We start from the raw sequence: 114,073 nt of genomic DNA on the forward strand, positions 1-114,073 counted from the left end.
TGGAGGAGATGATGCGCTGCCCCTCGCAGTTACTGGGCCCCGGTGAGGTGCTCCGGGATCTGACCGACGTGCCGAACGCCCTCGGCGACTCGGGGAACGGCTTCACCGACGATTTCCTGGCCGAGTCCGGCACGTACACCGGCGCCGATGTCGGCGGACCGCACCCGTACGTCTGGGAGCAGACCCGCATCGGCCAGTTCACCCTCGCGGTCTCGGCCCGTGGCGCCAAGGGCTGGTCCAGGCCCGGGCTGCTGGACCTGCTGCGCGCGCCGCACGCCACCATGCGCGCGGGCCTCCGCGCCGCGATCGCCCGCCGGTCGCCGGCCACCACGGCTCCGCCTCCGACGCCGCGGACCACCGGATCCGAGGACGGCTCGCGATGACCGAGGGGTTGCGTCCTTCCGACCCCGCCCGGATCGGCGGGCACCGGCTGCTCGCGCGGCTCGGGGCCGGCGGCATGGGCGTCGTCTACCTCGGCCGGGCGCGGTCCGGGGAACTGGCCGCGGTCAAGGTGATCCTGCCGGAGTACGCCGACCGGCCCGAGTTCCGCGCCCGGTTCCGCCGCGAGGTCGCCGCCGCCCGCCGGGTGGCGAGTCCCTGGGCCGTGCCGGTGACCGGCGCCGACCCGGACGCGCCCGCGCCCTGGCTGGCCACCGCCTTCGTGCCGGGCCCCTCGCTCGCCGAGGCGGTCGCCGCCCGCGGTCCGCTGCCGCCGCGCGCGGTGCGGGTGCTCGGCCGGATGCTGGCCCGCGCGCTGACCGCCGTGCACGACGCGGGGCTCGTGCACCGCGACGTCAAACCCGGCAACGTCCTCCTCGCCCTCGACGGCCCCCGGCTGATCGACTTCGGCATCGCCCGCGCCGCCGACGAGACGGCCCTCACCTCGGCCGGCGTGGTCGTCGGAACCCCGGGCTTCCTGGCGCCGGAACAGGCGCGGGCCCGTCCCGCCACACCGGCCGGCGACGTGTTCTCCCTCGGCTGTCTGCTCTCCTACGCCGCGACCGGACGCCCGCCCTTCGGCACCGGGGCCGTGGACGCCCTGCTCTACCGCACCGTGCACGACGCACCGGACCTCGACGGCCTCCCCGACGGCCTGCGCGAGCCGCTGGAGCGCTGCCTCGCCAAGGACCCGGCCGACCGGCCCACCGCCCGCGAGGTGGACGCGGCGCTCGGCGGGGACACCCCGTGCGACACCGCCGACTGGCTGCCCGACGACGTCGTACGGCTCGTCGCGGACCGCTCCGCGGCGATACTCGCGCTGCCGGACATCGAGGCGACGGCCCTGGACGCGCCGACGGACGGGCCGCCGCCGGACGTGGCCGGAGACACGGACCAGGCACCGCGTCCGGGTGGCCGCCGCCGCTTCCTGCTCCTCGGCGGCGCGGCCCTGCTGGCGGCGGGCGGTGGCGCCGCCTTCTGGGCGAGCGGCCGCGACGACGACCCCGGCCCCGCCGCCCGCCGCTGGCTGCTCGGCGTCCAGGCGGACCTGACCGGACCTCAGAAGGCCGTCGGACAGGCCCAGGAACGCGGCGTACGGCTGGCCGTCGAGCAGTTCAACGCGCGGCGGGACAAGCCCTTCACGCTCACCCTCGCGGTCGCCGACGACGGCGGCGACGAGACCCGCGCGGTGCGGGCCGCCCGGTCCCTGGCCGCCGACCGCGATCTGCTCGCCGTCATAGGCTCGACCGGTGACCGGACCACCGGCGCCAGTCTCGCCCCGTACGACGCGCAGCTCGTTCCCCAGCTGACGGCCTCCTCCGCGCAGTCGGTGTACGGCGTCGCGCAGCCCCGGCACTTCCTCCAGGCCGTCCCCGGCTACATGGTGTCGCCCGCGCTGATCGCCCTCCGGCTGGCCGAGGCGGGCGCGAAACGCGCGGGCGTCCTCATCGACCGCGACGGCGGCATCGCGTCCTGGCAGCTCGGCCACACCACGTTCCAGTCCCTCGGCGCCGCGAGGCTCCGGGCCGAGCCACGGGTGGTACCCCGGCTCGCGCGCGATCTCGCCCCGGTGGTCGGCGAGATGCTGGCGCGGAAGCCGGACGGGTTCGTCTACACGGGCACTCCGGCGCGGGCCGCGGCCGTCGCCCGGGCCCTCGCCGCGCGGCGCTTCACCGGCGTCCGCGTCCTCGGCTATCCGGCCGCCGGCCGGGAGTTCCTGGCCGCCGCCGGCCCCGCCGCCGAGGGCTGGCAGGTCTTCGCGCCGTACATCGACCCGTCGGCCGCGCGGGTACGCGGCTTCGCCGCCGCCTACCGCGGACGCTACGGCTCCCCGCCGCCGTACTGGGCGGCGGAGGCCTACGACGTGGCCCGCATGGTCATCGACCGCGTCGCCGGCGCGGGCGCCCGGCCCTCCCGGACCAGGCTGTACGACCTGCTGGCCAAGCGCCCGTACAAGGGGCTGGTGCGCAGTTACGCGTTCGACGAGCACCAGCAGCTCAAGGGCTACGACCTGTTCCGCTACGAGGTGGCGGACGGCCGGTACGCCTACGCGGGCGAGGCGTCGTTCTGATGCGCCCGCTCGCCGCGGACGACCCCGAGGACATCGGCGGCCACCGGCTGCTGGCCCGGCTCGGCGCCGGCGGGATGGGCGTCGTCTACCTCGCCCGCAGCCCGGGCGGAACGCCGCTGGCGCTGAAGGTGATCCGCGCCGAGCACGCGGCGGACCCGGCCTTCCGCGCCCGGTTCCGGCGCGAGGTGACGGCCGTGCGCGGCCTGTCCGGGCGGTGGCTGGTACCGGTCGTGGCCGCCGACCCGGAGGCCCGGGCCCCCTGGCTCGCCACGGAGTTCGTGCCGGGCCCCTCCCTCGTGGAAGCGGTCGACGGCCATGGAGCGCTGCCGGTGGCCTCGGTGCGGGTGCTGGGCTCCCGGCTGGCCGAGGCGCTGACCGCCGTGCACGCGGCCGGTCTGGTGCACCGCGATGTGAAGCCGGGCAACGTCCTGCTCGGCCTCGACGGTCCCCGGCTGATCGACTTCGGCATCGCCCTCGCCGCCGGCGCCACCGCGCTGACCGCGCCCGACGCCGTCGTGGGCACGCCCGGTTTCCTCTCGCCGGAACAGGCCCGCGCCCGCGCCGAGGAGACCGGTCCGCCGAGCGACGTCTTCTCCCTCGGCTGCGTGCTGGCGTACGCGGCCTCGGCCCGGCGCCCGTTCGGCACCGGGCACGCGGCGGCGGTGCTGTTCCGCACGGTGCACGAGGAGCCGGACCTGACGGACGTACCCGCCGGGCTGCGTCCGCTGATCGCGAGCTGCCTGGCCAAGGACCCCGCCAGCCGCCCGACGGCCGCGCGGGTCAAGGCGGCGCTCCACGACCCGCGGACCGCACTGGCGCGGGATGCCGGTTCCGCCGGCGGGCGGGAGGCGGGCTGGTTGCCGCCCGCCGTGCTGCGGCTGGTCGCCGAACGGTCCGCACGCGCGCTGGACGTGCCCGCGCCCCGGCGCCCCGCGACGCCGACCGTCGCCGCCCAGGCCCCGCCGGCCCCGGCCGAGGACCGTCCGCCGGCCCGGCGGCGGATGCTGGTCCTGGGCGGCGCGGCGGCCTCCGTGCTCGCCGTCGGCGGCGGCACCGCCGCGTACCTGACGAGGTCCGGCCGGGCGTCCGGCGGCGGGCCGGACGTGCGCACGCTCGGCTTCCAGGCGGATCTGTCCGGCCGGGACAAGGCGGACGGCGCGGCCCAGGAGCGCGGCGCGCGTCTCGCCGTAGCGCACCACAACGCGCGCGCGGGCGTCGCCTTCCGCCTCGCCCTCGACACCTTCGACGACCGGGGCGACGCCACCCGGGCGCGGCAGGCCGCCGAGCGTTTCGCCGGAGCCGCCGTGAGCGCGGTCCTCGGACCCAACACCCTTGCGGCGGCGCTGGCCGCGGGACCGCGCTACCAGGCCGCGCGCACCGCCATGGTCCTGATCTCCGTGGACGATCCCCGGCTGGGCGAGGAGGAATGGGACATCCTGCGGGTCACCCGCGCCCCGGAGCAGTTGCTGGCCCTGCCGTTGACGTCGTACCTGACCGCCGTACGGCCGGCCGACCGCACCGCCGTGATCGACGACCGGGCGGCGGGCCGCACCGGCTCCGACCTGGCCGACGCGCTCGTCCGGCGTCCGCCCCACGAGGGCTCGGTCCGCGTGTATCCGGTGCCGGCCGGCAGCGACGACTTCTCCCCCGCCGTCCGCGCCGCGCTCGCCGCCAGGGCCCAGGCCGTCGTCTTCACCGGGACATCGCCGCGGCGCGGCGCGCGCTGCGCCCGCGCCCTCGCGGACGCCGGCTTCACCGGACCACGCCTCGGCACCTGGCACCTGATGCGCCCCGCCTTCCTCCAGGAGGCCCGAACGGCGGGAGAAGGCTGGGTGTTCGGCGCCCCGTTCACCGACCCCGACAGCGTCTCCGGCGCCTTCCGGTCCGCCCACCGCGCCGCCTACGGCACCGCGCCCGGCCGCTGGGCCGCGGAGGCGTACGACGCGGTGGGGCTCGTCGCCCGGGCCCTGGAGTCGCTGGACGACCCGGCCGGCGCCACCCCGGGGGCGGTCGCGCAGCGGCTGTCGGACCTCACCTACCAGGGACTGGCCAAGACCCTCCGCTTCACCGCCGACAGCCCTCAGGGCATCGACGTACAGCGGGATGCCGGGTATTTCCTGTACCGGGCGGAAGGGAACTCCTTCCGTTTCCTCGGGCGGAACGACCGGATCACCGGACGCGGATGAAAAATGGGGTGCAACCTTGTGGGCGGGTTGTGAGTCTTCTGATCGATCACACCGTGGTCGCGTCTACAAGGAGACCATCATCAGCGCCATACGCAAGACCCTGACCGCCACCGCCGTCGTCGGTGCCGTCCTCGCGGGCTCCGCCGCCTGCGGAACCGTGGAGCAGCTCTCCGCCGGCAAGAAGCTCGACCGGGCCTTCGAGAAACTCGGCGAGAAGAAGACGCTCTCCTTCGAGCTGGACCTCGACACGGACGCGGCGACCCTGAAGGCGCTGGACGCCAAGTCCGACCCCGAGCCCGGCGACGAGATCCCGGACGAGGTCGCCGAGCTGCTCAGCGACGCGAAGATCACGCTCACCATGCAGTCGAAGAAGCCGCTCGCCGACTCCGGCGACAAGGACCTCGTCGGCATGGCCATGAAGGTCAGCTACCCGGACGGCGACCTCGCCGAGTACCGGGTGATCGGCGACTACGCCTACATCCGCGCCGACGTCAAGGCCATCGGCAAGCTGACGGGCAGCCCCGTGCCGCCCGCCGACGACCTGCCCCCGGAGGCCGGTGCCTTCAAGGACGTCCTTCAGGGCAAGTGGGTCAAGTTCGACACCAAGGAGATGGAGAAGGCCGGCCTGTCCGGCCAGGAGGACGAGGACAGCCCCTCGCCCGCCCCGTCGCTGGACGCCAAGACGCAGAAGAAGCTGATGAAGTCCCTGCGCGAGGTCGTCGCCCGCGAGGTGGACCTCAAGACGACCGACGGGGACGGCGGCACCGAGCACGTCACCGCCACGGCTCCCTTCCGCACGCTGATCACCAAGCTGCTCCACGAGATCCGCCCGCTGGCGAAGGACCTGCCGCCGGGCATGGACCTGCCGACGGACAAGGACCTGAAGGACGCCCCCGACGCCAAGGTGACGGCGGACTTCACGCTCGAGGACGGCGAGCTGTCCGAGATGGACGTGGACCTCGCCAAGCTGGCCGAGACGCCCAAGGTGAAGAAGCTGGGCCTGACCCTGCGGCTGAGCGACGGCACCAAGCCCACCGCTCCGGCCGGCGCCAAGGAGCTGGACCTGAAGGAAATGATGCAGGGCTTCCTCGGCAGCCCGGAGCTGAACGACGCCGAGTTCGGCGACGACGAGTTCTGATCCCGCCGAGCGCGAAGGGGGCGGTGCCGCACCGCCCCCGGCCGCATCGGGTGAGCCACGGCGACCCGCTCCCCGCACGCACACCGAAGCCACCGCCCCCTGCCGGACGACCGGCCCGGGGGCGGTGTCGCGTCGGCACCCGATGCACCGGCAGGCGAACAAAGACGGCCCACTCGACCAGGTGTTCGCCGAAAGTCCGCCGACGGAGCCACCGGCACGGGCACCGACAATCTGACTTTGCACAGACCCGCTTTCCGGGCCGATCGCGGCACCGCTGCCGGTAGCGTCATCCTTGCTCCACGTCACATGGGCCCGCCCCAGGAATCGGATGCCGCCGATCCCGGGGTGCGAAAGAGTCGAGTAAGGAAGCGCCATGCCCAACCCGATTCGCCGAGAGCGCTGGTGGCTCTCCGGGCAATTGCACGGTATCAGTTCGCCCTTTCACCCATGGGGTGATCTCGCAGGCTAAGGCACTCGCAAGCGTGATCCTTCGCAACACGTTCACGTCGGCATATGCCACCACCGCCCCGAGGTCCCGTGCGGAATACGAATCTGCGTTCCCTTCCAGGCCAGCCGCTCCCGACGTCACACCGTTGCCACGGCCTCGAATACGAAGCGTTCATACAGTTGTACGGGCAGCTCTACTACCGCTACGCGCGAGCACGCCTGGACGAAGATGCCCCGTCCCGGCTGGCCGTCGACTTCACCCTCCGCGCCGTACGCAGACGGTGGGCGGACCTTCTGCGCCAGCCTTGCCCCGCGACAGGAGCATGGAGGCAACTCCGGCACCACGTCACCGCGTTGCGCACCGAGCGTGACAGCCCCGTCGACCGTCTCTACGAGAACTGCGCGCCGGACATCGCGGACATCGCCTTGCTCAGCTACCGGCTCGGCCTGCCGTTGGACGCCACGGCCGACGTCATGGGGATAGACCGCCCGATCGCCGCGGCCGGCCTGCGCGCCGCCATACGCCACTGTCCACCTCAAGCGCTCGAACACTTGGAGGAAGTCGTCCCTCATTCGTAGGTCGGTAGGCACGGTCGGTGACGGTGTCTCATCCCGAGAACACCACGTCCGCGCCCCATACGCGCCACCCTTCACGCCACCCTCGCCTCAAAGCGCGGTGGTGGAGCTTGTCGTGCCCTCTTAGGATGGCCGCTCATTCCCTGGAGAGATCGGGGCTCGACCAGGAAGGGCATGCGCGTTGGCCGAAAACCGACCCATCGACCTGTCCGTTCCCAGCGCGGCCAGAATGTACGACTGGCTGCTGGGCGGGAACTTCAACTACGAGGCGGACCGCCTGGCCTGCCAGGAACTTCTACGACACGCACCGACCAGCCGGGCCTTGGCACGCAACAACCGCTGGTTCCTTGAACGCGTCGTACACGCACTCGCCGAGGAACACGGCATCAGGCAGTTCGTCGACTTCGGCTCCGGACTGCCCACCCAGAACAATGTGCACCAGGTGGCGCAGGCCGTTCATCACGAGGCACGGGTCGTCTACGTCGACAACGATCCCGTCGTCCTCGCACACGGCCGGTCGATTCTCGATTCGAACGACCGCACCACCATCATCGAAGCCGATATGACGCAACCGGAGGCCATCTTCGAGAGAGAGGAATTCGGCCGGCTGATCGATCTGCGAGAGCCCGCGGCTGCCCTCTTCATCTCCGTTCTGCACTGCGTCAAGGACAGGGACGACCCCGCGGGCATCGTCCGCCGGGTCGTCGCCAGACTCCGGCCGGGCAGCTTCGTCGTGATCTGCCACCTCGTCAGCGACAATCGCGGTCTTCGCGAGCAGGTCACCGAACTGATGCGGGAACAGACGGGCGACCAGTGGGGCAGAGTCCGGGAGAAGTGGGAGGTCGACCGCTTCTTCGACGACTTGGTCGTTCATCCGCCAGGGCTCGTGGACGTCACCGACTGGAGACCGGACTCCGACTTGCGCCGGCACGATCGCAGCGTCGAGTGGACGGATTACGGCGGCATGGCGGAGGTCCCTCCGCGACCGGCCACGAAGGAAGCCTAGGCGTAGTGCTCGCGCGCCTTCTTCAGCAGTTCCAGCGTTTTCTCCCGGCTCAGCGCGGAGTCGTTGCTCAGGCGCAGGAGCAGCGTCGCGAACCGTTCCACGTCCCGTGTCTGCATGTGGTAGTCCGCGCTGTCGTTGCCCTCCACATAGACGATCGGAGGCAGATCGCCCATCTCGAAGGTCAGGTGCGTCATCGAGGCGTGGTTGGAGACCACCGTGCCGGCGAGCGGGACGATGCGAATGGAGACCCGGGGATCGTGCGTGAGGTCGATGAGCTTCTGGACCTGGCCGCGCATGACGGCCCTGTCGCCGACAACGCGGTAAAGGACGCTCTCGTCGAGCAGGAAGGCGGCATAGGGCGAGGAGGCCCCTTGGCCGAAGAACCGCTCTTGCCGCTCGCGTCGCAGCTCGGTCCGCAAACCGATCACCTCGCGCGTCGGCCGTGCCTCACCCAAGCCGTTCCGGATGATCCGCTCCGCGTATTCCGGAGTCTGGATCAACCCCGGGACGATGAAAGCCTCGAACGTCTGAAGCACCGAACACTGTGATTCGAGTCCGATGAGACGCTTCATCCAGTGGGCCGCGCAGTCGGAGAACTTCCGCTCGAACCACTCCGGTTCGGTGGCTCGCTGGGCGAAGGCCAGCAGCAGCAGCCGGTCTTCCTCCGCCAGGCCGAAGAAACGGGCGAGTTCGCCGATGTCCCTGAGGTCCGGCGGGCTCTCGGCCCGCTCCAGGCGGCTGATCTTGGAGACGGACGCGTTGATCGCCTTCGCCACGGTGCTGAGTGTGCGCTTGCCCCGCAGTTCGCGGAGCCGGTGCCCGAGCAATAACCCGGCGACGGTCGGGACGACCTCAGCGACCGGGCGCCCTTGGAAAAGCGGGACGACGCCCTCGGACTCAAGGGACACGCGGCCTCCAATCAAGGAAAAGCATGCCTCCATGATGGCATGCCAGAAGACCGCGTGTCCCCTCGAATGAACTTCCGACTAACCGTCGATCAGATGGTCGAACTCCTGATTCTTGGCGCCGTGCACGAACGCCTCGAACTCCGCGTTCTTGAAGATCAGGGCCGGCCCGGTCGGGTCCGTGGAGTTCCGGACCGCCACCCTACCGTCCGGGAGCCTGGTCAGTTCCACGCACTGGCCGTTCGCGCTGCTCTTCCTGCTCTTCACCCACGCCGCCTCGATCGAAGCGGCGGAGACTCCGTTCGAATAGTTCTGCATGCGCACACCTCCTGAAGTCGCGATGCGATTATCCGATTTTCTCGCCACCATGCCGTCAACTCTTTGAACAGGCAGGCGGAGACGCCATGCAATCCCGTGATGCAATTGCACGACCCTCACCGTATCGGAATTAGCGGCCGCCCCGTTCGAACACGGCGACCCACTTTCGGGTGATCCGCACCGGACCGGCCAGTGCCGTGTGACGTGGAGCGGGGAGAGGGCGGGCCGGTGCGCCCGGTGCTGTTCGCCGGTGTGGACGGGCAGTTGAATCCGTATGCCGCGAAGCCGTGTCGGCGGCCCGGGAGTTGTTGGACACCCCCGCTCTGATGCCTCCCCACCGAGGCGGCCGAGCGACGCCGGCCGCCTCGGTGGGGAGGCCGGACGAACCGGTGCGGCAACCGGGCGCGGAGGTGCTCGAAGGACCTGGATGAGCCCCGTGGGCCCGGCGGCTGCTGCCGGCAGAGTAGGTCCTCGTGCCGTGGTGTCGTCGCCCACGGACGAAACCGTTCTCCTCCCGGAGCGCGTTCTGCCGTACGTGGTGCGAGGCGTGTGCGACGGCGGTCCCGGCCGTTACCAGCGGATCGCCTTGAAGTCGATCGGCCGGGGGTGGAGCAGGCGGGTGCGTTCGGCCAGGGCGTGCAGGCGGCGGGACATCTCGTCGGCCGGCAGACGGCGCCGGTCGCCGTGCCCGGGCAGGACCCATTCGAACCGCAGCCGGTCCGCCGTCCTGGCCAGGGACGCGGCCAGTTCCTCGATGGAGTACCAGGTCACGGTCTCGGCGACCTCCAGGTCCCCGGTCGTCCGCGACCAGTAGAAGCTGTCGCCGGTGAAGCAGTACCGGTCGTCGGCCACATACAGGACGCTGCCCCGGGTGTGTCCGGGCAGGGGGTGGACGGTGACCCCTTCGGCGATCTCCAGCGGCTCCAGTCCGCGGATCACCCGGTCCGCGTCCGGTGCGGCGTCCAGGTCGCCTTCGTGGATCCACAGCCGGGCGCCGAAGTGGTCGGCGTAGCGGCGGCCGTGTGCGGCGTGGTCGCGGTGGGTGAGCAGCACATCGGTGACGGGCCCGGAGGCCGTGTAGCGCTCGGCGAGTTCCGTGCTCCAGCGCGGCGTGTCGATCATCATCCGGGTGCCGGACGGCCGGAGCAGCAGATAGGAGTTGGCGCCGGCGGTGTGCGGCGAGTTGTGCCCGCAGATCAGCACCCCGTCGTCCAGGGCCAGTGGGAACGGGTCCAGCGAGCGGTCCGCGCGGCCGGTCACCGGGCGGATGGAGCGGGTGTGGCAGGCGAAGACCGCGGCGTGCAGGCGCCGGTTCTCCGCCTCGTCGGCCGGCGGGCGCACGATGCGCGACGTTCCGCCGGCCTCCTCGATCAGTTCGGGCGCGAACTGCCGGGCCACGTCGCAGTTCGTGCAGCGGTCGTCCACATACCATTCGTCCACGGCCGGCCTCCTTGCCTCGCGGGCGGTCCCGGCCCGGGCCGCCGTCCCTTCCAGAGGTATCGCTTCGACCGCCGAAGCGGAAGGCCGTCCTGATCTTGTATTTCGCGTGCCCGGGCGCTCTGGGCGCCGGGCGGGGAACGGGTCGCGTCGGATGATCTTGGGGTTGCTCAGGGGTGTACCTCGAAGCCGCCCAGGCCGTCGAACCGCACCTCGCGCACCGCGTCGAATCCGTCCGCCACCGAGGGTCTGCGCAGCCGCTTCAGGGTCGCCAGGACGCCGACGTCGGGGACCCGGTCGCGGCCCTCGCGGGCGTCGTTGCGGCGCAGGGAGCCCGCCGCGTCGGGCGGGAACCAGTAGGCCGTCACGGTGGCCCCGTGGGCCCGGGCCGCCGCCACCAGCGGGTCCCACTCCCGCGGCGACGGGTTGGTGTTGTCCACGGCCACGGACCGGCCCGCCGCCAGATGCTCCGAGACCAGCCGCATCTGCCGGGCCTGCTTGTTCTTCGCGCCGCGCGGGAACAGGTCCTTGCTGACCAGCGCGTACCGTTCGGACAGGCACCGGGTGTAGAAGGTGGACTTCCCGGAGGCCTGCAGCCCGACCAGCACCGCCAGATCCGCCGGCTCCGACAGATCCGCCGGGTCCGCCGGGTCCGGCTTCGTCGTCATACCCGCCACTGTGGCACGTCGTCGGTTCCGTCCGGGCGTCCTCGCGGGGCGCGACGTCCGGGAGGAGACGGCGGCCGAGCGGTCGCGGCGCCCTCGCCTCAGTCCCGGCCGACGCTCTCCAGCAGGCCGGTGACCTGCGGGCGTACGACCTCCCACGCGTCGTCCGGCAGATCGCCGAGGGCCGTGTCGCGCAGCGCCGCGAGGCTGTCCTCGGTGCCGGTGCCGGTGCCGCACGGAGCGGTGCCGCTGAGCACGGCGTAGCCGTCCCGTACGGCTATGCGCAGGCGCCGGCCGTCGGCCTCGGTGTGCAGGGCCGAGGCCACCGCGAGGGGCGGCTCCCCGCCGGGGCCGCCGGGCAGTTTGCGGTACGCCGAGGCCAGGGGCGTGCGCCAGCGCAGGCTGAGCAGCACGGGGCGCTTGGCGATCAGCTCGGCGAGGTCGGTCTCGCGGACGCCGTCGGATTCGAGGACCGTCGCCCGGGCGTCGAGGGCGAGAGCGGCGGGCAGCAGGCAGCGCAGTGTGCTGCCGACGAGGTTGCCGCCGACCGTCGCCGACCGCCGTACGGCGCCGGTGCCTATGGTGGCGGCGGCCAGCCGCAGGACGTTCGGCACCGCCGTGTCGATCCGGTGCAACAGCACGGCACCGCCGAGTGCCTCCCGGCCGATGACGTTCGCCTCCGGCACCTCGCGGAGCGACATCGCGAGGTCCGGGAACCCGTCGCGCTGCCAGGTCGCCCAGACGAGCGTCGCCCCGCCTATCGGCACGGCCCCGTCGGCGAGACACTGCCGGGCTTCCGGCACGGACGTGGGCAGACACAACAGCACAGCGGCCGACCTGCCTTTCTGGGCTGGGGAGTCGGGTCGGACGGCGGACGGCCACCTGCCCGCCGACAGCGCAGTCTTCTCGGGTCCCGGGGGGCGCGTACAGGGCTCACACGAGCATGCGGCGTGCGCTCGCGGATCACCGGCCGGCCGGCCCGATGCGGGTCCTCGGGGAAAGGGAATGGCCGGTGGGAGGCGGGGTGTTGGGGTGGTGGGAGGCGGCTGCCGCCCTCGCACCACATGCGGCGTGCCCCGTCTGCCGGGGCGGCCGTGTCTACGGAAGGAAGCACCGTCCATGGCCCGCGACGCGCGCACGATCACCAACCCGGCCACCCTGCACGACCCGGCCCCCTTCGGCTACAGCCACGCCGTCTCGGCGCCGGGCACACTCGTCTTCATCGCGGGTCAGTACGCCTCCGATGCCTCCGGCGCTCCGGTGCCCGGTGACTTCGCCGCCCAGGTGGAGCTGGCCTTCGACCGGTTGCGGCTGGCTCTTCAGGCGGAGGGGCTCGGGTACGAACACGTCGTGCGGCTCGGCACGTTCGTCGTCGACCACGACGCCGCCAGGCTGGAGGTCCTCGGCAAGGCCCTGCACGCGTGTTTCGGGGACCGGCTGCCGGCCCAGACACTGAGCGGCGTGGCATCGCTCGCGCTGCCCGGCATGCTGTTCGAGGTCGACGCGGTCGCCGTTCGGCCGGCCGCGTCGCAGCGGTGACGGGCGCCCGCCCCGGTCGCTCCGCGCCGCTCGCCACCCTGCGTTCCTGAGCGCCGCCGCACCCCGCCCGCGAGGTGGTACGCGGAACCAACGGTGCGCCGGGACGGTGGAGTTGCGCGGATGCCGGGCCGCGCGGCGGGGCCGGCCCGAGGAGGCCGGGGAAGGTGCGCGGGCTCGGCGATGGTGTCCGGCGGCCGGCCGGGGTGAGGGCGGCCGGGTCGGTGTCTCGGGCGAGCGGTGTCGCGCCGGTGCGGCCGGACACCACGACCGCGACACGGCGGCGCGGCCCGAAAGGCCCGAGGCGGCGGCCCGGCCGTGAGATGCCGGCGTGTCCTCACCGCATCGTCGAGGTGCCGCGCGGTGAGAGGCTCGCGGTCCGCGACGACCGGGTCCGGTCCACGTGGCCGCGCCCTTTGCCGGCGCTGCACGGCGTCGCGTAGGAGGACGTCGCGGAGACGATCGGCCGTCGTGCCCGTGTGCCCAGCGGGTCCGTGGCGCCCGAGGAGGCGGTCGGGCACTTCACCTGGCTGGGCCGCTTCCTCGGCCTGGACCCGGCCGCGTCGAGCACGCTCACCCGCGAACCGGTGGGCTGGCAGCCCGTACGCCCGGGGCTCCTCGCGGACCTCGGCGAGGGACACGGTTCCGAGGTGCCGGCCGGCGCCGTCCGACCGGCCCGGCAGCGGTGACCGGTTCCCGGGTGGAAAAAAGTCCTGCCGGGCCGCGTGGCCCGGCAGGACTCGTCCGTGGATCCGGCTGCCGCTAGCCGCGGCGCCCGGCCGGATCGTGAGCGGTGGTGTCCCGGTCCTCGTCGCGCCGGAGGGTGCCGGCGCCGGTGCCCGGCGTCCTGGCCCGGTCACCGTGGCCCGGCCACCAGGCGGCATGGCCGATCAGGGCCGTGAGGCTCGGGGTGAAGAACATCGCCATGACGAACGCGGCCACCACGATGCCGAAGGAGACCGCGAAGCCCATCTCCGACAGCAGCGAGTTGCCCGCCAGCATCATCGTGGCGAAGGTCGCCGCAAGGATGAAGCCCGCCGCGGCCACGGTCGGGCCCGCGTGCCGGAGGGCCATGCCGGCCGCCTCGCGCGGCTCGCGGCCCTCGCGGGCCTCCTCACGCAGCCGGGCGATCATGAGGATGTTGTAGTCGGTGCCGATCGCGACCACGAAGAGATACATGATCACCGGCAGCATGAACATCAGACCCGAGTGGCCCTGCCAGTTCTGGAAGATCCACACGGTGGCGCCGAGGGTGGCACCGAAGCCGAGGCCCACGGAGGCGATCAGGTACCACGGGGCGACCACACTGCGCAGCAGCAGCCCCAGGATGATCATGATGAGGAGGGCGGCGACCGGGAAGACCGTGCGGTAGTCGTGGTTGACCGCCGCGTCGATGTCCTTGTAGATCGAGGACATGCCGCCGACGTACGCCTCGGTGCCGCCGGGCGCCGCCGAGTGCGCGACGTCGCGGACCCGGCCCACGGCGTCGATCGCCTTGTCCGTCGACGCCTCGTACTTCAGCGTGACGGTGAAGTCGGCGGTGGTGCCCTCCCTGTTGAGCTGGGTCATACGCGCACTGGCGACGCCGTCCACCTCGCCCAGCTTCCGGGCGTACTCCTTGAAGCGGGACCCGTCCAGCTGCTTGCCGTCGGTGCTGGACAGGTAGACGTCGGTGGGTGCCGCCGCGCCCGCCGAGTACGCCTTCTGCATCTGGTCCTGGACGACCATGGACTCCTTGGTCTTGGGCATGGAGCCCGACGCCAGGTCGAAGGTGGCCTTGAAGCCGAAGGTGCCGGCCGACAGGACGAGCAGGACGAGCCCGGAGACGACGGCGGTCAGCGCCGGACGGCGCTGGACGCCCCGGCCGAGGGCGGCGAAGCGGGCGTTCTGGGGCTCCTTCTGCCAGGACTTCGACGGCCAGAAGACCTTCGGTCCGATCAGCGAGACCACGGCCGGGATCAGGGTCAGGCCCGCGATCAGGGTGGCGCCGACCGCGATGGCGAGCGCCGGGCCCATCTGCTTGAGGAAGCCCAGCGTGGACAGCACCAGGGCGAGGAAGGCGATGATGACCGCTCCGGCCGCCGAGGCGATGGCCTCGCCGACCCGGTCCACCGCGTTGATCATGGCCTGCTTGGGTTCGTCGCCGGCGCGCAGACTCTCGCGGTAACGGAATATCAGGAACAGGAAGTAGTCGGTGCCGACGCCGAAGAGCACGACGATGAGGATCGATGAAATCGAGCTGTTGGCCTGGAGACCGAACAGCTTGGTGGCGTAGGCGATCAGGCCGTTGGCGACGGCGGACACCAGGCCGATCAGCACCAGGGGCAGTACGGCGAGGATCGGCGCCCGGAAGATGATCAGCAGTGTCACCAGGATGATGACGAAGGTGCCGATACCGATCAGCGCCTCGCCGCGCTTGGACGAGTCCTGCTGGTCGAGCGCCTGCGCCGCGGAGCCACCGAGCTTCACGTCGAGCTGCGTGCCCTTGGCCAGTTTCTTGGCCTCGTCACGCAACTCCTTCGCCGCGTCCGCCTGTTTGGGCTGGCCGGCGTTCTTGCTGTCCATCTGCACCAGGGTCAGGGTGTACTTGCCGTCCTTCGACGGCTGGCCGGGGACGACCTTCTGGACCTGGTCGATGTGCTTCTTGCCCAGCTCGGTGGTGATCCGGGCGACATCCTTCTGGTCGGCGGCGGTGAGCTTGCCGCCGTCGGTGCGCTGGTAGAGCGCGATCGCGGACGGCGTGAAGGCGCTGGGGAACGCCTTCTGCTGAAGGTCCGCCGCTTTGATGGACTCGTAACTACTGGGTAGGAAACTGCTCTCGTCACTGTTCGAGGGCAGGCTCGGGGCGGTGGCGACTATCGCCACCGCGGCGATCAGCCACGCCACGATCGTCCAAATGGGATGACGGACGACGGCGTTGCCTATTCGTCGGAACATGCGGAGGGTCCTCCTGGGCAGGAAGATCACCGCAGCCCGGGGAGCGGTCCCTGGCATCGGCGACCCCGACCGGCACGCGTGGAACGGGCCGGTCGCATGGTTGTCTTGACGTCACATCCTAGTGACCGCGCCCACGCGCTCCCTCATCGGACGCTCCGGCCCCGGCGAAGCGGTGGAATCCACCGGTATATGTCTTTGGCATGTCGATGCCGGCGGCCGGGATGAACGGGCGGGGCGCGGTCGTTGAAGCGGACGCGGGACTCGACCGGAGGCACCGACACGAGGGAGTGCGCATGACCGTCCAGGACATCGACCGGTCGGCCTTCGTCAAGGAGTGGGAGGAGTGGCACCGGGCCAAGGAGGAGGCGCTGGCGGGACCGCGAGGGCTGGGCGGCCGGCCTGGAGCGGCACGAGGACGGCTGGCGCCCCCGCTTCGACCGTGACGCGATGATCGCCGCGCTGGCGGAGACCGTCCGGTGTTCCTCCCTGCCCGCGTGGCGGCGGGTCGGCTGCCCCACCCTGGCCGTCTTCGCCCGGTCCGGCCTGGTTCCGGCACCGGCCGTCGACGCGATGCTCGCACAGCGCCCGGCGACCCTGGCCGTCAGCGTCCCCGGCACCGGCCACGACGCCCACATGGAACGTCCGGAGGTCCTGCACGACCTGCTGGAGGAGTTCCTCGCCGGTCTCGGTGGCCTGTCCCCGCAGAGGTGAGCCGCCGGCGCCGCCGGGCCCGTACGGCCGTCCTTCCTCCGGGGCCGCGAGCGGCTCAACGCGCGTCGGCGAGGATCGCTCGCAGCCGTGCCCGGCATTCGGCCACGAAGGCGGGGAAGGTGTCCCAGTAGAAGGAGATCCCGCTGAGGCCCACCGCGATCGCCCAGGCGCGGGCGCGCGTCCAGGTCACCTCGTCCAGGTCCAAGGTGTCCCGGTAGGCCTGCCGTGCTCGTGGCGGCAGGTCCCAGAGCGTGGCGTGCTCGGCGTCGGGGAAGCCGACCGAGAGCGTGCCGAAGTCGATCACCGCGTGGAGCCTGCCGTCCCGGACCAGGACGTTGGTCGGCTTGAGGTCGCCGTGCAGCCACACGTGCGGTCCGGAGGGCTCGGGCAGTGCGAGCGCGGCACGCCACAGCTCTTCCAGGGCGTCGATGTCCAGCTCGGAGCCCACGGTGGTCCGGCAGTCGTCGAGACATCTGCCGACCCACTCGTCGCACGGCCTCAGGCTGCCTCCGCGATACCAGCCGAGGTCGCCCGTGCGCGTCGCGCCCCTGAGGTCGATGCGGTGCAGCTCCCTCACGACCGCCGCGAGGTCGGCGCCGAAGGCGGCCCAGTCCCGGACGGTGTCCGGTCCGGCCTCGTCGCCGTCGATCCAGCGGTGGACCGACCAGACCAGCGGGAAGGCGTCGGCGGGCGTCCCGGCGTGAACGACCTCGGGAATGGGGCAGGGAAGGAGGGGCGCCAGGCGGGGAAGCCATTTCTGTTCCTTCCGCACGGACCGCGCGTGGTCGGCGGTGCGCGGCAGGCGCACGAGCAGGTCGTCGCCCAGCCGGTACATGGTGTTGTCCGTGCCCGCGCCCGCGGGCGACAAGGGCAGGGCGGCCCACCGCGGGCGCTGCTCCCTCAGCAGTGACCGCACCAGCGTCTCGTCGACCGGGATCTCGTTCTCGTGAAGCGTCACGGCGGGAGTCTCATCGTCGGACGGCACGGGAGGCCAGTGATTATCCGGCGGCCTCGCATGGTGCCGGGGCCGGTCCGGCGGCGGGTGAATTCGGTTGCGGCGGGACCGGTGGGCCGGGTGGGGTACTGCCATGGACGGTGCCACGCGGCCGGCGCGACGGGCCGGAGCGGAAGCGGCGCGCCAGGTCACGGCCCGGCCGGCGCTCTGGCGCGCTACGGCCGTACTCGCGGCCCTGATGCTGGCCGCCTTCACCCTCAACACCGTGGAGAGCCTGCCGGTCGGTCTGCTGGAGCCGGTCGCCCGGAGCCTGCGGGTGTCCCTGCCGGCGGCCGGCCTGCTGGTCACCGGGTACGGCCTGACGGTCGCCGTGGCCTCCGTGCCGCTCGCCCACGTCCTGCGGGCGGTGCCCCGGCGCCATGTGCTCGCCGGGCTGCTGGCCGCGCTGGTCGTGTCCGGCGTCGTCTCGGCGCTGGCCCCCTCCTACGGCGTCCTCCTCGCGGCGCGGCTGCCGGCCGCCCTCGCGCAGGCGCTGTTCTGGGCCGTGATGGGCCCGGTCGCGGTGGGCCTGTTCGCGCCCGGGGTGCGCGGGCGGGTGGTCGGGGCGCTGTCCGTGGCCGGTTCGCTCGCCCTGGTGCTCGGCGTTCCGGCCGCGACCTGGCTGGGCCGGCACAGCGGCTGGCGGCTGCCGTTCGCGCTCCCGGCCGCGCTGGGCCTGGTCTGTCTCGTGACGATCGCCGTCCTGCTGCCGACCTCGCGCCCGGAGGAGGAGCCCGCCGCCTACGCGGCCGGTCCCGACGGCCGCCGGTTCGCCACCGTGCTGGCGGCGGGGTTCCTCTCCGCCACGGGCGCGTTCGCGGGATACACCTACATCGTGGCGTTCCTGGAGCGCGTGAGCGGGTTCGCCCCGGGCACGGTCAGCGCGCTGCTCTCGGTCTTCGGCGTCGCGTGCCTGGCCGGCGTGAGCGTCACCGCCGTCCTGCTGGACCGCTTTCCGTACGCGGCGCTGACCGCCGCCGTGGCCGTACAGGCCGTGGGCATGCTCGGCCTGTACGCGGCCGGCGGCCGGCCCGGGGCGGCGGTGGTGTTCCTGGTGCTGACGGGCGGGGCGCTCGGGCCGGTGTTCATGGCCGCGCAGAACGCGATGCTGCACTGTGCCCCGGGCCGTACGGATCTCGCGCTCGCGGCGAACTCCGGCTGCTACAACGCCGGTATCGCGGCGGGCGCCACGCTCGGGTCGCTGCTCCTGCCGCACGCCGGCCCGCGGGGCGTCTTCCTCGCCGGCGGGCTGCTGACCGCGGGGGCCTGCGCGGTGCTGCTCGGCGGTCACCTGCCGCGTCGGCGACGGCGGCCCGCCGGCCGTCACCTGCCGCGTCGGTGACAGCGGCCCGCCGGCCCTGCCCGCGCCGCACCGTGCCGAGCGGCTTGCCGTGGGCAGGTGTCGGCCCGGGGTGCGGGGGCATCGGCGGTGTATGGACGTACTACGCTCTTCGGCCCGGGCAGCGGACAGCAGACCCATGGCCATGGCGGCCCGGGCCGGTTTCGCGGCGCGTGGCCTGATCTACGTACTGGTGGCCGTGCTCGCGCTGCGGATCGCCTTCGGCGGTGGCGGCGGCCAGCGCCAGGCCGACCGGGGCGGCGCGCTCGGCGAGCTGGCCGAGCGGCCGTTCGGTTCGGCACTGCTGTGGATCGTGGGCATCGCGCTCGCCGGGATGGCCCTGTGGCGGCTGTCGGAGGCGGTGTTCGGCGCGTCGGGCCCCGACGGGTCCAAGCTCTCCCGGCGGGCGGCGGCCCTGGCCCGTTTCATCTTCTACTGTTTCGTCTCCTACTCGGTGCTCGCCTACGCGGCCGGGAGCCGGGGCAGCGGCAGCGGCTCGTCCGACCGGCACACCGACGACGTCACCGCCCGTGTGCTGGAGTGGCCCGCCGGTCAGTGGCTGCTCGGCCTCGCCGGAGCGGGTGTGGTGGTGGCCGGTCTGTGGATCTCGGTGCGGGCCGTGCAGCGCAAGTTCCTGAAGCACCTGCGGACCGAGGCCCTGTCCGGCCGGACCCGGTCGGTGGTGGAGGCCCTCGGGGTGACGGGTGGTACGGCCCGTGGCGTCGTCTTCGCGGCGGCCGGTGTGTTCGCCGTCGTCGCGGCCGTACGGCATCAGCCGGGCCGCGCGAAGGGCATGGACGACACCCTGCGCGCGTTCCGCGACCTGCCGGCCGGACCGTGGCTGCTCGCCCTGGTCGCAGTCGGTCTGGCCGCGTTCGGCCTCTTCTCCTGGTGCAACGCCCGCTGGCGCAAGGTCCGGCCCGGCGGCGGGCCGGTGGGCTGAGCGGGCCGGTCGGCGGATTCCGGCTTGCCGCGGGCTGCGGCGCAGGCCTGGACCGGGGCCATGCCGACGCCGCCTACCGATGACCGTCTCGCGTCGCCACCGGCGCGCACCCCGGGTACGCGAGCGGCCAGCGCCGAGTGCGCGGTCCGTCGCGCTGGTCCGCCCGTCGGAGCGCAAGACCATGACCATGATGTCCGGCGAGACGCTGACAGGGTTGCCGTCGAGGTACCGGCAGCGTGCACACCAGCCGATGCCGACGGTGCGAGAGCGAGCGTGGACAGGGTGAGGACGGCGGCACGGAGCAGCCGCCTGCCGGGTCCGGCCGTACGGGTCCGGCGGAGGCCGGTCTCGGACGGGCGGGCGGCGGCCCGGGATGTGGGCGGACCCGGCGGACGGGTGCGACGCGGACGGGTGCGGGCCGGCTGCTCGTTGGGCCCGTCCGGTCTGATTGGGCCGGGGCATCCGGGTATCCCGCCGCGGGCGGTCCGGTCGGCGGGGCCGGTGGACGCACGCGACGCGGACGCGGACGGGCGGGCGCGGCGCGGACGCGGACGGGCGGGCGCGGCGCGGACGCGGACGGGCGGGCGGCGGCCCGGGATGTGGGCGGACGCGGCGGGCGGGCGGCGGCCCGGGACGTAGGCGGACCCGGCACACGGGCGCGGCGCGGACGCGGACGGGTGCGGGCCGGCTGCTCGACGGGTCCGGCGGGTCCGACTCGGCCGGAGCATCCGGGGGCCCCGGGCCGCAGGTGGTCCCGTCAGCGTGGCCGTCCCGTGGGTCGCTCCTCTTCCACTCCCCTGAGCCTTCGGGGCCGCGCCCCCTGGTGCGTGGTCGCGTCGGCCAACCGATCCACGGCCTCCCGGCGCCGGCGGTCCGGCGGACTAGGCGGTGGCCGCCGGGGTGTCGGGCCGGTGTGGACGTGTCTCGTCCTGGGCGGTGAGCCGGGGGAAGGCGCGGGCGGCGGCCAGGAAGCCGAGCGTCGTCAGCACGAACGGCCAGGTGAAGGCCCGGCCGCCGGACGGGGCGAGCAGATGGGCGACGGCCGGGGTCGCGGCGGTCGCCGTCGCGGCGCCGAGCAGCGCGTACAGCAGGGTGGCCGGGGTCACGGCGAGGAACACACCGCACAGGGCTACGGCGACGAGCACCGCGTTGCAGCCCATGGTGCCGTCGGCGACGGCGGCCTCCGGTGCGCCGAGCGCCCAGGCCGTCAAAACGCCCGTGGCGCTGCCGGCGCAGGCCAGCAGCGCCACGGCCCGGCCGGCCAGGAACAGCCCCGCGAGGAGCAGTGCCCCGGCGTACCACTCGTCCAGGAAGAAGACCTGCGAGATGTTGCGGAAGAACGCCCGCCACAGGTCGTCCGGGTGCGGCGCGGTCGGTCCGGTGGCCGGGCGGGGCAGCGCGGCGAGGCCGGCATCGTGCGGCCGGATCCGCCGGTAGGCGGGCGCGGCGACCGTGATCGCGCTCGCCAGCAGGCAGTACGGCAGGGTCAGCGGCGGCAGCCGCCACACCCGCAGCAGCCCGGTCACGGCGGCGGTGGCGACCGCGGTCACCGCGCAGCCCGCGGCGGCGAGCAGCGCCGTGGACAGCCGGCCGGCGCCGAGGAACACCGCGCACCACAGCGCGACGAGGCAGGAGTTGAAGCCCTCCAGCCCCTGCTCCACGCGGTCGCGGGCGACGCGCAGCAGCCGTGCCGTGCCGGTGCCGAGGGCGGCGCCGCCGAGTGCGTAGGCGCCGTAGCGCCAGTCGGCCGTGGCGAGGGCGAGGCAGAAGACGGCTCCGGTCCGCGCGTCGGCCTGGAACATCACCTGGGCCGGTCCGCGCAGCAGCCACCGCCCGCAGCCCCTGGCCCGCCCCCGACGCCACCACCGGACACCGTCCGACCGCCGCACGTTCCGCCCCCTCACCGACGTCCTCCCCATGTTCCGCATTGCGGTATGCATCTTCCGACATACGGTACGGAGCTGTCGAGCGGCGTACGGCCATCACCAATACGGTGCCGACGGAGGTGTGGGTGACACGGGAGGGGCGCAAGCGGCTGTTGCGAAGTGCGCCGGGGCGTGCGACAAACGGCAGGCATCTTCCGCGCGATCCGGGGCAGCCGCCTGGTGAAGAATGCGCTGACCAAAAGATCAGCACGAGCGGAGACGAGGAACACGCGGTGGACACGGCGGCGATGAACGAACAGGCGGGGCCGGAGCGGCTGTCCGTCATCCGGTCCACCATCGACGGGGTCACCGTCGTCACGGTGATCGGTGAGATCGACCACCACACCTCGGGCGTACTGCGGGACGCCCTCACCCCCATGGACTCCGTGCCCGGCGAGCGCACGGTCGCCGATCTGAGCGGGGTGCCGTTCATGGACTCCAGCGGCATCAACGTCCTCATCGCCGGCCACCAGGCCCATCAACCGCCGGGCTGGCTACGGCTGGCGGGCGTCCGCAATCCCGTCCTGCGCACCCTGGAGATCGTCGGCCTCACCCCGCTGATCGCCTGCTACCCGAGCATCCGGGAAGCCTTGGAGGCCTGAGGGTCCGCCGCCGCGGACGCCGGCGGACCGAGGGACCGCCAGGGGTGTCAGGACTGCGGGCGCTTCCCGTGGTTCGCCGGGTGGTTGCGGCGCGACTTCTTCTTCCGGCGTCGCTTCGAGGACATCGGTACCTCCTTGTGTGCCTTCTCGTGGACTGGAAGTAGCCCATATATCAGGACATAAGCACACTATCCCGGCGCAATCCGTCGTACACCCCAAGCGCAGCCGGTCCCGCTCCGGGAGTCCTCCGCCTCGGTCGGCGACCAGGCCGACCAGTTGCGGCGCGCCGACCAGCTGGGGCGCCGGGACCGGCGGATCGAGGACATCACCGAGCGGCTGCGCGAGGCGGAGCGGCCGCGCCCTGCTCGGCCGCCGGCCCGGTGACACCGTCCGCTACGACACTCCGGACGGGCCGGCGACGGCGGTCGTGATGTCGATCGGCGAGCCTCCGGCCGCGTGATCCGCGAGGGGCCGTCTCCGTGCCTCTCCCGTCACGGGGCCGGTGCGGGTGCCGCGTCGGCGTTCCGGCGCACCGAGCAGTGCAGCGAGTCGTCCCGCACGTCGGCGACGATGGTGTCCCCGGGATCGGCCTCGCCGCCGAGCAGGAGCGTGGCGATGCGGTTGTCGAGTTCGGCCTGGATGGTGCGGCGCAGCGGGCGGGCGCCGAACTCCGGTTGGTGGCCGTGGGCGATGAGCAGCTTCTTTGCGTTCTCGGTGACCTCCAGGTCCAGGCCCTGGGCACGCACCTTGTGCTTGCTCCGGTCGAGCAGATGGTCCAGGATCCGGCCCAGGTCGTCCTCGGTCAGGCCGTGGAAGATGATGATGTCGTCGATCCGGTTGAGGAACTCCGGCAGGAACCGGCCGCGCAGATCCTCCATCAACTCGGCCTTGAGGTCGGACACGTCGCCCTTGTGGTCCAGGATGCGGTGCGCGCCGATGTTGGACGTCATGATGACGACGCAGTGCCGGAAGTCGACGGTGCGGCCCTGGGCGTCGGTCAGCCGTCCGTCGTCCAGGATCTGCAGCAAGGTGTTGAAGATGTCGGGATGCGCCTTCTCCACCTCGTCGAACAGCACCACGCTGTAGGGCTGGCGGCGGACCTTCTCGGTGAGCTGGCCCGCCTCCTCGTAGCCGACGTATCCGGGAGGCGCGCCGACCAGCCGGGCGACGGTGTGCTTCTCCTGGAACTCGCTCATGTCGAAGCGGATCATGCGGTCGTCGCCGCCGAACAGCAGCGCGGCGAGGGTCTTGGCGAGTTCGGTCTTGCCGACACCGGTCGGGCCGAGGAAGAGGAACGATCCCACGGGGCGGTTGGGGTCGCCCATTCCGGCGCGGTTGCGGCGCACGGCCTGGGAGACGGCGGTGACCGCCTCGTCCTGGCCGACGATGCGCGCGTGCATCTCCTCTTCGAGACGCAGCAGTTTCTCCTTCTCGCCGGCGGTGAGCCGGGAGACCGGGATGCCGGTGCGGCGGGAGATGACGTCGGCGATGTCGGCGGCCGTGACGGAGACGACGCCCTCGCGGCGCTCCTCGATACCGGCGAGTTCGCCCTCCACCTCGGCGATCTGCCGCTTCAGCTCCGACGCCCTCTCGAAGTCCTCGGCGGACACGGCCTGGTCGAGTTCCCGTCGCAGCTTGGCGATGTGGTCCTCACGGCCGACGATCTCGGTGGAGCGTCCGCTGCCGCGCAGCCGCACCCGGGCACCGGCCTGGTCCATCACGTCGATGGCCTTGTCGGGCAGGAAGCGGTCGCTGACGTACCGGTCGGACAGTTCGGCGGCGGCGGCCAACGCGGCGTCGTCGAAACGGACTTGGTGGTGCGCCTCGTAGGAGTCGCGCAACCCCTCCAGGATCTGCACCGTCTCCTCGACGGTGGGTTCCGGGACCAGCACCGGCTGGAACCGGCGTTCCAGTGCGGCGTCCTTCTCGATGTACCTGCGGTACTCGTCGATGGTCGTGGCGCCCACGACGTGCAGTTCCCCGCGCGCGAGGGCGGGCTTGAGCATGTTGCCCGCGTCCATGGCGCCCTCGCCGGAGGCACCGGCGCCGACGACCGTGTGGAGTTCGTCGATGAACAGGATGATGTCGCCGCCGGCCGCCTGGACGTCCTCGATGACCTTCTTCAGCCGTTCCTCGAACTGGCCCCGGTACTGGGCACCGGCCACCATGCCCGACAGGTCCAGTGCGACGACCCGCTTGCCCTTCAGCGTGCCGGGGACCTCGTCGGCCACGATGCGCTGGGCGAGTCCCTCCACGATCGCGGTCTTGCCGACCCCGGGTTCGCCGATCAGCACCGGGTTGTTCTTGGAGCGCCGCGAGAGGATCTCCACGGTCTGCTCGATCTCGTCGGCCCGTCCGACGACCGGGTCGAGCTTGCCGGCCTTGGCCTCCTCGGTCAGGTCGCGGCCGAACTCGTCCAGGGTGGTGGCCGGCCGGCCGCGCTCGGCCTGGGCGGCCTCGGGGCGGGCCGCCGTCTGTTCGGTGAGGCCGGCCAGGCGCTTGGTGTCCAGGCCCTCGGCCCGCAGCATGCGCGCGGCGCCGGTGTCGCTGTCGCCGATCAGGGCGCCGAGGATGTGCTCGGGCCCGATGTAGGAGACACCGGTGGCCTGCGACCGGGCGAAGGCGGCGCGCAGCGTGCGCTTGGCCGCCGGGGTCAGGCCCGGTTGCGCGGAGGGCGCGCCGGACTCGCGGGGCAGCACCTTGGCCAGCTCGGCGGCGAGCGTGTCGGGCTCCACGCCCACCTGCGCGAGCAGCCGGCGCGACGGCTCGACCTGAGTGGCCGCCCACAGCAGGTGTTCGGTGTCCAGGTCGGAGGTGCCGTCGTCGGCGGCCCGCTGCGCGGCCAGGTTGAGCAAGGTCTGCGACGACTCGGTCAGCAGCCGTCCGATGGGCACACGCTGCACCGCTGGGGGCGAGGACGCCGGCGACATCCCGAAGAATCGATTCAGCAACTCGCTGAAGGGATCCGACGAACCGCCGAACGGTGCACCGAACGACATCGACATGACAGCTCCTGGCGCGTGTGAGAGGTCGGCCGTCCGCGGCGGGACATCCGCGAGCGGCGTCCGCGAAGGGATATCCGCGCTGTCGGCAACGCGAGGGACCCACGAAGGGTCCCTCCATCACTGAAACCCCCGCCGGACGGCACCGCAAGCGGAGGCAGGGGCGTGGCGGCCCGGGCGTCGCGTGACCGGTCGCGACGGCGGGGGTGTCGTGACGTAGCCGACGTGCCGGGCGGCCGGAGGCACGGTGCGCGCCAGGATGATCCTGGGGACCCGGCGGCCATGGCCACCGGCGGTCACGGCGGGCCGGAGCGTCCCGGACGGACGGACCGACATGGTGCTCCGCGCGGCCGGCAACGCGCCGAGGACCATCCGACCGTCGTCACAGGCCCGGCCATCCGAAACGGCCGCGACCATCAAGACGGTCCCGACCGCCGGACAACCGCGGCCACCCGCGAACACGGCAGGCACGGCGCCCTCGACGGACGGACCACCGGGCGTCGGAGGCGGGGGCGGAGGCGGAGGCGGCCGAAGGGCCTGCGGGACGGTGGTCAGGAGGGGCGGGGCCGGTGGTCCAGGTGCGGGATGTGGCCCTTGAGGTAACGGCGCACGGGCGGCGGCAGCAGGGTGTCCGTGGTCTCCGCCATCGCTGCCCAGCGCAGGTGGTCCGGGGTGAGGCGGCCGCCGTCGGACGGTGACTCGGTCAGCAGCCGGCACAGGACGGCCGTCTCGCCGTCGGCGTCCCGTGGTTCCAGCGGCTCGGTGCCGTCGACCAGGTAGCCGGTGATCTCGTAGACGACCCGCGCGGCGGTGGCCTCGGCTGTCTCGGCCGGTTGCGGGGTGCCCGAGGGCAGCCCCCAGCCGGCCGCCTCCGGAACCAGCAGCAGCCGCCCGTCGTACACGACGACCGCCCGCACCACCACCTCGGCCCGCTCCGCTGTCATCCGGCCCACCACCCCTCCCCAGGCATCCTTCGCCTACCCGGGGCCCGGGCCCGTGATGCGCACCAAGTCGAAACCGTGTGCGGCGAGTTGCCGGACCGCAGGCCGGTTCAGTAGAGGACCGGCAGGTCGGCGGGGCGGACGCGCAGGGTGACCGGGAGGGTGGCCGCCACCTCGCCGTCGGCGCCGTAGGGCACGGGCCGGCCGGCCTCGATGCGCAGTTCCCGGCCGCGCAGCACGCGTACTTCGGGCCGGCGGACGTGGGCGCCGGTCCGCAGCTCGTTCATCAGGGCGAAGAACAGCCGGCGCGGGGCCTCGCGGATCAGCACGATGTCGAGCAGCCCGTCGTCCACCCGCGCACCGGGGGCGATGAGCCGGCCGGAACCGTAGTAAGGGGAGTTGGCGGCCACGACGGTGTAGCCGCGGTGGGTGTGCTCCGTTCCGTCGACGGTGACGCGGTAGTCGGCCGGCCGCCAGGTGGTGACCGCGCGCAGTCCGCCCGCGTAGTAGGAGGCCGCGCCGCGCAGCAGCCGGGCGTTGTTGGCGTGCCGGTTGGCCTCCGCGTCGACGCCGGCGTACACGCTGCCGAGGACGACCGTGCGCGGGTGGACGGCCGACTCCACCTCGATGGTGTCGACGGGCCGGGGCTCGGCGCGCAGCAGGATGTCCGCCAGCGCACCGGGGTCGGCGGGCAGGTCCAGCGCGCGGGCGAAGTCGTTGCCGCGTCCGGCGGGGACGAGGCCCAGGACCGTTCCGGTGCCGCTGAGCGCGCCGCCTATGCCGCCGGCGATGCCGTCGCCGCCCACGGCCAGCACGATCCGGCCGCGCTCGCCGGCCGCGCGGGCGATGTCCTGGGCGTGGGCGAGGCTGTGGCTGTACTCCGTCTCCAGCCCGGCCCCGGCTTCGCGCAGCAGCCGGGCCAGGTGGAGCAGGGTCGCCGCCCCGGTGGAGCCGCCCGCGGTGGGGTTGACGACGGCGGTGAACTGGCGCATCGGTGGGCCTCCGAGGCAGGCGGTCGGAACGGGCGAGGTCAGTCGGTGGGCAGCAGGACGCCGGGGTTGAGCAGGCCGTCCGGGTCCAGGCGGCGCTTGACGGCGCGCAGGGCCGAGACGCCGAGCGGGCCGGCCTCGCGGACGTACCAGTCGCGGTGGTCGGTGCCGATCCCGTGGTGGTGGGAGATGGTGCCGCCGGCCGCGAGGACGGCTTCGCCCGCCGCGTGCTTGGCGGGCGCCCAGTGGGCCACCGGGTCCTCGCCCTGGGCGCTGACGACGGTGAAGTACAGCGAGGCGCCGTTCTCGTACACGTGGGAGATGTGGCACATGACCAGGGGCGGGGTGCCGGCCTGGGTGAGGGTGTCGGTCAGGGCGGCGCGGACGGCCGTGTACAGCTCGGGGACGCGGGACCAGAACGCGGCGGTCTCCAGTGTCTCGGCGAAGGCGCCGACGTCGAGGAGGGCGTCGCGCAGATAGGGCGCGGAGTAGCGGCCGTGCGCCCAGCGTTCGCCGGGTTCGGCGCCGATCGGGGTGCCGCCGCAGGCCGTCAGGACCTCCGCCGCCCGCGCCCGGCGGTGCGCGGTGTCCTCGGCCGTGCCCTCGTAGCCGGTGATCGCCAGGCATCCGGCGCCGCCCTGTTCCGGGCCGGCGCCGATCGCGTCGGGCTGGGCGAGTCCGATGAGCGTCTCGGTCTCGTCGGACAGGCGCAGCACGGTCGGCCGGGGCCCGTCCTGGGCGAGCCGGCGCAGCGCGGCGGTGCCTTCCTCGAAGGAGCCGAAGCGCCAGCCCTCGTACACCCGGACCTCGGGCAGCGGGCGGATCCGTACGGTGACGGAGGTGATGACGCCGAAGGCGCCCTCGGAGCCGAGGATCAGCTGACGCAGGTCGGGTCCGGCGGCGGAGCGCGGGGCGCGGCCCGTGTGGAGGGTGCCCTCGGGGGTGGCGAGGGTGAGGGCGAGCACCATCTCGTCGAAGCGGCCGTAGCCGGCGGACGCCTGTCCGCTGGAGCGGGCGGCGGCGAACCCGCCGATGGTGGCCCACTCGAAGGACTGCGGGAAGTGGCCGAGGGTGTAGCCGCGTTCGTTGAGCCGCCGTTCGGCCTCGGGAGCGCGCAGGCCGGGCTGGAGGACGGCGGTGCGCGAGAGAGGGTCGAGGTCGAGCAGGCCGTCCATGCGGCGCAGGTCGAGGGCGACGAACGCGCTGCGCTGCGGGGCGAGTCCGCCGACTACGGAGGTGCCGCCGCCGAAGGGCACGACGGCCAGGCCGTGCGCGGCGCAGGCACCGAGCGCGGCGAGGACCTGGTCGTGGCTCGCGGGCAGGACGACGGCCTGGGGCACGTCGGCGAGGTCGCCGGCGCGGATGCGCAGCAGGTCGGGGGTGGACTTGCCGCGGGTGTGCCGGATGCGGCTCTCGGGGTCCGTGCGGACGTGCTCCTCGCCGCCGACGGCCTCGGCGAGCGCCTTGAGGGCGGCGGGGCGGGCCGTGACGGCGGGCGGGCGGATGTCCGCGAGGCCGGGTGCGGAGGATGCGCGCGGCGTGACGCCGAGCAGGTCGCGCAGCAGCCCGGTCACCGTGTCGGGCAGCGGTGCCGCCTTGGCCGGGTCGCCCCAGCCGTTCCACAGCATGTCCATTGAACGGTCGTCCTCACAGGGTCGGTGAGCTGGTCTTCGTGTGGCTCGGCGCGGCGGCCGGTGAGCCGGTCCGCGAATCGGAGCGATGGTCGGCGGGCTGTCGTACGGATCGGGAGCGGAACGGTGACCGGCCGGCCGGTGGCCGGCCCGCGGGGCTCGGGCGGCGTCCGCGGGGCCGGGCCCCTTCCGTCCCGCCCTCGGGGCGTTACACTGTGACACATGACGCCTATTCGTCACAACGGTGCGGACAGCGATTCGGTCCTCGACGCGGCACGCGACTGTGTGCTGGCCGTCGGCGTGCGGCGCACCACGCTCGCCGACGTCGCCCGCCGCGCCGGTGTCTCCCGGATGACGCTCTACCGGCGCTGGCCGGATCTGCGGAGTCTGGTGGGCGATCTGATGACCCGGGAGTGGATCGACGTGGCCACCCGGGCGATGCCGGCCCCCGCGCCCGCCGTCGGCACCCGCGCCCGGATCGTGGACGGGCTGGTGGCCGGGGTCGAGGCGTTCCGGGCGCATCCCCTCTTCCGCAAGATCGTCGACGTCGATCCGGAGCTGCTGCTGCCCTATGTGCTCGACCGGCGCGGTGCCAGTCAGGAGGCGCTGCTGGCACTGCTGGGCGACGCGCTGCGCGAGGGCCACGCGGACGGTTCCGTGCGGCCCGGCCACATCGAACGGCAGGCGCGCACAGTGCTGTTGACCGTGCAGTCCTTCGCCCTGTCCCTGCGCACGATGACCGACGAGGACGATCCGGAGCTGGACTCCGCCGCATTCCTCGGTGAACTGCGCGCCCTTCTGGAGAGGACCCTGACGCCATGAGCCACACCGAGGCCGCGCCCGGCTCGTCCCTGAGCGCGCACCGGCGGGTCCGGGAACTGGCCGAGGCCGCGGACGGCCGGGTGGCCGACGTCCTGGTGGTCGGGCTCGGCGCTACGGGCGCCGGGGCGGCGCTGGACGCGGCGGCCCGCGGGCTGGACGTCGTCGCGGTGGACGCCCACGACCTGGCCTTCGGCACCTCCCGCTGGAGCTCGAAGCTGATCCACGGCGGGCTGCGCTATCTGGCGTCGGCGCAGTTCGACGTGGCCCACGAGAGCGCGGTGGAGCGGGGCGTGCTGATGACCCGTACGGCGCCGCACCTGGTGGCCGCCCACCCGTTCGTGCTGCCGCTGACCCCGCTGGTGTCCCGGTCCCAGGCCGCGCTGGCGTGGGCCGGGTTCCGGGCCGGGGACATGCTGCGGCTGGCCGCCCGTACGCCACGGCAGGTGCTGCCCGCGCCGCGCCGGCTGCCGGCGACCGAGGCACGTCATCTGGCGCCCTCGGTCCGCGCGGCCGGGCTGCGCGGCGGGCTGCTGTCCTGGGACGGCCGGGTGACCGACGACGCCCGCCTGGTGACCGCGCTCGCCCGGACGGCCGCCGCGCACGGCGCCCGGGTGCTGACCCGGGTGCGGGCACTGGAGCTGACCGGGACGGGCGCCCGTATCCGGGACGAACTCACCGGCGAGGAGGGCGAGATCAGGGCGCGCGCCGTGATCAACGCGGCCGGGGTGTGGGCGGGCGGCCTCGCCGGAGGGATCCGGATCCGTCCGTCGCGCGGCACTCATCTGGTGCTCCGCTCGGAGCGGCTCGGCGCCCTGCCGGCCGGACTGCACATCCCGATCCCCGGTGAGACCAACCGCTTCGTGCTGGTACTGCCCCAAGGGGACGGCCGGGTCTACGTCGGCCTGACCGACGAACCGGTGGACGGCGGGATCCCGGACGTGCCCGAGGTGCCCGAGACCGACATCGGCTTCCTGCTGGACGTGCTCGGCTCCGTCCTGGACGCCCCGGTGGCCCGGGAGGACGTGGTCGGCGCCTTCGCCGGGCTGCGCCCGCTGCTGGACACCTCCGCCGGCGCCGCGGACGGCGACCCGGCCCGTACCTCCGACATCTCCCGCCGGCACGCGGTGCTCACCTCTCCCGACGGTGTCACCACCGTGGTCGGCGGCAAGCTCACCACCTACCGGCGGATGGCGCAGGATGCCGTGGACGCCGCCGCCGGGGCCAGCGGCCTGCGCGCCGCCCCCTCCCCCACCGCCGCCCTGCCCCTGACCGGCGCCGCCGCCCCCGGACGGCTGCGGGCGCTCCCCGCACCGCGCCGCCTGGTCCAGCGCTACGGCACCGAGGCCGTGGCCGTGCACGCCCTCGCCGCCGAGGACCCCGCCCTGGCCGAGCCCGTGCTCCCCGGCCACCCCGTCACCCGCGCCGAACTCCTGTGGGCACTCCGTCACGAAGGCGCGCTGGACGCGTCCGACCTCCTGGACCGCCGCACCCGGATCGGCCTGGTCCCCGAAGACCGCGCGGAAGCGCTCGCCGCCGCACGGGAAATGCTGGAGCGGGCACCGGCCGGCCGTCCCTGACCCGTCTCCGGCGGCCGGGCGGCCGTCCCCGACCCGCCCTCCGCGGCCGGCCGTCCGCCGGGTACGTCCATGGCCGCCGGGTGGCGGGCCGGAGGCCGAGATCCGCGTCGACGGCGGCACGCGTTTCTGAGGAGCCGCGCGGGCCGGGAGCCGGGCCGGGCGAGGGCGACGAGGTCGCGGCGGTCCTCGCTCCAGAGGTCCTCGTCCGCATCCGCATCCGCATCCGCATCCGCATCCGCATCCGGCAGGAACCGGACCCGGCCGGAGCAGGACCCGGCCGGAGCGCAGCGCGTCGATGATGCCCTCGTCATGAGCGACCCTCACCGTCACACCGCGACACGAGCCGACCCCGGCCGGCACCTCGGCGCGGGAGGCCGCATCGAGCACGAGTGGCGATCGCGGGTCGACGCTCCGGAAAAGCGAGAGCGCGCACTTCCGGCGGGGAAGCGGGTCCTCGGCCGGGAGTCGCGGGGCGTGGACACGCGGTCACGGTGACGGGGGCGCCCCGGCCGGCGTACACCGCTTTCCTCCCGCGGCCGTGCAGCGACGCCGCTCGCGGAGGCGGCCGGCGAAGGGCGGACGGCGGCCCGGCGACCGACGGAGCGGGGAACGGCCCGAGCGCATGGATTCACCGTTCCCCGCCCCTGCCGGGCGGCCCGCCGTCGCCTGGGCGGCCGAGGCGGCGTGCCGGTCCGTGGGGACGACCGGCGGACGTGTCCGCACCACCGGCCCCGCACCGACTCTCCGTCCCCCGCGGCGCTCCCGCCACCTGGCGGAGCCGGCCGGGTGAGGTCCTCGGCCGGCCCGCACCGACGCCGTCGGCCGTCGGCCGGAGGGCGGCTGCGCCGGCCGCCCCGTCCGCCCGGCGGCCTGCGGGAACTCCGGTGACGGCCCCGGAAGTTGGTATGGCAGGCTGGGCCCGGCCGCCGCGGACCCGAGGCCGGGCCGGCCGGCGAGAGGAGCACAGCGTGACAGAGAACGGCTACGAGACCGTCACCATCGACACCAGCAGACCGCACCCCGCGCGGATCTACGACTATCTGCTGGGCGGCAAGGACAACTACGAGGTGGACCAGCAGGCGGGCGACGCGCTCGCCGCCGCGGCCCCCGAGGCCCGCATCGGCGTCCGGGCGAACCGCGCCTTTCTGCAGCGTGCCGTGCGGTACGTGGTGGGCAGCGGGGTGCGGCAGATCCTGGACATCGGCACCGGGCTGCCCACCTCGCCGAACGTGCACGAGGTCGCCCAGTCGGTGGCGCCCGAGGTGCGCGTGGCCTACGTCGACAACGACCCGATCGTCGCCGCGCACGGCAACGCCCTGCTCAGCCGGTCCGGTACGACCCGGATCGTCCTCGGCGACCTGCGCGATCCGCGCGCCGTCCTGGACCATCCCGACGTCCGCCAGCTCATCGACTTCGACCAGCCGGTCGCGCTGCTCCTCGTGGCGATCCTGCACTTCCTCGCCGACACCGACCGGCCCGCCGAGATCGTGGCCACGCTGCGCGACGCGCTGCCCGCCGGCAGCTTCCTGGTGCTCTCGCACGCCACGGGCGACTTCGCCGACCGCTCCGCCGCCCAGGACGTGTACACCAACGCGACCGCGTCCCTGCACCTGCGCGGCCGGTCCGAGGTGGAGCGGTTCTTCGACGGTTTCGAGCTGGTCGAACCGGGCCTCGCCCAGGTGCCGTTCTGGCGCCCGGACGCCCCGCCGCCGCCCCGCTCCGAGGAGATCGGCTTCTACGGCGCGGTGGCCCGCAAGACCGCCTGACCGGCCGGTCCGCCGCGTCCCCGGGGGCGGTGCCGCGAAGGCCCGCCCCCGGCCTGCATGGTGTCCCGGACCCCCCGGTGCGACGCTGGAGGGGAAGGTGTCCGACGAGGGGACCTGGAGGGCCGATGGGACGGGACGTCCCGGCGCTCGTCTTCACCCGCGAGGACCGCCGCCGGTACCGGATCAAGATGCAGGGGTGCCTGGACGCGCTGGCGCGGATGCTGCGCGAGGCGCGTTTCGAGTCGGAGCGGCCCCAGGTCGGCCTGGAGGTGGAGCTGAACCTGGTGGACGACGAGGCCGAGCCGGCGATGCGCAACACCGATGTGCTGGCGGCGATCTCCGACCCCGCCTGGTCCACCGAGCTGGGCCGGTTCAACCTGGAGATCAACGTTCCGCCCCGGCGGCTGACCGCGGGCGGTCCGGACGCCTGGGAGGCGGAGATCCGCGCCGCGCTGAACCACGCCGACGAGCGGGCCCGGTCGGTCGGCGCCCGGCTGATCACGATCGGGATCCTGCCCACCCTGCGGCAGGCGGAGATCGGCGAGGCCGCGTTGTCGGAGAACCCGCGCTACCGGCTGCTCAACGACCAGATCTTCGCGGCCCGGGGCGAGGACCTGCGCATCGAGATCGACGGGCCGGACCGGCTGCGGACCTACGCCGACACCATCACTCCGGAGGCGGCGTGCACCAGTACGCAGTTCCACCTCCAGGTGTCGCCGGAGGAGTTCGCCGGGTACTGGAACGCGGCCCAGGCGATCGCCGGGGTGCAGGTCGCGCTCGCGGCCAACTCGCCGTTCCTGTTCGGCAAGGAACTGTGGCACGAGACCCGGATCCCGCTGTTCGAGCAGGCCACCGACACCCGCCCGGAGGAGATCAAGGTGCAGGGCGTGCGGCCCCGGGTGTGGTTCGGGGAGCGGTGGATCAACAGCGTCTTCGACCTGTTCGAGGAGAACCTGCGCTACTTCCCGGCCCTGCTCCCGCTGTGCGACGAGCAGGACCCGGTGGAGACGCTGGACCGCGGCGACATCCCCGCGCTGCCCGAACTCACCCTGCACAACGGCACGATCTACCGCTGGAACCGGCCGGTGTACGCCGTCTCCCGCGACCGGCCGCACATCCGGGTGGAGAACCGGGTGCTGCCCGCCGGCCCGACCGTCGCCGACACCCTCGCCAACGGCGCGTTCTACTACGGCCTGACCCGGGCGCTGGTGGAGGAGGACCGGCCGGTGTGGTCGCGGATGTCCTTCGCCGCCGCCGAGGACAATCTGCACACCGCCGCCCGGCTCGGCATCGACGCGCCGCTGTACTGGCCGGGGATGGGCGAGGCACCGGCGCCGGAGCTGGTGCTGCGGCGGCTGCTGCCGCTCGCGCACCGCGGCCTGGAACTCTCCGGCATGGACGCGGCCTGGCGGGAGCCGCTGCTCGGGGTGATCGAGCAGCGGTGTGTGACGGCGCGCAACGGTGCGGTGTGGCAGAAGGAGATGTTCCACCACATGACCGCCGCCGCGCACGCCGGCCGGCACGAGGCGCTGCGCCGGATGACCCAGGTGTACATCGACTACATGCACCTCAACGCCCCGGTGCACACCTGGCCGGTCGACTGAGCGGCCTCCGGTCCCGGGCGCGCGGCACGCCGGCCGGTCGGGCTAGGGCCGGTCCAGTGCGGTGCCGGTGCACCCTGAGACGTCCGGCAGGTGGGACTTGGCCCACTGGGCCAGCTCGCGGAGCGCGGGTTCCAGGGCGGCGCCGGCCCCGGTCAGCCGGTAGGAGACGCGCAACGGGGGGCCTTCGTCGACCTCGCGCAGGACGAGGCCGGCGGCGCCGAGTTCGGCGAGCCGGTCGGAGAGCATGCGTTCGCTGATGCCGGGGATGGCCCGCCGCAGGTCGGCGAAGTACGCGGGCTGTTCCACCAGGACGGCCACGATCGGCCCGCTCCAGCGCTTGCCGAGGAGCTGGAAGACACGGGTGATGCCGTCGTCCACCCGCTTGCAGGCCGCGCTGTCGTGGTTCTCGTCCATGACCTCAGCGTACTACCCCGAAGTAGGGGACTAAAGAAAAGTAAGTCCATGTGATAAAAGTAGTACAGTATGAAACCACAGCCCGCGCTTCCGGCGTCCGGCTGCTTCAGCCCTTTCCTGGAGAGACCCATGGCCACCCTGCTGCACATCGATTCGTCCGTGTTCCCGGCCGAGGCGTCGGCCTCGCGCGTCGTGACGGAGGCCTTCCGCAAGCACTGGCAGGAGGAGCACCCGCAGGGCACGGTCGTCTACCGCGACCTGGCGGCGCAGCCGGTCGCGCACATCACCGCCGACACGCACCTCGCCGGCTTCACCGACCCGGCCACCCACACCCCCGAGCAGGCCGCCGCGTTCGCCGAGCGCGTCAAGCTGATCGAGGAACTGGAGCAGGCCGACGCGGTGCTGATCGGCGCCCCGATGTACAACTACACGATCCCCTCCACCCTGAAGGCCTGGCTGGACAACGTCATCCTGATGGGCCGCACCGCGGGTCCGGTCCAGTCCGCCAAGGGCACCCCGGTGACCGTCGTCGCCAGCCGGGGCGGCTCCTACGCGCCGGGCACTCCGCGCGAGGGCTTCGAGTACGTGCAGAACTACCTCCGCGCCGCGCTGGGCACGGGTCTCGGCCTGGACGTGGACTTCATCGTCCCCGAGCTGACCATGGCGTCCGTGAACCCGGAGATGGCCGAACTGGTCCCGCTGTACGAGGCCTCCCGCGACCGCGCCCTGGAGGACGCCGCCGTCAAGGCGCGGGAAGTGGCCAAGCGCCTCGCCGCCTGAGCGCGCTCCCACTCCCACGTGGCCCCGGACCGCCTCACGGGCGGCTCGGGGCCACGTGCGCGTCCGGCGGCCCCGGCCGTCGCACGGGGCCGCGCCCCTGTCGGAGCCGTCGGCCGCCGGTCCGCCTAGGATGCCGCGGACCGGCAGCCGACGGGAAAGGGGCAGGCATGTCGACAGGGTTCACCTCGTGTCAGGCGCGGACACTGCGCGCCGCCTACGAGGCCGCCTCGGCGGTCGTCGCCGGGCTGGGCGACGCGCAGTCGTGGCAGCCGACCGGGTGCACCGGCTGGGCGGTCCGCGACCTCGTCTTCCACTGCGTGCAGGACGCCCAGCGCGCCCTGGTGGCCCTGCACACACCCACGGACGAGCCCGCCGACCGGGACTGGACGACGTACTGGCAGGACTGGGCGCCGGACACCGCCGGGGCGGCGAACGGCCGGCGCTGGGCGCGGGTGAACGGCAGCATGTTCCTGGACTTCGGGCAGTTGAAGGGGCTGTATCTGGAGACGCTGGCGGCGGTCGTGCACGCGGCCGGCGAGGCCGATCCCGCGCGACGGGTGAGCACGCAGGGGCACGTGCTGACGGCCGGTGACCTGCTCACCACGCTCGCGGTGGAGGCGACCGTCCACCATCTCGACCTGACCGTGGCGCTCCCGCGCGCCCCGCGGCCCTCGCCCGAGGGCCTGGCCGCCGTGCGCGCCACCCTCGACGGGCTGCTCGGCCGGCCCGCCCCGCAGGAGTGGAGCGACGCCCGCTACGCACGCGTGGCCACCGGCCGGGCCGCCCTCACCGACGCCGAGCGCACCGCCCTGGGCCCGGCGGCCGACCGCCTCCCCCTGTTCGGATAGCCCGCCCGCGCGAGCGGGACGAACACCCGGACGCCCGGGCCACGGCCGCCGGCACCGCACCGGACACGACGACCGACCGCCGGCAACCCACCGTCCACGACCAGACGGCCACCCGAGCGCGCCACCGGCGGGGGCCGCCGCACGGCGTGGGCGGGTCGGCTTCCGTAGGCTGGAGGCGTCCGATTCCTCCCGCCGGGAGGTCTGCCGGAGGCGGGAGAGGGCCGTGATCGAACTCGCCGCGGTGTTCGCCGTCGCGGGAGCGGCGAGCAATGCCGTGGGCACCGCGTGCCAGCGCAAGGCGGCCTCCGCCAGCAGCCGCGGCGGACTCCGGCTGCTGGCGGAGCTGGTGCGCCGGCCCGTCTGGATGATCGGCATGGCCGGTGTCGCCTGCGCCGCGCTCTTCCAGAGCCTGGCCCTGGTCAACGGCCCGCTCGCCCTGGTGCAGCCGCTGTTCATCCTGGAACTGCCCTTCGCGCTCCTCGTCGCCGCCCCGCTCATGCACCGGCGGCTGCCGCGCTCGGGCTGGTGGGGGGTGGGCGGCTGCGTGGCGGGCCTCGCCGTCCTGCTGCTGGCGGCGGCCCCGCACGGCGCCACCGACCAGGCGCCGATGGCCCGGTGGCTGCCGGCCCTGCTGTCGTGCGCCGCAGTGATGGCCGCGGCGGTGGGACTGGCCGGCCGGGGCGGCCCGCCGGCCCGGCGCGCCGCGCTGCTGGCGGCCGCCTCCGCGACGGGCAACGCGCTGACCGCCGCCCTGCTGAAATCGGCGAGCGGCACCTTCGCCGACCACGGCCTCACGGCATTCCTGCGGTCCTGGCAGACGTACGGCTTCGCGCTCGCCGGGATCGCCGCCGTGCTGCTGCTGGAGAACGCCTTGCAGGCCGGTCCGCTGGCCGCGGCGCAACCCGCGCTGACCATCGGTGACGCGGTGGTGAGCCTGACCCTCGGCATCACCCTCTTCGGCGAGCGGATCCGCACCGGGTGGTGGCTCGTGCCCGAGCTGTGCGGGGCGGTGCTGATCGTCGTGGGGGTACTGGTGCTCAGCCGGGCCGTGCAGCGCATCGAGGTGGTCCCGGTCCCCGCCGGGGAGCGGAACATGGCCTCCTGAGCCGGTCAGGGAGCGGCGACGAGCGGGGGCACGCCCCAGTCGGAGCGCAGCGCGCCGTCCAGCGCGCGGGCCGCGTCCGCTCCGATGCGCTCCAGCAGGACCGACTCGATCACCCCGATCGTGGCCTGCGCGCGCTCGTGCACGCGCCGTCCCTCGGCGGTCATCCGGATCAGCCGCCGCCGGGCGGAGCCGGGGTCGGGTTCCTGCTCCAGCAGCCCCATGCCGATCAGTCCGTGCACCGCCTGATGGGCGGTCTGCCGGGTGACGCCCATCCGCCGGGCGAGTTCGGAGACGGTGGTGCCCTCGGTGTCGAGCATCGCGAAGACGGACGCCTGCGCCGTGGTCACCGGCTGTTCGCCCGCCGCCTCCATGCTGGCGAACAAGGCGTCCTCGAACCAGCGGCGGGCCTCGGACAGGAGCTGGGGCAGATTGGCGGCGCGGTGACTCATGGCTCCTCGGAGGATCGGATACCCGGTGGACTATCCTCCTATTGTCCGGTCTCTTGTCCTCCGGCTCCCCGGCCGCAGTGCCGGGCGGCGAACTCGGCCGTCCGTACGAAGCACCGCTCGGCCTCCTCCTCCGTGATCCCCACCCACAGGTGGTTCGCGCCGGGCACCCGCACGTGTTCGACCGGCACCCCGGCGGCCCGCAGGGCGGTCGCGAGCCGGTCGCTCTGCGCGCACGGCACGAACTCGTCCTCCGTGCCGTGCAGCAGCAGGAACGGCGGCGCCGCCGGCGTCACCCGCAGCGCGGGGCTGGCGTCCCGGGCCGGGCCCGGGGCGGCGGCCGGGGCGGCCCCCAGCAGCAGCGCCTCACGAGAGGCCGGGTCCGCCGGGTCGAAGCGGCCCGGCGGGTGGTCCTCGGCGAGGCGGGTGAGGTCGGTGGGCGCGTACCAGGTGACGCAGCCGCGCACGGTCGCCGCCCGCCCGCCGTGACCGGCCGGCCCGGTGGTGAGCGCGGTCAGCGCGGCCAGGTGACCGCCGGCGGACTCGCCCCACAGGACCACCCGGTCCGGGTCGAGGCCCAGCTCGCCGGCCCGGTCGCGCAGCCAGACCAGCAGCGCGCGCAGGTCGTCGAGCTGGGCCGGGAACCGGGCCTCGCCGCTGAGCCGGTAGTCGGGGCAGACCACGGCCGTCCCGGAACCGGCCAGCCGGGCGAAGGGGCCCGGCCTCGCGTGCCGGAACCGCGGCCCCACGTCGTCGCGCAGTCCGCTGCGCCAGCCGCCGCCGTGCACGAAGACGACCACCGGCAGCGGGCCGTCCGCCGGCTCGGGCAGCCACAGATCGGTTTCCAGCGGCCGACCGCCGTCGGGCACGGCGTAGACGGCGCCGCGCAGCAGCCGGACACCGGGCGCCGGGCGGGCGGGCGGCGGCAGGGGCAGCCGGGCGGGGTCCGGCGGCGCCAACAGTTCCAGGGGGAAGAGCGGAACGTCGTCGGGCAGGGCGTCCTGGTGTGCGGCTTCTTCCGGCATGGGGTCGCTCCTCGGGTGGCGTCTGGTTCCCTCGGCGGGCGAGGCGGCAGGGGCACAGGGTGGTGCGGGCGCTGGCGGTGGCGGTGGTGAGCGAGCGCCGGTCGGTGCCCGGTACCGGGGCGGCCGCGGTCTCGACGGACGCGGCGTGCGCCTCGGCACGGGACGCGGTCGTCAGCTTCCGGTGCGCCACTGGTGGTCGGGGCGGAACCGGACGTCGTACCGCTGGGGCACGGTCGCGAACTTCTCCCGCTCCGGCACGAACGGCCGGGCCGGCAGGCCCAGTTCCTCGGCCGGGGTGCCGAGGGACTCGAAGAACCGCTCGAAGGTGCCGCCGGGTCCGGCGGCCACGCCCACGACCTGCGAGTGGTGGCGCTCCATGCGGTAGGCGTGGACGCAGTTCTTCGGCACGAAGCCGAAGTCCCCGGGCGTGAGCAGCTTCTCGTACTGCTCGCCCTCGAGGTCCTCCACGAAGAGCCGTACGGCGCCGTGGGTGATGTAGAAGACCTCGTAGGTGTCCGCGTGCGAGTGGGCCGGGATCAGCTCGCCCTTCGGGCCCTCGCAGGTGAAGAAGTTGAAGGTGTTCTCGGTCTGCTCGCCGCCCGCGTAGACCGTGATCAGGTCGCCGAACAGGTGGGCCCGGTCCCCCAGGCCCTTCTCGATGAAGTAGGGCTTGCCCGGCTCCGGCGGGATGAAGGAGCGGGCCCGGTAGCTGGTGGCGTATTCGATGGTCATGCGGAGCCTCCTGTTCCGTGGGTTTCTATGTCAGGCTACCTGACATAAAGCCTGTGTCCAACGGCCCGGGGCCCGGTTTCATCACGCAGCCTTTTTCGGACTTTCGCCGATCATCGACGCTCCGGTTCGCTCACCGCGCCGACGCCCGGAGACCATGCGGACGCCGCCGCTCCCGCCACTGGTGGTCAGACGTACACATGCCCGGATGCCGGACAACGGGTCCCCAGGAGCGGACACGTCCCACCGCGCGGCCGGACGGCCCGGCGGCCGGAGATTGGCCGGAACCATGGCGACGTCCGGCCGTGCCGCCCGGATAAGCCGGGGCCACTTGTCCCGAACTGGACTTTGCACAGCCCGTATTGGCCTTCCTAGCCTGGTGGTATGGCACCACTGGGAAGCGCGTACGGCGAGCGGGCGGGGAACGTCGTCGTCGGGGTGAGCGACTCGCTCGCCGGACTGGCCGCGCTGCGGCGCGGTGTCCGGGAGGCCCGGGCGACCGGGCGGACGCTGGTGGCCGTGCGGGCCTGGGAGCCGCCGGAGGGCGAGGCGCTCTACGCGCGCCGGCCGCAGACCTCGTGGGCCCGGCTGTGGGCCGACGAGGCGCGGCGCTGCCTGGAGCGGGCCTTCGACCTGGCGTTGGGCGGGCCCCCGGCGGACCTGCGGATCGTACGGCGGGTGATCAGGGGTCGCGCCGGGCCGGTGCTCTGCTCGGTGGCCGCGTCCGCCGACGACCTGCTGGTCATCGGCATGGCCCGGCGGCGGGGCCCGCTCGCCCGGCTGCGTCCCCGGCCGGTGCACCGGTTCGTGCCGGCCCGGGCCGCGTGCGAGGTGCTGATCGTGGCCGGCCCCCGCCTCCTGCCCCAGGAGGCACGGATGCTGCGGCGCGGCGCCGGGGCGGCCGTGCCGGGCCGGGCGGCGGCGCACCGCTGACCGGCCGGCCCGTCATCCCGTGGTACGGCGGGCCGGCCGTCTGGGTCAGCTCCCGGCCGGGCGGCGGGCGTCCACCTCGATCTCTATCTTCATGCGGGGGTCGGCGAGGCCGCACTCCAGCATGGTGGCGGCCGGCCGGACGTCGCCGAAGCAGCGGCGCAGCACCGGCCAGCAGGGCTCGAAGTCGGCGCGGTCCGGCAGCAGATAGCGCACCCGGACCACGTCCGCGAAGCCGCACCCCGCCTCGGCCAGCGCGGCGCCGATGTTGCGCAGGCACTGCTCGGCCTGCTCCACGACGTCGTCGGAGATCGTCATGGTGGTGTAGTCGAATCCGGTGGTCCCGGAGACATGGACCCGGTCCCCGTCGACCACGGCGCGGGCGTAACCGATCCGCTCCTCGAAGGTGGATCCGCTGAGAATCGCACGTCGTCGCGTCATGCGCCGAATGCTAGGCGATCGACCCGGCCGGGCCCCACCGCCGTTTCAGGAGGTGGGCAGGGGGCAGCCGACGTCCGTCGCCGGCAGGCGGCCGGTCGCGAGGTAGGCGTTGACCGTGGCGTCGACGCACCGGCTGCCGTAGACGCCGTACACCGCGTGCTGGTCGGCGTCGCGCAGGGTGACCAGGCGGGAGCCGGGCCAGTCGCGGCGCACCGCACGGGCGCCGGGGTAGGTGGTGCGGGGGTCTCCGGTGGCGTTGACGAGCAGGGCCGGCAGGTCGGCGCGGATGGCGGTGGGGCGTTCGCGCGGCGGGCCCCAGAACGCGCAGGGGTTGATGTTGTCGGTGACCGGAGCGAACAGCCGGTCCTTCTTCCCCGCGTGGCGCAGGTCGCGCCAGTACGTCTCCGGGTCGCGGGGCGCGGGCACGTCTCCGCACAGGATGGACGTCTGCGCGCTGCCGTAGCCGGACTCGTGCCCGGTCAGCGTGAACTCCAGCGCCGAGGCCAGCCACGGGGACGGGGTGACGGCCCGGCCCTCGGCGGCGCGCCGCAGGTCCCGCACGCCCTCGGCGAAGTCGCCGTAGGCCGTGGGGTTGTCCTGCGAGAGGCCGTTGAAGACGATGACGGGCAGGACGTGGTCGTCCAGCCGGTAGTCACCGACGCGCAGGGGCGTGCGCGCGGCGGCCGACCGTACCGCTTCCACGGTCGCCAGCACGGTGGCGCGGGTGCGACCGAGACCGTAGGCCGTGTGGTGGGCCGCGGTCCAGTCGGCCCAGCCGCGCAGGGCGTGCCGGTTGGCGTTCTCGGTACCGCGCAGCAGCCGGGGGCCGTAGCGGGCGGGGTCGATCACGCCGTCCAGGACGACCCGGTCGATACGCCCCGGGAACATCGTCGCGTAGACCTGGCCGAGGTAACTGCCGTAGGAGTAGCCCAGGTAGGAGATCCGGCGCTCGCCCAGCGCGGCCCGGATCACGTCCATGTCGCGCGCGGTGTTCCGGGTGCTGGAGTACGGCAGCAGGTCTCCGGCGTGGGTGCGGCAGCGGCGGGCCAGGTCGGCGGCGAAGCCGGCTTCGCGCTCGAAGCCGGCGCGGTCGGTGCCGGCGCCGCGGATCATGCTGCCGGTGGGCCAGTGGCAGTCCAGCGGGGTGCTGCGGCCGACGAAGCGGGGGTCGACGCCCACCACGTCGTAGCGCGCGGCCACCTGACGCATCGCGCGGCGTACGAAGGGCGGGTCGCCGAGGGTCTGGCCGCCGGGGCCGCCGCTGTTGAGCAGCAGGGCGCCGACGCGGTGCGCGGTGTCGGTGCCACGGATGCGGGAGATGGCGACGGTGAGGGTGCGGCCGTCGGGGCGGGCGTAGTCCAACGGGACGGTGACGTCGGCGCATTGGGCGCCGGCCTGTTCGAGTTCCTTGCCGATGGTGTCGTCCGGGCCGAGCAGGCAGCTCTTCCAGTGCAGCTGCTGGTGGTGGTAGCGGGCGAGGGGGTCGGCGGCGGGACGGGCGGGGGCGGCCGGGGCCGGGGCCGCGCCCAGGGACAGCGCGCCCGCCAGGGCCAGGGCGACGGCGGACGCGGCCCGGGCGGCGCGGTGGCGCGGGCGGTGACGGCCCGGGGAGGTGGTGCCGGTCATGCCGGGGTCCTTTCGGTGGGCGTGCCCTCGCAGAGGGCCTTGTCGACGATGTCGAGGAAGTCCAGTTCGGCCTGGAGCGTGGCGGGTACCTCGTTCAGGGCGACGGCGACGGTGCGGCCGCCGGGGCCGGTGGCGACCAGGGCCCGGTGGCCGCCGGGCACGGTGCCGGCGTGGCCCCACCAGGTGGAGCCGCAGGACAGCGGGGAGGAGATCAGGCCGAGCCCGTAGCGGGCGCCGGGCCACAGCCGGTCCGGATCGGCGTCCACGGTCCGCCGCATCTCGGCGAGTTGGGGCGCGGGCAGCAGTCGGCCGGTGAAGAGCGCGCTGGCGAACCGGGTCAGGTCGGCCGGGGTGGACACCAGGGCGCCACCGATACCGCCGAAGGTCGTGTTCCAGGCGGTGCCGTCCACGCGGCGGCCGTCGGCCGCGGTGAAGTAGCTGTGCGAGTGGGGGCCTTGGATGCGGGTGTCGTCGCCGGGCCAGTACGTGTCGCGCAGGCCCAGCGGCGCGATGATCCGGCGGGTGATCTCCGCCTCCGGGCTGTGCCCGGTGACCTCGCGGATGATCAGCCCGGCGACGAGGTAGTTGGTGGTCGCGTAGTGCCAGGTCCGGTCCGGGGGTGGCAGCCGCAGGGCGCGGGCGATCAGTTCGCGCGGCTCGAAGTGGCGGTAGCGCACCCGCTCGGGGTGCTGCCACTCGGGCGCGTCGAGGTAGTCGGGCAGCCCGCTGGTGTGCCGCAGCAGCTGCCGTACGGTGATCCGGCGGCCGTCGTAGCCGCCGTCGCGGATCAGGCCGGGCAGATAGCGCTCGACGGGCGAGTCCAGGGAAAGCCGTCCCTCGGCGGCGAGTCGCAGCACGACGGTCGCGGTGAAGGTCTTGGTGACGCTGCCGGCGCGGAGCCGGTCGGTGGTGTTCATGGGGCGGCCGGTGCGCAGGTCCGCCGTGCCGTCGGTCACCGTCCAGCGGGCGCAGGGCGCGGCCGGGCCGGGGTCGCCGACCAGGACGGCGGCGCCGGCGATCCGGTCGTGCGTCACCAGGTGGCGCACGGCCCGGCTCAGCTCCGGGTGCGGGCCGCAGGCGCGGGGCGCGTCGCGGGCCGGGTGCGCGACGGCGGCGGGAGCGGCGGCCAGCAGACAGGTCACGGCCAGGGCCACCAGGCCGGCGCGCCGGCGAACCACCCGGCGCGGTAAGGAAATCGTCATGTGACAGCACGCTAGGCAACGCCCGACGCGTGCTCATTCCGGCAGGCAGGCGGATCCGCCGGGGGGCCGCCCCCAGCACGGCACCGGAGGACAACCCCCGGGTCCTACCCGGGTCTGCCGTTCGGACCGGCGTGCGTGCCGGGGCTCACACAGCTGTGCCAAGGGTGAACCGTGACCGTTGTCCCGCCTTCCGAGGCGGGCGGCTGGCAGTCTGCGGGGGACGATCCGGCCCGCGGTCCGACGGGCCGGGCAGCGGCGCGGGCCCGCCCGGCGCCGCCGGGGGCAGGAGTGACGGTGGAGGAAGTCGCGGGCGGTGCCGCCTCCGGCCCGGTTCCGGAGCGGGCGCGCCGGGGAGTGCCTCGGCACGTGGCCTGCGTGATGGACGGCAACGGGCGCTGGGCCGCCCGGCGTTCGCTGCCGCGTACCTCCGGGCACCGCGCGGCCGAGACGACGGTGATCGACGTCATCGAGGCGGCCCGCTCGGCCGGGGTGGAGTGGCTGAGCCTGTACGCGTTCTCCACGGAGAACTGGCAACGGCCCGGCACCGAGGTCGACTTCCTGATGCGGCTGGTCCGCCGGGTGGTGCGCAAGCACGCCCCGCTGCTGCACGCGCGCGGGATCCGCTGCCGGTTCCTCGGTGTGTCGGATCCGCGCATCCCCGCGCCGCTGGCCCGGGACTTCGCCGATCTGACGACCCTGACCGACGGGAACCGGGGCATGACGCTGACCGTGGCGTTCGATCACGGCGGGCGGCGGGACATCGTGGCGGCGGCACGGTCGCTGATCCGCAGCGGAGTGCCGGCCGAGGCCGTGGACGAGCGGTGCTTCGCCGCCCACCTGCCCTTCCCGGACACGCCCGATGTGGACCTCGTCATCCGGACCTCCGGCGAGCAGCGCATCTCCAACTTCATGCTCTGGCAGGTCGCCTACGCGGAATGGATCTTCCCGCCGGTCCTGTGGCCCGACTTCCGCGCACCGCACTTCCTGGAGTGTCTGCACACCTATCAGCAGCGCGATCGCCGCTTCGGCGGCGTACGGCCGAACGCGAACGGAGAACGACGACCGTGACCGAGACGGGCGCCGACGAGCCCCAGCCCACCACCGGCGCCGACCGGCCCTTCGGCCTGGGCAGCCGGTTCCGCGGCTTCTTCAACGATCCGCGCTGGGCGCTGGCCATCATCCGGGCGACCGTGCTGGAGGCCGCGCACCCGCAGATCGGCGCCGCCCTGGCCGACAACTCGACATTCGTGACCCACCCGTGGCGGCGGCTGCGCAACACGGTCACGAGCCTGCGGCGCATGTCCGGCGACGACGAGGAGGTACGGCGCAAGGAGGCGGCGCGGCTCAACCGGATGCACGCCCGGCTGAGCGGCACCGACGCGCACGGCCGGCCCTACGACGCGATGGACCCGGCGGTGCGCGCCTGGGTGGTGGCGACCCTCTTCGAGAGCAGCGTCACCATGTGCCGGTTCAGCGGGCAGCCGCTGGAGCAGGAGGCCATCGAGGAGCTGTACGGCGAGTTCCGGGGCTATCTGGCCACCCTGGACGGCGATGCCCGGCATCTTCCGCCCACGGTCCACGAGTTCTGGCCGTACTACGAACGGGTGGTGGAGGAGGAGGTGGAGCACACGGAGGCGATGCGCATCATCCTCTACCGGCTCTTCGACCATCTGCCCGCGCCGCCGCTGCTGCACGGTCTGCCCACGGTGTGGGCGGCCGGCCGGGCGCTCGTCGGGCCGCTCATCGGCGTGGTCACGGTGGCGTCCCTGCCGGAGCCGTTCCGCCGGCGGGCGGGCCTGCCCGAGCTGCCCGGCGCCCAGACGCTGATGCAGAGCGCCTATCTGGGCGCCGGCCTCGCCCGGTTCCTCCCGGAGGGACTGCTGCGCACCGAGTCGGTGCTGGACCTGCTCGCCCTCTCCCCCGACAGCGACGACCCCCGGGCCCGGACGCTGCGGGCGCTGCGGGACCGGATGCGGCGGGCCGGGGCCCTGGTCCGGCTGATCACACCGCTGCCGCCGGAGCCTGAGCCGGGCGCGGACACCGGTCTCCGGCGCGGCGCGGAGGAGTTCTTCGCCACGGTGCTGGACCAGACCGGGGACGGCTATGTGGACTGGCCCGACCTCGCGGCGATGGCCCGGGAGATCGCCGGCCGTCTCGACCTGGACGAACCGGCGGAGACCCGGCTCTACGACGCGTTCGCCGACTGGTGGCGGGAGCTGCAGACGGCTCTCGACACCGACGGCGACGGCCGGGTCAGCCGCCGGGAGTACGCCGAGGCCGTGCCGTCGCTCGCCGGTCCCGCCCTGATCAGGGTCGCCGAGGTCCTCTTCGACGTCACCGACGCCGACGGCGACCAGCGCATCGACGCGCAGGAGTACCGGGCGCTGTTCCGCCGGGGCTTCCACCGCGATCCGGCCGACACCGGCGGCAGCTATGCGCGCGGGGCGTTCGTCCGGGACTTCCTGTCCTTCATGTCGGGCCGTGCCCGCTCGACGCCGTACGACCCGCTGCTCGCCGAGGCCTGACCCGCGGCCCCGGCCGCCGGGGACGCTCGGCGGGCCGGGACGGCCGTGGACGGCGGCGGAACGTGGCGGTGCCCGGTCAGCCGAGGCCGAGGACGCTCAGGGTGCGGTCGGCCATGCGCCGCTCGCCGAGGGCGTTGGGGTGGACCGGGACGATGTTCTGCCCGAACAACAGCGGCTCGATCCAGCGGGTCCCGGCCGGCTGGCAGGCGTCGTGCCCGGCGGAGGCCTCGGCGAAGTCCACGTAGGTGGCTCCGGACTCCTCGGCGGCGCGCTGGACCACGGTGTTGAGGTGGGCCTGGAGGGAGTGCAGGTAGGGCACGTCGCCGGCGGCGATGGGCAGCTTGACGAAGCAGGACGGGTCGGCGGTCGCGGGCGTGATCCACGTGTAGCCGAGCACGGCCACGCGGGCGTTGGGGGCCTTGGCGCGGACGGCGCCGAGCGCGGCCTTCAGCGCCGGGTAGGTCTTGGCGTCGATCTCGTCGTCGAAGGACGTGCCGTACTTGTCCTTGCACGGGCTGCCCTTGCCGCCGCTGAAGACGCCCGCGGCGCCGCAGGAGGTCACGGCGTTGATGAAGGTGCCGTTGTCGTTGCCGCCGATGGTCAGCGTCACCAGGTCGGTGTCCGCGGTGACGGCGTCGGCCTGCGGGGCGACGCCGGGGTACTGGGACTCGGTGAAGTGCTTGGTCTGGGCGGCGCCGCAGGTGACGTCCGTCAGCCGGGCGCCGGTCCGGGCGGCGACGGCGTGGGGGTAGTTCGCGGTGGACCGGAGACAGAGCGGGCTGCCGAGGTCGACGGGCAGCACACCGGACGCGGCGCTGTAGCTGTCCCCGAGGGCGGCGTAGTCCAGGGACGTGCCGGCCTGGGCGGGGACCGCGGCGAGTCCCAGGGCCAGGGCACCGAGGGCCGCGGACGTCGCGGTGAGGACACGGCGCATGGATGGCATGAGCATGACATTCTCCCTTCCGGGGAGGGACACGGCACACACTGGGCGGCCGGTGCCGCGGGCGTGCCGGAACGCGGGAACGGGATGGCGCTGTTCCGGCGGAGGGCGTGCGAGGGCGGCGCACGAGGGCATAGGGATTACCGAAGAGTTCTACCGATAGGTAATGTGAGGCCGCCGCAACCAGAAAGCAACATTGCGGACCGAACTTTTGAAACACGGACCGTCCCGGTCCGTCGCGCCGCCGCAGCATTCGGTGCCAATCATCCCGTTATGCGAAGATTTTTGGCCGTCGCGTGCGATAACGGCCGGATCGTGGGCACTCGGTGCACAGGAGCACCACTACCCGCTGGAGGCACGCCATGATCGCCCTCGGCATCATCCTGCTCATCATCGGCTTCGTCACAGGGATCTCGATCCTGTGGACTATCGGCATCATCCTGCTGGTGGTGGGAGCCATCCTGTGGATTCTGGGGTCCATGGGCCACGCGGTCGGCGGCCGCCGGCACTACTGGTAGCCGCGGCCGGCACCACCGGTACCGCGGCCGGTCCGACACCCACGCGGACCCTTCTTCCGGCGCATCCCTTTCCAGGGGTGCGCCGGAAGCCGTCCGGAAGCCGTTTTCCGGCGCGGGTGCCGCCGGGCCGGCCACGGGCGGAGCCGTCGCGGGTGCCGCCGATAGGGCACCCCTGAGCGCCGCCGCACCCGTCGAGCCGTTCGGCCGGGCTCCCGGTCCTGCCGCCGGCCGCCCGGCGCGCGTTCCGGAACGACGCACCGCCCCTCGTCCCACATGAGTACGCCCGCTCACCAACCGTCGCGGCGGGCCACTGTCGCCAAAGCGCCTCGGAATTGTCCGCGATCCGTAACAGACGGATCCCGTGATCGTTTCCCGCCGTCCTGCCAGGTGCACGGAAACCGATCGGCACAACGGACACACCAGGGGCGGGGCGGACATGGCACGGCATGGCGGACGGGGTTGGTACGGCCGGGTGATCGCGGCGGCGGTCGGAGTGACGGCGGTGGCCGCCGTCACCTCGGTGTGGACGGCGCAGGCCGGGCAGAGCGGCGGCGGGCCGGCCGCAGCGGACGCCTCCGCCCGGCCCGCCGCGCCGAAGGCGGCGGCGCCCGTGTCCCCGTCCATAGTCCACGCGTCGGACGGCGGCGCGCACGCGGTCAACATCACCATCGACGACGGCCCGGACCCGGTCTGGACCCCGCAGGTGCTCGGGCTGCTGCGGGACAACGGCGTGAAGGCGACCTTCTGCATGGTCGGCCCCCAGGCGGAGGCCCACCCCGACCTGGTGCGCCAGGTGGTGGCCGCCGGTCACCGGCTGTGCGACCACACGGTGACGCACGACACGGCCATGGACCACAAGTCCGAGTCCTACCAGGCGCGGCAGATCCTCGACGCGGAGCGGCAGATCACCAAGGCGTCGGGCGGGGTGCGGCCGCTGTACTACCGGGCGCCGGGCGGGGCCTTCACGCCGTACAGCCGGAAGCTGGCGGCCTCGCACGGGATGCGGCCCCTGGGCTGGAACGTCGACTCCAAGGACTTCGAGCGGCCGGGCAGCGAGGCGATCATCGCGACCGTCAAGGGCCAGCTGGCCAACGGCCCCACGATCCTCTTCCACGACGCGGGCGGCGACCGCTCGCAGACGGTGGTGGCGCTGCGCACCCTGCTGCCGTGGCTGAAGGAGCAGGGCTACTCCTTCGGCTTCCCGGTGCGCTGACGCACCTTCCGGGCGCTTTGTCCGCTTGGGCGTTGCACGGGGTGCGCCGGGTGGTCACAGAGTGGTGGAGACCTCTTGTGGGCGTGTGAACGCAGCCTTTAGCCTCCGAGGCGTTGTGCACAGCGAAACCATCATTGCGCATGTTGCAACGCCTCATCGGAGGAGCAGTACATGAAGCTGTCCGTCCGTCTCGCCGGGTTCACCGCGCTCGCCGCCGCCCTGGCCACCGCCTGCGCTCCCCAGACCTCCGGCACCTCCTCCTCCGGCAAGGACGAGAAGACCGGCACCCTGCGGGTCTGGCTCTTCCAGGAGGTCGACAACCAGCCCAAGCAACGCGTCGTCGACGCGGTCCTCGCCGATTTCGAGAAGGCGCACCAAGGCGCCGACGTCACCGTCGAGTACATCCCGGTCGAGACCCGCGCCCAGCGGGTCAAGGCCGCCTTCAACGACCCGAAGTCCGCGCCGGACGTCATCGAGTACGGCAACACCGACACCGCCGGATATGTGAAGGACGGCGGACTCGCCGACGTCACGCGGGAGTTCGCCGCCTGGAACGAGTCCCGGGACACCGACCCCACGGCCCGGCGGTCGGTCACCGTGGACGGCAAGGTGTACGGGGCGCCGTACTTCGTCGGCATCCGGGCGCTGTACTACCGCACCGACGTGTTCCGCGAACTCGGGCTGCGCGTACCGCGAACACAGGCCGAGCTGCTCTCCACCGCGAAGCGGGTCCGCGCCGAGCGCCCCGATCTGTACGGCCTCGCCGTCGGAGGCGCCTACACCTACGGCGCGCTGCCGTTCCTGTGGGCCAACGGCGGTGACCTGGCCACCGAGAAGAGCGGTGCGTACGCCTCCGCGCTCGCCGGCCCGGCCGCCCGCAAGGGCATCGAGGCGTACACCTCCCTCTTCGGCGACGACAACTGTCCCGCCGCCAAGTGCGCGAGCATGACCGGCAACGACACGGTGACCGCGTTCGCCGCGGGCAAGGCCGCCATGGCGATCGGCGGGGACTTCAGCCACGCCGCCGTGGACGCCGGGAAGGCGAAGGGGAAGTACGCGGTGGTGCCGCTGCCCGGAGTCAGGGCCGGCTCGATCGCGCCGGCGTTCGCGGGCGGCAACAACATCGGTGTGCTGAAGAGCACGTCGCACCGCACGCTCGCCGTGGACCTGATGAAGCGGCTCGCCTCGAAGAAGACACAAGGGCGGCTCTTCGACGCGATGGGCTTCCTGCCGACCTTCACGGACGTACGCGAACAGGCCGCCGCCAAGGAGCCGTTCGTGAAGCCGTTCGTGGACACGCTCGCCGCCGGCACCAAGTTCGTACCGGTCACGCCCGCCTGGGCGCAGATCGACTCCTCGCTGGTGCTGCCGACCATGTTCCAGGAGATCGTCAGCGGCCGGAAGGACGTGGCGGACGCCTCGGCGGACGCGGCGAAGAAGATGGACGACGCGTTCGGGTCCGCGGGATGAGGCGGACGACGGACGCGGCACCCGCGCCGGAAGGGGCCGCGGCGGTGGCCGCCGCAGCGCGCGACCGTACGCGGAGCGCGAGGCGGGCCCGGACCGGCGCGCGGACAACCCTCCCGTCCTCCGGACACCGCCGCGGGCCCGGCCCGCGCGGCGGCTGGACCCCCTGGCTCTATCTCGCGCCCGCCCTCGTCGTCCTCGGCGGACTACTGGTCTACCCCGTCTACCAGCTCGGGCTGATCTCGTTCCTGGAGTACACCCAGGCCCAGGTCAGCGGCGGCGAACCGAGCCGCTTCCGGGGCCTGGCCAACTACACCGACCTGTTCGCCGACGACCAGTTCGGGCAGGTGCTGCTGGCGACGGTCGGCTTCGCGGCGGCCTGTGTGGCAGGCACCCTGGCGGTGGGCTGCGCGCTCGCCGTCCTGCTCACCCGTGTCCGCGCGCTCCCCCGGCTCGCCCTGCTGCTGGCCGCGCTCGGGGCGTGGGCGACGCCGACGATCACCGGCTCCACGGTCTGGCTGTTCCTCTTCGACCCCGACTTCGGACCGGTCAACCGCCTCCTCGGGCTCGGCGACTTCTCCTGGACGTACGGCCGCTACAGCGCGTTCCTGCTGGTGCTGCTCGAAGTCGTGTGGTGTTCCTTCCCGTTCGTGATGATCACCGTCTACGCCGGCATCCGCGCCGTACCCGGCGAGGTGCTGGAGGCCGCCGCACTGGACGGCGCCTCGCAGTGGCGGATCTGGCGCTCGGTGCTGGCGCCGATGCTCCGGCCGATCCTCGGCATCGTCACCGTCCAGTCGGTGATCTGGGACTTCAAGGTGTTCACCCAGATCTACGTTATGACGGGCGGCGGAGGCATCGCCGGCCAGAACCTGGTCCTGAACGTCTACGCCTACCAGAAGGCGTTCGCGTCCTCGCAGTACAGCCTCGGTTCGGCCATCGGCGTCGTGATGCTGCTGCTCCTGCTGGCCGTCACGCTCGGGTATCTGCGGCTGCTCAGGCGCCAAGGGGAGGAACTGTGACCCTTCTACGCCTTCGGGTACGGCGTCCCTGGCGGCTGGCCGCCGAGGCGAGCGCGCTCCTCGTCGCCGCGGTCGTCGCCTTCCCCCTGTACTGGATGGTGCTCGGCGCCCTCAGACCGGCCGGCGAGATCGAGTCCACCGAGCCGCGGCCCTGGACGTCCTCCCCCACCCTGGACTCCTTCCGGCGCGTGTTCCAGCAGCACGACTTCGGCCGGTACTTCGTCAACAGCCTCCTCGTCGCGGGCAGTGTCGTCCTCGCGTCCGCGCTGATCGCGTTCCTCGCCGCGACCGCCGTGACGCGTTTCCGGTTCCGCTTCCGGACCACCCTGCTGATCATGTTCCTGGTGGCCCAGATGGTGCCGGTGGAGGCACTGGCCATCCCGTTGTTCTTCCTGATGCGGGACTTCGGCCTGCTGAACACGCTGGGTTCGCTGATCCTGCCGCACATCGCCTTCTCGCTGCCGTTCGCGGTGTGGATGCTGCGGGGGTTCGTACGGGCCGTCCCGGAGTCACTGGAGGAGGCCGCGTATCTCGACGGCGCGAGCCGCGCCCGGTTCCTGTGGCGGATCCTGCTCCCGCTCGTCCTGCCGGGCCTGGTGGCCACGAGCGTGTTCTCCTTCATCTCCGCCTGGAACGACTTCCTGTTCGCCAAGTCCTTCATCATCAGCGACACGTCGCAGTCGACCCTGCCGATGGCGCTCCTGGTCTTCTACAAACCCGACGATCCGGACTGGGGCGGCGTCATGGCGGCGTCCACGGTGATGACGATCCCGGTCCTGGTCTTCTTCGTGCTGGTCCAGCGGCGGCTGGTGTCGGGCCTGGGCGGGGCGGTGAAGGACTGACCCGCGCCCGCCGGCCGCCGGGAAAATCGCTGGCCACGCCGTCATCCGCGCTGGTGGGATGGGGTGATGCGAGACGATGTTATGGCGGTCGTGGACCGTGGTGCCTATCCGGACGCGGTGACTCCGTGGGAGCGGGAGCCGTGGCGGGCGGCGGTGCGGGACTGGGTGGACGGGCACCTCGCCGAGCGCGGGCTCGGCGTGGACGGCCCGCTCCGCGTGCGGCTGCGGCCGTGGTCGGTGCTCGTCCGGGTGCCGGTCACCGGACAGCGGGCCGTCTGGTTCAAGGCGAATCCGCAAAGTGCCGCGTTCGAGGGCCCGCTGACCGCCGCCCTGGCCCGCTGGGTGCCGGACCAGGTGCTCGAGCCCCTGGCCGTCGACGCCGGGCGCGGCTGGTCGCTGCTGCCGGACGGCGGGCAGCTGTTCCGGACCGTGCTCGAGCGCGAGCCGGTCGACCCGCGCGAGTGGGAGTCACTGCTGGGCCAGTACGCCGGCATGCAGCACGAACTGGTGGCGCACGCCGCCGAGATCGTGCACCTGGGAGTGCCCTCCGCGCGGACCGCGGACCTGCCCGAGGTGTTCGACCGGCTGCTCACCGCGAACCCCGCGCTGGGCCCGGACGACCGCGCCCGGCTGACGGCCCTGCGGCCCCGGCTCGCCGACTGGTGCGCCGAACTGGCCGCCGTCGGCATCCCGGACACCCTCGACCACGCCGATCTGCACGACGGTCAGCTGCTCCGCCCGGCACCGGGCCGGTTCACCTTCTTCGACTGGGGCGACGCCGCCGTCACCCACCCGTTCTGCAGCCTGCGCGTGCCCGCCGAACGGGCCCGCGACCACTACGGCCCCGAGGTGCTGCCCCGGCTGCTCGACGCCTATCTGGAGCCGTGGACGGGCAACGGCCGCACGACGGCCCGGCTGCGGCGCGCGGCGCACCTGGCCTGGCGGCTGAGCGCACTGGGCCGGGCCGCCTCCTGGGGCCGCATGTTCCCCGCCGCTCCCGGTACCGCGCCGGGAACGGCGGAGGGCGCCGCGTGGCTGCGGGAACTGCTGAACGAACCGCCTTTCGCGGGCTGACCACTCCCGGTCAGGGCAGCGGGGTGCCGCCGGTCGCGTTGAGGACCTCGCCGGTGATGTAGCTCGCCTGCGGCGAGGCGAGGTAGACGTAGGCGGGGGCCAGCTCGGCGGGCTGGGCCGGGCGGCCGAGCGGGCTCTGCTTGCCGAACTCGGCGGTGTCGGGCATGGTCGCGGGGATCAGCGGCGTCCACACCGGGCCCGGCGCGACCGCGTTGACCCGGATGCCGCGCTCGGCGACCATCTGGGCCAGCCCATGGGTGAACGTGACGATGGCACCCTTGGTCATCGCGTAGTCCAGCAGGGGCGGGCTCGGCTGGTACGCCTGTACGGACGTGGTGTTGATGACGGAGCCGCCGGCCGGGATGTGCGGCAGGGCGAACTTGGTCAGCCAGAACATGCCGTACAGGTTCGTCCGCATCACCCGGTCGAACTGCTCGGTGCTGATCGCCTCGATGCCGTCCGGCTGGGCCATCTGGTAGGCGGCGTTGTTGACCAGGACGTCGATGCGGCCGAACTCGTCGACCGCCCGCGCGATCAGGGCGCGGCAGTTGTCCTCGTCCCTGATGTCGCAGGACACGGCGACCGCCTTGCGTCCCGCGTCCTCGACCAGCCGGGCGGTCTCGCGCGCCTCGTCCGCCTCCTCGTCGAGATGCGTGAAGAGCACGTCGGCGCCCTCGCGGGCGAAGGCGAGCGCCACCGCCCGCCCGATCCCGGAGTCCCCTCCCGTGATCACGGCCGCACGGCCGTCGAGCCGGCCGGAGCCCCGATAGGACTCCTCGCCGTGATCGGGCGGAGGGTCCATGGGGCCGGTCCAGCCCGGGTGGGGCTGCTCCTGGGAGGGGAAGTCGGGGCGGGCGTGCTGGGTGACCGGATCGGGCCGGTCACCGTGCTGGTCCGTCACAGTGGCCTCCTGTGTCTTTCGAGGACGGGACAGGCGACCGGGTTCCCGCCTCGCGGCGGGTTAAAAGGCTTTTCCGCCGGTCAGGCGCCCGGCGCGTCCGGGCCGGCGGCGCGCATGGCGTCCCGGCGGGCGAGGTTGTAGAGGCGCAGCAGGTGCTTGGCCACGGCGCAGGGCGCGGCGTCGGCGTGACACTGACGGCACGTGTTCATGTGCTGCTCGTAGGTGAAGCGCGCGTTTTCCAACGCGTCGTTGACAGATGACATCGACTTCTCCGGGCAGGGCGCGTCCGCGGACGGCGCCTAGTTGACTGACTGGTACACCCGGAACTAGGTGATCATGTTACTGCCGGTACTGGGAAACTCGTACAGCCGCGCCCGTGCCGGTCGGTCCTGGCGGCCGTAGCCGTAGAGCACGCCGATGTCGCTCCTGCCGTCGCCGCCGAAGTCGCCGGCGACCATCGGACCGTCGCAGCTGTTGTTCTGGTTCAGCCCGTTGTCGTAACCACCGCCCGCACGGGGGCCGTTGCCGTTCTGTCCCTTGGCGAGGGCCGCCATGTCCGTGTGCTCGCTCGCCCGGGCGGGGACGGTGGCGAGGCCCGACAGCGCGGCGGCGCGGCGGAGGGTGCTGCGCGACATGGGGTTCCCTCGGGTCTCGGGCGGGTCTGGCGGTCGGGCGGAGGGCGGGCGGGTCCCGTGTGCGTCCGGGTCTGGGGCCCGCCGTCGTCCTGGTGAACACCACCTTGCCGCCCGGCCGGTGCCGCCGGAAGGGCTTCGCGCCGGCAGCGAGCTGTCCGGCGGCTTCAGGCCGGGCCGCCCACCGGGAGAGACCGGCTGCTCCGGCCGACGGCGTACAGGCGTTGGGTGGGCCGGCCGGGAAGGCGGGAAGCGCGGGTGCGGGAGGTTGCTCGGCCGGCGCGTGGACAAGGGGCCGCGGCCGCACACGGCGCTCCATGGCGCAGCGGCGCCGTCGGCGGTGGCGCGGCCGTCACCGGCAGGCACGGCATCCACAGCGCGAGCCGCCGGTGCGCCCCGGCCCGCGCCTGGCCCGGACGAGTCCCGGTGCCGCCGCCCCGGATGCTCGTCTCCGACCGGCGGACCGCCCACGGTGCCGACGCCGGCGACCGGCGGTTCCCGCAGCTACCGGTCTCCGGGCTGACGGTCGAGGGCGCCGGCCGGTGCCTCGGCGTCTCCGTGCGCACCGTCCGGTGCCGGAGGAACGGCCCGACACCATCAGCCGGCCAGGAGAGGAAGGCCCCGGGCCGTCGGCCGAGCGCGTCCCGCCGGTCTGCCGCTACCGGCTCTCCCGCAGGGCCCGCGCGTGGTTCAGGAACGCCGTCAGTCCCACCTCGAAAGCGCGGTCGGCGCGGCCGTCGCCCGCCGCCGCGAGGGCCTCGGCGAGGCGCGGGGTGGGAGTGCCGTCGGCCAGTTCCCACATGGCCTCGGGGGCGGCCAGGTCGAGGGCCGAGCCCAGCACCAGGTTCTCCAGGGCGACGATCAGCGGCATGATCCCGGCCGGGTCGAAGCCGGCCGCGAGCAGGAGGCCCACCGCGCGTTCGTACTGGGCGAGGACGCGGGGCGCGCGGACGGGCGAGGTCATGAGCAGCGGGATCACCCGCGGGTGGGCGGCGAACGCGGCCCGGTAGGAACGCGCCCACGCCTCCATGGCCGCGTCCCACGGGGTCAGGTCCAGGGTGGCCGGGTCGATGGCTGCGCAGACGTGCTCGCGCAGCAGCTCCACTATGCCGTCGCGGCCGTCCACGTGGTGGTACACCGAGCCGGTCTGTACGCCGAGCCCGCGGGCGATCCGCGGCACGGTGAAGTCGCCGGTCTCGTCGATGAGCCGGAGCGCGGTGGTGGTGATGCGCTCGCGGTCGAGGAGCGGTGTGCGCGGCCGTCCCATGGTCAGCGTTCCCCCTGAGGTCTTCCCGGATGCCCAACGGCAGGTTACATTGCGGAAACCGAAAGGCTTTAGGTTTACGGCTCCGGGCGCCGCCATCCCCTCGTGCTCCCGTGAGACGCCGGCGCGGACGGCCCACTCGGCCGTGCCCGCCGGCGCCCGCGAACCCGGCTGCCCCACCACCGGGACCCCCTCCCCTCCGCTGTCAGAAGGGCCTCCCGCATGTCCGTGAGCACCACCGAACTCCCGGAGGAGGACGCGCCGTCCGACGCGCCCGGCCTCCGGTCCGGCACCCTCGGCACGGCCGACATCGCCTTCTTCGTCGTCTCCGCCGCCGCGCCGCTGACCGTGATGGCCGGAGTCGCGCCGCTCGCCATCCTGCTGGGCGGCGTGGGCGCGCCGGTCGGCTATCTGCTGGCCGGGCTGACCCTCGCCGTCTTCGCCGTCGGCTTCACCACCATGAGCCGCCATGTCACCAGCGGCGGCGCGTTCTACGCGTACATCACCCGGGGTCTCGGCCGCCCGGCCGGGGTCGGCGCCGCCCTGCTCGCCCTGGTCGGCTACAACGGCATGGAGATCGGTGTCTACGGTCTCCTCGCCACCACCACCCGTGACACCCTGCACACCCTGTCCGGCACCGACGTGCCCTGGCTGCCGGTGTCCCTGGCCGGCCTCGTCCTGATCGGCTACGGCGGTTACCGCTCGATCGACTTCGGCGCCAAGGTCCTCGGGGTGCTGCTGGTGGCCGAGACCGGGATACTCGTGCTGCTCGCGGGCGGGGTGCTGGTGCGGGGCGGCGCGCACGGACTCTCCCTGGCCTCGTTCGCCCCGGCCCATGTGTTCGTGCCGGGCACGGCGGCCGTGCTCGCCTTCGCGTTCGCCGCGTTCACCGGCTTCGAGTCGACGGTCATCTACCGCCGCGAGGCCCGTGACCCCGCGCGCACGGTCCCGCGCGCCACCTACGCGGCCGTCGGCTTCCTCGGCCTGTTCTACGCGTTCGTCGTGTGGATCGCCGTCCAGGCGTTCGGCGACGACCGGGTCGTCCGGGCCGCGGGGCAGGACCCGGCCGGGCTCTTCTTCACCGCGATCACCACCTATGTGGGCGGCTGGGCGGCCGGGCTGATGCACGTCTTCATCGTCACCAGCGTCATCGCCTCGCTGCTCGCCTTCCACAACGCCATCAACCGCTACGTGCTCGCCCTGGCCGAGGAGGGCGTACTGCCCCGCCGGCTCGGCCGCGTCCACCCCCGGCACCGCTCCCCGTACCTCGCGGGCCTGGCGCAGACCGTCCTCGGCGCCGTGGTCGTCCTCGCTTTCCGGGCCGCCGGCGCCGACCCGTACCAGCAGCTCCTGCTGTGGGTGAACACCCCGGGAATGATCGGTCTGCTGCTGCTCCAACTGCTGGCCGCGGTCGCCGTGTTCCGCTACTTCCGGCGGACGGGGCATGCCGAGGGCCGGGTGCGCACGGTGGTGGCGCCACTTCTCGCCGCCGCCTTGCTGACGACCGCGATCGTGCTGGTGGTCACCCACATCGACCTGTTCACCTCCGCGCCCCTGGCCGTGAACGTCGTGCTCGTCGCCGCGGCGCCCGTCGTCTTCGCGCTCGGCCTGCCGCTGGCGTGGTGGCTGCGCCGCAACCGGCCGCGCGTGTACGCCACGTTCGGCACCGAACCCACCGAATGACCCTCTTCAGCATGGGAGTTCCCGGCATGCCCGCTGCCGATCTCGTCCTCACCGGCGCCCGGATCCGCACCCTCGACCCGGCCCGTCCCACCGCCACGGCCGTCGCCCTGCGCGACGGGCTGATCGCCGCCGCGGGGACGGCGGACGACGTCCGGGACTGGCGCGGCCCCGGCACCGAGGTCGTCGATCTGCACGGCGCGCACGTGGTGCCGGGCCTGACCGACGCGCACAGCCATCCGGTGTGGGGCCTGGACATGGCGACCGGCACCGATCTGTCCGGCGTCACGGACCTGGCCGGACTGCGCGCGGCGCTCGCCCGGGCCGAGCGGATCGAGGGCTGGGTGGTCGGCTACGGACTGGACCACAACGCGTTCCAGGGCCGCCCGGTCCACCACGAGCTGGTGGCGGACGTGCTGGGTGGCACGCCGGCCTTCCTGCGCCTGTACGACGGCCACTCCGCCCTCGCCAACGGCCCCGCGCTGGCCGCCGCCGGGGTGAGCGGGCCGCGCGCCTTCGACCAGCGCGCCCAGGTGGTGTGCGACGCCTCGGGCCGGCCCACCGGGCATCTGGTCGAGCACGCGGCGATGGACCTGGTCGCCGCCGTCCTGCCCCGGCCCTCGTTCGGCGAACGGCGGGCCCGGCTGCTGGAGTTGCTGTCCGCCATGGCCGCGACCGGGCTGACCGGCGCCCATGTGATGGACGGCGGGGACCTGGACCTGGTGGACGCGGTGGCCCGGGAGTCGGTGCTGCCGGTGCGGCTGCGGTTCGCGCCGTGGTGCATGCCGGGCGCGGACGCGGACGCCCTGCGGGAGCTGATCGAGGCGCAGGGCCGGGGCGGCCGGCACTGGGTGGTCGGCGGGGTCAAGTTCTTCATGGACGGCACCGTGGAGGGCGGCACGGCCTGGCTGGAGCACCCCGACTGCCACGGCCAGGGCACCGAGGCGTTCTGGCCGGACCCGCACGCGTACGCCGAGGCGGTCCGCGTTCTGCACGCGGCCGGGGTGCGCACCGCCACGCACGCCATCGGGGACGCGGCCGTCCGGCACGTCCTGGACACGGTGGCCTCGCTGGGGCCGGGCGGGCACGGCGCGCACCGGATCGAGCACATCGAGACCGCGCCCGACGAACTCCTGCCGCGCTTCGTCGAGTTGGGCGTCGCGGCCTCTCTGCAGCCGCCGCACACCGGTTACACGCGTGACGACGGCACCGACGAGTGGTCGCGCCGGCTGGGCGGCGACCGGGCCGCGCGCGCCTGGCGGCTGCGGGACCTGCGGGAGGCCGGGGCCACGGTCGCCCTCGGCTCGGACTGGCCGATCGCGCACTACGACGTGCGGGCGGTGCTGGCGACGGCCCGCCGGCCCAGGGGCGCCGCCGCGCACCGGCCGGGGCTCACCGCGGCGCAGGCGCTGGAGGGCTGCACCAGCCATGCGGCGGCGGCCGCCGGGGAGTCCGCCGTCGCCGGGCGGATCGCGCCCGGCTTCCGCGCCGACCTGACCGCGCTGGCCGTCGACCCCGTGCACGCGCCCGGCGACGAACTCACCGACGCTCCGGTGGTGTTGACGGTGACCGGCGGACAGGTGACGCACCAGGGGCCGGCCGGAGGAGGCCGGTAGGAACGGCCGGCCGGGTCCTTGCGGTACCGGCCGGACCGCCGTCGCGGCCGTCGGTCCGGCCCGGCCGCTCGCCGGGCCGCGGCCCTGCTCCCGGCCCGTCTGCGGCACACTGGACGAGTGAACGACTTCCCCCTGGTCGACCAGCCTCCCGCCCCCGAGTGGTACGGACGCCTGCGGGTGCGGGCGGACGACCTCTCCGCCGCCGACTGGCTCACGGAAGACGGCCCCGGCCAGGGCGCCTTCGGCACGGTGGCGGGCATCGCCGCGCCGGGCTTCGCGGCGTACGCCCGCATCCTGCACCCGGCCCGGCTGGACGAGCGGCCGGTGCGCTGGGCGGCGGTGGCGGCCGCGCACGGGACCCGGGTGACGCCGGACGTCCGCTGGCACGAGGTCATCGGAGCGGACCCGGACTACGTCAACCGATCCGGCATGGGGTTGCCCGGCGTGTGGGACGAGCATCCCGCCGAGGGCCCGACCCCGCCCGAGGTCGCCGAGGCGCTGCTGCCCGTGCTGGCCCGGCACACCGGCACCCCCGAGCGGTGCTGGTTCGGCCTCTGGCACGGATACGGCCACTGGGACTGGGGCCGGTTCCCGACGTTCGGGACGCCGGGCCGGGAGGAGGTCCTGCTGGCCGGCCGGCTGGCCGACGCCGTCTCCCCGGTGACACCGGACGAGTTCGCCGAGCTTCCCGACCTGTGGTGGCCGCAGGACCGGGCATGGGTGCTGGGCGGGGACGTGGATCTGGTCAGCACCTACGTCGGCGGCTCGCCGGAGCTGATCGCCGACCTGCTGGCATCGGCGGACCTGGAGGCGCACCCGGTCCGTCCGGGCGACCGGGTCGGCTGACCACCTCCGAAACGTTTCGTTGCCAACTTCGAATGATGCGAGGGGTATTGACGGCCCACCACCCCCTCTTATCATCCAGAGCATCCGGGAAGCCGACCAATGTTCGTGATACCGAACAGATAGACGGCATCTCGATATGTCAGGTGCATGACGCCACCCGCAACGATCGACCGTACGAGGAGAACCATGAAACGTCCCCCGTGGTCAGGCAGGCGCCTGACCGCCCTCGTGGGCGCGTTCGCCGCCGCCACCCTCGCCGTGACCGGCACGGCCGACGCCCGGCCCACGCCGGTACAGGCGAGCACCCTCGGCGCCCAGGCCGCCCAGTCCGGGCGGTACTTCGGCGCCGCGGTGGCCGCCGGAAAGCTCGGCGACGGCACGTACAGCACGATCCTGGACCGCGAGTTCAACGCGGTCACGCCCGAGAACGAGATGAAGTGGGACGCCACGGAACGCTCCCGGGGCTCCTTCACCTTCACCGCCGCCGACCAGATCGTCGGCCACGCCGTCGCGCACGGGCAGCGCGTCCGGGGCCACACCCTGGTCTGGCACTCCCAACTGCCCGCCTGGGTCGGCGCGATCGGCGACGCCGCCACGCTGCGCACCGTGATGCGCAACCACATCACCACCGAGGCCGCCCACTTCAAAGGCAAGGTCTACGCCTGGGACGTGGTGAACGAGGCGTTCGCCGACGGCGGCAGCGGAGCGCGCCGGGCCTCCGTCTTCCAGAACGTCCTCGGCGACGGCTATATCGAGGACGCCTTCCGCACCGCCCGCGCGGCCGACCCCGGGGCCAAGCTCTGCTACAACGACTACAACATCGAGAACTGGTCGGACGCCAAGACCCAGGCCGTGTACCGCATGGTGCGCGACTTCAAGTCCCGTGGCGTGCCGATCGACTGCGTCGGCTTCCAGAGCCACTTCGGCACCTCCGGCCCGCCGGCGAGCTTCCGGAGCACGCTGGCGAACTTCGCCGCCCTCGGCGTGGACGTGCAGATCACCGAGCTGGACATCGCGCAGGCACCGGCCACCGCGTACGCCGATACGGTCGCGGCGTGCAGGAACGTCGCCCGCTGTACCGGCATCACCGTGTGGGGCATCCGGGACAGCGACTCCTGGCGCAGCGGGGAGAGTCCGCTGCTGTTCGACGGCGCGGGCAACAAGAAGGCCGCGTACGGCGCGGTGCTCGGCGCACTCGGCTCCACGGCCGCCGCGCCGGCCGGGCACAAGACGCTGCCGTCGAGCTTCACCTGGTCGTCCAGCGAGCAGCTGATCGCGCCCAAGTCCGACGCGACGCACGACATCGCCGGCATCAAGGACCCGTCCGTCGTCCGCTACAAGGGCAAGTACCACGTGTTCGCGAGCGTGGCCAGCGCCTCCGGCTACAACCTCGTCTACCTGAGTTTCAAGGACTGGTCACAGGCGGGCTCGGCCACCCACCACTACCTGGACCGCACGGCCATCGGCAGCGGCTACCGGGCCGCGCCCCAGGTGTTCTACTACGCGCCGCAGAAGCTGTGGTACCTCGTCTACCAGACGGGCAACGCGTCGTACTCCACCAACAAGGACATCTCCGACCCGGACGGCTGGAGCGCGCCGCGCGACTTCTACTCCGACATGCCCGACATCATCAAGCAGAACATCGGCAACGGCTACTGGGTCGACATGTGGGTGATCTGCGACAAGGCCAACTGCTACCTGTTCTCCTCCGACGACAACGGGCACCTCTACCGCTCGCAGACCACCGTCGGCCAGTTCCCGAACGGCTTCACCAACACCGTCATCGCGGCCCAGGACTCCAACCGGTACGCCTTGTTCGAGGCGAGCAACATCTACAAGGTGCAGGGCGGCAAGCAGTACCTGATGCTGGTGGAGGCGATCGGCTCCGACGGACGGCGCTACTTCCGCTCCTGGACCTCCTCCGGCCTGGCCGGCTCCTGGTCCCCGCTGGCCGATTCCGAGAGCAATCCGTTCGCCCGGGCGAGCAACGTGGCCTTCCCGTCGGGCGCCTGGACGAAGGACATCAGCCACGGCGAGATGATCCGCGCCGGCTACGACCAGACGCTCACCATCCCCGCGTGCGGGCTCCGGTACCTGTACCAGGGGATGGCTCCGGACGCGGGCGGTGACTACAACAGCCTGCCGTGGCGGCTCGGCCTGCTCACCCAGACCGACTCCCGCTGCTGAACGGCCGGAAGCGGGACGCCGCCGTGTGCGGCGTCCCGCGTTCGTGCCGTCCGCCGTACCCTGCCTACGGGTTGACCACACTGCCGCCGAACGTCACCGCGAGGCGGCCGTCGGAGGCGAAGGACCAGCCGAGGGCGCCCGCGTAGGAGGAGCAGCGCGAGCCGTTGGAGCCGGTCCAGAACTGGTCGGAGCCGTCGGTGCTCCCGACCGTCTTGTCGTTGGAGCCGCTGACGGCGAAGCGGCAGGAGGTGTCGTTGCGGAACACCGACGTGCCCTTGTCGAACGAGAAGTTGCGCTCGGCGTTGTCGATGCCGACGTTGTTGGAGATCGTCATGGTGCCCGGGTTGCTGTTGTAGGTGAACCCGTGGTGGCCGTTCTTGTAGGCGATGCTGTGCTGGACGACGTGGTTGACCGCGATGTCGTCGCCGCCGAGCTTGTAGCCGTTGCGGTCGCCGTTGGAGTTGACCGTGCCGTCGCTCAGCGTGCCGTTGCCGTAGGCGAGGGAGTACTCGATGGTCACCGGGCCGATGGGACCGGTCTCCGTCTTGGTGTACAGGTCCCAGCCGTCGTCGATGTTGTGGTGTGAGACGTCGTAGCGGAAGACGTTCCCGGTGCCGGTGGTCAGCTTCGCGGCGAAGCCGTCGGCGTCCTCGCCGTCGGAGTCGGCGTTGTCGTGCGACTCGGAGCTGACGATCAGGTTGTTCGACGGCCACTGGGAGCTGGGAGTGGTGGAGGCGATGCGGCCGAGCTGGAGCCCGGTGTCCCGGTTGTAGGCGGTCACGACGCGCTCGACGACGTTGTTGCTGCCGCCGACGTAGATGCCGTTGTCACCGGCGTGCTGGACGGTGAGGCCGTACAGCCGCCAGTAGTTGCCGAACAGCTGGATGCCCCGGTTGGACGGACTCTCCGTCTGCGCCGAGAAGTCGAGGACCGGCTTCTCGCCAGGGTAGGCGGAGAGGGTGGTGCGGGCGGCGGCGGTGCCGTCGCTGCCGGCCGGGATGGTGACGGTGGAGGACTGCTTGTACGTCCCGCCGCGCAGGTAGATCGTGCCGCCGGGAGTGATCCGGCCGAGGGCCGAGGTGAGCGTGGTCGGGGCCGACTCCGTGCCGGCCGCGCCGTCGGTGCCGGCCGGCGAGACGTAGAGCACGCCGCCGGTCGCCGCCGTGGCCACGTCGGCGTCGAGGTAGTCGAGGTTGGGCAGGCCGTCGGCGGTGGTCGGGGTGAGGCGGACGGTGTTGGAGCCCGCCTTGACCGGCACGGTGAGCGTCTTGGTCACCCAGGTGGTCCAGGCGCCGGTGGCCTCGAAGGAGGCGGTGGCGGCCGTCGTGCCGTTGACCGCGACGGCGGCCGGCCGGGCGGTGGCCGAGCCGTTGGCGTAGCGGATGTTCAGGGTCGCGGTGCCCGCGCTCGCCGCGTTCACGGTGAACTGGACGTAGCCGCTCGTGGAGTTGGTGGCGTTGCAGAATCCGCTGCCGGAGTAGCCGGTCCAGTCGGAGTCGACGGTCCCGGTGCAGACCGCGGGCGCGCTCTCGGCCTCGTACCGGGTGGTCACGGCCTGGGCCGTGGTGCCGGACAGCGCGACGAGCGCACCGGTCAGCAGTCCGGCGCACGCGATGGCTGATCTCAGTTGCATCGGCTTGTCTCCCTGCGGGTTGACTCGGCTGTGCGGATGCGAGCGGTCCAGAGGGGTGAACACGGCGGCCGGTCATGGCATGGTAGGCATGACCGGAAAGCGCTTTCCCTCTGGACCTTCCCGACGGTAGGGAGCAGTCATGCACACGTCAATGACCGTGTACATGTTTTGTATTCACATAACTGAATCGGGGTGAGTCACTCGCCGGGGGCGAGGACGCGGGCGACCACGGCCGCCGCGTCGGCGATCAGCGCCTGGTCCACGGGAGCGTTCGGGGCGCTCTTGTCGGACAGCACGGCCAGCACCACCGGTGTCCCCCGGGTCGTCCAGGCCACGCCGATGTCGTTGGCGGTCGCGTAGTCCCCGGTCCCGGTCTTGTCCGCCACGACCCAGGCGGCCGGCAGCCCCTTGCGGAACCGGTCGGTGCTGGTGGTGTTGCCCTTCAGCCAGCCCACGAGCCGTTCGCGGTCGGCGGCGGCCAGCGCCCGGCCCAGGGTGAGGCGCGCGAGGCTCCCGGTGATCGCCTCCGGCGTCGTGGTGTCCCGGAGGTCTCCGGGCAGCGCGGTGTTCAGCTCCGGCTCCCACCGGTCGAGCCGGCTCACCTGGTCGCCGAGCGACCGGAAGAAGCGGGTGAGCCCGGCCGGGCCGCCGAGTTCCCGGAGCAGCAGGTTGCCGGCCGCGTTGTCGCTGTACTGGATCGCCGCCGCGCACACGGCGGCCACCGTCATGCCGGTCGCCAGATTCTCCTCGGTGCGCGGCGAGTTGGGCAGGATGTCACGGGGCGGGTAGTGCACCACCCGGTCCAGCGGAGCGCGGTCGCCGTGGTCGCGCAGCACCGCCGCCGCGGCGAACGCCTTGAACGCCGAGCACATCGCGAACCGCTCCCGCGCCCGGTGGGACACGGTCCGTCCGGTGCGGACGTTGCGCGCGTGGACGCCGAGCCGGGCGCCGTAGCGGCGCTCCAGTTCGGCCAGTTCGGCCTGTGCGGCGCGCGTGGCGCTGTCCGGGGCGGCGGACGCGGTGGTCGCGGACACCGCCGGCGCGGCCACGGCGGCGCCGGTGAGGGCGAGGCCGGCCCGCAGCAGACGGCGGCGCGGCAGCGGGGCGGGGCCGTCGGCGGCGGTCGCGCCGGGCGTGGTCGTCCTGGTCAAGGGCGTACTGGTCATGGGCGTAGTCCTCCCGGGAGGTACGTCGTCGGTGCCGGTCTTCGGCGGGGACAGCGAAACAGCAGAACGGCGCTCATGTCCAAGAGGAAACTTTGAAGCCTGCATGCCTTTTTGATATGAGTGCGGAGTGGATCTTCTGGCACACCTGGAGGCGTATGTGGCGACGGCCGAGGAGGCGAGCTTCTCCCGGGCGGCCGACCGGCTCGGCATCGCCCAGCCGTTGCTCAGCCGTCGCGTCAAGACGCTGGAGGAGCACTTCGGCGGCCCGCTGTTCGACCGGTCCCGGCGGCAGACCGGAACCACCGAACTGGGAGTGCTGCTGCTCCCCTACGCCCGGGACGTGCTGGACCGGGCCCAGCGGCTGCGGCAGGTCGCCCGCGCGGCCCGGCACTCGCGGGTATGCGCCGTCGGCGTCCCCGCGGACTGCGCCCCGGCCGCACTGGCCCGCGCCCTCCGCGCCGGAAGCGAGCAGGGGATCACCCTCGGCATGCGCGAACTCCCGCCGCCGGAACGGGCGTCGGGCCTGACCGACGGATCGCTCGGGTACGCGCTGGTGCGCACCGCTCCGGAACAGGCCGCGTTCCGCGTGCCGCTGGGCCTGGCGTCCGCGCCGGTGCCGGACGGCGCGGTGGCGCGGCGCACGCTCCACCTGGAGGAGCTGCGGCCCCGCCGCGGCCGTGCTGCCGGGCCTGCCGCCGTCCCGCCGCTGTTGCTGCTGACGGAGGATCAAGTGCCTTACTTTCAAGACCGGTTGACGCGCGCCGCCGCGCGCGCCGGGCTGCCCGAGGCACGGCTCCGGCCGGCCGGAGCCGCGGCCACCGCGCTCGCCGAGACCCTGGCCGGGCACGCGCTGCTGCTGTGTACCGAACCGTTCGCCCGGCAGCACGGCGCCCACTGGACACCGCTCGCCGACCGCGCGCTGCACCGGGGCTACGACGTGTGCGCCGCCCCGGGCCGCGACGGCTCCGCGGACGTACCGCACTGGCTGGCCGCGCTGCTCGGCTCGGCGGTGGGCGCCGTACCCGACCGGGGCGGACCGGAGCCGGGGACCGGACACCTGGACGGTCCCGCGCGGCTGGCGGCCCGCGGATGAGCGCGGCGGCCCACCACCCGGTGTACACCGGCGGCGACGGCGCCCTGCTGGACGTCGCCGAGGCGATCGCGGCGGACTGGGCGGCCCTGGGCGTGCGCGGCTCCTTCCTCGCCCGCGACCTCGACACCGGCGAGCAGCTCGGCTTCGACACGGACGAACCGGTGCCGCTCGCGTCGGTGGCGAAGGTCCCGCTCGCCCTGGTCGTACTGGACCGGATCGCCGTCGGGGAGCTGGACCCGGCGCGCCCGGTGACGGTGGACCCCGGCACCAGCAGTGTCGGCCCCACCGGGCTCGCCGCCTTCCGGCATCCGGCCACCGTGGCCGTCGGCGACCTCCTCCTGCTGATGCTCTCGGTGAGCGACAACGCCGCCGCGGACGCGCTGTTCAACCTGGTGCCGGCGGCGGAGGCGGACGCGCGGCTGCGTGCCTGGGGATGCGACGGAATCCGGCTGCGGCACCGGATGAACCATCTGTACGAGTGCGCGGCCGGTGCCGCCGGCAACGACTTCTCCCTCGCGCTGGAGCTGGCCGTCCGGGACGAGGGGACGGGCCGGCACACCATTGAGACCCTGGACCCGGCGCACGCCAACGCGGGCACGGCCGCGGCCCTGGTCGGCCTGCTCCAGCGGGTGTGGCGCGACGAGATCGCCTCTCCCCGGGCGACGGCCGAGCTGCGCCGGCTGATGGGTCACCAGGTCTTCACCCACCGGCTGGCGAGCGACCTGCGCGCGGACACGCTGCGGTGGAGCGGCAAGACCGGTACGTTCCTGCATCTGCGGCACGAGATAGGGGTCGTCGAGGCGGACTCCGGGGAGCGGGTGGCGATGGCGGCGCTCACCCGCGGCAACCGCCGCGCGGGGCTGGCGCCGGACATCGACCTGGCCATCGGTGCGGCGGCGCGGGAGGCGTTCGAGGCGCTGCGGGGCTAGTTGGTGCCAGCGCCGTCCGGTGGCTCAGGGCAGCAGGCGCTGTTCCTTCGCCACCGCCACCGCGCCCGCCCGGGTGTCCACGCCGAGTTTGTCGTAGATGCGGCGCAGATGCGTCTTGACGGTGGCCTCGCTGATGTAGAGGGCGCGGGCGATGGCGTGGTTGGACAGGCCGCGGGAGAGGTGGGCGAGGATGTCGCGTTCCCGGGGGGTGAGGGTGGGGCGCGGGTTGCGCAGCCGGGACATCACGCGGTCGGCGACCGGGGGCGAGAGCGCCGGGCGGCCCTGGGCGGCGGCGTGGATCGCCGTGAACAGGTCCTCGGCGCGCTCGGCCTTCAGCAGATAGCCGGTGGCACCCGCCTCGACGGCGCGCGTGACGTCGGCGTCGGTGTCGTAGGTGGTGAGGACCAGGACGTGCGGGGCGGGCGGCTCGGCGCGCAGCCGGCGGGTGGTCTCGACGCCGTCGATGCCCTCGCCCAGTTGCAGGTCCATCAGCACGACGTCCGGGGCGGTCCTGCGGGCGAGCGCGAGCGCCTCCTCGCCGCTGCCCGCCTCGCCGACGACCTCGATGTCCGGAGCGCTGTGCAGCAGTGCCAGCAGTCCGGCGCGTACGACGGCGTGGTCGTCGCAGACGAGGATGCGCACCGGTGTCCGGGTGGCCTGCGCGGGGGTGTGGGTCATCTCGGCTCCAAGGGGATCGCCGCCGACAGCGCGGTGCCCTCGCCCGGTGCCGACTCGATGGTGAGGGTGCCGCCGAGCTGGCGCAGGCGGGCGCGGATGGCGGGCAGGCCGTGCCCGCGCCCCTCCGCGGCCGGCCCGGAGCCGAAGGCGGCGGGAGTGCGCGGGTCGAAGCCGCGGCCGTCGTCGGTGACGTCCAGCATGATCTGGTCGTCCAGGCAGGTCAGGGTGAGGGTGGCGGTGCGGGCCGCCGCGTGTTCGCGGACGTTGGCGAGGGCGCCCTGCGCGATGCGCAGCAGGGCGGACTCCACCGGCGCGGGCAGCGGCTCGGGCGGGCTGCCCTCGGTGTGGACGCGGACGGTGAGTTCCGGTGTCGTCTCGCGCTCGGCCACGGCGCGCAGGGCGCGGAGCAGGCCGCCGCCCTCGGCCAGGTCGGCCGGGGCCAGGTCGTGGACGAAGCGGCGGGCCTCGGCGAGGCTGCGCTCGGCGATGTCCGCCGCCGTGCGGACGTGGTCGCGGGCCGTGCCGGGGGCGGTGTCCCACAGCCGGTCGGCCGCCTGGAGCAGCATGCGCTGGCTGGACAGGCCCTGCGCGAGGGTGTCGTGGATCTCCCGGGCGAGCCGTTCGCGCTCGGCGAGGGTGCCCTCGCGGCGCTCGGTGGCGGCCAGCTCGCGCCGGGTGCGGACCAGGTCGTCGATCAGGACGTCCTGGCGGGCCGCCTGGCGCTGCATGACGACGAACACGGTGGTGGCGACGGCGGCCACCGCGGGCGGGGCCAGCAGCACGTTCGGGTCCGGCCAGCCCGCCAGGCCGAGCTGGGCGGCCACCGCGAGCGCGGTCAGCAGCGCCACCAACAAGATCGCGGCGCGCGGCGGGAGCGTGCGCAGCCCGGTGTAGAAGAGCGGGACCGCGCACCAGGCGAAGCTCGGGGCCAGCACGACGAGCAGCGCCCAGGCCGCCACGACCAGGCCGAGCCAGGTCAGCCGGCGGGGCGTGGGACGGGTGCCGAGGGCCGGGCCGAGGACGTAGAGCACGGCGAGCAGCGCGGACAGGACGATCACCCAGGGGGTATGCGGTCCCTCGGCGTGCCGGACCAGGTAGCGGACGACGGACGCGGACAGCAGCACGAAGAACGCCGTGTGCATGACGACGGTGAGGGCCCGGGTGTCGTCGCGCTCGGGTACGCCCACTCCCGGCACCTCCCTCGGATCCGCGCTGAACTGGGCAAACACCCTCCATTGTGCCCAGGTGCGGAGGCCGCGGGGTCATCCGATCGGATGACCCCGCGGGCAACCGGTCCACCGACGCGGCGCGGCCCCGTCCGGCACCAGGATCGGTTCCGGAAGGCGATCCCGCCGTCCACCCGAGGCCCGACCGGAAGGTTCCCCAGCATGCCCAGTCGCAAGAAGCCGTCCTCCCGTACCCGCGTCCTGGTGGGCGGCGCCGCCCTGGCCGTCGTCGGGGCCGGTGCCGTCGGCACGGTGGCCGCCAACGCGGCCGGCTCCGCCGACGCCACGCCCGCAGCCGCGCCCGTGGCGGCCCGGGGCGGCGAGCTGACCCAGAGCAGGCACCTGAGTGTGGACGCGGCGGCCAAGGCGGCGCGTGCCGCGCTGGAGGCGGCCGAGAAGGACGGCCGGCAGGTGTCCGTGGCCGTCGTCGACCGCAACGGCAACACCGTGGTCACCCTGCGCGGGGACGGCGCCGGCCCGCAGTCGTACGAGTCCGCGCAGCGCAAGGCGTACACCGCGGTCTCCTGGAACGCGCCGACCTCGAAGCTGGCCGAGCGGCTGGCGCAGGCGCCGAACCTGAAGGACATCCCGGGCACGCTGTTCCTCGCGGGCGGCACCCCGGTCACCGCCCAGGGCGCGCCGGTGGCGGGCATCGGCGTGGCGGGCGCGCCGTCGGGCGACCTGGACGAGCGGTACGCGCAGGCGGGCGCGGCGGCCCTCGGCCGCTGACACCGGACACCGAGCGGCGAAACGAGACGTCCGGGCCCGCCCCGAAGGGCGGACCCGGACGCGCTGTTCAGCCGGCCGGAGCGGGCGGATCGGTCAGACGAGGTCGAACCGGTCCGCGTTCATGACCTTGTTCCACGCGGCGACGAAGTCCTTCACGAACTTCTCCTTCGCGTCGTCACTGGCGTACACCTCGGCGAGGGCGCGCAGCTCGGAGTTGGAGCCGAAGACGAGGTCGGCGCGGCTGCCGGCCCACTTCACCTCGCCGGTGCTCGCGTCCCGGCCCTCGAAGGTGGTCTGGTCCTCGGACGTCGCCTTCCACTGGATGCCCATGTCGAGCAGGTTGACGAAGAAGTCGTTGGTGAGGACGCCGGGCGTCTTGGTGAGGACGCCGAGCTGCGACTGCTGGTAGGTGGCGCCGAGGACGCGCAGACCGCCGACGAGCGCGGTCGTCTCGGGCGCGCTCAGGCTCAGCAGGTTGGCGCGGTCGAGCAGCAGGTACTCGGCGGGCAGGCGGTTGCCCTTGCCGAGGTAGTTGCGGAAGCCGTCCGCGGCCGGCTCCAGCGCCTCGAAGGACTCGGCGTCGGTGTGCTCCTCGCCGGCGTCCACGCGGCCCGGGGTGAAGGGCACCTCGATCGCGAAGCCGCCCTCCTTGGCGGCCTTCTCCACGGCGGCGGCACCGCCGAGGACGATGAGGTCGGCCAGCGAGACCTTCTTGGCGCCGGAGGAGGCGTTGAAGTCCCGCTGGATGCCTTCCAGGGTGCGCAGCACCTGGGCCAGCTGGTCGGGCTCGTTGACCTCCCAGCCGCGCTGCGGGGCGAGGCGGATGCGGGCGCCGTTGGCGCCGCCGCGCTTGTCGCTGGCGCGGAACGTGGACGCGGACGCCCACGCGGTGGTGACCAGCTGGGACACGGACAGCCCCGAGTCGAGCAGCTTGGTCTTCAGGGCGGCGATGTCGGCGTCGTCGATCAGCTCGCCCTCGCGCTCCGGCAGCGGGTCCTGCCAGAGCAGCGTCTCCTGCGGGACCTCGGGGCCGAGGTACAGGGACTTGGGGCCCATGTCGCGGTGGGTCAGCTTGTACCAGGCGCGGGCGAAGGCGTCCGCGAATTCCTCCGGGTTCTCGTAGAACCGGCGGGAGATCGGCTCGTAGACCGGGTCGAAGCGCAGCGCCAGGTCGGTGGTGAGCATCCGCGGGCGGTGCTTCTTCTCCGGGTCGTGCGCGTCGGGCACGATCTCCGGGGCGTCCTTGGCCACCCACTGGTGGGCACCGGCCGGGCTCTGCTCCAGCTCGTAGTCGTACTCGAAGAGGTTCTTGAAGAACCCGTTGCTCCACTGGGTCGGGGTGCTGGTCCAGGTGACCTCCAGGCCGGAGGTGATGGCGTCCGCGCCCTTGCCGGTGCCGTAGGTGCTGCGCCAGCCGAGGCCCGCCTCCTCCAGGCCGGCGGCCTCCGGGTCGGCGCCGACGTGGTCGGCGGGGCCGGCGCCGTGGGTCTTGCCGAAGGTGTGGCCGCCGGCGATCAGCGCGACGGTCTCCTCGTCGTTCATCGCCATGCGGCGGAACGTCTCACGGATGTCGCGGGCCGCGGCGACCGGGTCCGGGTTGCCGTTCGGGCCCTCGGGGTTGACGTAGATCAGGCCCATCTGGACGGCGCCGAGCGGGTTCTCCAGCTCACGGTCGCCGGTGTAGCGCTTGTCGTCCAGCCAGGTGGTCTCGGGACCCCAGTAGACGTCCTCCTCCGGCTCCCAGACGTCCTCGCGGCCGCCGCCGAAGCCGAAGGTCTTGAAGCCCATCGTCTCCAGCGCGACGTTGCCGGTGAGGATCAGCAGGTCGGCCCAGGAGATGCTCTGGCCGTATTTCTTCTTGACCGGCCACAGCAGCCGGCGGGCCTTGTCCAGGTTGCCGTTGTCCGGCCAGCTGTTGAGCGGGGCGAAGCGCTGCTGGCCGGCGCCGGCGCCGCCGCGGCCGTCGCTGATGCGGTAGGTGCCCGCGCTGTGCCAGGCCATACGGATCATCAGCGGGCCGTAGTTGCCGAAGTCGGCGGGCCACCAGTCCTGCGACGTGGTGAGCACCTCGGCGATGTCCCGCTTCACGGCCGCGAGGTCCAGGGCCTTGAAGGCCTCCGCGTAGTCGAAGTCCTCGTCGAGCGGGTTGGCCACGGCGGGGTTCTTGGCGAGGATCTTCACATTGAGCCGCTCCGGCCACCACTGGCGGTTTCCGCCGCCCTGGGTCGGGTGCAGGGCCCGGTCGTGCGCGACGGGGCAGCCGCCGCTCTCCTCCGACTTCGCGTCTGTGACGATCGCGTCGTGGTTCTCGGTCATGGCAATCCTTCCGAACTGTGCGGAACTCGGTGCTCAGGAACTGCGGCCGGTGGAACAGTCGGGGCACAGGCCCCAGTACACGACCTCGGCCTCGTCGATGGCGAAGCCCCGGTCGTCCAAGGCGGTCAGGCAGGGCGCGTCGCCGACGGCACAGTCGACGTCGGCGACGGCTCCGCAGGACCGGCACACGATGTGGTGGTGGTTGTCCCCCACGCGTCCCTCGTACCGGGCCGGGTGGCCGGCCGGCTCGATACGGCGCACCAGGTCCGCCGCGGTCAGCGCGTGCAGGGCCTCGTAGACGGCTTGCAGGGAGATGTGGCCTACACGATCGCGGACACCGGAGGCGATCGCCTCGACGCCGAGGTGGTCACCGTCCCGGACGGTCTCCAGCAGCGCGACGCGAGCTGCCGTCACGCGCAGGCCGGCACCGCGGAGTTCCTCGGCGGTGGTCGGTCTCGGGGAGGCGGACATGCGCTGAACCTACCGTCATAAACACGAGAGGTTCAAGAAAACGAAGGATGCAATTCTGGCCTCGTCCGGGCGACGAACGGCCGTCCGCGAGGCCCTGTTCACACCGGTTTCGCACGGGTCGCGCGCGGGCCCGCACCATCGGCTCCCGGACCCGGCCGTCGAGAGGGACGCCGGTGGTCCTCTGCGCCGCCTGGTGCCCTCACCCGCCGCGGCGGCCCGGGCCCGGCCGGCGTGCGGACCACAGCCGGTGTCGTCACCCGGGCGGGCGCGCCCGGTGCGCCGTCCGTGGGATCGGCCGTGCCGCGTCGTTCGGCAGCGGTGTGAAGTTCGGCGAGCGGCGTGAGGGACCGGGGCCGGACGGGCAACGTACCCCTTCATGCCCCACGCGATTCTCCTGCGGCAGGTGATGCGATGACCACGGCGACGCCCCGGGCGCTCCGGATGCCGCCCGCCCGGACCGGCGCGACGGCCGCCGGGCCCCCCGCACCGGCCGTCCCGTCCTCCCTGCCGTCCCTCACCGGGCTGCGCTGGATGGCGGCGCTGCTGGTGTTCGGGCTGCACGTGCACAACTTCGGCTGGTTCGGCGGCACGGGCGGCCGCCTGATGTCCTGGGGCTTCGGCGCCGGGGCCACCGGAGTGTCGTTCTTCTTCGTCCTGTCGGGATTCGTGCTGACCTGGTCGGCGCGGCCCCGCGACCGCGCGCTCGCCTTCTGGCGGCGGCGTATCGCGCGGGTGTACCCGGTGCACCTGGTCACTCTCGTCGTCGCGCTGGTCATGGCGTGCGCGCTGACGCACCGGGCGCTGCCGACGCCGGAGCAGGCCCTGGCGAACGCGCTGCTGCTGCACTCGTGGTGGCAGCCGTGGTGGCAGACGCTGAACCCGGTGAGCTGGTCCCTGGCCTGCGAGGCGTTCTTCTACGCCGCCTTCCCGGCCCTGATCCTGCTGCTGCGCCGGCTCGGGGCGCGCGGCGCGACCGCGCTCGGCGGGCTGTCGGTGGCCGTGGTCCTGCTGCTGGCCTGGACGGACGCCCACCACTGGTGGACGCACCCGGTCTACTCGTTCCCCGCCGCGCGGCTGCCCGAGTTCGTGCTCGGCGCGGTCACCGCGCGGCTGGTGCTGCTGGGCCGCTGGCGCGGACCGGGGCTGGAGGCGTCGCTCGCGCTGGCCGTCATCGGCTACTTCCTGGTCCCGCAGGTCACTGCCGGCTACTCGGCCACCGCGTGCACCCTCGCCGGGTTCGCGCTGCTCATCCCGGCGGCGGCCGTAGCGGACCTGCGCGGGCTGCCGTCGCTGTGGCGCGGCGCGCGGATGGTGCGGCTCGGCGAGCTGTCGTTCGCCTTCTACATGGTCCACCTGCTGGTACTGCGCGCCGCGACGACGCTGCTGGGCACGAAGCCGCGGTTCGGCGTCCTGGCGGGGCTGACGGCCGGCGCGGCCGCGTTCGCGGTCTCGCTCGGCCTGTCCTGGGTGCTGTACGAGGCGGTGGAGCGCCCGGCCCGGCGCCTGCTGCTGCGCCGCCGCCGGCCCGGCCCGCGGCGGGACCCGGTACCGGCCCGCCGGGAGGCCCCGGCACCGGCGCGCGACTGACGGACCCACCGTTTCCAGCCGGAACCGGAGGCTTTTTTCGGCCATTCCTCCGTCCTCCTCCGGCCGCCGCACCCCGTGCCGCCCGCGCCTTCCGCCGCAGGGCCCGGTCGCACGCGCGGGTGACGTAGGCGACTTCGAGGAGAGGTCCGCGGGTTTCGGGGTAAGCGCCTGACCGACACCGGTCCGGCGGCGCGCACCGACGGACCGGCCGCAGCCGAACGCACCGAAGGAGCCGAGCCGACGTACGCGGACCACGGACCGGGGCACCGCCCCGGCCGCCCACCCGTCCCGCCGGGCCCCTCGTCCACGACCTGGGCAGCGGTGGTCCGGCGGCGGTGCCGGGAGCGGTTTGGCCCGGCCGGACACCGGTCGCTACGGTGGACGGTCGGCAATGATCGGCTCGCCGGAGCCGGCCGACCGGCGCACCTTTGCGTGCGAGAGGAGAGGATGACAGTGCCCGAGCAGGACCCGGCCGTATCGGCAGCCCGGATGGTGAGTTCCTTCCTGGAACAGCGCAAAGAGCAGATCGCCCAGCGCTGGGCCGACACGCCTCTGTTCCGCTCGGTCTTCACCGTCTCCCGTGACGAGGCGGTCGAGGCGTGCACGGCGGTGGTGGACGCGCTGTCCGAGGTGGCCGCCGGCGGACGGCTGGAGGACATCGGGGCGCCCGGCTTCACACCGGTGCGCGACCAGTTGGGGCGGATGACGCAGAACCGGGCCCGTTCCGGTTACGCCCCGTCCCAGATCGCCGACGAGGTGGCCGCGCTGCGGCTGCCCGTGATGGAGCTGCTGCGCGAGGAGTTCGCCGACCCCGCCGCCCCGCAGGCCCAGGAGTGCGTGCTGGCGCTGACCCTGCTGCTGGGCACGCTGCGGCTGGTGGTGATGGAGACGGCGCTGGACGCGAACACGGAGCTGATCGAGCGGCAGCGGCAGCAGCTGCTCGAAGTGGCCACGCCGGTGATCAAGCTGTGGGAGGGCACGGTCGCCGTGCCGCTGATCGGCACCCTGGACAGCGCGCGCAGCCAGGTCGTGATGGAGTCGCTGCTGGAGGCGATCGTCGACCAGCGGGCCCGGTACGCCATCCTGGACATCACCGGGGTGCCGACGGTGGACTCGCTGGTGGCGCAGCACCTGATGAAGACGGTGGCCGCGGCCCGGCTGATGGGCGCCGAGTGCATCGTCTCCGGGATCCGCCCGGCCATCGCGCAGACCATCGTGCAGCTCGGCATCGACCTGGGGTCGGTCCTCACCCGGTCCTCGCTGGCCGATGCGCTCGCCTATGCGCTCGGCCGGCAGGGGATCGAGGTGTCCCGGGCGCACGCGGATGCGAGTGCCCGGTGAACCAGCCCTTTCCCGCTCAGCCCTCCTCCGTCCCGGTGCTCGCCCTCGGCGACGTGCTGCTGGTCTCCCTGCAGGGCGAGCTGCACGACGGCATGGCCGAACAGCTGCAACAGGACATCACCGAGCGCATCGCCTCGGACCGGGTCACCGGAGTGGTGATCGACATCTCCGGAGTGGACATCGTCGACTCCTTCCTCGGCCGGGTGCTCGCGGAGATCGCCTCCACGGCCCGGCTGCTGGCGGCCCGTACGGTCCTGGCGGGGATGCGGCCCGCCGTGGCGATCACCCTGGTCGAGCTGGGGCTCACGCTTCCCGGGCTGGTGACCGCGCTGGACGTCGACCGTGCCATGGAACTGCTCTCCCAGAGGGGGAGCTGATGCAGCGGTCCGGCCGGGTGTCCGCGAAGAGCCTGCCCATCGGCTCGGACGCGGACCTGGCCTGGGTGCGGCAGCACGTGCGGCAGTGCGCGGCGGAGCTGGGCTTCGGCCTGGTGCAGCAGACGAAGCTGGTCACGGCGGCGAGCGAGCTGGCCCGCAACACGCTGGTGCACGGCGGTGGCGGACGGGTGGAGATCACGCCGCTGGACAACGGGCGGGCCCGGGGTCTGCGGATGTGTTTCATCGACGACGGTCCGGGCATCCGCGACCTGGAACTGGCCATGACCGACGGGTACACCTCCGGCGGCGGCCTCGGGTTGGGACTGAGCGGAGCGAAGCGGCTGGTGCACGAGTTCAGCGTGGACACCGAGCCGGGCCGGGGCACGGCCGTCACGGCCGTGGCCTGGGTGACCCAGGTGCCCGGGTCCCGTCCGGGGGTGCGATGAGCCGGGTGTGGGAAATCCCGGTGCACGACTCCACCCGGGTGCGGGACGCCCGGCTGGCGGCCCGGGAGGCGTGCGACGACTCGGGCCTGGCCTCCTCGCGGACGGCGGCGGCGGAGCTGGTCGCCACCGAGCTGGCGACCAATCTGCTCAAGCACGCCGGCGGCGGCCACATGGTGGTCAACCTGGTCGATCCGCCGGCCGGCGGCCCGGGAGCGTCGGTCCAGCTGTACGCGCTCGACCACGGGCCGGGCATCCCCGACGTGGACGCCGCGCAGCGCGACGGCTACTCCACCGCCGACGGCTCGCTCGGCGCGGGGCTCGGCAGCTGCCGGCGCAGCGCCAACGCCTTCCAGCTGTACAGCAGGCCCGGCCGGGGCACGGTGGCGGCGGCCCGGATCGACCCGGAGCCCCGCAAGCGCGGTGCCGCCCCGGCACCACTGCCCGCGGGCGGGATCACGGTCTCCCTCGGTGAGGCCGGACAGTGCGGTGACGCCTGGGCCTGGGTGCGCGCCGGGAGGCTGCTGACGCTGCTGCTCGCGGACGGTCTCGGGCACGGTCCGAAGGCCGCGCACGCCTCCGCCACGGCGGTGGAGGAGCTGCGCCGCGCCGGGCATCTGCCGCCCGCGGACATCCTGCGCCGGCTGCACACGGCGCTGCGGCCCACCCGGGGCGCCGCGGTCTCGGTGGCCCAGGTGGACACGGAACGGGCGGAACTCAGCTTCGCCGGCGTCGGCAACGTCGCCGCCCGGGTGCGCGGCGAAAAGGCCTGGACGTCCCTGGTGTCCCATCCGGGCATCGTCGGTGCCTACTTCCCGGCACGCGTCCCGGTGCGCCGGCTGCCGTGGCGCCCGGACAGCCTGCTCGTACTGCACAGCGACGGTCTGCCCAGCCGGTGGACCCCGCCGGAGGACCCCGCCTTGCTCGCCCGCGACCCGTCGGTGGTGGCCGCGGCGATCCTGCGCGACGCGGGCAGCCCCGCCCGTCCCGCCCGCGACGACACCAGCGTGGCCGTCCTGGCCCCCGACCGCGGAACCTCCACCCCATGACCGCCGCCCACGACACCTGGCCCATCGCCTCCGCCGCCGACGCGGCCCGCGCCCGCGCCCGGCTGGCGCGCCTCGCCGCGGACGCCGGGGTGGCCGCGCTCGACCGGGCCCGCTTCCTCAGCGCGCTCGGCATCCGGCTGCGGCACGCCCTGGACGCGGGCGGCGCGGAACTGACCGTGACCGCCGCGGCGGACGGCCGGCTGGACGTGGCACTGGGCGGCCCGGAGCCCTGGCGGCACACGCTCGACTGCCCCGCCGGGGTGACCGCCGCGCCCCGCCCGGACGACGGCTCGCTCACCGAGGCGCTGCTCGGCGCCGACGAGGACACCGCCGCCGTGCTGACGAGCCTCGCCGAGACGGAGGAGCTGCTGCGGCTGCACCGCGAGGAGCTGCACCAGACCAACCAGGGCGTGCTGGCGCTGCACGCCGAGCTGGAGGCGGCGGCGCTGGCGCAGCGCGAGCTGCTGGACGCCGAGCGGGCGGCCCGCGCCGAGGCGGAGAACGCCCGCCGGCTGCTGACCTTCCTGGCCAACGCGAGCGCGGTGCTGCACGCCTCCCTGGAGCACGAGGACATCCTGCGCCGGCTGCCCGAGCTGCTGGTCCCGGAGTACGCCCGGCACGTCGACGTGTGGCTGGTGGACGACGAGCGGACCCCGCCGGGCGAGCGGGCGGCGGCCGCGGTGACGGCGGCGCGCACCGGCCGCCCGCAGCACGCGGGCCCGCACCCCGGCGAGCTGCCGGGCGTGGACGACCTGCCGGCCTCGGCCCTCTCCCCCGACCGGCCGTTGCTGTGCCTGCCGCTGGGCGCGCGCACGGTGCAGGGGGTGCTGACGCTGGCCGCGCCGGGCGACCGCTTCGACCCGGATACCACCGTGATGCTGCTGGAGCTGGCCCGGCGGGCGGGCATCGCGCTGGACAACGCCCGCCAGTACGAGCAGCACCGCGATGTCGCCGAGGCCCTGCAACGGGCCCAGCTGACCGAGCTGCCCGCCGTCCCGGGCCTGGATCTGGCGGCCCGCTATCTTCCGGCGACGCACGGCCTGAACATCGGCGGCGACTGGTACGACGCGTTCTCGCAGCCGGACGGCAGTGTGCTGGCGGTGATAGGCGACGTCACGGGGCACGGGCTGCGCGCGGCGGTCATCATGGGCCAGTTGCGTACCGCGCTGCGCGCCTACGCCGTCGAGGGCAACGGCCCGGCGCGGATCCTCACCCTGCTGCACCGGATGCTGCGCCACCAGCAGCCCGAGCTGTACGCGACCTGTGCCATCGCCCGGTTCACGCCCGGTCGGCCGGAGGTGGTGTGGGCCGCCGCGGGACATCCGCCGGCCGTGGCCCGCGGGCCCCGGGGCGAGGTGCGGGTGCTGGAGGAGAAGCCCGGGATCATGCTGGGGGTTCCGCTGCCGTACGAGTACGAGGAGCACACCGTCGAGCTGTCGGCCGGGTCCGTCCTCGCGCTGTACACCGACGGTCTGGTGGAGCGGCGGTCCGCCGGGATCGACGCGGGCATCGACCGGCTCGCCCGGACCATGCAGACGCTCCGCGCCCGGGAACTGGCGGATCTGGACGCGGCGGCCGACGGGCTGCTCGAGCCGATGCTGCGCGACTCCGAACACGACGACGACATATGCCTGTTGCTGTGCCGCACCACGTGTGCGTGAACGGCCGTGCGCCGGCCCTCGGTCGCGGGGGCCGGCGCACGGCGGGCGTCACTTGTTGGCGCAGGCGTTGCCGAAGGCAGGGTTCAACAGTCCGATGATGTTGATGCTGTTGCCGCACACATTGGCCTGGACGTTGATCGGCACCTGGATGACGTTGCCGGACAGGACGCCGGGGCTGTTCGCGGCGACGCCGACGGTCGTCGGGCCGCCGCCGTCGGAGGCGACGGCGGTGGCCGTGCCGGCCAGGGCAAGGGCTGCTGTGATGACGGTCGTGGTGGCCAAGCTGCGAAGACGCATGTTCTGCCTCACTGGTTGAACGTCGGGACGCTTCCATCTCACCCGTGGCGCGCGCCGTCCGCCTCCGCTGGTGCGCCGTTCGGGCAGCCCCTGCCCGGACATTCCCTCGTCCGGCCGGTCAGGCGGCGGACGGGAAGCGTTCCCAGACCCGGTGCGCGCCGAGCAGCCGGGTGATCTCCTGGAGCACGCCGGTGGCGGTGTCCCCGGCGATCACACCGGGCGCGTCCAGCGGGATGCCGGCCGCCTCCAGGGCCGCCTCGCCGCCCTTGGCCGCGCCGATGGCCTTGCCGTGCCGGAACGCCTCGCCCAGCAGCAGCCCCACCCGGGGGTCGGGGGTGGTGGGACCGGCGGTGGGCTGGCCGGCCTTGGCGTCGCGGGCGCCGTAGGCGTCGGCGCCCACGCCGGGGGTGCCCGCCACCAGCACCGCGTCGAACTCCACGGAGCGCGCGGTGGCGTAGGTCCGCTGGACGGTCAGGGCGCCGTCGCCGTCGCCGAGGGTGCCGCCGACCGGGGCGACGACCAGCGGGACCATGCCGCCGTCGAGGATCGCCTGGCGTACGGCCCGTACGCCGTCGAGGTCGCCGTCGGGACCGGTGAGGATGCCGATGATCCGGCCGTCGGTGGGCCAGGTGTGCCCGATCTGGGAGAGGGCCGGGCTGGGCCGGACGTCGGCGAGGGGCACGGTGGGCTCGGGCGCGGGCAGGCCGAGGCCGGCCGCGACGCCCGCGCACAGCTCCGGGTCGATGTTGGCCAGGACCTGCAACGCCCGTTCCCGGATGGCCACTTCGTAGCACTTGCCCAGCTCGAAGGTGTAGGCGCCGATGATGTGCTCGCGCTCCGGCGGGCTCATGCTCAGCCAGAACCGGCGCGGCTGGCTGAAGTGGTCGCCGAACGACTCGGGTGCCTCGCGGACCTTGGTCGCCTCGGGGACGCGTACGGGCGTTTCGATGTACGCGCCGAGGTCGGCGCCCGCGGTGAACGGGCATCCGCCGTCCAGAGAGTTGGGCCGGTAGGGTGCCACGCCGCGGTGGACGGCCGACTGGTGGAAGCCGTCGCGGTGCATGTCGTTGACGGGCGCGTGCGGCCGGTTGATCGGGATCTGCGAGAAGTTCGGGCCGGCCAGGCGGGTGATCTGGGTGTCCAGGTAGGAGAAGAGCCGGCCCGCGAGGAGCGGGTCGTCGGTGATGTCGATGCCGGGGACGAGGTGGCCGACGTGGAAGGCGACCTGCTCGGTCTCGGCGAAGAAGTTCGACGGGTTGCGGTCGAGGGTGAGCAGCCCGATCGGCTGCACGGGGGCCAGTTCCTCGGGGACGATGTTGGTCGGGTCCAGCAGGTCGATGCCCTCGAAGGTCTGATCGGGGGTGTCGGGGAAGGTCTGGATGCCGAACTCCCACTGCGGATAGGCGCCCGCCTCGATGGCGTCGGCGAGGTCCCGGCGGTGGAAGTCGGGGTCGACGCCGTTGATGATCTGGGCCTCCTCCCACACCAGGGAGTGCACGCCCAGCTTCGGCTTCCAGTGGAACTTCACCAGCGTGGTCTCGCCGGCGGCGTTGACCAGGCGGAAGGTGTGGACGCCGAAGCCCTCCATCGTGCGGTACGAGCGCGGGATGCCCCGGTCGGACATGTTCCACAGGGTGTGGTGGGCGGCCTCGGTGTGCAGGGTGACGAAGTCCCAGAAGGTGTCGTGGGCGCTCTGCGCCTGCGGGATCTCCCGGTCGGGGTGCGGCTTGCCGGCGTGGATGACGTCCGGGAACTTGATGGCGTCCTGGATGAAGAAGACCGGCATGTTGTTGCCGACGAGGTCGAAGACGCCCTCGCTGGTGTAGAACTTGGTCGCGAAGCCCCGGGTGTCGCGGACGGTGTCGGAGGAGCCCCGGGAGCCGAGCACGGTGGAGAAGCGGACGAACACCGGTGTCTCGATGTCCTCGGCGAGGAACGCCGCCTTCGTCACGTTCGCCGCGGTGCCGTAGCTGCGGAACACCCCGTGCGCCCCGGCGCCGCGGGCGTGGACCACGCGCTCGGGGATGCGCTCGTGGTCGAAGTGCATGACCTTCTCCCGCAGGTGGTGGTCCTGCAGCAGCACCGGGCCGCGCGGCCCGGCCTTGAGGGAGTGGTCGGTGTCGTGCAGCCGGGTGCCCTGGGCGGTGGTCAGATAGCTGCCGCTCTGTGCCATCCGTGCCTGGTCGGCGCCGGTCGGCTGGCCGGTCGGGGAGACGGTGTCGGGGCCGGTCTGGTCGGGCTTGGGCGGGAACGGCTCGTGGGGGCTGGTCGGCTCGGCGACCGGCGGGGACTGCGGTCCCGGCTTGCCCGGAATGCCGTCCTCGGGGCCCTTGGCTCCGCCCTGGAGGGCGTCCGCCACCTTGTCGGCGGCTCGCTTCAGGGGGTTCGTCTCGCTCATCTGTGGCAATTCCTTCGCTGGTCACGGGGGCGGGCCCGGCACGGACGAGCGGGGTCCGATGCGCGGAGGCCGCGCCGGGGGCGTACGGCCGGCACCTTGGCCTGCGTCGGGTGGGTCCCGGGTGGCGGGGCCGACGGCGGCCTCGTACCGGGGTCCCCGGGCCGGGGCGTCCGAAACCGGGAACTCGGGGAGTTCCCGGTCGGGGTGAAGTCGGGCCGTCTCCTACTCGAGTTGCCGGGAGGGCAGGCCCGCCGGACGCGCTGGTCCGGCCCGGGAACCGCCGGCCGGGCCACCACCTCCTGCCGCGCACGTCCGACATCGGCAGGCCGGCTTCTCGACCCGGGCGCGGGCCGCCGGTATCCGGCCGCCCGCATCCGCCACCCTAGGCGCTGACCCGGCGGGGCGCAGTTCGGAAGGCGCGCGGCACCGGCCGGTCAGGTACGGGCGACGACGCGCAGGGTTTCCAGGGAGGAGTCCGTCGCGTCCGGCACGAGGAAGCCGTGGGCGATGCCGCTGCGCAGATAGTCGACGATCTCCTCGGTGATGACCTCGCCGGGGGCCACGACCGGCACGCCCGGCGGGTAGGGGCTGAGCATCTCGGCGGCGATCCGGCCCACGGCCCGTTCCGCGGGCACCTGTTCGGCGGGGCCGAAGAAGGCGTCCCGGGGCAGGATCGCCTGTTCCGGTTCCAGGGTGTGCGGCTCGGGCAGGCGCACGGCCGGGCGCCGCTCGATGGTGTCCGCGCGCTCCACCAGGGAACGCACGGATTCCACCAGCAGTTTCTCGGTCTGCTCGTCGTCTGAATGGGTGATGGAGGCGGTGATCCGGCAGGTGTCCGAGCCGCCCATGTCGACGTGGCAGTTCGCGCGCAGCCACTCGGTCGCCTGCATGCCGCTGATGCCGAGGTCCCGTACGTCGACGACGATCTTCAGCGGGTCGAACTCGGCGGCCAGCCCCTGTTCGATGATCTCGCCGCCCATCACCCGCAGTCCGGGCAGCTCCCGCAGCTCGGCCCGGACGCGCTCGGCGCGGTGCACGGCCGCGTCCAGCAGGTCGTGCCCCTGCTCGACCATCTGCCGCCGCCAGCCGTCGAGGGCGGCGTAGACCAGGCAGGAGGCGCTGGTGGTGCCGAGCAGGTCCTCGCGCTGCTTGAGCACGGCAGGTGAGATCCGGTCGCCCTGGAGGTGGAAGACCGAACTCTGCTCGATGGCGCCGCCCATCTTGTGGACGCTGGTGACGACGAGGTCGGCGTCCGCGTCCATGCCCCAGACGGGCAGGCCCGGGTGGAAGGGCAGATGGGCGCCCCACGCCTCGTCCACGATGAGCGGGACGTCGGCGGCGTGGCAGACGTCGGCGACCGCGCGCACGTCGGCGCAGGTTCCCCAGTCGGTGGGAGTGATCAGCAGCATGCCCTTGGCGTCCGGGTGTTCGCGCAGCCGGTCGCGGACGTCGTCGGCCTCCGGCGGATGGGCCATGTGCCGTTCGCCGTCGAACTTCGGGTGCACCCAGACGGGCTCCACACCGTTGATGATCACGGCGGCGATGACCGACTTGTGGGCGTTGCGGGACAGCAGCAGCTTCTCTCCCGGCCCGGCGACGGCGAGCATCGCGGTCTTGACCGACAGGGAGCTGCCGCAGGTGGAGAAGAACGCCTGGTCGGCGCCGACCGCGTCGGCCATCAGCTCCTGCGCCTGCTCCAGCACGCCCTGGGACTGGCGGCGGTCGTCCAGCCCGTTGAGGGTGAGGACGTCCGAACGGAACACGTCCAGCCCGAGGATCTCGGCCACCCGCGGATCGGTCCCCCGGCCCTGCTTGTGCCCGGGAGGCCCGAACACCACGTCCCCTCGTCGCCGGAACTCCTGCAGAGCCTCCAGCACGGGTACGCGGGAGTGGTCCATGGCTGCCTCCTGAACTGGTCGGTTCCGCACCCACCGTGTTGCACCGCGGGAGCGGCCCAAACCCGGCCGCCCGGTGTCGGGGGCCGTCCGGGTGGAACCCGGCCCGGCACGGAGCACACCGCCGCACCGAGGAGGGCTCGTGTCGCTGTACCACCGGATCGGGGAAGAGGTCGCACGGCGCGCCGACGCGCTGTGGTCCGTGGCGTCGACGCTGCACGCGGACCCGGAGACCGCGTTCGACGAGCACCGGGCGGCGGCGCTGCTCACCGGCGAGCTGGAGGGCGCGGGCTTCGAGGTGCGGCGCGAGGCGGCGGGACTGCCGACGGCGTTCACGGCCCGCTCGGGCCGGGGAGGACCGGTGGTGGCCTTCCCGCTGGAGTACGACGCGCTGCCCGGCCTCGGCCACGCCTGCGGCCACAACCTGATCGCGGCGGCCGGACTCGGTGCGGCCCTGGTCCTGAACGCCGTGTGGGACAACGCCCCGGGCACGGTCCTCGCGGTGGGCACGCCGGCCGAGGAGGGCGGTGGCGGCAAGGCGCTGGAGGTGGAGGCGGGCGTCTTCGACGGGGTGGACGCGGCTCTGATGTTCCACCCCGGGGTGTACGACTGGGTGCGGGCCCCGCTGACCGCGCAGGAGCAGTACCGGGTCGCCTTCCGGGGCCGGGCCGCGCATCCGACGGGCAATCCGACCGAGGGCATCGACGCGCTGGCGGCGCTGATCGAGCTGTTCAACGTCCTGTCGGTGATCGGCCGGCGGCTGCCGGAGGGTTCGCACGTGCAGGGCATCATCACGCACGGCGGCACGGCCACGAACATCGTCCCGGAGTACGCCGAGGGGCGGTTCGGGCTGCGGGCGCTGACGACGGCCGCCCTGGACGAACTGGCGGAGCGGCTGGCCACGGCCGCCGAGGGGGTGGCCCGGGCGACCGGCACGGCCGTGACCGTGGAACGGGCCAGCGTGCGCTACGAGCACTTCCGGGACAGTTCACCGCTGTCCGAACGGTTCGCCGGACACCTGGACCGGGCCGGCATCGCCCTCGCCCCGCCCGCTCCCGGCGTCTATCTGGGCTCCTCCGACATCGGCAACGTCAGCGGCCGGGTGCCCGCCATCCACCCCTTCGTCGCGATCATGGACGCCGGGGGTTCGGACCACACGCCGGAGTTCGCCGAGGCCGCGGCCTCGCAGCGGGCGCGCCGGGTGCTCCTCGCCGTGGTGGAGGCGCTGGCCTGCACGGCGGCGGACGTCCTGGGCGACGCCGGCCTGCGCGGCCGGGCCCGGGAGGAACTGCGCCAGGCCGAGGGGTGAGGCCTGGCGCGTCCGGCGGGCGGGCCGCAGGGGTCCTACGGGAAGGACGTCACCTTCGACGGGACGGTGTCGGTGCCCGAGGTGGGGGCGCCGGTGCTGTTGACGACGTGGGCGTACTGGCCCTTGCCGCCGAGGGAGATCACCAGCAGGTCGTGCATCTTGATCCCCGGGCCGACGGGCACCTGGAAGCCGTGGGTCTGGACGATCGACGGATCGGCCGTGAAGTTGCAGTAGCTGCCCAGGCCCCAGGCCTCGTGGGTGGTGACGGAGTCGGCGACCTTGTAGGCCGCGTAGCCGACGATGCCGTCGTGGGTGACGGCGGCGGCGTTCGGGACGTCGTACGCCTTCTCGTTCTGGAAGAAGATCGTCCGGCCGCGTTCTCCGGTCCAGTAGACGTCGTACTTGTTGAAGTGCTCCACGAACAGGCCGGTGACCAGGACGTCGTCGCCGTTGACGCGCAGGCCGTAGTCGGCGCGGTTGGTGTCCCAGCCGACGCCGCTGCCGTGGTCGGCGCGCCAGATCCAGGTGTGGTCGACGATGACGTCGTCGCTGTCGACGACGACGGAGTTGGTGGCGAGGCCGGGTCCGGCGCCGCCGACGCGGATGAACACGTCCTGCATGGTGGTCGGGTTCGCGGAGTGGTCGGCGCTCGCTCCGGGGGTGCCGATGCGCAGCAGCGTGTCGGAGTTGACCGGGCCCGCGTCGATGAGGAATCCGGCGAGGCGTACGCCGTCGACGTCGGCGACGTGCATGGCGTCGATGCCGTTGTCCGGGATCAGGGTGGCCAGGCCCAGGCCGAGGACGACGGTGTCGGGACGGGTGACGTCGAGGGTCTGGTCGAGGTGGTAGACGCCGGGGGTGAACAGGAGGTTGAGGCCCTGGGCGAGGGCCGCGTTGATGGTGGCGGCGGTGGCGCCGGGCTTGACGACGTAGAACCGGTCGAGCGGCAGCGAGGTGCCGGCGTTCGCGGGCCAGGAAACGCCCCGGGCGGCGGTGCGCTTGGCGGGGACGAACACCTTGTAGGAGGAGCCGTCCAGGTAGAGGAAGGGCTTCTCGCGGGAGACCGGGGTGGTGTCCAGGGTGGTGTAGGGGCCGCTGTCGAAGTTGGTGGCCGGGGCGCCCTGGACGCCGGAGAAGGTCATGTTCCACACGCCGTTGGTCCAGCCGCCGACCGAGCTGTCGCGGGTGTACCACTGCTGCTGGGAGTACGGGCCCACGGTGCCGTCGACCTTGGAGTCGGCGATGTAGCCGCCGGAGGCCCAGCCGTAGCCGTTGGGCGCGAGGTTGAGGCCGCCCTTGACGTGGATCCGGCGGAAGGGCGCGGCCTGGGCGACCGCCCAGCGGTCGGTGCCGTTGGACGGGGTGATCGCGAGGTTCTCCGCCGAGCGCCAGAAGTTCTGCGTGGCGTTGCCGTTGAACCAGCCGGCGTCGACCGTGACATCACCGTTGATCTGGGTGTCGTCGGGGTTGAGGCCGAGGCCGGAGATCGAGGTGTAGAAGCCGAGCTGGGCGTTGATGCCGTTGTAGGTGCCGGGCTTGAGCAGGAACTGGTAGCGGCCGGTGCCGAACTGGGCGGATTCCTGCCGGGCGAAGACGTCGTCGAACTTCTGCTGGAGGTTCGGCGTGGAGGGGTCGACGACGATGACGTTCGGGCCGAGGTCGCCGCCGCCCTGGACCGGCGGTACGCCGCTGGTGCCGGTGTGCACGGCGACCTCCCACAGGGAGTAGCCGTAGCCGGTGCCGCGCGCGGTGCCGTAGACCCGCACGTACCGGCCGGAGCCGCTGACGTCGTAGGAGGCCGTGCCCCCGGTCGCGCCGGTGACGGACTTGAGGGTGCTCCAGTTCTGGCCGTCGGCGGAGGCCTGGATCCGGAAGTCCTTGCCGTAGGCGGCCTCCCAGTTCAGGTCGACCTTGCACAGGTCCTTGACGGCCCCGAGGTCGACCTGGAGCCACTGCGGGTCGGCGGCCTGGCTGGACCAGCGGGTGGCGGTGTCACCGTCGAAGGCGGCGGAGGCGGGGGTGCCGGCGTTCTCGGTGGAGGAGGCGGTGGCGGGCCGGCCCTTGGCCGCGTCGGCGCTGTCGCAGCCGCTCTGGCCGGCGTCCGTGCTGCCGAACACCTGGAACTCCCAGAGGGAGTAGCCGTACTGGGTGGCCCGGTGCACGCCGAGCATCCGGACGTAGCGGCCCCGGCCGGAGACGTCGAGGGCGTCGGCGCCTCCGTCGGAGCCGGTGACGGACTTCAGGTCGGTCCAGGTCGTGCCGTCCCCGGAGATCTGGACCTTGTAGTCCTTGCCGTAGGCGGCCTCCCAGTCGAGTTCCACCCGGGTGACCGAGGCGGTGGCGCCCAGGTCGACCTGGAGCCACTGGGCGTCGCCGGCGGCCGAGGACCACCGGGTGCCGGTGTCGCCGTCGACGGCCTTGCCGGCCGCGGTGCCGGCGTTCTCCTCGGACGACGCGGTGGCCGTCCTCCCCTGGGACAGGGGTGTTTCGGCCGCGGTGGCCGCGGGGTGGGTGGCGGGCAGGGCGATCAGCGCGGCCGTTGCGGCCAGCGCGAGACCCAGTGGTCTCCATCTCATACGGCGGCTCCAGACATGGCGGGATCGACTCGCCGATCCCACGGCTTAGTTCAGGTTTTGATTTAAGTGATGAACCAAGCGGTTCACAAGCCTTCGGACACCACGTCCTTGCGGAGCCGCTCCGCCGCCCCGCCGCGCGCCAGGGCCTGTCAGACGGGAATGGCCAGACAGGTCCTAGGCCCGGGGCGGGGTGAACGTCAGGGTCTGTTCGGTGGCGGTGCGGCCGTCGCCGAGGGAGCCGGCGGCGGCGGTCCAGGTGCGTGGCGCGACGGTCTCGGCGAGCCGGCCCGCGGTCGCGGACAGGCCGAGGACGAGCCCGCTGTAGCGGTTGACCAGACGGTGGGTGCCGGGCGCGGCGGAGTTCGCGATCACGAACCACTGCTGTCCGACGGCCGGTCCGCCGGCCGGGGCGGCGGTCACCGTGGGCCGTGCTCCCCAGGCCCGGCCAGCCGTCCGCGCGGAGTCGACGCCCAGCAGCCGGCCGGTCGCCGCGTTGGCGATGGTGAAGGCGCCGTCTCCGGTCGGCGTGAAGGACCACGCCTCGCGGGCGGCGCCGGTGGGCCGGGCGAGGGAGGTGACGGCGGAGCCGCCGGACTCCTGGGCGAGGAGCCGGCCGGTGCCGGCGGATATGCGGTACCGGCGGCCGGGGTCCACCGGCGAAGCGGCCGGGACGGCGGGGTCCACGGTGACGTCGACGTACTCGCCGGAGGAGCCGTGGGAGCAGCCGAAGGAGCAGTAGGCGCGGAAGGTCCGGCCGAGGACGGCGGAGCCGGTGCGGCTCGCGGGGTCGAGGAACCAGCGGTACCAGGAGGCGGTGGTGTAGTCACCGGTGTCCCCGATGAGCCGCCACTTCTGGGTGGCGAGATCGTCGGTGGCGTACAGGTACTGCGGTGCGCCGCCGCTCTGGTCGACGGCCTGCGGAGTGCCGATGTACCGGCCGAGGTGGGCGTCGTAGGCGATGTTCATCGCGAACAGCGGGGAGGTCGGGGGCATCTTGCCGGCCGCGATCTGCTCGGCGGCGGTGCCGGTAGCGGCCGGGTCGTACTCGTCGCCGGCCGGAGTGTGGCCGGTGGGGTGTTCCGCGTCGACGGGAACGAGGTTGCTCTCCCGGCCGCCGGTGCCGGGCTCGGACCAGGCGCCGTCGTACCACTTGCGCCAGGAGCCGGGGGCCATCTTCGCGGCGATCGGGGCGCGGGCCGCATGCGCGTAGAACGCCTTCCAGCCGCCGTTCTTGTCGACGATCCGCGAGCCGTAGAAGACGTAGAAGTACCCGGAGGCGGTGTCGGCGAACAGGCGCTGGTCCCCGTCGCCGTAGGAGTACGTCTCGTGCGGGAAGGCCGCGGTGTCGCCGCGCCGGGTGCTGTACGGCGAGGTGAGCACATGGTCCTTGACGGTCCAGGTGCGGCCCCGGTCGGTGGAGACGGCGTAGTCGACGGCGTCGTAGTGCAGGCCGTCGCCGAAGGGACGCGGGGTGAACTCGTTGTGCACCAGGCCGTACCAGTCGCCGGTGTCGGGGTCGATCCACATCCCGGACAGGTCGCAGTAGTTCTTCCGCGCGTAGCCGGAGCCGCTCGGCGCGAACGTCGCCTCCCGCCCGGTGGGGCTGTTGTCGCAGCGCCAGGTGGTGTCGTCGTTGCGGTCGGCGGGGTTGGCCGGGTCGGCGGCCTCGCCGAGGGTCCGGTCGAAGACGGCGGTGTCGAAGTCCTTGCCGGTGTAGAAGTCCCAGACCCGGGGGTCGTCGGCGCCGTAGAGCGCGGCGGACTGCTGGTAGTGGAAGGTGCCGTCGCGGTCGGTGAACGGGGTGGCGGGGGTGTCGGTGGGGTGCGGGAAGGGTACCGGGGTGCCCACGGTCACGGTGTGGCGGGCGTCGGCGGGAGACGCGGTGCCGCTGCCCAGGACCAGGGCGGCGACGGCGGCGACGGCGCCGCCCGCTCGGATCAACAGTCGCACGGTAGCTCCTGGTTGGCTGAGGTCCGGATCCACGGAACGATCCGGCCCCGGCGCCGCTCCGGCAATGGACTCCCGTCGTCCGCCTCTTGCACTTTCGCGCGCCGGCGGCCGTGTCCACGCGTCCGGCGCGGGCGGGACGGCGGACAGCGGGGCGGCCCAGGCGAGTCGGCGCACGAGGCGCTCGCCGGGTCCGGCCGCGCGTGCCGTCACGGTGCCCGCGGTGTCGTGGCACAGGGCGCCGCTGAACGTGATGTCGCGCCCGGCCCGCGGCCGGCGGCGGCGTTCGTACGCCGCGCACGCGGCGAAGGGCCGGGCGGCCTCCGAAGCCATCGAGGCGCCGCGTCCGGTCGCCGGGGAGGCGGCGTGCGCCGCGTCACCGACGAGCGGGACCCGACCGGTGTGCCGTGCCGTGTCCGGCGGCGGTCCGGTGGCGTCGGTGACCATGACGGCGTCCCCGGCGTCCCCGGCGGCCTCGACCAGGCCGGCAGCGGTCGTGACGTCCGCGCGCAGGCCGCCGCCGGGCGGGCGCCCGCTCGTCTCCGGACCGTGCGCCGCGCGCCACCGGTCCGCGTCGGACCGTCCCGCGCGCCGGTCCCGAGGCGCGCGCCGACAGGTCCGTGCACCGGCACGCCCCTCGTGCGGAGGGTGATCGTGGCGATGGAGTGGGTACGTCCCGGCCATGCGGGTGAGCGTGGTGGACGCGGGGTCGAACACGGTGCGGTTGGTGATCGCGGATGTGGAGGGAGGTGTGCCGCTGCCGGTGCACACGGTCAAGTGGAAGCTGCGCCTGTCCGAACACCTCGGTCCGGACGGGGTGATCGCCGACGAGGCGGTGCGGCGGCTGGTGGAGGCGGTGGACGCGGCGAGCGCCACGGCCCGCCGCTGGCAGGCGGCGGGCCCGCTGGCCTTCGCGACCACCGTGGTCCGCGCCGCCCCGAACCGCCAGGAGGTGCTGCACCGGGTGACGGCCGGTACCGGCGTGCGCATGTGCACCCTGCCCGGCGAGACGGAGGCCGAGCTGACCTTCCTGGCGGCCCGCCGCTGGCTGGGCTGGAAGGCGGGCCCGCTGGCGCTGCTCGACATCGGCGGCGGCTCGCTGGAGGTGGCCTTCGGGCGGGGCCGGATGCCCGGCTTCGTGGCGTCCCTGCCGCTCGGCGCGGGCCGGCTGACCCGGGAGTACCTGGCCGTCCAGGACCCGCCGGGGCCGGGCGAGCTGAAGGAGCTGCGCCGCCGGGTCCGCCACGAACTGCGGGACGTGGCCGCGCGGATCCGCTGGGAGCGTCCGCGCACCGCCGCCGTCACCTCCCGCACCTTCCAGCAGCTGGCCCGGCTGTGCGGAGCGCCGCCGGGGCGCTACGGGCCGTTCGTGGAACGGGAGTTGGCCTGCCGCGACCTGGGCAGGGCGGTGCGTGCGCTGGCCGCGCTGCCCGCCGCCGAGCGGGCCCAGCTCCCGGGGATCTCCGCGCCGCGCGCCGCGCAGAGCCTGGCCGGGGCGGTGGTGGGGCACACGGCGCTGAAACTGATGGGCCTGACCCGGGCCGTGGTCTGCCCCTGGGCGATCCGGGAAGGCGTGCTGCTGCGCTACGCCGAGGACGGCGCCGACTGGTGGACGGACGTCACCACCGCCGCCGGCGCCGTCGACGCCGGCGCGCCGGCGGTCCTGCGCGTCGCGGGCCCTCCGGCCTGACGGCCGGGCGCGGCAGCGGGGTTCAGGAGGTGTGCTTCAGGCGGGGCATGCAGCCGAACCAGTTCACCGTGTCCTTGTCGGTGGTGTAGCCCAGGCACCTGATGCTCCGGTCGTGCAGCGTGGCGGTCCGCTCGACGCCTCCGTCCACGTAGTCGTCCTTGTGGTGGGGCTGGACGAGGGTGTCGAACGCGACGGTGTACCAGCGGTGGTCCTGGTCCGGCACGCTGCAGTGGCGGGCGGTCACGTTACGGCTGGGTCCTTCACTCCATATGGGCCGTTCGGCGCGGTCGCAGTGGGCGCGGCCGGCGGCCTCGGCGGTGCCGGCGCCGGTGCCGAGCAGGGCGGTGGCGCCCGTGGCCACCGCCGCGCCGGTGCCGAGCAGGCGTTTGAGCGTGGGGTTCATCGTGTGGTCCTCCTACCGGCCGTGGTGACGGCCGGGATCGCTGTGTCACCTTGCTGCGATCGTCACACCGGCCCGCGGGTCCGGCCCGCCGGCCGCCCGCCCGCTCCCCCGACCCGGTGACCAGGGTCCCGCCAATGCAGCAGAGCGCTCCCCCGGCCCCCGCTCCGGCGCGCCCGGAGCCGTGACACGACCCCGCTATTGACATGTACCTGCATCTACCCCGAGGCTTCGTGCGTGAAGTTGCTCGATTGGCCCTTGTTTCAAGCGCTTCCGAGCAATCTCAGCCAGGACAGTCAATCCGCAAAGGTGCGAGGGGAGCTGTTCCGCCGTGCGAAGACTCCGACATCGTGTGCCGTGGCCGGCCTGGATTCCGCTGGGGCTGGCGACCGCCCTGGCCGCGACCGTGCTGGCCGGCCCGGCGCCCGCCGAGGCCGCTCCGGCCGGGTCCGGCGCCGTACTGGACCCCGTCCACGGCAGCGCCGGCTGGCAGAGCCCGGTCTACGCCAAGGGCACCGGAGGCGGCCCCGAGAAGTGCCCCGCCCCGGCCGACGACCCCGGCGGCACGGTCTGCCACCGCTTCGACCTCACCGTCTCGGTGCCGGACGGCTACTGGGACGACAACCCCGAGGGCGGCGTCCCGCTGTCCGTCACCTGGGAGCGTCCCTCGGACGACTTCGACCTGTACGTCTACGACGACCACGGCAAGCAGGTGGCCTCCAGCGCGGGCACCGCCGACCCCGAGGCCACGGTGGTCCCGCGGGCGTCGGGGACGTACCACGTGCTCGTGGTGCCGTACGACGTGCACGGCACCTCCTTCACCGGCACCGCCTATCTGCCCGCGACCACGGACGCCGGCGACCTCACGTCCTTCTCGGGCGGCAACGGCCGGTACACCATCGGGGCCGGGCACCTCACGGCCCGGGCCGACTTCCTGACGGACGGCCGGCTACGGCTCCAGGCCGACCCGTCCGGCGTACTGAGCGATCCGGCCGGCACCGCCATCGTGCGGCAGCGGCCCGCCCTCCGGCGCGGCACCTCGTCCTTCGACGCGGGCGACTACTACGGCGTCCGCTCGCCGGAGGCCGTGCTGCGCGTGTACAAGAAGCCGCTGCGGTTCGGGCTGTACCGGTCCGACAACCGCACCCGGATCTGGCAGGAGGACAAGCCGCTGCGCTGGTCGACCGGCGGGATGCGGCAGAGCCTCGCGCGCGGCGCGGACGAGCAGTTCTTCGGCGGCGGCGAGCAGAACGGCGCCTTCTCCCACCGCGGCCGGACCGTGTACGTCGCGAACAGCTTCGACTGGAACGAGGGCGGCTACAACAACTCCCAGCCGTTCTACCTCTCCAGCGCGGGCTACGGCGTCTTCCGCAACACCTTCGCGCCGGGCGTGTACACCTTCGGCGCGCCGGTGACGACCGGTCAGCAGGAACGCCGGTTCGACGCCTACTACTTCCTCGGCGACGCCAAGCAGGTGATCGGCAAGTACACGGCGCTGGTGGGCCGTCCCTTCATGCCGCCGGTGTACGGCCTGGAACCGGGCGACTCCGACTGCTATCTGCACAACGCCAACCGGGGCGAACGGCACACCCTGGACGCGCTGAAGGTCGCCGACGGCTACACCGAGCACCGGATGCCGCTCGGCTGGATGCTGGTCAACGACGGGTACGGCTGCGGGTACGAGAACCTGGAGCAGACCGCCAAGGGCCTCCAGGACCACCACGCCCAGCTCGGCCTGTGGACCGAGAACGGCATCGACAAGCTCGCCGGCCAGGTCGCGGCGGGACAGCGGGTGGCCAAGCTGGACGTGGCCTGGGTCGGCAACGGCTACAAGTTCGCGCTGGACGCCTGTGACGCGGCGAAGAAGGGCATCGAGGACAACAGCGACGCGCGCGGCTTCGTATGGCTGCCGGTGTCCTGGGCGGGCGCCCAGCGCTGCGGCGTGCTGTGGAGCGGCGACCAGAAGCTGTCCTGGGACTACATCCGCTGGCAGATCCCGACGTACGCCGGGGCGACGCTGTCCGGCATCGCCTACAACACCGGTGACGTGGGCAGCATCTACCGCCACGACGCCGAGATGTACGCGCGCGACCTCCAGTGGAAGGCGTTCCTGCCGGCCGTCATGACGATGGACGGCTGGGCGAGCGACCTCACCACCGGCAAGCCCGCCGACCAGCAGCCGTGGCGGGACGGCGAGCCGTACACCTCCGTCAACCGCAAGTACCTCCAGCTCAAGGAGCGGCTGTTGCCGTACATGTACACCCTGTCCGCCGAAGCGGCGAAGACCGGCGTGGGCGCGGTGCGTCCGCTGTGGCTGGAGTACCCGGACGACCCGGACACCCTGGGTCCCGCGGCGAAGTACGAGTTCCTGTCCGGCCGGGACTTCCTCGTCGCGCCGGTGTACGAGGACTCCGACACCCGGGACGGCATCCATCTGCCGAAGGGCACCTGGACCGACTACTGGACCGGGCGCACCTATCGCGGCCCGGTCACGCTCGACGGCTACCACGCCCCGCTGGACACCCTGCCGCTGTTCGTGCGCGAGGGTGCGATCGTCCCGATGTGGCCGAAGGGCACGACGAGCTGGCAGACCCGCGACCGGCACGAGCTGGACTGGGACCTGTACCCGGCCGCGCACGGCACCAGCCACTACACGCTGTACGAGGACGACGGCGTGACCCGGGACTTCGCCCGGGGCGCGGCGGCCACACAGCGGGTGTCGGTGCGCGCCGGCGCCCGGGGGGCGACCGTGACCGTCGGCGCGAGCAGGGGTGAGTACGCGGGCAAGGCGGACGCCCGGGCGTACCGGTTCACGGTGCACGGCGGCGCGGCGCCCGCGCGGGTCCTGCTCGACGGCCGCCGGCTCCCGGACGGCGCCTGGTCGTACGATTCCGCCACCCGGGTCACGACCGTCACCACGGACCGGCTGCCGCTCGACCGCGGTTTCTCCCTGCGCTTGGTGGGCGGGAGGTAAAGGAACCGTATGGTCTAGTCCAAAGTACATGTTGGTCTAGTCCAACTCATTGACGTGACCGCAACAGCTCCCGGAGGGTGGGGCTCCCCGTTCGGGGCCCCACCCTCTGGAGGCACACATGAGACGTCTTCGGGCATGCCTGGGCGCGGCGGCGGCCGTCGCCCTCGCCGCGGCCGGTGCCACCGCGCTGGTCGCGGGCAGCGCCTCGGGCGCGACCACCGCGCTCGACAACCGCTGGTACGCCGCCGCCCCCTATCTGATGCCGCTGGACAACGACCCGCCGGACCCGGCCGCCCTCATGGACGCCACCGGTCTGAAGGCGTTCCAGCTGGCCTTCGTGCTGGCACCCGCCGGCGGCGGCTGCACGCCGACCTGGGACGGCACGGCGCCGGTCGGCTCGGACACCGCCGTCCGGTCGGTGATCGACACCATCCGGGCCAAGGGCGGCGACGTCTCCGTCTCCATCGGCGGCTACGGCGGCACCAAGCTCGGCCAGGCCTGCGCGGACCCGGCGTCCACGGCGGCGGCCTACCAGCAGGTCGTCACCAAGTACGGGCTGCGCGCCATCGACTTCGACCTGGAGGAGCCGGAGTACGAGAACACCGCGGCGATCAGGAACGAGATCGGTGCCGCGAAGATCCTCCAGCAGAACAACCCCGGGCTGTACGTGTCCGTGACCACGGCCGGCACGGCGGACGGCACCGGCTGGTTCGGCAAGCAGATGCTGCTGGAGGCCAAGGCACAGGGCTTCACCCCGAACAACTTCTCCATCATGCCGTTCGACGGCGGCTTCGACCACGCGGCGAGCCAGACCGCCGCGCTCACCAAGTTCAACGCGGTCCTGCGGTCCACCTTCGGCTGGGACGAGGCGACCGCCTACGCCCACGAGGGCTTCTCGGGCATGAACGGCCGCAGCGACACCGGCGAATACTTCACCCAGGCCGACTTCCAGACCGTGCTCGACTACGCCACCGGCCACCACATGGACCGGTTCACGTTCTGGTCGCTCAACCGCGACCGGCAGTGCGCACCGGCCGACAACGGCGGCCGGACGTCCGGCACCTGCTCCAGCGTGGCCCAGAACTCCTGGGACTTCGCGAAGTACTCCGTGAAGTTCGCCGGCGCCACCCCGCCGTCCACCACGCCCACGCCCACCCCGACACCGACCCCCACGGCCCCGGCCTCCTGCAAGCCGGCCTGGAGCGCGACGACGGCGTACACGGCCGGTGCCGAGGTCGCCTACGGCAAGCACAACTGGAAGGCCAGGTGGTGGACCCAGAACGAGACGCCCGGCGCCTCGCAGTGGGGGCCGTGGGAGGACGAGGGCGCCTGCTGACACCGCGGTCCGCCGACGTGTCCGGGGCAGGCCGGCGACTGCCCGGCGAATGTTCCGGACACGGTCCGACCTGCGCGACTGGTGCGAACGGCGGGACGGTCGTAGCGTCGGGACCACGCGTTCGGAGCAAGCACGACCGGCGGGAGCGGCGATGCGCGCATCAGTGGCGGGAACGACGGTCACCCTGGCGGCGGGAGCCCTGCTGACAGCGGCCATGACGACGGCCTCGGCCGGCGGGCCGGACACCTCGACGCCGCCGCGCCACTCCGGCTCGGCGCGGCCCGTCCTGGTCGACTGCCTGTGGCAGCGCACCGTACGGCCGATCGACTTCATCCTGGCCTGCGGCGACGGCAACAGCCGGCTCACCGGACTGCGCTGGTCCGAGTGGAGTCCGGGCGGGGCGACCGCGGTGGGTGTGAACGTGGTCAACGACTGCGAGCCGTACTGCGCGGCCGGCACCTTCCACGCCTACCCGGTGACCGTCCGGCTGGACGGCCCCGAGCCGTGGAAGGAGCACCCGGACGTCGAGCACTACACCCGGATGAGCCTCACCTACTCCGGCGACCGTCCCGAGGGCTACCAGCGGGTCATGACCTACCCGCTCTGGGACTGACGGCCCGGGACTGACGGCCCGCGCCCGGACGTCCCTGCGGACGGTCACGGCCGGATGCCGCCCGGGTGTGCCTCGTACGGTGCGCACCGGTGGTCCGCGCGGGCGATCCCGCGGCCCCGGCTCCCGCCGCCGGCGGCCCGTCCACCCCCATGTTGGTGTGGCCCCGCACGCCGGCGCGCCCGCGCGCCGACCGAAAAGAGGTCACATGCCCCGACGCCCCCGTCTGACCGGTGCCGCCACGGCCGCGCTCGCGCTCGGCCTGGTCGCCGCCGCGCCCGCCACCGGCACCGAGCCGCCCGTCGGCGACGCGCGTGTCGTCGCCCGCTTCGACCCGGCCGCCGGACGGACGCCCGAGAACATCGCGCTGGAGCCCGACGGCTCCGCCGACCTCACCTTCGCCGCCGCCCGCACGGTCGCCCACGTGACCCTCGACGGGACCACCACCACCCGCGCCACGCTGCCCGCGGTGGCCGGTCCGGCCACCCCGCTGGTGCGCAGGGCCGTCGTCACCGGCATCGCCCGCGCCCACGACGGCACGCTGTACGTCAACTACGCCACCGGCACCCGCGCGACCGGCGTCTGGCGCCTCTCCCCCGGCGCGGCCCCGGCGCGGATCGCCGCGCTGCCGCCCGACGGGTTTCCCAACGGCCTGGCCCTCGACGAACGCCGTGGTGTGCTCTACGCCGCCGACTCGGTGCGCGGCACCGTCTGGCGCGTCCCCGCGGCCGGCGGCCCGGCCACCGCCTGGGCCCGCCGGACGGAACTGCGGCCGTCCCGCGCCGGGAGCTTCGGCGCCAACGGCATCGAGGTCCACCGCGGCGCCGTGTGGGTGTCGAACACCGACCGGGGGACGCTCGTGCGCCTGCCCGTGCGCGAGAACGGCTCCGCCGGTGCGCCGGAGACCCTGGCGCGCGGGCTCCCCGGCATCGACGGCTTCGCCTTCCCCGGCGCCGGCCGCACCGCCCTGGCCGCGCTGAACGGCGGCAATCAGGTGGTGCTGGTCCGGCGCGACGGCAGCCACACCGTCGTCCTCACCGAGGCGGACGGGCTGGCCGGCCCGACCTCCGTCGCCGTACGCGGCCGTGCGGTGTACGTGCCCAGCGCCGCCTACCGGGCCGGGCGCGGCCCGAACCTGCTGCTGGCCCGGCTGCGGTACCACTTCGGCCGCCTGTAGCCGGGCCGCGCACACGTCGCGGCCGGTCCGGGTCCCGGCCGTGACGGGCGCGGGCGCGGGCGCGGGCGCGGGCGCGTCAGACGATCTCCACCAGCAGGTCGCCGCCCTCCACCTGCTGGACGCGGGTGATGGCCGGGCGGGAGACGCGGCCCGCCTTCGGCGCGGTGATCGTGGCCTCCATCTTCATCGCCTCGATGGTGGCGACCGTGGCACCGGCCTCCACCTCGTCGCCCTCGGCGACGGCCAGGGTCACCACACCGGCGAAGGGCGCCGCCACATGCCCCGGATCGCTCCGGTCGGCCTTCCGCGTCGCCGGGACGTCGGAGGCCGCGGCGCGGTCGCGGACCTGGATGGGCCGCAGCTGACCGTTGAGCGTGGACATCACGGTGCGCATACCGCGCTCGTCGGCCTCGCCGACCGCCTGGAGTTCGATCAGCAGCCGGACACCGGGCTCCAGGTCGACGGCGTACTCCTTGCCGGGGCGCAGGCCGTAGAAGAACGCCTTGCTGTCCAGCACTCCGGTGTCGCCGAAGCTCTGCCGGTGGGTGTCGAACTCGCGGGCCGGACCGGGGAACAGCAGGCGGTTCAGCGTGGCCCGCCGGTCCTTGGCGAGCCCCTCGCGGTCCTCGGCGGACAGCTCGGGAGCGGGCCGGGGCGCAGCCCGGCCCTGGAGCGCCTTGGTGCGGAACGGCTCCGGCCAGCCGCCGGGCGGGGTGCCCAGCTCGCCGCGCAGGAAGCCGATCACCGAGTCCGGGATGTCGAACGTGTCCGGGTGCGCCTCGAAGGCCTCCGGCGAGACCCCGGCGCCCACCAGGTGCAGGGCGAGGTCGCCGACCACCTTGGAGGACGGGGTGACCTTGACCAGGCGGCCGAGGATGCGGTCGGCGGCGGCGTACATCGCCTCGATGTCCTCGAAGCGGTCGCCGAGGCCGAGGGCGACGGCCTGGGTGCGCAGGTTGGACAGCTGGCCGCCCGGGATCTCGTGGTGGTAGACACGGCCGGTCGGCGAGGCGAGGCCGGCCTCGAACGGTGCGTAGATCCTGCGCACGCTCTCCCAGTACGGTTCCAGGTCGCCGACCGCCTGGAGGTCGAGCCCGGTGGGCCGCTCGGAGTGGTCGGTAGCGGCGACGATCGCGGACAGCGACGGCTGCGAGGTGGTGCCGGCCATGGAGGCCACCGCACCGTCGACGGCGTCGGCGCCCGCCTGGATCGCGGCGAGGTAGGTGGCGAGCTGGCCGCCCGCGGTGTCGTGCGTGTGCAGGTGCACCGGCAGGTCGAACTCGCGGCGCAGCGCCGAGACCAGCTTCGCGGCGGCCGGGGCGCGCAGCAGGCCCGCCATGTCCTTGATCGCGAGGACGTGCGCGCCGGCCTCGACGATCTCCTCGGCCAGGCGCAGGTAGTAGTCCAGGGTGTACAGCCGCTCCGCCGGATCGCTGAGGTCGGCGGTGTAGCAGAGGGCCACCTCGGCGATCGCCGTGCCCGTCTCCCGTACGGCGTCGATGGCGGGACGCATCCGGCCGACGTCGTTGAGGGCGTCGAAGATGCGGAAGATGTCGATGCCGGTGGCGGCGGCCTCCTGCACGAAGGCGTCGGTGACCTCGGTCGGGTACGGGGTGTAGCCGACGGTGTTGCGGCCGCGCAGCAGCATCTGGAGGCAGATGTTGGGCACCGCCTCGCGCAGCGCGGCCAGCCGCTCCCAGGGGTCCTCGGCGAGGAAGCGCAGCGCCACGTCGTAGGTGGCGCCGCCCCAGCACTCCAGGGAGAGCAGCCGCGGCAGGGTGCGGGCGACGACCGGGGCGACGGCGAGGAGGTCCTTGGTGCGCACGCGGGTGGCGAGCAGGGACTGGTGGGCGTCGCGGAAGGTGGTGTCGGTGACGCCGATGGTCGGCGACTCGCGCAGGTGCCGGGCGAAGCCCTCGGGGCCGAGGTCCACGAGGAGCTGCCGGGACCCGGCGGGCGGCTTTCCGGCGGGCAGCGGCGGCAGCTTGGTCACCGGGTCGGGCAGTTCGGGCCGCTCGCCGTGCGGCTTGTTGACGGTGACGTCGGCGAGGTAGGTGAGCAGCTTGGTGCCGCGGTCGGCGGAGTGCCGGGCGGTCAGCAGGTGCGGGCGCTGCTCGATGAAGGAGGTGGTGACCCGGCCCGCCCGGAAGTCGGGGTCGTCCAGGACCGCCTGGAGGAAGGGGATGTTGGTGGCCACACCGCGGATGCGGAACTCGGCGACCGCGCGCCGGGCCCGGCCGATGGCGGCCTGGAAGTCGCGGCCCCGGCAGGTGAGCTTGACCAGCATCGAGTCGAAGTGTGCGCTGATCTCCGTACCGGCGTGGGTGGTGCCGCCGTCGAGCCGGATGCCGGAACCGCCCGGGGAGCGGTAGGCGCTGATCCGGCCGGTGTCGGGACGGAAGCCGTTGGCGGGGTCCTCGGTGGTGATCCGGCACTGGAGGGCGGCGCCGCGCAGGGTGACCGTGTCCTGGGAGAGGCCGAGGTCGGCGAGGGTCTCGCCGGCGGCGATGCGCAGCTGGGCCTGGACCAGGTCGACGTCGGTGACCTCCTCGGTCACGGTGTGCTCGACCTGGATGCGCGGGTTCATCTCGATGAACACGTGGTTGCCGGCCCGGTCGAGCAGGAACTCCACCGTGCCGGCGTTGCGGTAGCCGATCTCGCGGGCGAAGCGGACGGCGTCGGCGCAGATCCGGTCGCGCAGCCGCGGGTCGAGGTTGGGCGCGGGGGCCAGCTCGATGACCTTCTGGTGGCGGCGCTGCACGGAGCAGTCGCGTTCGAAGAGGTGGATGACGTCGCCCGCGCCGTCGGCGAGAATCTGCACCTCGATGTGGCGGGGCTCGACGACGGCCTTCTCCAGGAAGACGGTCGGGTCGCCGAAGGCGGAGGCGGCCTCGCGGGAGGCGGCCTCGATGGACTCGCGCAGCCGGGCCGGGCCCTCGACGCGGCGCATGCCGCGCCCGCCGCCGCCGGCGACCGCCTTGACGAAGACGGGGAAGCCGATGTCCTCGGCGGCGCGCACCAGTTCGTCCACGTCGGTGGAGGGCGGGCAGGAGCCGAGGACCGGCACGCCGGCCGCGCGGGCGGCGGCGACCGCGCGGGCCTTGTTGCCGGTCAGCTCCAGCGTGGCCGCGTCGGGGCCGACGAAGGTGATGCCCGCCTGTTCGCAGGCGCGGGCCAGTTCGGGGTTCTCGGACAGGAAGCCGTAGCCCGGGTAGACGGCGTCGGCGCCCGCCCGGCGGGCGGCGGCCACGATCTCCTCGACGGAGAGGTAGGCCCGCACCGGGTGCCCCGGCTCCCCGATCTCGTAGGCCTCGTCGGCCTTCAGCCGGTGCAGCGAGTTGCGGTCCTCGTGCGGGAACACGGCGACGGTGCGCGCGCCGAGTTCGTAGCCCGCCCGGAACGCGCGGATCGCGATCTCTCCACGATTGGCGACCAGCACCTTGCGGAACATCATGGATTCCCTTCAGCTGCCTGTCGGCGACGACGAACACCCCGGCCTTAGCCCGGCCCGCCGTACTCGCGGGCCACCCTAGGTGCTGCCCGCACGGGCCGATGTGCGAAAACCATCACACCGGCGGGGTGGCCGGCGCCACAGGGGCGCGCCGCGCCGCGTCACCGGCGGAGGCGGTCCTGCCGGGCCCGGTGTGCGCGCGGGGACGGGCGCGGCGGAGGCGGGCCGTGCGGGTCCGGGCTGGATACGGGGGCGGGGGCGGGGGCCGTCCGGGTGGCGGGGCGGAGCCGTTGCGGGCGGCACGCGGGCCTCGCGGCGGTGGGTCCGTGGAGCCGTGGGACCGCGAGGCGACGGAGCCGGGTCCGTACGGACGTGCGCAGCCGCCCGCCCCGGCCGTGCGGCAGGGCGAGGACGATCGCCGCGGCCACGGCGATCAGGTGCTCGCGGCCCGCCAGGTTGGGCACGGCGAGGGACTCCCACACCATCGAGCCGCCGGTCAGCGTGAAGACCACGGGAGCGCGGCGGACCACCGCGAGATAGGTGAACAGGCCGACCACGGCCGCCGAGGGGCCGGTGTCGAGCACCCGCCCGGCCTCGGGCGGCAGTCCGAGCCCCCACCAGCCGGGACCCAGGGCGACCATGAGGCGGGCGGTGAGGGTGCCGGCCAGGGTGGTGGTGTAGGCGATCAGCAGGGTGCGGGCCCGGCCCAGGACCAGTTCGGCGAGGGCGAAGGCCAGGAAGAGCTGGGTGATGCCCGCCCACACCGGCAGGTCGAGCGCCGGGACGTACAGCGACACGGGGGTGCGCAGCAGCGACAGCCACAGCGGCAGGTCGGCCCGGACGCCGCCGAGCCGCCGTACCCACACCGCTCCGGCGGGATGCTGGGCGATGTCGTGGAAGAGGACGACACCGAAGGCGGCGACGAACGCCAGCAGCAGCCCGGACAGCCCGCGCCGCGCGAGCCGCCGTACCGGGTCGACGACGATGCCGTGCCACTCGGTCGCCAGGGTGCGCCCGGTGCGCCGGACGAGGCGCGCGAGCGTGGACGTGGCGGGGCCCTGCCGGGTGTGTCCTTCTGCGATCACCGAGGACAGTCCAGCGATCCGGCGCACGGGGCGTCAAGTCTCATAAGCGTGTCAAGTACCACCATGGGAATCAGGTGCCGGACGCAACCTTCGCCCCCTTTTATCCGTCCCTGATCCCGGCATTGCGGCGCGAATGACCGTCGAGATCAGGGAACGTAACGGGACCCGTTCTTTTTTGATCACGAACTCTCGTATAGTGACCGCGAGTTCACGACCTGTGCCATGTCTCCCAGCCGCACGAGGACCAGACCGGACCGATGACCGCGCCCACGCACCCCGGCGACCGACCCTCCCTCCGTACGTTCGTCTCCGCTCTCGCCGTGACCGGTGTGCTGTCGGCGCTCGCGGTCTGCGCGGCCGTGGCGGTGGCCCCGGGCTCGGTGCGCACCCCGCTCGCCGGGGGCGGGGCCGTGGCGGCGGTCGTCCTCAGCGCCGCGGTGGCCACGGCCGCGCACGCGCGGCGCTCCGCGCGGAACGCCCGGCAGCGGCTGGAGGGCGTCACCCAGGACATCGGACGGCTGCTCCAGCAGCAGGCCCGTACGACCGAGGAGGCCCGCCAGGAGCAGCAGCGCCTCCTCGACGAACTGGCCCGGCAGCGCGCCGAGCTGACGGAGTCCTTCGCCGCCGAGCGGGACCACCTGGTCGCGGAGGGCACCCGGGAGCTGGACCGGTTCCGGCAGGAGAACGCCCGCCTGGCGGGCGAGTTGGAGCAGGCCCGGCGCGAGCGGTCGGCCGCGATCTCCGCGACCTCCAACGCCGCCGGCCGGATGCAGGCCCTGGCCACGGCCACGCTCGCCGACCTGCGCGCGATGGAGGAGCGGCACACCGACGAGGACGTGCTGACCGATCTGCTGCACCTCGACCACCGCACCGCCCAGGCCGGCCGGCTCGCGGACTCCATCGCCGTGCTCACCGGGGCGCGTTCGGGGCGCCGGTGGGCGCGGCCGATCGGGATGGAGTCGATCCTGCGCGGCGCGATGGGCCGGATCGCCGGGTACCGGCGGGTGCGGGTGCACTCGACGAGCGAGGCCGCCGTCGCCGGGCACGCCGCCGAGGGCGTGATGCACGCGCTCGCCGAACTCCTCGACAACGCCGCGAACTTCTCGCCGCCCACGGCCGAGGTCCACGTCTACGTGGAGGAGGTGCCGGCCGGGGTCATCGTGTCGGTGGAGGACAGCGGGCTGGTGATGGGCGATGTGCAGCTGCGCCGCGCCGAACGGGCGGTCGCCGGGGACGTCTCCGAGCTGGGCGGTCTCACCGGCACCCGGCTCGGGCTCGCCGTGGTCGGGCGGCTCGCCCGCAAGCACGGGCTCAAGGTGTCGTTCCGGCCCTCCGCGCGCGGCGGCACGGGCGTGCTGCTGCTCATCCCGCAGTCCATCCTGACCGGCCCGGCCCCGGCCGAACCGGCCGCCGCGGCCCCGCCCGCGCCGGGCGCGACGCCCGTGCACGGCGGAACGCCCGCGCCGGCGCCGACCGCCCCGGAGGCCGCTCCGGTCCACGAGTCCGCCGCGCCGCCGGAACCGGGCCCGGCCGGGCTGCCCAAGCGGCGCCGGGGCCGCACGCTCGCCGAGGCCGAGCGCGCCCGGTCCGCGTCCGGCACCGAAGCGCGCACCGCGCCGACCGCCGACGAGGGCAAGGCCCGCGCCGCCCGCTTCAGCAGCTTCCGCCAGGCCGTCCGCCCGTCGGCACCGGCCGGCCCGCGGCCCGGAGCCACGGCCGGTGCGCCGGAGGACGAAGTCCCGGCCGGTTCCTCCGGACCGGCGGGCGCGTCCGGCGCGGCCCACGCGCCGGCACCGGACGACCACACCGCCGCCTCTCCGGCGCGCACCGGCGCTTCGACACCCGCGCCCCCGTCGGCCGACACGCCGGCCGGCCCTGCCCCGTACGGCCCCGGCGAGCACGGCTCCCCAGGCTCCTCCCTCTCGCACACGCACGCGCACCCGGAAGGCGACACCACTTCATGACCGGCCCGACCACCGCCGACGACAAGCTCACCTGGCTCCTGGAGGGCCTGCTGGAGAGGACCCCGGGTGCCCGGCACGCGCTCGTGCTGTCCCGGGACGGGCTGAAGCTGTGCCGGACGCCGGAGCTGAGCGTCGACCAGGCCGACCAGCTGGCCGCGATCGCCGCCGGCATCCAGTCGCTGTCGCACGGCGCGTCCGTGGAGTTCGGCGACGGCAGCGGCGGCGTGCGCTCGGCGATGACCGAGTTCTACGGCGGTGTGCTGTTCATCGTGGAAGCGGGCGCCGGCGCCCATCTGGCCGTGATCACCACCGAGGACGCGGACGCCGGTGTCGTCGGGCACAACATGAGCGAGCTGGTGGAGCAGCTCGGCGCGTACCTGACCGCTCTGCCCCGTACGTCATGAGCGGACCCGGCAGGAACCGTCCGGGCCGCGACGACGCTCCCGACCGGCTGTACACCATCACCCAGGGCCGCAGCCGGTCCGATCCCGACAACCCCTTCGACCTGGTCACCCTCGTGGTGGCCGAGTCGGAGCCGACGGCCGGCCTGCAGTCGGAGCACGTGGCGATCCTGAAGCTGGCCCAGTCACCCACCTCGGTGGTGGAGATCGCCGCCGAGCTGCGGCTGCCCGTGGGCATCACCAAGGTCCTGCTGGCCGATCTGCTGGCGGCGGGCCGGGTCAGCGCCCGGCATCCGCGCCGCCCGGCCATCACCGATCCCGACATCCTGGAGCAGGTGCTCGTTGGACTTCGCAACCTCTGACATGGGGGTCCCCCCGCTCGAGCGGAGCCGAGAGCGGAGGAGCACCCCGTTGAGTGCCTCCGCCGACCAAGGCTTCAAGATCGTGGTCGTGGGCGGCTTCGGCGTCGGCAAGACCACGCTGGTCCGCTCGGTCAGCGAGATCCGTCCCCTCAACACCGAGGAGACGATGACCCAGGCCGGCGCGGCGATCGACGACATCGCCCAGGTCCGCGGCAAGTCCGCGACCACCGTGGCCTTCGACTTCGGCCGGATCACGCTGGACGCGCGCAATGTGCTGTACCTGTTCGGCGCGCCGGGCCAGGAACGGTTCTGGTTCCTGTGGGACCGCCTGTTCACCGGCACGCTGGGCGCGGTCGTCCTGGTCGACACCCGGCGGATCGACGATTCCTGGTACGCCATCGACCGGCTGGAGCACCACGGCACGCCGTTCATCGTGGCCTGCAACGACTTCGGCGGCCCGGTGCGTGCCGGGGCGGACGTCCGCGAGGCCCTCGACCTCGATCCGCAGGTGCCGCTGGTCGACTGCGACGCCCGCTCCCGGGAGTCGGGCAAACAGGTGCTGATCACGCTGGTGCAGCACGTGAAGAACCGGTACGCCGACCCGTCCGCGCGGGCGGGCCTGCCCCGACAGGAGTTCGTGTGACCACCCCCGACGCCGTCCCGCTCAGCGGTCCCCGGTTCCAGACCGAACCCGCCCGCCTGTACCGGGAGATGCGGCGCGACCACGGCGCCGTGGTGCCGGTGCTGCTCGACGGTGACATCCCGGCCTGGCTGGTGCTCGGCTACCGGGAACTGCACCAGGTCACCGGCGATCCCGTGCTGTTCAGCCGGGACTCGGACCTGTGGAACCAGTGGGAGAACATTCCCGCGGACTGGCCGCTGCTGCCGATGATCGGGCGCAAGCAGCCGTCGATCCTCTACACCGTCGGCGAACGGCACCGGCAGCGCGCGGCGATGGTGAGCAACGCGCTGGAGGCGGTGGACGCGTTCGAACTGCGCGGGCACGCCGAGCGGTTCGCGGACGAGCTGATCGACGCGCTGTGCGCCGCGGGCGAGGCCGATCTGATCGCGCAGTACGCGATGCTGCTGCCGGTGCGGGTCCTGGCCCGGCTGTACGGCTTCTCCGACGAGGACGGCCCCGGGCTCGTCACCGCCCTGAACGACATGATCGACGGCCGGGAGCGGGCGCTGGCCGGGCAGGCGCACCTGGCCGGTTCGATGGCCCGGCTGGTCGCGGACCGGAAGAAGGAGCCCGCCAACGACGTGGTCTCCCGGATGCTCGCCGACGACAGCGGCTTCGGCGACGAGGAGATCGTGCAGGACCTGATGGTGATGCTGGCGGCCGGGCACCAGCCGACCGCCGACTGGATCGGCAACTCGCTGCGGCTGATGCTGACCGACGAGCGGTTCGCCGCCTCCCTGTTCGGCGGGCGCAACAGCGTCGCCGAGGCGATGAACGAGGTGCTGTGGGAGGACACGCCCACGCAGAACGTGGCGGGCCGCTGGGCCGCCCGCGACACCCGCCTCGGCGGCCGGGCCGTCCGCGCCGGCGACCTGCTGCTGCTCGGTCTGCAGGGCGCCAACTCCGATCCGCAGGTGCGGACCGACGCCTCGGTGCTGACCGGCGGCAACAACGCGCACTTCTCCTTCGGCCACGGTGAGCACCGCTGCCCGTTCCCCGCGCAGGAGGTCGCCGAGGTGATCGCGCGGACCGGCATCGAGGTGGTGCTGGACCGGCTGCCGGACATCGACCTGGCGGTGCCCGCCGACTCCCTCACCCGACGGCCCTCGCCCTGGCTGAGAGGACTGACCAGACTCCCCGTCCGGTTCACTCCCGTACCAGCCCGCTGATCCCGCGTCGCCCCGGCCGGTGCGTCGTACGGCCGGGGGTCCGGATTCGTCCCCGGACCGGCGCCGTACCCGCGCACTTCCGACCCCGACCTGGGAGGCACGTCACGATGACGACCGGTACCGCAGCACCCCGCATCGCCCTGGACCCCTTCGTCACCGACCTGGACGCCGAGAGCGCGGCGCTGCGCGCGGCCGGTCCGCTCGCCGCGGTCGAGCTGCCGGGCGGGGTCCCGGTGTGGGCCGTCACCCACCACGCCGAGGCCAAGGCGCTGCTCACCGACCCGCGTCTGGTGAAGGACATCAATGTGTGGGGTGCCTGGCGGCGCGGCGAGATACCGGCCGACTGGCCGCTGATCGGCCTGGCCAACCCGGGCCGCTCCATGCTCACGGTCGACGGCGCCGACCACCGCCGGCTGCGCACGCTGGTCGCGCAGGCGCTCACCCCGCGCCGTGTGGAGCGGATGCGGGAGCGGATCGGGAAGCTCACCCAGGACCTGCTGGACGCGCTGCCCGCGGACGGCGGGACCGTCGACCTGAAGTCGGCCTTCGCCTATCCGCTGCCGATGTACGTCATCGCCGACCTGATGGGCATCGAGGAGGCGCGGCTGCCCCGGCTGAAGGTGCTGTTCGAGAAGTTCTTCTCCACGCAGACCCCGCCACAGGAGGTCGTGGCGACCCTCACCGAGCTGGCGCGGATCATGGGCGAGACGGTGGCGGCGAAGCGGGCCGCGCCCGGTGACGACCTGACCAGCGCGCTGATCCTCGCGGCGGAGGACGGCGACCGGCTCACCGACGAGGAGATCGTCTCCACGCTCCAGCTGATGGTGGCGGCCGGCCACGAGACGACGATCTCGCTGATCGTCAACGCCGTCGTCAACCTCTCCACCCATCCCGAGCAGCGCGCCCTGGTGCTGTCCGGGCAGGCCGACTGGTCGGCGGTGATCGAGGAGACGCTGCGCTACTCCACGCCCACCTCGCACGTCCTGATCCGGTTCGCGACCGAGGACGTGCCGGTCGGCGACAAGGTGATCCCGGCCGGGGACGCGCTGATCGTGTCGTACGGCGCGATCGGCCGCGACGAGCACGCGCACGGCCCGACCGCGGGCCGGTTCGACATCACCCGCGAGACGCGCAACCGGCACATCTCCTTCGGCCACGGCCCGCACGTCTGCCCCGGCGCCGCCCTGTCCCGGCTGGAGGCGGGGGTCGCTCTGCCGGCGCTGTACGCCCGTTTCCCCGGCCTTGACCTGGCGGTGCCGGCGAGCGAGCTGCGCAACAAGCCGGTGGTCACCCAGAACGACCTCTTCGAACTGCCTGTACGACTCACCCCCTAGCGCACCGGCGCAGCGCCCTCGGCGCGCGGCAGCGGTGCCGTGCACCGAGGGCGTCAACTTCGCGCCCGTCGATTCATGCTGGGAAAGGGTGAGCGGCACGGAGGTGAGCAGGCGTTTTCGGCCACGGCTGAGCTGGCGCTTGGTGTCAGGCGGACATGGGTGGCCGGAGTGGCACGGTCCGGGCGGCGACGGGCGATCGAGGGAAAAGGGGCGTCGGGGAAGGGCCGTTGAAACCCGCCCCGCCAGGTTGGCGTGAGCCGTTCGGCCGTCTCTTCCCGAGGTCACGCGAATGCGCTGCCCTGACAGGCGTTCGGGCGTCGCCGCCGGCGCATTCGTGGCCGGTAGGGGCGCACTTCCGCAACGCCGACGCAAGGGGAAGACCCATGACCACACCTCCCGCCGCTCCGCTCCGGGTCACGCTCGTGAACGGCGGCTTCGAACAGCCTCCGGTCGCCGGCATGGCGATCCTGCCGGACGCCTCGCAGACACAGGCGCCCACCCGGGTCCCGGGCTGGCTCACCACCGCGTCCGACCACATGATCGAACTGTGGCGGTCGGGCTTCAACGGCGTTCCCTCGGCGGAGGGTTCCCAGTTCGCCGAGCTGAACGCCAACCAGGTCTCCACGCTCTACCAGGACCTGCCGACCACGCCCGGGTCCACGCTGTACTGGCGGCTCTACCACCGTGGCCGCCTGGGACAGGACACCATGGCCCTGGACATCGGCGCGCCAGGCGCACCGGTGGAACAGCGGCGCTTCACCGACGGCACCGCCGCCTGGGGCTTCTACACCGGCACCTACACCGTCCCGGCGGGACAGACGACGACGCGCTTCTCCTTCCGGTCCGTCTCCGCGGCCGGCGGCAACCGCAGCGTCGGCAACTTCCTCGACGGCGTGTTCTTCGGCACCGCTCCCTTCGTGGAGCTGACCAAGTCCGCCATTCCCGTCGGGCCGCTGGAGGTGGGCGACGTGATCACCTACCGCGTCACCGCGAAGAACGAGGGCGGCGGCTCGGCGGAGAACCTCGTGCTGAGCGACGACATCCCGGAGGGCACGACGTACGTGCCCGGGTCCCTGCGCATCGTCGACGGCCCGAACGCGGGCCCGAAGACCGACGCGCAGGGCGACGACCAGGCGTACTTCGACGAGGACGCCAACAGGGTCGTCTTCCACCTGGGCAACGGCGCGTCCGCCGGCCAGGGCGGCACGCTGCCCAGCACCGAGACCGTACCGGCGGGCACCACGGTGGAGTACCGGGTGCTGATCGGCCGGTCCGCCGGCGGCACACAGATCAGCAACACCGCCACCGCCGCCTACGAGAACCGGCTCGGCGACACCCCGAAACCGCTGACCGCCACGTCGAACGAGCAGGTCACCGAGGTCCTCGCGGCCGCCGACCTGGCCGTGACGAAGGCGGCCGACGCGACCACGGTGACCGTCGGCCAGACGGTGACGTACCGCATCACCGTCCGCAACTCCGGCCCGAACGAGGCCACCGGCGTCGTCGTGACCGACGAGCTGCCGTACGGCCTCGCCTTCCTGTCCGCCGACAGCGCCTCCGGCACGTACGACCCGGCCACCGGCGAGTGGACGGCAGGCGACGTACCCGACGGCGCCACCGCGACCCTCGTCCTGCGGGCCAAGGCCACGGAGGCCGGCTCGCTCACCAACACCGCCTCGGTGACCGGCAACGAGACGGAGCCGGACACCTCCGACAACACCGACTCCGTCACCATCTGCGTCGAACCCGCCCCGTCCTGCTGTGACCCGTGCGCGGCGCGCGCGTAGCGGCAGACGCCACCTGAACCACCCACGGAGCAACGGGACCCCGCACGGCGGAGTGACCGCCTCCGGTCAAGCCCTCCTCTCCGATGGACCGGCGTGATCCCGGCCGCGCGGCGTCCTCACTTCGTGCGTGAGGGCGCCGCGCGGCCTCCTTCAGACGACCAGCACCCGGCGTCCGCGCGTGTGGCCGGCCTGGCTGTCGACGTGTGCCGCCGCGGCCTCGGCGAGCGGGTATGCCTTCTCGACCGGGATGCGGAGCTTTCCCCGCGAGATGAGGCCGACGGCCTCGGCGAGCGCCTCCGGCACGCTCCCGGCCACGCCGGAGAACCGGACACCGAACCTCGGCGCGTCGAGATCGGCGATGGAGATCACCTTCCGCGCGTCCCCGGTCAGCTCGACGAGCCCGCGGATCACGCCGGAGCCGGCCAGGTCGAGAGCCGCGTCGACACGGCCGAGCGCCCGCACCCGCTCGGCCCAGCCCTCGCCGTACGTCGTGGCCAGGGCACCCAGGCTCCGCAGGTAGTCCTGGTTCGCGGCCCCGGCCGTACCGATCACCTTGATGCCACGGTCACGGGCGATCTGCAGCACCGCCGATCCGACTCCTCCGGACGCGCCGCTGACCAGCAGCGTCTGCCCGGGCCGCACACCGACCTCGCGGATGACGCGCAGCGCGGTCTCCACCACGGAGGGATACCCGGCCGCCTCCTCGAAGGTCAGCCCCTCGGGCATACGGGCCCAGGCCGACAGCACGGCGAACTCGGCGTACGTGCTCGCACCCTCGCCGAACACACGGTCGCCGACCGCGACCCCTCCGACGCCCGCACCGACCTCGTCCACCACCCCGGCGGCGTCCAGCCCGACTCCTGAGGGCAGCTCGGTCGGATGGGCCCCCAGGACCTGGCCTTCACGGATCCTCCAGTCGACGGGGTTCACGCCCGCCGCCCGCACGGCGATGCGCACCTGGCCGGGGCCCGCGTGGGGCTCCTCGGCATCGATGAGTCGCAGGACGTCCGGGCCGCCGAACTCGGCGAAGCTCACTTTTTTCATGCGGCGAACATAACACTAACGGTTAGTGTTTTGGACTCGTTAGTGATGTGCACCTGATAGCGTGAGGTCATGACCGTGCCGACCGGACGCCGTGAGCGCAAGAAGGCCGCGACCCGCCAGAAGATCGCCGACGCCGCGCTGCGGCTCTTCCTGGAACGCGGATACGACGCGGTAGGCATCCGCGATGTGGCTGCCGAGGCCGACGTGGCCGTCACCACGCTCTTCTCTCACTTCGCCTCGAAAGAGGCCCTGGTCTTCGAGCAGGACGCGGACTTCGAGCAACGCCTCACGCGGGCGGTCACCGACCGGGCGCCACACGAGCCGCTCGTCCCCGCGCTGCGCCGGGAGATCCAGGCCCTGGTGCGCCACTGCACGGCGGACAGCGCCGCCCCGATCTGGCGCATGATCGACGCGTCACCCGCGCTGCGGAAGTACGAGGAGTCGATGAGGCTGCGCCACGCGGAGTCGCTGGCGACGGCCATCGCCGCCGCTCCCGGACCGTCACGGACCACAACGGCCTGCCGGGCGATCGCGAGATTCGCGATCGACGCCTATTCACTGGCTCGTGAGACGGCCGACCCGAAGGCCGCGGTGGACGAGGTCTTCCGGATGATCGAGGCGGCCTGGGAGGCCACCGCCCCCTCCGCGCACCCGACCGGCACGGCGGGTCCATAGCCAGGACACGTCCGCCCGGCGCCGGCCCCGCCACCCGCATGCCCGAGTCCGCCTTGACTTCGAGTGCGCTTCAGCTCGTAGCGTCGCCGGAGAGACGACAGCCCAGTGTGCGAAAGGAACCTCATGGAAAAGCGCAGTCTGGGAACCCTTCGAGTTTCGGCCCTCGGGCTCGGGTGCATGGGAATGTCCGCCTTCTACGGCTCTGCCGACCGGGCGGAGGGGATCGCGACCATTCGGCGGGCCCTGGATCTCGGTATCGACTTCCTCGACACCGCGCAGATGTACGGCCCGCTCACCAACGAGTCGCTGGTCGGCGAGGCGGTCAAGGGGCACCGGGACGAGTATGTGATCGCCACGAAGTTCAATTACCGGATGGACGACGCCGTGCCCGGTGATCTGAGCACGGTCGGCCCGCAGGACGGCTCGGCCGGGCATGTCCGCAGCTCGGTGGACGGCTCGCTGCAACGCCTGGGCACCGACCACATCGACCTGTACTACCAGCACCGCGTCGACCCGAACGTGCCCATCGAGGAGACCGTCGGCGCGCTCGGCGAGCTGGTCGCCGCGGGCAAGGTGCGCCACATCGGGCTGAGCGAGGCGAGCGCGGAGACCATCCGGCGCGCCCACGCCGTGCATCCGATCACCGCCGTGCAGAGCGAGTACTCGCTCTGGTCGCGGGACGTGGAGGCCGAGGTGCTGCCCGCGTGCCGGGAACTGGGCATCGGGTTCGTGCCGTACTCGCCGCTCGGCCGGGGCTTCCTCGCGGGCCGCTTCTCCTCGCCGGACGAGCTGGACCCGGACGACTACCGCCGTACGAACCCGCGCTTCACGGACGCCAACCTGGCGGCGAACCTGCGCCTCGCGGAGAAGGTCAAGGAGATCGCCGCCGAGAAGGACGTGACGCCGGCCCAGCTGGCCATCGCCTGGGTGCTGGCCCGGGGCGAGGACCTGGTGCCGATTCCGGGCACCAAGCGCCGTGCCTACCTGGAGCAGAACGCCGCCGCGGCCGGCATCGAGCTGACCGGGGAGGACCTGGCCCGCATCGACGCCGAGCTGCCCGAGGCGGCGGGCGAGCGGTACGACGAGGCGGGGATGCGCGCCGTCAACCTGTAGCGATCAGGCCGTAGGGCCGCCGGAGCGCTCCCGGCGGCCCCGGGCCGAGACCACCGCGAGGTCCACCGCCGCCGCCGGCGCGAGGAGGCCGCAGACCACCGCGAGGGCGGTCAGCGGGCCGGTGCCCGGGCTGTCATCCGGGCCCTGGTGCGCGGCCCGGAGCGCGAAGGCGGCGGTCGCCGCGGCGAAGACGGGAAGGAAGACGGCGGACAGCAGCAGCCGCAGGCGGAGGGCGCTGCGCGCGGTGGCCGGTTCCCCGCCGCTGCGAGGAGTACGGCGGCCGGGCCCGGAGATCGGTGCCGCCGGCCGTCCGTGCCGTCGCTCACCCATGACGCCGCTCCTCCATGACACGCCTCCCTCGCCGGGTGCCCTGACCGCGTAACCAGCGCCGGAGCGGTGAACCGGAGGGCTTGTGAGGAACCCCACGCGGGTGCCGACGGGCCTGCTCGGAGGGCGTTTTCCCGGCTCCGCGGGGCCGGTCGGAGACCGGTGCGGCGATGACTGGGCCCTCGCGTCTGCCACCATGGTCGGCGCCCTGACCAGGCGACCCGACCGTGCGACGCAGCCGGCCCCGCGGGCCCCGCCGGTCTCTCTTCCGCTCCTTGGTTGTCGAGTATCCCGCCGTGCCCCGTGCCTCTGCCATGTCCACGCCCGCCCACGCCCTTCCTGCCTCGCGTTCGCCGTGGCGGTCCCTGCGCCACCGCGGAATGCGCTGGTGGTCGGCGGCCAACTTCGTCTCCAATGCCGGTACGTGGATGCAGCTCACCGTGCAGAACCTCCTCGTGCTGCACCTCACGGGCTCGGCCGCGGCGACCGGGCTGTCGATGTCCGTCCAGGCGGCGCCCGCGCTGCTGGTGAGCCTGCTCGGCGGCGCGGCGGTGGACCGCTGGCCCCGGAAGCTGACGGTCGCCGTCAGTCA

At 73.5% G+C, this 114,073-nt stretch carries 97 protein-coding genes and 1 pseudogene (2 of these 98 only partly in view); 58 read left to right on the forward strand and 40 right to left on the reverse strand.

Going from position 1 to position 114,073, the window contains the following annotated elements; all coding sequences use genetic code 11:
* From SCK26_RS03575 to SCK26_RS03600, 6 genes are all read left to right on the forward strand, one after another.
* Positions 1-383: the final stretch of a hypothetical protein gene (locus SCK26_RS03575; protein WP_318199776.1), read on the forward strand. The gene continues 475 nt to the left of window position 1, outside the view; 383 of the gene's 858 nt are visible here — the last part of the coding sequence; its start codon lies off the left edge, out of view; the stop codon is at positions 381-383.
* A complete protein-coding gene (locus tag SCK26_RS03580; protein WP_318199777.1) occupies positions 380-2,509 on the forward strand; it encodes a bifunctional serine/threonine-protein kinase/ABC transporter substrate-binding protein in 2,130 nt (709 codons plus the stop codon). The genes SCK26_RS03575 and SCK26_RS03580 overlap by 4 nt, the downstream gene beginning before the upstream one ends.
* Positions 2,509-4,695: a bifunctional serine/threonine-protein kinase/ABC transporter substrate-binding protein gene (locus SCK26_RS03585; RefSeq protein WP_318199778.1), complete on the forward strand. Its 2,187-nt coding sequence runs from the start codon at positions 2,509-2,511 to the stop codon at positions 4,693-4,695. The genes SCK26_RS03580 and SCK26_RS03585 overlap by 1 nt, the downstream gene beginning before the upstream one ends.
* Positions 4,696-4,852: 157 nt before the next feature.
* On the forward strand, positions 4,853-5,833 hold the full coding sequence (locus tag SCK26_RS03590) for a hypothetical protein (protein WP_412080830.1): 981 nt from the start codon (positions 4,853-4,855) through the stop codon (positions 5,831-5,833).
* 627 nt (positions 5,834-6,460) lie between these two features.
* Positions 6,461-6,859: a hypothetical protein gene (locus tag SCK26_RS03595; protein WP_318199780.1), complete on the forward strand. Its 399-nt coding sequence runs from the start codon at positions 6,461-6,463 to the stop codon at positions 6,857-6,859.
* A gap of 178 nt (positions 6,860-7,037) precedes the next feature.
* Entirely contained in the window at positions 7,038-7,862 is an 825-nt protein-coding gene (locus tag SCK26_RS03600) for an SAM-dependent methyltransferase (RefSeq protein ID WP_318199781.1), read from the forward strand.
* Here SCK26_RS03600 and SCK26_RS03605 read toward each other — a convergent pair.
* The 5 genes from SCK26_RS03605 to SCK26_RS03625 form a co-directional block, all read right to left on the reverse strand.
* Entirely contained in the window at positions 7,859-8,803 is a 945-nt protein-coding gene (locus SCK26_RS03605; RefSeq protein WP_318199782.1) for a helix-turn-helix transcriptional regulator, read from the reverse strand. The genes SCK26_RS03600 and SCK26_RS03605 overlap by 4 nt on opposite strands.
* A 45-nt stretch (positions 8,804-8,848) precedes the next feature.
* A complete protein-coding gene (locus SCK26_RS03610; protein ID WP_318199783.1) occupies positions 8,849-9,085 on the reverse strand; it encodes a DUF397 domain-containing protein in 237 nt (78 codons plus the stop codon).
* A 570-nt stretch (positions 9,086-9,655) separates the two neighbouring features.
* Positions 9,656-10,525, reverse strand: a complete 870-nt coding sequence (locus SCK26_RS03615) for an MBL fold metallo-hydrolase (protein ID WP_318199784.1) — start codon at positions 10,523-10,525, stop codon at positions 9,656-9,658.
* 167 nt (positions 10,526-10,692) lie between these two features.
* Positions 10,693-11,190: an ATP-binding protein gene (locus SCK26_RS03620; protein WP_318199785.1), complete on the reverse strand. Its 498-nt coding sequence runs from the start codon at positions 11,188-11,190 to the stop codon at positions 10,693-10,695.
* Positions 11,191-11,288: 98 nt separating this feature from the next.
* Positions 11,289-12,014 carry an FAD binding domain-containing protein gene (locus tag SCK26_RS03625; RefSeq protein ID WP_318199786.1) on the reverse strand — a complete coding sequence of 242 codons (726 nt, stop codon included), beginning with the start codon at positions 12,012-12,014 and terminating at the stop codon, positions 11,289-11,291.
* Positions 12,015-12,306: 292 nt separating this feature from the next.
* On the opposite strand from SCK26_RS03625, the gene SCK26_RS03630 reads away from it, so the two are divergent.
* Both SCK26_RS03630 and SCK26_RS03635 read left to right on the forward strand, forming a co-directional pair.
* A complete protein-coding gene (locus SCK26_RS03630; protein ID WP_318199787.1) occupies positions 12,307-12,726 on the forward strand; it encodes a RidA family protein in 420 nt (139 codons plus the stop codon).
* Between the two features lie 476 nt (positions 12,727-13,202).
* Positions 13,203-13,412, forward strand: a complete 210-nt coding sequence (locus SCK26_RS03635) for a hypothetical protein (RefSeq protein WP_318199788.1) — start codon at positions 13,203-13,205, stop codon at positions 13,410-13,412.
* A 73-nt stretch (positions 13,413-13,485) separates the two neighbouring features.
* Here the strand turns inward: SCK26_RS03635 and SCK26_RS03640 are convergent, their stop codons facing one another.
* Positions 13,486-15,660, reverse strand: a complete 2,175-nt coding sequence (locus SCK26_RS03640; RefSeq protein WP_318199789.1) for an MMPL family transporter — start codon at positions 15,658-15,660, stop codon at positions 13,486-13,488.
* A gap of 293 nt (positions 15,661-15,953) precedes the next feature.
* Here SCK26_RS03640 and SCK26_RS03645 point away from each other — a divergent pair, with 293 nt between their 5' ends.
* Together SCK26_RS03645 and SCK26_RS03650 are read left to right on the forward strand one after the other, a co-directional pair.
* Positions 15,954-16,103 (forward strand): hypothetical protein, encoded by a 150-nt coding sequence (locus tag SCK26_RS03645; RefSeq protein WP_318199790.1) that lies wholly within the window; start codon positions 15,954-15,956, stop codon positions 16,101-16,103.
* A complete protein-coding gene (locus SCK26_RS03650) occupies positions 16,060-16,371 on the forward strand; it encodes an alpha/beta hydrolase (protein ID WP_318205895.1) in 312 nt (103 codons plus the stop codon). Before SCK26_RS03645 ends, SCK26_RS03650 begins: the two co-directional genes overlap by 44 nt.
* Before the next feature lie 55 nt (positions 16,372-16,426).
* Here the strand turns inward: SCK26_RS03650 and SCK26_RS03655 are convergent, their stop codons facing one another.
* Positions 16,427-17,329 (reverse strand): aminoglycoside phosphotransferase family protein, encoded by a 903-nt coding sequence (locus SCK26_RS03655; protein ID WP_318199791.1) that lies wholly within the window; start codon positions 17,327-17,329, stop codon positions 16,427-16,429.
* A gap of 235 nt (positions 17,330-17,564) precedes the next feature.
* Between SCK26_RS03655 and SCK26_RS03660 the strand changes: the two genes are divergently transcribed.
* Positions 17,565-18,707, forward strand: coding sequence for an MFS transporter (locus tag SCK26_RS03660; RefSeq protein WP_318205896.1), 1,143 nt, complete (start codon positions 17,565-17,567; stop codon positions 18,705-18,707).
* 136 nt (positions 18,708-18,843) lie between these two features.
* Positions 18,844-19,647: a DUF1206 domain-containing protein gene (locus tag SCK26_RS03665; protein WP_318199792.1), complete on the forward strand. Its 804-nt coding sequence runs from the start codon at positions 18,844-18,846 to the stop codon at positions 19,645-19,647.
* 881 nt (positions 19,648-20,528) lie between these two features.
* On the opposite strand, the gene SCK26_RS03670 is transcribed toward SCK26_RS03665, so the two are convergent.
* Entirely contained in the window at positions 20,529-21,587 is a 1,059-nt protein-coding gene (locus SCK26_RS03670; RefSeq protein ID WP_412080698.1) for an urea transporter, read from the reverse strand.
* A gap of 218 nt (positions 21,588-21,805) precedes the next feature.
* On the opposite strand from SCK26_RS03670, the gene SCK26_RS03675 reads away from it, so the two are divergent.
* Positions 21,806-22,174 carry an STAS domain-containing protein gene (locus SCK26_RS03675; RefSeq protein WP_318199793.1) on the forward strand — a complete coding sequence of 123 codons (369 nt, stop codon included), beginning with the start codon at positions 21,806-21,808 and terminating at the stop codon, positions 22,172-22,174.
* Between the two features lie 491 nt (positions 22,175-22,665).
* Here SCK26_RS03675 and SCK26_RS03680 read toward each other — a convergent pair whose 3' ends face one another.
* The 4 genes from SCK26_RS03680 to SCK26_RS03695 all read right to left on the reverse strand — a co-directional run bounded on the left by SCK26_RS03680 (position 22,666) and on the right by SCK26_RS03695 (position 28,740).
* Entirely contained in the window at positions 22,666-25,179 is a 2,514-nt protein-coding gene (locus tag SCK26_RS03680; RefSeq protein ID WP_318199794.1) for an ATP-dependent Clp protease ATP-binding subunit, read from the reverse strand.
* Positions 25,180-25,727: 548 nt separating this feature from the next.
* Complete coding sequence (locus SCK26_RS03685; RefSeq protein ID WP_318199795.1) at positions 25,728-26,120, reverse strand: NUDIX domain-containing protein; 393 nt, start codon at positions 26,118-26,120, stop codon at positions 25,728-25,730.
* A gap of 107 nt (positions 26,121-26,227) precedes the next feature.
* The gene (locus SCK26_RS03690) at positions 26,228-27,109 is read right to left on the reverse strand and encodes a diacylglycerol kinase family protein (protein WP_318199796.1); all 882 of its coding nucleotides are present in this window, start codon (positions 27,107-27,109) and stop codon (positions 26,228-26,230) included.
* Positions 27,110-27,147: 38 nt separating this feature from the next.
* A complete protein-coding gene (locus SCK26_RS03695) occupies positions 27,148-28,740 on the reverse strand; it encodes an FAD-binding oxidoreductase (protein ID WP_318199797.1) in 1,593 nt (530 codons plus the stop codon).
* A 219-nt stretch (positions 28,741-28,959) separates the two neighbouring features.
* Between SCK26_RS03695 and SCK26_RS03700 the strand changes: the two genes are divergently transcribed.
* The 4 genes from SCK26_RS03700 (at position 28,960) to SCK26_RS03715 (ending at position 34,506) form a co-directional block, all read left to right on the forward strand.
* Positions 28,960-29,559, forward strand: coding sequence for a helix-turn-helix domain-containing protein (locus SCK26_RS03700; protein WP_318199798.1), 600 nt, complete (start codon positions 28,960-28,962; stop codon positions 29,557-29,559).
* On the forward strand, positions 29,556-31,136 hold the full coding sequence (locus SCK26_RS03705) for a glycerol-3-phosphate dehydrogenase/oxidase (protein WP_318199799.1): 1,581 nt from the start codon (positions 29,556-29,558) through the stop codon (positions 31,134-31,136). Before SCK26_RS03700 ends, SCK26_RS03705 begins: the two co-directional genes overlap by 4 nt.
* A 968-nt stretch (positions 31,137-32,104) precedes the next feature.
* The gene (locus SCK26_RS03710; RefSeq protein WP_318199800.1) at positions 32,105-32,902 is read left to right on the forward strand and encodes an SAM-dependent methyltransferase; all 798 of its coding nucleotides are present in this window, start codon (positions 32,105-32,107) and stop codon (positions 32,900-32,902) included.
* A 125-nt stretch (positions 32,903-33,027) separates the two neighbouring features.
* The gene (locus SCK26_RS03715) at positions 33,028-34,506 is read left to right on the forward strand and encodes a glutamate--cysteine ligase (RefSeq protein WP_318199801.1); all 1,479 of its coding nucleotides are present in this window, start codon (positions 33,028-33,030) and stop codon (positions 34,504-34,506) included.
* A 42-nt stretch (positions 34,507-34,548) separates the two neighbouring features.
* Here SCK26_RS03715 and SCK26_RS03720 read toward each other — a convergent pair whose 3' ends face one another.
* Positions 34,549-34,920, reverse strand: a complete 372-nt coding sequence (locus tag SCK26_RS03720; protein WP_318199802.1) for a helix-turn-helix domain-containing protein — start codon at positions 34,918-34,920, stop codon at positions 34,549-34,551.
* A gap of 129 nt (positions 34,921-35,049) precedes the next feature.
* Here SCK26_RS03720 and SCK26_RS03725 point away from each other — a divergent pair, with 129 nt between their 5' ends.
* The 3 genes from SCK26_RS03725 (at position 35,050) to SCK26_RS03735 (ending at position 37,653) form a co-directional block, all read left to right on the forward strand.
* Positions 35,050-35,700, forward strand: coding sequence for an FMN-dependent NADH-azoreductase (locus tag SCK26_RS03725; RefSeq protein ID WP_318199803.1), 651 nt, complete (start codon positions 35,050-35,052; stop codon positions 35,698-35,700).
* A gap of 167 nt (positions 35,701-35,867) precedes the next feature.
* Positions 35,868-36,548: a maleylpyruvate isomerase N-terminal domain-containing protein gene (locus SCK26_RS03730; protein WP_318199804.1), complete on the forward strand. Its 681-nt coding sequence runs from the start codon at positions 35,868-35,870 to the stop codon at positions 36,546-36,548.
* A 223-nt stretch (positions 36,549-36,771) separates the two neighbouring features.
* Complete coding sequence (locus SCK26_RS03735; RefSeq protein ID WP_318199805.1) at positions 36,772-37,653, forward strand: DMT family transporter; 882 nt, start codon at positions 36,772-36,774, stop codon at positions 37,651-37,653.
* Positions 37,654-37,658: 5 nt separating this feature from the next.
* Here SCK26_RS03735 and SCK26_RS03740 read toward each other — a convergent pair whose 3' ends face one another.
* The 3 genes from SCK26_RS03740 to SCK26_RS03750 form a co-directional block, all read right to left on the reverse strand.
* A complete protein-coding gene (locus tag SCK26_RS03740; protein WP_318199806.1) occupies positions 37,659-38,102 on the reverse strand; it encodes a MarR family winged helix-turn-helix transcriptional regulator in 444 nt (147 codons plus the stop codon).
* 38 nt (positions 38,103-38,140) lie between these two features.
* Positions 38,141-39,124, reverse strand: a complete 984-nt coding sequence (locus SCK26_RS03745; RefSeq protein WP_318199807.1) for an alpha/beta hydrolase — start codon at positions 39,122-39,124, stop codon at positions 38,141-38,143.
* A 171-nt stretch (positions 39,125-39,295) separates the two neighbouring features.
* Positions 39,296-39,856, reverse strand: a complete 561-nt coding sequence (locus SCK26_RS03750; protein WP_318199808.1) for a quercetin 2,3-dioxygenase — start codon at positions 39,854-39,856, stop codon at positions 39,296-39,298.
* A gap of 381 nt (positions 39,857-40,237) precedes the next feature.
* Between SCK26_RS03750 and SCK26_RS03755 the strand changes: the two genes are divergently transcribed.
* Complete coding sequence (locus SCK26_RS03755; protein ID WP_318199809.1) at positions 40,238-40,786, forward strand: universal stress protein; 549 nt, start codon at positions 40,238-40,240, stop codon at positions 40,784-40,786.
* 45 nt (positions 40,787-40,831) lie between these two features.
* Here the strand turns inward: SCK26_RS03755 and SCK26_RS03760 are convergent, their stop codons facing one another.
* The 3 genes from SCK26_RS03760 to SCK26_RS03770 are packed head-to-tail and all read right to left on the reverse strand — an operon-like array spanning position 40,832 to position 44,052.
* Positions 40,832-41,224 carry a RidA family protein gene (locus SCK26_RS03760; protein ID WP_318199810.1) on the reverse strand — a complete coding sequence of 131 codons (393 nt, stop codon included), beginning with the start codon at positions 41,222-41,224 and terminating at the stop codon, positions 40,832-40,834.
* A 45-nt stretch (positions 41,225-41,269) separates the two neighbouring features.
* The gene (locus SCK26_RS03765; RefSeq protein WP_318199811.1) at positions 41,270-42,850 is read right to left on the reverse strand and encodes an alpha/beta fold hydrolase; all 1,581 of its coding nucleotides are present in this window, start codon (positions 42,848-42,850) and stop codon (positions 41,270-41,272) included.
* Positions 42,847-44,052, reverse strand: a complete 1,206-nt coding sequence (locus SCK26_RS03770) for a serine hydrolase domain-containing protein (RefSeq protein ID WP_412080699.1) — start codon at positions 44,050-44,052, stop codon at positions 42,847-42,849. Before SCK26_RS03770 ends, SCK26_RS03765 begins: the two co-directional genes overlap by 4 nt.
* A 378-nt stretch (positions 44,053-44,430) precedes the next feature.
* Between SCK26_RS03770 and uppS the strand changes: the two genes are divergently transcribed.
* On the forward strand, positions 44,431-45,120 hold the full coding sequence (gene uppS / locus SCK26_RS03775; protein WP_412080831.1) for a polyprenyl diphosphate synthase: 690 nt from the start codon (positions 44,431-44,433) through the stop codon (positions 45,118-45,120).
* A complete protein-coding gene (locus SCK26_RS03780; protein ID WP_412080700.1) occupies positions 45,117-46,577 on the forward strand; it encodes an oxygenase MpaB family protein in 1,461 nt (486 codons plus the stop codon). Before uppS ends, SCK26_RS03780 begins: the two co-directional genes overlap by 4 nt.
* 76 nt (positions 46,578-46,653) lie before the next feature.
* Here the strand turns inward: SCK26_RS03780 and SCK26_RS03785 are convergent, their stop codons facing one another.
* Complete coding sequence (locus SCK26_RS03785; protein WP_318199812.1) at positions 46,654-47,526, reverse strand: SGNH/GDSL hydrolase family protein; 873 nt, start codon at positions 47,524-47,526, stop codon at positions 46,654-46,656.
* 353 nt (positions 47,527-47,879) lie between these two features.
* Here SCK26_RS03785 and SCK26_RS03790 point away from each other — a divergent pair, with 353 nt between their 5' ends.
* The 6 genes from SCK26_RS03790 to SCK26_RS03815 all read left to right on the forward strand — a co-directional run bounded on the left by SCK26_RS03790 (position 47,880) and on the right by SCK26_RS03815 (position 53,653).
* A complete protein-coding gene (locus tag SCK26_RS03790) occupies positions 47,880-48,035 on the forward strand; it encodes a DUF6131 family protein (protein WP_318199813.1) in 156 nt (51 codons plus the stop codon).
* Between the two features lie 436 nt (positions 48,036-48,471).
* Complete coding sequence (locus tag SCK26_RS03795) at positions 48,472-49,248, forward strand: polysaccharide deacetylase family protein (protein ID WP_318199814.1); 777 nt, start codon at positions 48,472-48,474, stop codon at positions 49,246-49,248.
* Between the two features lie 171 nt (positions 49,249-49,419).
* Complete coding sequence (locus SCK26_RS03800) at positions 49,420-50,718, forward strand: extracellular solute-binding protein (RefSeq protein WP_318199815.1); 1,299 nt, start codon at positions 49,420-49,422, stop codon at positions 50,716-50,718.
* A complete protein-coding gene (locus SCK26_RS03805; protein ID WP_412080701.1) occupies positions 50,715-51,737 on the forward strand; it encodes a carbohydrate ABC transporter permease in 1,023 nt (340 codons plus the stop codon). The genes SCK26_RS03800 and SCK26_RS03805 overlap by 4 nt, the downstream gene beginning before the upstream one ends.
* Positions 51,734-52,579 carry a carbohydrate ABC transporter permease gene (locus SCK26_RS03810; RefSeq protein WP_318199817.1) on the forward strand — a complete coding sequence of 282 codons (846 nt, stop codon included), beginning with the start codon at positions 51,734-51,736 and terminating at the stop codon, positions 52,577-52,579. Before SCK26_RS03805 ends, SCK26_RS03810 begins: the two co-directional genes overlap by 4 nt.
* 66 nt (positions 52,580-52,645) lie before the next feature.
* Positions 52,646-53,653 (forward strand): phosphotransferase, encoded by a 1,008-nt coding sequence (locus tag SCK26_RS03815; RefSeq protein ID WP_318199818.1) that lies wholly within the window; start codon positions 52,646-52,648, stop codon positions 53,651-53,653.
* 10 nt (positions 53,654-53,663) lie between these two features.
* Here SCK26_RS03815 and SCK26_RS03820 read toward each other — a convergent pair whose 3' ends face one another.
* The 4 genes from SCK26_RS03820 to SCK26_RS03835 all read right to left on the reverse strand — a co-directional run bounded on the left by SCK26_RS03820 (position 53,664) and on the right by SCK26_RS03835 (position 56,453).
* Complete coding sequence (locus tag SCK26_RS03820; RefSeq protein ID WP_318199819.1) at positions 53,664-54,554, reverse strand: SDR family oxidoreductase; 891 nt, start codon at positions 54,552-54,554, stop codon at positions 53,664-53,666.
* Between the two features lie 80 nt (positions 54,555-54,634).
* Positions 54,635-54,817: a hypothetical protein gene (locus SCK26_RS03825; RefSeq protein ID WP_318199820.1), complete on the reverse strand. Its 183-nt coding sequence runs from the start codon at positions 54,815-54,817 to the stop codon at positions 54,635-54,637.
* 63 nt (positions 54,818-54,880) lie between these two features.
* Positions 54,881-55,189, reverse strand: coding sequence for a hypothetical protein (locus SCK26_RS03830; protein WP_318199821.1), 309 nt, complete (start codon positions 55,187-55,189; stop codon positions 54,881-54,883).
* A gap of 655 nt (positions 55,190-55,844) precedes the next feature.
* On the reverse strand, positions 55,845-56,453 hold the full coding sequence (locus tag SCK26_RS03835; RefSeq protein WP_318199822.1) for a TetR/AcrR family transcriptional regulator: 609 nt from the start codon (positions 56,451-56,453) through the stop codon (positions 55,845-55,847).
* A gap of 219 nt (positions 56,454-56,672) precedes the next feature.
* On the opposite strand from SCK26_RS03835, the gene SCK26_RS03840 reads away from it, so the two are divergent.
* The 4 genes from SCK26_RS03840 (at position 56,673) to SCK26_RS03855 (ending at position 62,779) form a co-directional block, all read left to right on the forward strand.
* Positions 56,673-58,133: an APC family permease gene (locus SCK26_RS03840; protein ID WP_318199823.1), complete on the forward strand. Its 1,461-nt coding sequence runs from the start codon at positions 56,673-56,675 to the stop codon at positions 58,131-58,133.
* Positions 58,134-58,159: 26 nt separating this feature from the next.
* Positions 58,160-59,746: an amidohydrolase gene (locus SCK26_RS03845; protein WP_318199824.1), complete on the forward strand. Its 1,587-nt coding sequence runs from the start codon at positions 58,160-58,162 to the stop codon at positions 59,744-59,746.
* Positions 59,747-59,863: 117 nt separating this feature from the next.
* Positions 59,864-60,592 (forward strand): hypothetical protein, encoded by a 729-nt coding sequence (locus tag SCK26_RS03850; protein ID WP_318199825.1) that lies wholly within the window; start codon positions 59,864-59,866, stop codon positions 60,590-60,592.
* Positions 60,593-60,778: 186 nt separating this feature from the next.
* Entirely contained in the window at positions 60,779-62,779 is a 2,001-nt protein-coding gene (locus SCK26_RS03855) for a non-reducing end alpha-L-arabinofuranosidase family hydrolase (protein WP_318199826.1), read from the forward strand.
* Between the two features lie 64 nt (positions 62,780-62,843).
* Here SCK26_RS03855 and SCK26_RS03860 read toward each other — a convergent pair whose 3' ends face one another.
* Together SCK26_RS03860 and bla are read right to left on the reverse strand one after the other, a co-directional pair.
* Positions 62,844-64,412 carry a carbohydrate-binding protein gene (locus SCK26_RS03860; RefSeq protein ID WP_318199827.1) on the reverse strand — a complete coding sequence of 523 codons (1,569 nt, stop codon included), beginning with the start codon at positions 64,410-64,412 and terminating at the stop codon, positions 62,844-62,846.
* Positions 64,413-64,609: 197 nt separating this feature from the next.
* A complete protein-coding gene (gene bla, locus SCK26_RS03865) occupies positions 64,610-65,578 on the reverse strand; it encodes a class A beta-lactamase (protein ID WP_318199828.1) in 969 nt (322 codons plus the stop codon).
* A 127-nt stretch (positions 65,579-65,705) separates the two neighbouring features.
* Between bla and SCK26_RS03870 the strand changes: the two genes are divergently transcribed.
* Complete coding sequence (locus tag SCK26_RS03870) at positions 65,706-66,671, forward strand: LysR family transcriptional regulator (protein ID WP_318199829.1); 966 nt, start codon at positions 65,706-65,708, stop codon at positions 66,669-66,671.
* On the forward strand, positions 66,668-67,600 hold the full coding sequence (locus SCK26_RS03875; protein WP_318199830.1) for a serine hydrolase: 933 nt from the start codon (positions 66,668-66,670) through the stop codon (positions 67,598-67,600). Before SCK26_RS03870 ends, SCK26_RS03875 begins: the two co-directional genes overlap by 4 nt.
* Positions 67,601-67,624: 24 nt before the next feature.
* Here the strand turns inward: SCK26_RS03875 and SCK26_RS03880 are convergent, their stop codons facing one another.
* Both SCK26_RS03880 and SCK26_RS03885 read right to left on the reverse strand, forming a co-directional pair.
* Positions 67,625-68,278 (reverse strand): response regulator transcription factor, encoded by a 654-nt coding sequence (locus SCK26_RS03880; protein ID WP_318199831.1) that lies wholly within the window; start codon positions 68,276-68,278, stop codon positions 67,625-67,627.
* Positions 68,275-69,474 carry a sensor histidine kinase gene (locus SCK26_RS03885; RefSeq protein ID WP_412080702.1) on the reverse strand — a complete coding sequence of 400 codons (1,200 nt, stop codon included), beginning with the start codon at positions 69,472-69,474 and terminating at the stop codon, positions 68,275-68,277. Before SCK26_RS03885 ends, SCK26_RS03880 begins: the two co-directional genes overlap by 4 nt.
* A gap of 192 nt (positions 69,475-69,666) precedes the next feature.
* Between SCK26_RS03885 and SCK26_RS03890 the strand changes: the two genes are divergently transcribed.
* Entirely contained in the window at positions 69,667-70,233 is a 567-nt protein-coding gene (locus tag SCK26_RS03890) for a heme-binding protein (protein ID WP_318199832.1), read from the forward strand.
* A gap of 93 nt (positions 70,234-70,326) precedes the next feature.
* On the opposite strand, the gene katG is transcribed toward SCK26_RS03890, so the two are convergent.
* Positions 70,327-72,549 (reverse strand): catalase/peroxidase HPI, encoded by a 2,223-nt coding sequence (gene katG, locus SCK26_RS03895; protein WP_318199833.1) that lies wholly within the window; start codon positions 72,547-72,549, stop codon positions 70,327-70,329.
* A gap of 33 nt (positions 72,550-72,582) precedes the next feature.
* The gene (locus SCK26_RS03900; protein ID WP_318199834.1) at positions 72,583-73,020 is read right to left on the reverse strand and encodes a Fur family transcriptional regulator; all 438 of its coding nucleotides are present in this window, start codon (positions 73,018-73,020) and stop codon (positions 72,583-72,585) included.
* Between the two features lie 411 nt (positions 73,021-73,431).
* On the opposite strand from SCK26_RS03900, the gene SCK26_RS03905 reads away from it, so the two are divergent.
* The 6 genes from SCK26_RS03905 (at position 73,432) to SCK26_RS03930 (ending at position 79,478) form a co-directional block, all read left to right on the forward strand.
* Positions 73,432-74,607 (forward strand): acyltransferase, encoded by a 1,176-nt coding sequence (locus tag SCK26_RS03905; protein WP_318199835.1) that lies wholly within the window; start codon positions 73,432-73,434, stop codon positions 74,605-74,607.
* A 447-nt stretch (positions 74,608-75,054) separates the two neighbouring features.
* A complete protein-coding gene (locus SCK26_RS03910) occupies positions 75,055-75,948 on the forward strand; it encodes an STAS domain-containing protein (RefSeq protein WP_318199836.1) in 894 nt (297 codons plus the stop codon).
* Positions 75,945-76,325 carry an STAS domain-containing protein gene (locus SCK26_RS03915; protein ID WP_318199837.1) on the forward strand — a complete coding sequence of 127 codons (381 nt, stop codon included), beginning with the start codon at positions 75,945-75,947 and terminating at the stop codon, positions 76,323-76,325. Before SCK26_RS03910 ends, SCK26_RS03915 begins: the two co-directional genes overlap by 4 nt.
* A complete protein-coding gene (locus SCK26_RS03920) occupies positions 76,325-76,771 on the forward strand; it encodes an anti-sigma regulatory factor (protein ID WP_318199838.1) in 447 nt (148 codons plus the stop codon). The genes SCK26_RS03915 and SCK26_RS03920 overlap by 1 nt, the downstream gene beginning before the upstream one ends.
* The gene (locus SCK26_RS03925; RefSeq protein ID WP_318199839.1) at positions 76,768-77,817 is read left to right on the forward strand and encodes an ATP-binding SpoIIE family protein phosphatase; all 1,050 of its coding nucleotides are present in this window, start codon (positions 76,768-76,770) and stop codon (positions 77,815-77,817) included. Before SCK26_RS03920 ends, SCK26_RS03925 begins: the two co-directional genes overlap by 4 nt.
* Positions 77,814-79,478: a SpoIIE family protein phosphatase gene (locus SCK26_RS03930; protein WP_318199840.1), complete on the forward strand. Its 1,665-nt coding sequence runs from the start codon at positions 77,814-77,816 to the stop codon at positions 79,476-79,478. Before SCK26_RS03925 ends, SCK26_RS03930 begins: the two co-directional genes overlap by 4 nt.
* Before the next feature lie 48 nt (positions 79,479-79,526).
* Here the strand turns inward: SCK26_RS03930 and SCK26_RS03935 are convergent, their stop codons facing one another.
* The 3 genes from SCK26_RS03935 to SCK26_RS03945 form a co-directional block, all read right to left on the reverse strand.
* Positions 79,527-79,775 carry a chaplin gene (locus SCK26_RS03935; RefSeq protein ID WP_318199841.1) on the reverse strand — a complete coding sequence of 83 codons (249 nt, stop codon included), beginning with the start codon at positions 79,773-79,775 and terminating at the stop codon, positions 79,527-79,529.
* Positions 79,776-79,893: 118 nt separating this feature from the next.
* A complete protein-coding gene (locus tag SCK26_RS03940; RefSeq protein ID WP_318199842.1) occupies positions 79,894-82,173 on the reverse strand; it encodes a catalase in 2,280 nt (759 codons plus the stop codon).
* A gap of 434 nt (positions 82,174-82,607) precedes the next feature.
* Positions 82,608-84,071, reverse strand: coding sequence for an aminotransferase class I/II-fold pyridoxal phosphate-dependent enzyme (locus SCK26_RS03945; protein WP_318199843.1), 1,464 nt, complete (start codon positions 84,069-84,071; stop codon positions 82,608-82,610).
* Between the two features lie 139 nt (positions 84,072-84,210).
* Between SCK26_RS03945 and SCK26_RS03950 the strand changes: the two genes are divergently transcribed.
* The gene (locus SCK26_RS03950; protein WP_318199844.1) at positions 84,211-85,377 is read left to right on the forward strand and encodes an amidohydrolase; all 1,167 of its coding nucleotides are present in this window, start codon (positions 84,211-84,213) and stop codon (positions 85,375-85,377) included.
* Positions 85,378-85,412: 35 nt separating this feature from the next.
* Here the strand turns inward: SCK26_RS03950 and SCK26_RS03955 are convergent, their stop codons facing one another.
* Both SCK26_RS03955 and SCK26_RS03960 read right to left on the reverse strand, forming a co-directional pair.
* On the reverse strand, positions 85,413-87,953 hold the full coding sequence (locus SCK26_RS03955; RefSeq protein ID WP_318199845.1) for a discoidin domain-containing protein: 2,541 nt from the start codon (positions 87,951-87,953) through the stop codon (positions 85,413-85,415).
* Positions 87,954-88,127: 174 nt separating this feature from the next.
* Positions 88,128-89,903 (reverse strand): RICIN domain-containing protein, encoded by a 1,776-nt coding sequence (locus tag SCK26_RS03960; RefSeq protein WP_318199846.1) that lies wholly within the window; start codon positions 89,901-89,903, stop codon positions 88,128-88,130.
* A 679-nt stretch (positions 89,904-90,582) separates the two neighbouring features.
* Between SCK26_RS03960 and SCK26_RS03965 the strand changes: the two genes are divergently transcribed.
* On the forward strand, positions 90,583-91,590 hold the full coding sequence (locus SCK26_RS03965) for a Ppx/GppA family phosphatase (protein WP_318199847.1): 1,008 nt from the start codon (positions 90,583-90,585) through the stop codon (positions 91,588-91,590).
* Between the two features lie 22 nt (positions 91,591-91,612).
* Here the strand turns inward: SCK26_RS03965 and SCK26_RS03970 are convergent, their stop codons facing one another.
* Entirely contained in the window at positions 91,613-91,993 is a 381-nt protein-coding gene (locus SCK26_RS03970) for a hypothetical protein (RefSeq protein WP_318199848.1), read from the reverse strand.
* A 799-nt stretch (positions 91,994-92,792) separates the two neighbouring features.
* Between SCK26_RS03970 and SCK26_RS03975 the strand changes: the two are divergent.
* From SCK26_RS03975 to SCK26_RS03990, 4 genes and pseudogenes are all read left to right on the forward strand, one after another.
* Positions 92,793-94,961: pseudogene (locus tag SCK26_RS03975) on the forward strand (TIM-barrel domain-containing protein); the annotation flags it as partial.
* 121 nt (positions 94,962-95,082) lie between these two features.
* Positions 95,083-96,300 (forward strand): chitinase, encoded by a 1,218-nt coding sequence (locus tag SCK26_RS03980; RefSeq protein WP_318199849.1) that lies wholly within the window; start codon positions 95,083-95,085, stop codon positions 96,298-96,300.
* A gap of 151 nt (positions 96,301-96,451) precedes the next feature.
* Entirely contained in the window at positions 96,452-96,913 is a 462-nt protein-coding gene (locus SCK26_RS03985) for a hypothetical protein (RefSeq protein WP_318199850.1), read from the forward strand.
* Between the two features lie 205 nt (positions 96,914-97,118).
* On the forward strand, positions 97,119-98,087 hold the full coding sequence (locus SCK26_RS03990; protein WP_318199851.1) for a hypothetical protein: 969 nt from the start codon (positions 97,119-97,121) through the stop codon (positions 98,085-98,087).
* Positions 98,088-98,163: 76 nt separating this feature from the next.
* On the opposite strand, the gene SCK26_RS03995 is transcribed toward SCK26_RS03990, so the two are convergent.
* Both SCK26_RS03995 and SCK26_RS04000 read right to left on the reverse strand, forming a co-directional pair.
* Entirely contained in the window at positions 98,164-101,538 is a 3,375-nt protein-coding gene (locus SCK26_RS03995; protein WP_318205902.1) for a pyruvate carboxylase, read from the reverse strand.
* 161 nt (positions 101,539-101,699) lie between these two features.
* Entirely contained in the window at positions 101,700-102,623 is a 924-nt protein-coding gene (locus SCK26_RS04000) for a hypothetical protein (protein ID WP_412080703.1), read from the reverse strand.
* A 257-nt stretch (positions 102,624-102,880) separates the two neighbouring features.
* On the opposite strand from SCK26_RS04000, the gene SCK26_RS04005 reads away from it, so the two are divergent.
* From SCK26_RS04005 to SCK26_RS04035, 7 genes are all read left to right on the forward strand, one after another.
* A complete protein-coding gene (locus tag SCK26_RS04005; protein ID WP_318199852.1) occupies positions 102,881-104,587 on the forward strand; it encodes an ATP-binding protein in 1,707 nt (568 codons plus the stop codon).
* A complete protein-coding gene (locus tag SCK26_RS04010) occupies positions 104,584-104,991 on the forward strand; it encodes a roadblock/LC7 domain-containing protein (protein WP_318199853.1) in 408 nt (135 codons plus the stop codon). Before SCK26_RS04005 ends, SCK26_RS04010 begins: the two co-directional genes overlap by 4 nt.
* Positions 104,988-105,350 (forward strand): DUF742 domain-containing protein, encoded by a 363-nt coding sequence (locus SCK26_RS04015; RefSeq protein WP_318199854.1) that lies wholly within the window; start codon positions 104,988-104,990, stop codon positions 105,348-105,350. The genes SCK26_RS04010 and SCK26_RS04015 overlap by 4 nt, the downstream gene beginning before the upstream one ends.
* On the forward strand, positions 105,331-105,993 hold the full coding sequence (locus tag SCK26_RS04020; protein WP_412080704.1) for a GTP-binding protein: 663 nt from the start codon (positions 105,331-105,333) through the stop codon (positions 105,991-105,993). Before SCK26_RS04015 ends, SCK26_RS04020 begins: the two co-directional genes overlap by 20 nt.
* A complete protein-coding gene (locus tag SCK26_RS04025; RefSeq protein ID WP_318199856.1) occupies positions 105,990-107,201 on the forward strand; it encodes a cytochrome P450 in 1,212 nt (403 codons plus the stop codon). The genes SCK26_RS04020 and SCK26_RS04025 overlap by 4 nt, the downstream gene beginning before the upstream one ends.
* 107 nt (positions 107,202-107,308) lie before the next feature.
* Positions 107,309-108,535: a cytochrome P450 gene (locus tag SCK26_RS04030; RefSeq protein ID WP_318199857.1), complete on the forward strand. Its 1,227-nt coding sequence runs from the start codon at positions 107,309-107,311 to the stop codon at positions 108,533-108,535.
* Positions 108,536-108,918: 383 nt separating this feature from the next.
* Complete coding sequence (locus SCK26_RS04035; RefSeq protein WP_318199858.1) at positions 108,919-110,322, forward strand: hypothetical protein; 1,404 nt, start codon at positions 108,919-108,921, stop codon at positions 110,320-110,322.
* Between the two features lie 150 nt (positions 110,323-110,472).
* On the opposite strand, the gene SCK26_RS04040 is transcribed toward SCK26_RS04035, so the two are convergent.
* Positions 110,473-111,366 (reverse strand): NADP-dependent oxidoreductase, encoded by an 894-nt coding sequence (locus SCK26_RS04040; protein ID WP_318199859.1) that lies wholly within the window; start codon positions 111,364-111,366, stop codon positions 110,473-110,475.
* 69 nt (positions 111,367-111,435) lie between these two features.
* Here SCK26_RS04040 and SCK26_RS04045 point away from each other — a divergent pair, with 69 nt between their 5' ends.
* Positions 111,436-112,041 carry a helix-turn-helix domain-containing protein gene (locus tag SCK26_RS04045; RefSeq protein WP_318199860.1) on the forward strand — a complete coding sequence of 202 codons (606 nt, stop codon included), beginning with the start codon at positions 111,436-111,438 and terminating at the stop codon, positions 112,039-112,041.
* A gap of 123 nt (positions 112,042-112,164) precedes the next feature.
* Positions 112,165-113,154, forward strand: coding sequence for an aldo/keto reductase (locus SCK26_RS04050; protein WP_318199861.1), 990 nt, complete (start codon positions 112,165-112,167; stop codon positions 113,152-113,154).
* A 3-nt stretch (positions 113,155-113,157) separates the two neighbouring features.
* Here SCK26_RS04050 and SCK26_RS04055 read toward each other — a convergent pair whose 3' ends face one another.
* A complete protein-coding gene (locus SCK26_RS04055) occupies positions 113,158-113,484 on the reverse strand; it encodes a DUF6343 family protein (protein ID WP_318199862.1) in 327 nt (108 codons plus the stop codon).
* Between the two features lie 377 nt (positions 113,485-113,861).
* Here SCK26_RS04055 and SCK26_RS04060 point away from each other — a divergent pair, with 377 nt between their 5' ends.
* Positions 113,862-114,073, forward strand: the start of a protein-coding gene (locus SCK26_RS04060; RefSeq protein WP_412080832.1) for an MFS transporter. It continues 1,036 nt past the right edge of the window; 212 of the gene's 1,248 nt are visible here — the first part of the coding sequence; the start codon lies at positions 113,862-113,864; its stop codon lies off the right edge, out of view.

Origin of the sequence: Streptomyces sp. SCL15-4 (genome assembly GCF_033366695.1) — a bacterium.
In the GTDB taxonomy this organism is placed as follows: domain Bacteria; phylum Actinomycetota; class Actinomycetes; order Streptomycetales; family Streptomycetaceae; genus Streptomyces.

Excerpts from the sequence above, each read along its gene's own strand:
- SCK26_RS03580 (WP_318199777.1), top strand. The coding sequence starts at position 380 with ATGACCGAGGGGTTGCGTCCTTCCGACCCCGCCCGGATCGGCGGGCAC.
- SCK26_RS03585 (WP_318199778.1), top strand. The coding sequence starts at position 2,509 with ATGCGCCCGCTCGCCGCGGACGACCCCGAGGACATCGGCGGCCACCGG.
- SCK26_RS03605 (WP_318199782.1), bottom strand. The coding sequence starts at position 8,803 with ATGGAGGCATGCTTTTCCTTGATTGGAGGCCGCGTGTCCCTTGAGTCC.
- SCK26_RS03610 (WP_318199783.1), bottom strand. The coding sequence starts at position 9,085 with ATGCAGAACTATTCGAACGGAGTCTCCGCCGCTTCGATCGAGGCGGCG.
- SCK26_RS03620 (WP_318199785.1), bottom strand. The coding sequence starts at position 11,190 with ATGACGACGAAGCCGGACCCGGCGGACCCGGCGGATCTGTCGGAGCCG.
- SCK26_RS03630 (WP_318199787.1), top strand. The coding sequence starts at position 12,307 with ATGGCCCGCGACGCGCGCACGATCACCAACCCGGCCACCCTGCACGAC.
- SCK26_RS03640 (WP_318199789.1), bottom strand. The coding sequence starts at position 15,660 with ATGTTCCGACGAATAGGCAACGCCGTCGTCCGTCATCCCATTTGGACG.
- SCK26_RS03645 (WP_318199790.1), top strand. The coding sequence starts at position 15,954 with ATGACCGTCCAGGACATCGACCGGTCGGCCTTCGTCAAGGAGTGGGAG.
- SCK26_RS03660 (WP_318205896.1), top strand. The coding sequence starts at position 17,565 with ATGCTGGCCGCCTTCACCCTCAACACCGTGGAGAGCCTGCCGGTCGGT.
- SCK26_RS03665 (WP_318199792.1), top strand. The coding sequence starts at position 18,844 with ATGGCCATGGCGGCCCGGGCCGGTTTCGCGGCGCGTGGCCTGATCTAC.
- SCK26_RS03670 (WP_412080698.1), bottom strand. The coding sequence starts at position 21,587 with ATGCATACCGCAATGCGGAACATGGGGAGGACGTCGGTGAGGGGGCGG.
- SCK26_RS03680 (WP_318199794.1), bottom strand. The coding sequence starts at position 25,179 with ATGTCGATGTCGTTCGGTGCACCGTTCGGCGGTTCGTCGGATCCCTTC.
- SCK26_RS03685 (WP_318199795.1), bottom strand. The coding sequence starts at position 26,120 with ATGACAGCGGAGCGGGCCGAGGTGGTGGTGCGGGCGGTCGTCGTGTAC.
- SCK26_RS03690 (WP_318199796.1), bottom strand. The coding sequence starts at position 27,109 with ATGCGCCAGTTCACCGCCGTCGTCAACCCCACCGCGGGCGGCTCCACC.
- SCK26_RS03695 (WP_318199797.1), bottom strand. The coding sequence starts at position 28,740 with ATGGACATGCTGTGGAACGGCTGGGGCGACCCGGCCAAGGCGGCACCG.
- SCK26_RS03700 (WP_318199798.1), top strand. The coding sequence starts at position 28,960 with ATGACGCCTATTCGTCACAACGGTGCGGACAGCGATTCGGTCCTCGAC.
- SCK26_RS03705 (WP_318199799.1), top strand. The coding sequence starts at position 29,556 with ATGAGCCACACCGAGGCCGCGCCCGGCTCGTCCCTGAGCGCGCACCGG.
- SCK26_RS03715 (WP_318199801.1), top strand. The coding sequence starts at position 33,028 with ATGGGACGGGACGTCCCGGCGCTCGTCTTCACCCGCGAGGACCGCCGC.
- SCK26_RS03720 (WP_318199802.1), bottom strand. The coding sequence starts at position 34,920 with ATGGACGAGAACCACGACAGCGCGGCCTGCAAGCGGGTGGACGACGGC.
- SCK26_RS03725 (WP_318199803.1), top strand. The coding sequence starts at position 35,050 with ATGGCCACCCTGCTGCACATCGATTCGTCCGTGTTCCCGGCCGAGGCG.
- SCK26_RS03730 (WP_318199804.1), top strand. The coding sequence starts at position 35,868 with ATGTCGACAGGGTTCACCTCGTGTCAGGCGCGGACACTGCGCGCCGCC.
- SCK26_RS03740 (WP_318199806.1), bottom strand. The coding sequence starts at position 38,102 with ATGAGTCACCGCGCCGCCAATCTGCCCCAGCTCCTGTCCGAGGCCCGC.
- SCK26_RS03745 (WP_318199807.1), bottom strand. The coding sequence starts at position 39,124 with ATGCCGGAAGAAGCCGCACACCAGGACGCCCTGCCCGACGACGTTCCG.
- SCK26_RS03750 (WP_318199808.1), bottom strand. The coding sequence starts at position 39,856 with ATGACCATCGAATACGCCACCAGCTACCGGGCCCGCTCCTTCATCCCG.
- SCK26_RS03755 (WP_318199809.1), top strand. The coding sequence starts at position 40,238 with ATGGCACCACTGGGAAGCGCGTACGGCGAGCGGGCGGGGAACGTCGTC.
- SCK26_RS03760 (WP_318199810.1), bottom strand. The coding sequence starts at position 41,224 with ATGACGCGACGACGTGCGATTCTCAGCGGATCCACCTTCGAGGAGCGG.
- SCK26_RS03765 (WP_318199811.1), bottom strand. The coding sequence starts at position 42,850 with ATGACCGGCACCACCTCCCCGGGCCGTCACCGCCCGCGCCACCGCGCC.
- SCK26_RS03770 (WP_412080699.1), bottom strand. The coding sequence starts at position 44,052 with ATGACGATTTCCTTACCGCGCCGGGTGGTTCGCCGGCGCGCCGGCCTG.
- uppS (WP_412080831.1), top strand. The coding sequence starts at position 44,431 with ATGGACGGCAACGGGCGCTGGGCCGCCCGGCGTTCGCTGCCGCGTACC.
- SCK26_RS03785 (WP_318199812.1), bottom strand. The coding sequence starts at position 47,526 with ATGCTCATGCCATCCATGCGCCGTGTCCTCACCGCGACGTCCGCGGCC.
- SCK26_RS03790 (WP_318199813.1), top strand. The coding sequence starts at position 47,880 with ATGATCGCCCTCGGCATCATCCTGCTCATCATCGGCTTCGTCACAGGG.
- SCK26_RS03795 (WP_318199814.1), top strand. The coding sequence starts at position 48,472 with ATGGCACGGCATGGCGGACGGGGTTGGTACGGCCGGGTGATCGCGGCG.
- SCK26_RS03800 (WP_318199815.1), top strand. The coding sequence starts at position 49,420 with ATGAAGCTGTCCGTCCGTCTCGCCGGGTTCACCGCGCTCGCCGCCGCC.
- SCK26_RS03805 (WP_412080701.1), top strand. The coding sequence starts at position 50,715 with ATGAGGCGGACGACGGACGCGGCACCCGCGCCGGAAGGGGCCGCGGCG.
- SCK26_RS03815 (WP_318199818.1), top strand. The coding sequence starts at position 52,646 with ATGCGAGACGATGTTATGGCGGTCGTGGACCGTGGTGCCTATCCGGAC.
- SCK26_RS03825 (WP_318199820.1), bottom strand. The coding sequence starts at position 54,817 with ATGTCATCTGTCAACGACGCGTTGGAAAACGCGCGCTTCACCTACGAG.
- SCK26_RS03830 (WP_318199821.1), bottom strand. The coding sequence starts at position 55,189 with ATGTCGCGCAGCACCCTCCGCCGCGCCGCCGCGCTGTCGGGCCTCGCC.
- SCK26_RS03835 (WP_318199822.1), bottom strand. The coding sequence starts at position 56,453 with ATGGGACGGCCGCGCACACCGCTCCTCGACCGCGAGCGCATCACCACC.
- SCK26_RS03840 (WP_318199823.1), top strand. The coding sequence starts at position 56,673 with ATGTCCGTGAGCACCACCGAACTCCCGGAGGAGGACGCGCCGTCCGAC.
- SCK26_RS03845 (WP_318199824.1), top strand. The coding sequence starts at position 58,160 with ATGCCCGCTGCCGATCTCGTCCTCACCGGCGCCCGGATCCGCACCCTC.
- SCK26_RS03855 (WP_318199826.1), top strand. The coding sequence starts at position 60,779 with ATGAAACGTCCCCCGTGGTCAGGCAGGCGCCTGACCGCCCTCGTGGGC.
- SCK26_RS03860 (WP_318199827.1), bottom strand. The coding sequence starts at position 64,412 with ATGCAACTGAGATCAGCCATCGCGTGCGCCGGACTGCTGACCGGTGCG.
- bla (WP_318199828.1), bottom strand. The coding sequence starts at position 65,578 with ATGACCAGTACGCCCTTGACCAGGACGACCACGCCCGGCGCGACCGCC.
- SCK26_RS03875 (WP_318199830.1), top strand. The coding sequence starts at position 66,668 with ATGAGCGCGGCGGCCCACCACCCGGTGTACACCGGCGGCGACGGCGCC.
- SCK26_RS03880 (WP_318199831.1), bottom strand. The coding sequence starts at position 68,278 with ATGACCCACACCCCCGCGCAGGCCACCCGGACACCGGTGCGCATCCTC.
- SCK26_RS03890 (WP_318199832.1), top strand. The coding sequence starts at position 69,667 with ATGCCCAGTCGCAAGAAGCCGTCCTCCCGTACCCGCGTCCTGGTGGGC.
- katG (WP_318199833.1), bottom strand. The coding sequence starts at position 72,549 with ATGACCGAGAACCACGACGCGATCGTCACAGACGCGAAGTCGGAGGAG.
- SCK26_RS03900 (WP_318199834.1), bottom strand. The coding sequence starts at position 73,020 with ATGTCCGCCTCCCCGAGACCGACCACCGCCGAGGAACTCCGCGGTGCC.
- SCK26_RS03905 (WP_318199835.1), top strand. The coding sequence starts at position 73,432 with ATGACCACGGCGACGCCCCGGGCGCTCCGGATGCCGCCCGCCCGGACC.
- SCK26_RS03910 (WP_318199836.1), top strand. The coding sequence starts at position 75,055 with ATGACAGTGCCCGAGCAGGACCCGGCCGTATCGGCAGCCCGGATGGTG.
- SCK26_RS03920 (WP_318199838.1), top strand. The coding sequence starts at position 76,325 with ATGCAGCGGTCCGGCCGGGTGTCCGCGAAGAGCCTGCCCATCGGCTCG.
- SCK26_RS03925 (WP_318199839.1), top strand. The coding sequence starts at position 76,768 with ATGAGCCGGGTGTGGGAAATCCCGGTGCACGACTCCACCCGGGTGCGG.
- SCK26_RS03930 (WP_318199840.1), top strand. The coding sequence starts at position 77,814 with ATGACCGCCGCCCACGACACCTGGCCCATCGCCTCCGCCGCCGACGCG.
- SCK26_RS03935 (WP_318199841.1), bottom strand. The coding sequence starts at position 79,775 with ATGCGTCTTCGCAGCTTGGCCACCACGACCGTCATCACAGCAGCCCTT.
- SCK26_RS03940 (WP_318199842.1), bottom strand. The coding sequence starts at position 82,173 with ATGAGCGAGACGAACCCCCTGAAGCGAGCCGCCGACAAGGTGGCGGAC.
- SCK26_RS03945 (WP_318199843.1), bottom strand. The coding sequence starts at position 84,071 with ATGGACCACTCCCGCGTACCCGTGCTGGAGGCTCTGCAGGAGTTCCGG.
- SCK26_RS03955 (WP_318199845.1), bottom strand. The coding sequence starts at position 87,953 with ATGAGATGGAGACCACTGGGTCTCGCGCTGGCCGCAACGGCCGCGCTG.
- SCK26_RS03965 (WP_318199847.1), top strand. The coding sequence starts at position 90,583 with ATGCGGGTGAGCGTGGTGGACGCGGGGTCGAACACGGTGCGGTTGGTG.
- SCK26_RS03970 (WP_318199848.1), bottom strand. The coding sequence starts at position 91,993 with ATGAACCCCACGCTCAAACGCCTGCTCGGCACCGGCGCGGCGGTGGCC.
- SCK26_RS03980 (WP_318199849.1), top strand. The coding sequence starts at position 95,083 with ATGAGACGTCTTCGGGCATGCCTGGGCGCGGCGGCGGCCGTCGCCCTC.
- SCK26_RS03985 (WP_318199850.1), top strand. The coding sequence starts at position 96,452 with ATGCGCGCATCAGTGGCGGGAACGACGGTCACCCTGGCGGCGGGAGCC.
- SCK26_RS03990 (WP_318199851.1), top strand. The coding sequence starts at position 97,119 with ATGCCCCGACGCCCCCGTCTGACCGGTGCCGCCACGGCCGCGCTCGCG.
- SCK26_RS03995 (WP_318205902.1), bottom strand. The coding sequence starts at position 101,538 with ATGTTCCGCAAGGTGCTGGTCGCCAATCGTGGAGAGATCGCGATCCGC.
- SCK26_RS04005 (WP_318199852.1), top strand. The coding sequence starts at position 102,881 with ATGACCGCGCCCACGCACCCCGGCGACCGACCCTCCCTCCGTACGTTC.
- SCK26_RS04010 (WP_318199853.1), top strand. The coding sequence starts at position 104,584 with ATGACCGGCCCGACCACCGCCGACGACAAGCTCACCTGGCTCCTGGAG.
- SCK26_RS04015 (WP_318199854.1), top strand. The coding sequence starts at position 104,988 with ATGAGCGGACCCGGCAGGAACCGTCCGGGCCGCGACGACGCTCCCGAC.
- SCK26_RS04030 (WP_318199857.1), top strand. The coding sequence starts at position 107,309 with ATGACGACCGGTACCGCAGCACCCCGCATCGCCCTGGACCCCTTCGTC.
- SCK26_RS04035 (WP_318199858.1), top strand. The coding sequence starts at position 108,919 with ATGACCACACCTCCCGCCGCTCCGCTCCGGGTCACGCTCGTGAACGGC.
- SCK26_RS04040 (WP_318199859.1), bottom strand. The coding sequence starts at position 111,366 with ATGAAAAAAGTGAGCTTCGCCGAGTTCGGCGGCCCGGACGTCCTGCGA.
- SCK26_RS04045 (WP_318199860.1), top strand. The coding sequence starts at position 111,436 with ATGACCGTGCCGACCGGACGCCGTGAGCGCAAGAAGGCCGCGACCCGC.
- SCK26_RS04050 (WP_318199861.1), top strand. The coding sequence starts at position 112,165 with ATGGAAAAGCGCAGTCTGGGAACCCTTCGAGTTTCGGCCCTCGGGCTC.
- SCK26_RS04055 (WP_318199862.1), bottom strand. The coding sequence starts at position 113,484 with ATGGGTGAGCGACGGCACGGACGGCCGGCGGCACCGATCTCCGGGCCC.